This window comes from Pseudomonas sp. Pseusp3, from assembly GCF_047304225.1.
Taxonomy (GTDB): domain Bacteria; phylum Pseudomonadota; class Gammaproteobacteria; order Pseudomonadales; family Pseudomonadaceae; genus Aquipseudomonas; species Aquipseudomonas fluorescens_CD.
Window position 1 is genome coordinate 1 of record NZ_JBGLYV010000004.1, and the last position, 115343, is coordinate 115343.

A 115343-nucleotide genomic window follows, 5' to 3' on the forward strand; every position below is an offset into this window, starting at 1 on the left:
GGGGCGTGGTCCTACGTGGGTTACACCACGGGCCGGACCGGGTTGCTCGCCGTTGCCCCGCAGACCGCGCGGGGGGGGGGGGGCGGGGCCCGGGCGCGGGCTGGTCGGGCGCCGACAGCCGATTACGCGGCCATGTGGAGCAGCATCTACAGCGCGGCCGGCCCGCAACTCAGTTCCTATAACGTACGCATGCCGCCAGTGGCCGGCCAACCAGCGACCGTTTACTTCCTGTTGAAAACCTCGCCCCACGACCGTGCGCTGAACCAGATCACCCTCGATCCGGCCAGCGGCGTGGTCAAACGGGTTGACCGCTACAGCGACAAGAGTCTCAAGGCGCAACTGCTGACCAGCATTTATGCGCTGCACGTCGGCAGTTACTTCGGCATCGTCGGGCGCATCATCCTGACTCTCACCGCGCTGACCATGCCGCTGTTCTTCGTCACCGGCTGGTTGCTGTACCTGGATCGTCGCCGCAAGAAACGCCAGATCAAGGATGCTCGCCAAGGCCTTGTACAACCGGGCAACGATGCATCTGCCTGGCTGATCGGTTTCGCCAGCCAGAGCGGGTTTGCCGAGCAACTGGCCTGGCAGACCGCCGGGCAATTGCAGGCCGCAGGCTTACCCGTGAAGGTGCAGCCGCTGGCGGACGTCAGCGAGCAGGACTTGCAGGGCTCGAACAACGCTCTGTTCGTCGTCAGTACCTTCGGTGACGGTGAAGCGCCGGACAGCGCCAGGGGCTTCGAACGCAAGGTACTGGGTCGCACGCCGAGCCTGGAACGCCTGAACTACGCGGTCCTCGGCCTCGGCGACCGGCAGTATCAACACTTCTGCGGATTCGCCAAGCGCCTGCACACCTGGCTCGGCGAACACGGCGGCAAGACCTTGTTCGCCCCGGTGGAAGTCGATGGCGGCGATCCTTACGCCTTGCGCCACTGGCAACAGCAACTGGGGCTGCTGACCGGCCACGCGCCCGTCGACGCCTGGCAAGCACCCAGCTACGACAACTGGACCCTGGCCCGTCGTGAACTGCTGAACCCGGACAGCAGCGGATCCCCTGTGTACTTGCTGGGCCTCAGCGCGCCAAGCACCAGCAGTTGGCTGGCCGGTGATCTGGTGGAAGTGCTGCCGCGCAATTGCCCGTGGGTCATCGAGCATTTCCTCGATGGTCTGGGGATTCACGGTGAGACCAAGGTGCAGCTCAACGGCCTGGAGGAAACCCTCGAACAGGCCCTGGCCAGCCGCCAATTGCCGGAGAACCGCGCCCATCTGGTCGGCCTGCACGCGCAGGCGCTGGCAGAGGCCCTGGTGCCGCTGGCCATGCGCGAGTACTCCATTGCGTCGATCCCGGCCGATGGCATGCTCGAACTGATCGTGCGCCAGGAAGTGCATGCCGATGGCAACCTCGGCGTCGGCTCCGGCTGGTTGACCGAACACGCACCCGTGGGCAGTTCCATCAGCCTGCGCGTGCGACGCAACAGTGGTTTCCATCTGCCGGCCCGACCGGTGCCGATGATCCTGCTGGGTAATGGCACTGGGCTGGCCGGGTTGCGCAGCCTGCTCAAGGCGCGGATTGCCGAGGGTCAGCAACGTCACTGGCTGCTGTTTGGCGAGCGCAATCGCGAGCACGACTACCTGTGCAGAACGGAGCTGGAGGAGTGGCTGATCAATGGTGATCTGGAGCGCCTCGACCTGGCGTTTTCCCGCGACCAGGCAGAGAAGGTTTACGTGCAGGATCGGCTGCGAGAGTCCGCTGAAGAGTTGAAAAAGTGGCTGGCCGAGGGTGCGGTGATTTTTATTTGCGGCAGCTTGCAGGGCATGGCAAGCGGAGTGGATCAGGTGCTCAAGGAAGTCCTCGGAGCAGCACAGGTAGAAAAGCTGATCGAACAAAACCGATATCGGCGCGACGTCTACTGACATGCAGCCGGATCTCGTCCGGCTGGATCCACGCTTTGCTCATGAATCTTCTACAGCATATTTACCCTTGTAACGTATGAAGTCTGACCAGTCCTGCAACCTGTCCATTCGCAGTTGCAGTGGGGTCAGCAGGCTGGCCACCAGATTCAGCGTCAGTAGCAGAGTCGAATACGTTGACGAAGCCGTGATCAGGGCAAGCCTGTCAATCATCACGCTCAACAACTGCTCAATCCTGTTCAGGAAATGGCCAAAGTTGAAAAGTGCGGAACAAGCGCGAGCGTAGACCTGGGTCAACCGATACAACTCCAGTGTTAGCGGTTCAGGGTCTCCTCGGTAGGGTGTCCTGAAATCGAAGGGGGAAGTCCCGGAACCTGAAGGAGGCTTTTCTGGCGAAAATCCATAGGTTTCTATCTTCTGCTTTCTTGCCGCAAGGATCCGGAAGAACATTGGGTGGACCTCTCGCTCCATTGAGTTGACATTGAAACTGTACCGTTCAATGTTTTTCAGGGCGACGCTGCACTGCTCAACGAGAAAGGACATGACTCCGGAAACCTTGTACATGCTACAGACCACAAGGTTCGGCGCATGGAAATCGAACAGATCGCATCCCAGCGTATCAACAGCCACCCGTCGGTAGCGGGGCACGTTCGGCCTTGCCTCAAGAAATACCTGCCGAAGGTTGTGGACCTGATTGACGCAGAGGAGCACTTGCGTGCGTATACCCTTCACGTCGTCCTCGTCCACCAAGGACCAAAATCTGGTGCGATTGCTCTCAGCCTCTTCGCTCAAGCCCTGTGCATAGGCGCCCAACACCTTTGAGGTTGCCGGGGTGGAGTGCATGATGAAATCCTTGTGAAGCACCTCGCTCAAAAATAATTCGTAGGCGCGTAACGAAATAAAGTCATCTTCCTGAAAAAATATGAAATCCCTGTTCTCTTCGTTCATACCCGCCTCCTGCAGATAGTCACTCCCATGCTAAACAACCATTGAAAAGCCGTGCATCGAGAGACTCGACGCACGACCGATCAAGCACGGTATGAAAAACAATACTTATAAATACGAAAGCTGATTCAGGTAATCGACAAAACCATTGGCGCTAACGATGAAGTCTGAAACCTGCTTGTTCAAAGGGGAGGAAGAATCAGACTTCATCGAGCTCAAGAAACGGGCCACTGTCTCATCGATCTCCGCGAACGCCGCCACGTAGAGTTTGCGTTGCTCATGCATCTGAGAAAAAACCTCAATCAGCTTGATCTTGTCCGCAGTGATCCGCACGGCGAGTCCCTCAGCCATAATTTGCGCCTGCACTTCCAGGGTCTTGTCTCGAAGTACCTGGTTCTGCTTTACCATCAAGACAAAGGAAACATCCCTTACTGCGCCCTGCAGATCCTGTTTCACTTTTTCGATCGCCGCCAGCACCAGATCAATCTGAGATGGCTTGGCACCAAGTTTTTTGACCGCCTCGACATTCAGCTCGACATTCTTTGCAACACCGGAAATGCCGAGTTTATTGAGCTCCTCTACGGCCTCGTTGATGACTCCACGCTTTTTTTCAAGATCTGTCAGGCTGGAATTCAAACGCTCCAGCACCGCATCATGTGCTGACACGTCAGCCATCAGCGAGGTTTTGAATCCCTGCATGGCCGTCTCGTCATAACCGACATTGAACCGTTTCAGGCTCTCTCCCAAGGAGATGGACATCTCGCTGACGGCCGTCTGTGCCTCCCGCAAAAGCGTCGTCTGCTCGTCATGAATTTCGTCGATTTCATCGGCGCCCTCCCTCAACTCTTCATCGAGCGACAGCAACTGTTGTAGCGTGCTCTTAAGTGAAAGCTCGGTTTTCAGTGCCTTCTCTTGAGCCTCCCTGGAACCATTCGCGACGTTAACCGGTAACGCCTGAAATTTTTCACTCAAGTCCGGAAGATAATCCGTTTTCATGAACAGCAGCTTTGCTTCCACCGCACGGTTACGCAGTTCCGAACTGCTGCCCTGAAGGTTTTGGACTTTCACTGCAGGATAACTATCGCTTTGCATCAGAGACCTCATTGGTTTTCTTCCTTGAACACCGTATTCCAGCATGTATTGCTGTTCCGCCTCGTGGAACAATTCAACAAGCGCATCGGCGCTTTTTTCGATTTTTACCCAAGGCGCCGCCACCAAACGAAACTGAGTGATGAATGCCTGCAAACGGACGCCGTCTTCGATCTTCAATACCGCTTTTTCGGAGCTCTCGATGTAGGCATGGAGCACATTCCAGGTATGCACCACGTTGTTTGTCGCCACTTCAGCATCCAGAGCAACGGTCTGCATATTCTGCATGTCACCCCTGATCCGTGCGATCGATCCCAGGACCTTGGACTTGCTCTCGAGGCTCTTGATGGCCGCTTCCTGAGCACGGCTGAGATCATTGCGTCGAGATCGGACCCCTTCAGCTTCAACACCGGTATAGATGGCAACGCCCAAACCTATAATCGAGAAACTGCTGACCGAGGAAAGCGACTTTTGAACCAGCGCTTTGTACTCTTTATGCAACTCATCAATCTGATTGGCACGCTCCTTGATCTCGTCATTCAAAATCTCGATGTCTGATGCGAATGTATTATTCTCGAGTGCCAGCGACAGTAACTTGATAGTTGGAATGACATCGTTAGTCAGTTGCCGACTAAAATGGTCGAGATCGGATTTTATTTGAGCGGCAGTGCGCAGATGCTCCTTGACCTGCTCGAAGATCTGATCCAGCACATCCCCCAGATCCGGGATGGTGTCCGCTTCCAACGCAAGATCCGGGAACGGCTTGCCTTCTTTCACTTCCCACTCGCGCAATTCCGCATAGTTGGTAATCTTGTGTGTGCCCAGCGCCTTCGCCGCCTTGACGTCAGCGAAAATTTCCTCGACCGAAGTAAGGTATACACCCATGCTCGAACCGAACAGTTTCAAATGGGTCCCCGTCAGCATGATCCGCGAGCGCAGGGGCGACCATAGACTGGCGTGGGCATTAACCTTGGTAAAAGACATGAGAAAGTCTTTTTTTGTGAAACCCATGCCCCCTTCTTCGTCGCCAAAGTTCAGGTAAGTCGCAAGCGCTCGCTCATTGGTGGGAAGTGCCAGCCCGGTGGCTTCGTATTTTCGCAGGGAAATGATTTGGTCTTTGGTCAGTATCAAGCCGTTGGCGCGAGTGACTTCATTCGCAGCCCCAGTCGACAAAGACACCAGTGACTGGGGAACAGCAACTGCAAGAGTTGCAACTTCATCGTAGTTTTTGCCTTCCAGACTTTTTTCCCACAATGCAGCGGACATAGCGATTCCTTTCTAAAATTTTCAACTTGTCACCAAACCATTCAACTTAATTAGTTTGGCCATCCGCCCTGTGGCGTTGAAAAAAAGTAAGCCGCCCACCTATATTGATCAAGTGACCAAATATATGAAAATGTGATAATTACAACCCCAGGAGAAAACTTCAGCAGAATATTAAACCACGCGACTCGCGGGGGCCGCTAAAACTGCCAGTCAACACATACACCCAATACTCTGCCGTTTGCACCCACGCCCAATAAAAGAAAAGAATGCAGCAACTTCCAGCATCAGGTTTTTTCTCGAAAGTTATTTTCCAGGCAACGAGCAACTGCAGGATCACAGGGAGCCAGTTTTTGCTCGAATACCGCCACGCCATCCAGATCGCGCAACACCACACTCATCTCCCCGCTCTGCCCGTCGATATTCACCTCGCCAAAAAACTGAAACCCGGCAAACGGCGAGACGTTCTGCGTCGGCGGTGCCTTCTGAAACACCACGTGCGGGCCAAAGGTCTTGTCCAGTGGATTGGGCCCAAAACTCCCGGCATTCAACGGCCCCGCGACAAACTCCCAGAACGGTTCGAAATCCTGAAACGCCGCGCGCTCAGGGTGGTAGTGATGCGCGGCGCAGTAATGCACGTCCGCGGTAAGGAAGACGAAATTGTGAACCTGTCGCGCCCGCAGAAAGCCGAGCAATTCGGCGATTTCCAGTTCACGTCCCTGGGCCGGGCCGGGATCACCGTTGGCCACCGCTTCCCACCGCGTGACACCTGGGCTGACTTCGCCGTCGGGTACGCCGAGGCCGATAGGCATGTCGGCGGCGATCACTTTCCATTGCGCGTTCGAGGCCTGCATTTCGCGCTTGAGCCAGTCCAGTTGCTCACGACCGAGGAACGGCTTGGCCTCGCCCAGATTGTCATCATTGGCCCCGCGATAACTGCGCATGTCCAGCACGAACACATCGAGCAACGGCCCGTAACCGAGCTTGCGATAGATCCGCCCGCCGCCATCGGCGCTCTGCAAGCGCATCGGCGCGTATTCGAGCCAGGCCTGGCGTGCGCGATCCACCAGGCTGTGGATATCCTTGCTCTGGTAGCGCGCATCCAGCTGCTTGCCGGGCGACCAGTTGTTCACCACTTCGTGGTCGTCCCACTGCCAGATCTGCGGCACTTCGGCGTTGAAACGGCGGATGTTTTCGTCCATCAGGTTGTAGCGGTAATTGCCACGGTACTCATCGAGGGTCTCGGCGACTTTGCTCTTGGCCTCGGTGGTGATGTTGCGCCATACCCGGCCACCTTCCGTGGTGAGCTGCGCCGGGATCGGGCTGTCGGCGTAAATGGTGTCGCCGCTGTGGATAAAGAAATCCGGCAGACGTCGACGCATCGCCTCGTAGATGCGCATGCCGCCAATGTCCGGGTTGATGCCGAAGCCCTGGCCGACGGTGTCGCCGCTCCAGACAAAACGCAGGTCGCGCCGGGTCTGCGGCACGCTGCGCAAGTGACCGAACCAGGGTTCGCTGGCAACGCCACTCTGGGCGTCTTCAAACTGCACTCGATAGAAAATCGCCTGGCCGGCAGGCAGCCCGGTGAGTTCGACCCGGGCAGTGAAATCGCTGCGCGCATCGGCCAGGGGCGAGACGAATCGCCGCGGGTTGGGAAACAGGCTGCGGGTGTCCCACTCCACCACCATCCGTGCGGGACGATCGCAGCGGCTCCAGACGATCGCCCGGTCGCCCAGCAGGTCACCGGACTGCACTCCGTCGGTGAGCTGCGGCCGGTCCTTGACCGAAGCGATCACCGCCGGCGCCAGCCCTGGCAACAGCAATCCGGCGCCGACCGCTTGCATGACACGACGGCGCCCCAGGTTGAAATCGCTCATGGTGTTCTCCTTGAAAAAGGAAAAACTTAAGCATGGCTGGATGAAGCCGGCATGACATCCCCACCTTATAGGAGCGAGCCCGCTCGCGAAAAACCAATAGGCGCCGCTGGGCATCTGGTTTGACGCGTTATCGTTCGCGACCATCGCGAGCGAGCTCGCTCCTACAGGGGACAGGTGTCAGGCGGTGACGGGTTCTACCGCCAACTCCACCACCTCTGGTCGTTTCACCAGCGCATACGCCACCGCCGTCAACAGGCTCCCCGCCACAATCGCCAGCAGATAAAGCAGCGCATGATTGATCGCATTCGGGATCGCCAGCACAAACAACCCTCCATGGGGCGCCATCAATTTGCAGCCGAAATACATCGACAACGCACCGGTCAGCGCACCACCGGCGATGCTCGCCGGAATCACCCGCAACGGATCTTTCGCGGCAAACGGAATCGCCCCTTCGGAGATGAAGCACAGCCCCAGCACCAGCGCCGCCTTGCCGGCTTCGCGCTCAGTCTGCGCAAACTTGCGCCGCGCAATGAACGTGGCGATACCCAGGCCAATCGGCGGCACCATGCCCGCGGCCATGGTCGCCGCCATCGGCGCGTAACTCTGCGACGCCAGCAACCCGACCGAGAACGCATAGGCCGCCTTGTTGATCGGCCCGCCGAGGTCGACGCACATCATGCCGCCCAGCAACACACCCAGCAGAATCGCGTTGGTGGTGCCCATGCTGTCGAGAAAATGCGTGAGCCCGGAAAGCATCCCGGCCACCGGTTTGCCGACCACGTAGATCATCACCAGACCAGTGAACAGGCTCGCCAGCAACGGGATGATCAGGATCGGCTTCAGCGCCTCGAGGCTTTGCGGCAAACGCGCATAACGGTTGATCGCCTTGGCCGCATAGCCGGCGAGGAAACCGGCAATGATCCCGCCGATGAAACCGGCGCCCAGGGTGCTCGCCAGCAGACCGCCGATCATCCCCGGCGCGAGGCCCGGGCGGTCGGCGATGGAATAGGCGATATAGCCTGCCAGCAGCGGCACCATCAGCTTGAATGCGCTGTCGCCACCGATCTGCATCAACGCCGCCGCCAGAGTGCCCTGCTCCTTGAAGGCGGTGATGCCGAACACGAACGACAAGGCGATCATCAGGCCGCCGGCCACCACCATCGGCAACATGAACGACACGCCAGTCAGCAGGTGTTTGTAGATACCCGTCTTTTCCTGTTTGGCCGTTGTTTTGGCAGCGTTCCCAGCGCTTTCCTGCTGGCCTTCGGCCAAGGCCTTTTTCAAGGTCGCTTCCGCTTGCTTGAGGGCAATACCGGTGCCACAGCGATAGATTTTCTTGCCGGCGAAACGCTCGGTGGCGACTTCGATATCGGCCGCCAGCAGCACCACATCGGCCTCGGCAATCGCTTGCGCGCTCAATGGATTGCGCGCGCCGACCGAGCCCTGGGTTTCCACCTGCAGGTCATAGCCCAGGCGCTTGGCCGCTTGCTGCAAGGCCTCGGCGGCCATGAACGTGTGGGCTACGCCCGTCGGGCACGCGGTGACGGCCACCAGCCGCGGTGTGTCCCGGGCAACCGCCACAGGTTCGACGACGGCTTCTTCAGCTGCGTAAACCTGAGCGTCCTGCGCACCACGCCGCAGTACGGCTTCCACGTCTTGCAGGGCTTGGGCCGGAGTGCTCTGGAACAGGCGCTTGCCGACAAACCGCGACATATCCACGGGTGCACTGGTCACCAGCAGCACCCACTCGGCCGCGTCGAGGGTGGCCGCCGACAGTTGCTTTTCAGGATGCGCGGCATCGGCGATTTCGACACTGGTGCTCCAGCCCTGGCGCTGGGCCGCGGCATCGAGCAACCGGGCACACAGCACACTGGTGACCATGCCGTTCGGGCAGGCCGTAACGATGGCTAACTTCATGACAAACCCTCTTATTGTTCTGTCAGGGGACGCACGCGCACACCCTGTTCAAGCTGCGCCAGTTGCGCTGCATCGCCAATGCCGAAACCGATCTGGGTCACTGCCATCGCGGCAATCGCCGTGGCGGTGCGCAAGGTTTGCTCCGGCGTATCGGCACTGAGCAAACCGTGGAGCATCCCCGCCAGCAACGAATCACCCGCGCCCACCGTGCTGGCGACGCTGACCCTGGGTGGCGTGGCATGCAGTGCCGAGCCAACGCTGAACCAGTTCACGCCTTCGGCACCATGGGAAATCACCACATGCTCGATGCCCTGGGCGTGCAAGCGATCCGCCGCTTCGGCCTGGGCACGGACCGACACGACCTCGCAGTCCAGCACCTCGGCCAGCTCGTCGGTGTTGGGTTTGATCAGCCACGGCCCCGCTTTCAGCGCTGCACGCAACGCCTCGCCGCTGGTATCGAGGGCGACGTTCAGGCCCAGGTTCTTCAAGCGCACAATCAACGCCTGCAACCACTGTGCGCTGATGCCCAACGGCAAACTGCCAGCAACCACCACCGCATCGTGCCCCGGTGCGATCTGCTCCAGTCGATCCAGCAAGGCCTGCTGCGCCACCTCGCTGACCTGCGGTCCCGGCCCATTGATGTCAGTGATGCGGCCGTCGCTTTCCGCCAGCTTGATGTTGCTGCGGGTCTCGCCCGGCACGCGGATGAAGGCATCGACAAAACCGCGCCTGGCGAACAGCGTTTCAAACGCTTGCAGATTGTCCTCGCCGAGAAAGCCACTGACGGTCACCTGATGCCCGAGGTCCGCCAGCACTTGCGCCACGTTGACGCCTTTGCCGGCAGCGTGGGTGTGCATCACATCGCTGCGGTTGACCTGGCCGGCTTCAAGGCGCGGCAACTGGACGGTCAGGTCCAGCGCAGGGTTGAGGGTCAGGGTGAGAATCCGGGCCATTACAGGGCCTCCACTAGTGCACGCACTTCATTGGCGCTGCCCACGGCCAGGGCCTGTCGGGCAAGGGTTTGAGTCTGAGTGAAGCCCAGTTCGCGAATTCGCGCCTTGACCTCGGCAATGCTGCGCGCCCCGACGCTGAGTTCGTCCACGCCGAGGCCGACCAGTACCGGCACCGCCAGTGGGTCGGCAGCCAGCTCACCGCACACACCGACCCATTTACCGTGAGCATGGGCCGCGCGCACGGTGATGTCGATCAGTTGCAGCACCGCCGGATGCAAGCCGTCGGCCTGGGCCGAAAGCGTCGGATGGCCACGGTCGATGGCCAGGGTGTATTGGGTCAGGTCGTTGGTGCCGACGCTGAAGAAGTCGACCTCCTTGGCCAGCACCGGCGCCAGCAATGCCGCCGACGGCACTTCGATCATGATCCCCAGTTGCAGGTCGGCAACCGGAATTTCCAGACGCAGGCGTTCGGTCATGTCACGGGCCTGGCGCCACTCGTCAACGCTGCCCACCATCGGGAACATGATCCGCAGCGGCCGGTTGTCGGCCGCCCGCAGCAAGGCGCGCAATTGCGCTTCCATGATCTGCGGACGCTGCAAGGTCAGGCGGATACCGCGCACGCCGAGAAACGGGTTTTCTTCCTTCGCGATCGGCCAGTACGGCAGCGGTTTGTCGCCGCCGACATCAAGGGTGCGCACCACCAGCGGCCGCCCCGCCAGACCGTCGAGAACGCGACGGTACTCGGTTTCCTGGGTTGCCTCGTCGGGCGCTTGCGGGTGGGCCATGAAGATCAGTTCGGTGCGCAACAGACCAACGCCTTCGGCGCCCTGCTCCACCGCGCCCGCCACGCCGGCGCTTTCACCGAGGTTGGCGAACACTTCGACGGCGTGGCCATCGCTGGTCAATGCCGGCTGGTGACGCTGCTCGGCGGCTGCCTTCAAGCGCTGCTCACGGGTATCGCGTTCGGCCGTGGCGCGCTGCAAGGTCGCTGCGTCAGCGTCCACATGCAGACGACCACGCTGGCCATCGAGCAACAACGGCGTACCCGGTGCCAGCAGCAACACGCCGGGGCCGGCGCCGACCAGTGCCGGGATGCCCAGCGCCCGGGCAACAATCGCACTGTGCGCCGTAGCGCCACCCCGGGCGGTGAGAATCCCCGCCACGCGAGCCGGATCGAGACGCGCGACGTCGGAAGGTCCGACCTCGTCCATCACCAGAATGTACGGTTGATCCGGTTCGTTCGGGGTTTCGATGCCACTGAGCTGCATCAACACCCGACGCCCGATGTCGCGCAAGTCGGCCGCGCGCTCGGCGAGCAAGGCATCCTGCAAGGCTTCCTGCTGTCGGGCCGCCGCTTCAATCACAGCCATCCATGCCGCCTCGGCGCTTTCGCCCTGCTTGAGGCGCGTATCGACTTCATCAGTCAGTTCCGGGTCGTCGAGCATCTCTTGGTGGGTGATGAAGATTTCGCGAATGGCTTTGCTTTTGCTGCGCTCGATCAAACCCTGGATGTCACGGCGTACCTGCGCCAGGCTGTGCTGCAGACGTTCACGCTCGATGGCGGCGGACTCACCGCGCAACGGGTAGTCGATGGTTTGCAGCACATGAATATGGGCCGGCCCGATGGCGATCCCCGGCGCGGCGGCAATCGCCTGGACCACGCTGCCCGACATCGGGGCGAGGACTACTTCGACCATTTCGGCAACGACCTCGCGCACCTGGCTTACCGGTGGCAGCGGCTCGACTTCCTCACCGAGCCCTTCTTCGATGGCGGCCAACAAGGCCGGCAACACATCGGCGGCGATGACTGGCTCGGCGATGAACTCCAGGACCTGTCCCCGACGGGCGCCGAGGCTGAGCAACTTGCTCAAGCTCTTTACCGACACCGCGCTGTCGTGGCCATCGACGATCCGCACGCGGATGTCTCCTTCAAAACTCTTTGCCAGTTGCGCGAGGATTTTCGCCGGCCGCGCATGCAAACCGTGGGCATTGGCCAATGCAATTCGCGCGCTGGGCCAGTCGGCGGGCACTTCACCACCGAGCACTTCGAGGACTTTGCGACTGCTGGTGGCGCGCCCCAACTCATGACCACGCCCTTCGATCAGCAACGCGCAAAGGCGTTCGAGCAAGGCTTGATGGGCCTCACCGAGGCTGGCCAGGCAAAACAGGCCATTGAGCGGCTGGCCGAGATAGCGCAGCGGTTTGTCCGGGGTAACGAAGGCCAGGCCGGGGCGCTTCACCGTTTGCTCGCTGTGCAGCCACCACAGGCCATCGCCCAACGGCAGCGCTTCAACCTGTTGCAGTACGGCGGAGAAACCGTTGCTCACGCAGTCGGCCTGGCGCAACAAACGTGCGCCGCGCCAGACCAGCTCTTCGAAATCTTCGGCTGCTACACCGAGGCCGATCATCTGCGCATCCAGCGCCAGCTCCTGTGGCGCGCCTTGCAGCAACTTCAGCAATGCCTCGGCGGAACCTGCGCGACGCAAGGCCTGGCCCAGATCAGTCTCGCCGAGAGCGCGAGTCAACAATTGCAACAGGCGCAGATGCTCATCGGATTTGGCGGCGATACCGATCGCCAGGTAAACGATATGACCGTCGCCCCAGTCCACACCGTCAGGGAACTGCATCAGGCGCACACCGGTGGTGAACACCAGTTCGCGGGTTTCGGGCGTACCGTGGGGGATGGCAATACCTTGACCGAGAAAGGTCGAGCCCTGGGCCTCCCGCGCCTGCAATCCGGTGAGATACCCCTCGGCAACCAGACCGTCGGCAACCAGATGCCGGGCCAGCAATTGCAGCGCTGCGGATTTATCCACGGCCGACTGGCCCATGGAAATCTGCTCTACAGTGAGCTCGAGCATGCTTTCTCCTTTTTGGCGACTTGGGGCGCCAGGTATTGTTTTGAATAAGCCAGCCTAGGCGCCTGGTCGTCACTTTTGGCGGTTTCACGGCAGAACCGACCAAAGGCGCCTATAACGTAGAAAATACGCTTGCTGAAACGTTTAATCTAGATTGAATGGCACGTTACTCGATAATGTCCCATCCTTGAAGCTCAACTTGTCGGATGCGTTGCGACAATGGTCACCTGCCTTAATCGGTTAGGATTGACGAAAATGTCGAGGCAATCTCGAAAAAACAAGGAAACAGCGGGTTGAAACTCAGTGATATCGCCCAGTTGGCCGGTGTGTCCGTCACCACCGCCAGCTATGTCATCAATGGCAAGGCCGAACAACAGCGCATCAGCAGCGCCACTGTCGAACGCGTGCGTGCGGTCGTCGAACAACATGGCTTCACGCCCAACCCACAGGCCGCCGGTTTGCGCAGCCGACACACGCGCACATTGGGATTCATTCTGCCGGATCTGGAAAACCCCAGTTACGCGCGAATCGCCAAGTTGCTGGAGCAAGGCGCGCGAGCCCGGGGTTATCAGTTGCTGATCGCCAGTTCCGACGATGCACCGGACAGCGAACGGCAATTGCTGCAACTGTTCCGCGCCCGGCGTTGCGACGCACTGATCGTTGCCAGCTGCCTGCCGGCCGGCGACGACAGCTATCGCCAATTGCAGGCCAAGGGCATCCCGATCATCGCCATCGACCGGGTCATGGAGCCCGAGCATTTCTGTTCGGTGATCAGCGACGACCGCGAGGCCAGCCTGCAACTGACCCGCAGCCTGCTGGAGCCGCTGCCCAGGCAGATCGCGCTGATCGGCGCCCGCCCGGAGCTGAGCATCAGCCGGGAGCGTGCCGCTGGCTTCAAAGAGGCTCTCGCCGGGTTCAACGGTGAGGTGCTGATCGAAGAAGGTGAGTCCTTCAGCCGCGAGTGCGGTAAACAATTGATGGAAGAGTTGCTGCAGCGTCTGGGCCATTTACCCGATGCCCTGGTGACCACATCCTACGTGCTGCTGCAGGGCGTGTTCGATGCGCTGCACGACTTCCCGCTGAAAAACCGTCCGCTGCGCCTCGGCACGTTCGGCGACACCCAGTTGCTGGACTTCCTGCCACTACCGGTCAACGCCATGGCCCAGCAACATCAACTGATCGCCGACAAGGCCCTCGCGCTGGCCGTGGCCGCCATCGAGCAGTCGGATTACCGGCCCGGCGTACAAGCCATCGCGCGGACGTTCAAGCAGCGTATTCGCCAGGATTGAACCGTGGAGCTGATCGACACCCACACCCATCTGGATTTTCCGGACTTCGACGCCGACCGCCAGGCGCTGCTGGCCGACAGCCGCGCCCTCGGGGTACGGCGGATCGTGGTGCTGGGGGTTTATCAGGCCAATTGGCAGCGGGTCTGGGAGCTGGTGCAGAGCGACCCCGACCTGCACGCCGCGTTCGGGTTGCACCCGGTGTATCTGGACGATCATCGACCGCAACACCTGAGCGAACTCGGTGACTGGCTGACACGCCTGGCTGGCCATCGGCAACTGTGTGCGGTGGGCGAGATCGGCCTGGATTACTTCATCGAAACCCTGGATCGCGACCGTCAGCAGGCGTTGTTCGAGGCGCAATTGCAACTGGCGGCGGATTTCGATCTGCCGGCATTGATCCATGCACGGCGTAGCCATGCGGCGGTGATTGCCACGCTCAAACGGTTTCGCCTGAAACGGGCCGGCATCATCCACGCCTTCGCCGGCAGCCAGGAAGAGGCTCGCGAATACATCAAGCTCGGTTTCAAGCTTGGCCTTGGCGGCGCCCCGACCTGGCCCCAGGCCCTGCGCATGCACCGCGTGCTGGCGCAGTTACCGCTGGACTCGGTGGTGCTTGAAACCGACTCGCCGGACATGGCACCCGCCATGTTCCCCGGCCAGCGCAACAGCCCGGCACACTTGCCGGCGATCTGCGCGGCACTGGCGCAATGGATGGCAATCAGCCCGGAACAACTGGCGGCTGCCAGCACCGCCAACAGCTGCGAAGTGTTCGGCTGGTAATCAGTCGGCGTGAGCCCTGGCGGCTTCCAGGATCAGCGTCAGGTGCTGGCGCCTGCGGAAGTAACGGACCACCGCGAAATACACGAATATGGCAATCAGCGAAGCATTCAGCTGTTCGATGACGCTGAGCATCCCCAGCCACTCCATCACCAACGCCACCAGCAAGGCGGTGCAGACCATCATCCGCAGGCTGGCGCGCAACAGCGAAAAAGAGTCGAGCGATTTGAAGCGCCTGATCTGTTCCGGGCAACGTAACTGAAGGTGTTTCTGGCAGTGGGCACAGGCAAACGCTTCATTGATCGCAATGGCATTGAGTTGCCAGGGTTGAAGCCGCAATGTGCGCTGACAATGCGCACAGCGCCCCTGGACTCCTGTTGTCGCAACAGACATGACCGGTTTTCCTCCTTGCGCTAAGCGGCGTAGATCTTCCTTGATTGAAATCCAAAAACCAGCGCACGGAGAGAATCAGGATGAGTCCCACCTGGAAAGGGGAAAAGTATTACAAAACATTCTGACAGTACACCAAACCTGTGGGAGCGGGCTTGATCCTACAGGGTTTCCGGGCAGTCTTTCAGACCCGGAATGCACTGATCAACTGTTTCAACTCCACGACCTGAGCCGACAACGCCCGGCTGGCATCTTCGGTCTGGTGTGCGCCTTCAGCGGTGCGCTCGCCGGCGCGATTGATCTCGACGATGTTCTGGTCGATGTCGTGGGCCACGGCAGTTTGCTGCTCCACCGCGGCGGCAATCTGCTGGTTCTGGTCGACGATCATGCCGACCGCTCCCAGAATGTTTTCCAGCGCCTGCTGGACCTTCTCCGATTGCCCCACCGTGCCGTTGGCCATTTCATGGCTGGTGCCCATGGCCTTGACCGCCGCGCCGACACCGCCATGGAGCTTGGCGATCATCTGCTCGATTTCTTCGGTCGATTGCTGGGTCCGTTTGGCCAGGGTCCGGACTTCATCGGCCACCACGGCGAAACCACGGCCCTGCTCACCAGCCCGAGCCGCCTCGATGGCGGCATTGAGCGCCAGCAGGTTGGTCTGTTCGGCGATGCTCTTGATCACTTCGAGCACGCGGCTGATGGACTGGCTGTCGCTGGCCAGTTGATTGATCACCAGCACCGATTGATCGATCTCGCTGGCCAGCGCGGCAATGCTGCCTTGCTGCGACTCCACCAGACCGCGACCGCTGATGGTCTCATCGTTGACACTGTGGGCACTGCTCACCGCCGCCGCGGCGCTGCGCGCCACTTCCTGGGACGTGGCCGACATCTGGTTCATGGCCGTGGCCACCTGTTCGATCTGCGTGCGCTGCCCGGCAACGGCCTGGTTGCTTTGCGCGGAAACGTTTTCCACTTGCCCGGCCTGACGCTCGACTTCGCTGACGGTCTGCCCCACCCGCTCGATCAGGTCATGGATTTTTTTCACCGTACCGTTGAACACCTCGCCCAACTCCCCCAGCTCATCGCGGCTGTGGGCGCTGAAGGTCACGGTCATGTCCCCCGCCGCCACCTTGTCCATCACCGCCCCCAGGCGCTTGAGCGTGGTGCGGGTCGAGGCATAGAAAGCGCCGTAGAGATAGAAGATCAACACGAACACGACCGATAACGCCACCGCCTGCAAGACCATGTGCGTGCGGTTCTGTTCCAGGCGTTGCTGCAACTGCGGGCCCAGATACTTCAGGGTCGCTTCGTTGAGTTGGTAAGTCTGGTCCATCAGGGCGCTGACTTGATCGTAAAAACCCTGCCACGGCGCATCGAGGGTGTCGGCCATGACCACTTGTTCTTCGAACAGCTCGCTGGCTTTCTTCAAGGATGCCCGGCTGCTATCGGCCTGAGCGGCCAAGGTATCGCGTGCGGCTCTGCTGGAACCCAGGGCATCCTGCAACTTCAAGCCATACTCGGCCTGGAGCTTTTCAATCTGCGCCAGCAATTCATCGAAACGGGTGCTCGAAGCCGAGTTGATGAACCCCTGCCCCAACGAATAAGAGCCCATTGCCCGACCTTCACCCAGAATCTGGGTGACGCGTGGCGTGACGAGGGTGACGAGTTCGCTCAACTGGCGCATGTCGCTCTGGTTGTCGCGACTCAAGCCCGCCTGGCTGGTGATGAGCTGGCTGAAAACCTGCGCGCTCCCCACCAGCTTGCCAATCAAGGCGCTTTTGCTTTGAAGGGAGGTTTCCGTTTGCTGGGCCTTGAATGCGGCGACCATTTCATCGCGCTTGCCATCAAACACCGCGACCTGCTCCGGATCGCTGGTCATCGCCGTCAGCCCTTGCAAGCGAGTCAGAATACTCTGCTCAAGGGCGCTGATTTTCGATTCGACATTGCCGGCCTTGCCGGATTGGCCGAGGCTGACATTGATCTGTACCAGGTTGTTCAGGGTTTCCAGATCGCGCCGTAACGTCAGGCTGCTGCCCAACAGGTCGAGACTTTGCAGTTCGATGCGCGTGCCCTGGAATTCGCGGTAGGAGTCACGCACCAGATAGAAGTTGGTCACCAGCATCGGCACCAGGAACAGTACGCTGATCAGGCTGAACTTCATGCCGAAGCTCAGGCGATTCATCAGTGCGACAGCGGGATAGAGCAAGCTCTTCACTGGATGTCTCCCTTCAGTTTTTTATTTTTTTTATTGGCAGGCGCAGACCGGGAGCAGATAGCCACTATTCGGCGCTATCTCTGTATAACTTAAATCGGCAGGAGGTTTTGTAACTTAAGGTTAACGACAGGGCGATGCACTTCGGACAAGTGATCACCCTGTTGCGAGGGGAGACTGCTCTGACTACAGCGCTATGACAGGACCGTCCACAGCGCAAACCCGGCATACCAGAGCACCGCAGCACGCAGCAGCAGTTCCCAGATACGGTCCAGGTTGTTGATACCTTCTGCGCCAGCCACCGGTGCCGGAATTTCACCGGCCACCAGCCCGATTTTCTCGATCAATTGCGCGGCGCTGATGTTCCAGTTCAGCAGCTCATGCAACATGACCCGACTGACCGCGACAAAATTGCCGACCAACGCCAGGCTCGCCGCCAGCAGGCGCACCGGCACCCAGTCGAAGGCATGACGCAGTTGCCCGGCGCGTTCGACCACCGCAGGACTTTTCCCGTGCTCTTCGGCCAGCGCCAGCAGCCGATAGCTCAGCGCCGCGACCGGCCCCAGCAGGAAGTACCAGAAAATCACCGCGAAAAAGCTGTGGTACGCCTCCCACAGCAAATGCCCTTCGACCTGTTCCAGCAGTTGCTCGCCACTGTCCGCGCAGATATCCAGGTCGCGCTTGGCGACATGGGCCGCGGCTTGCAGGTCCTCCCGACGCCAGGCATCGCGGAACGGCCCGAGGTCGCCCAGCAGATCACCGCGCCCCAGGCTGTAGATCACCACCAGCAAATGGATCGGCAACGCCAGCAAGCCGTAGGCCACCGGCTCGATGATGACCAGCAGCAAACCCAGCAACGCCACCGGCAACAAGACCATCACCGACAACACCAGCCATGGCCGGTCCGAAAGTCGCGGGCTGGCCTCAAGCCTGTTCAGCTTGTGTGTCCATCCACTATCGCGCTGAACGCGATGGCGCAAGGCCGAAAACTTCTCGATCCACACTGCCAACAGCAACACCAGAAAACTCATCGTCCTTCCTCTTTTGCCAGTGCGGCCCGATAGCGTGCCCAGTCGAACGCCGGCCCCGGATCGGTTTTGCGCCCAGGGGCAATGTCGCTATGCCCGCAGATGCGTTGTGCGGTAATGCCCGTGAAGGCGCTTTGCAGCTGCCGGGTCAGGGCCGTCAACGTCTCATATTGGGCATCGGTGAACGGCAGATCATCCGTACCTTCCAGTTCGATGCCTACGGAAAAATCGTTACAGGTTTCCCGCCCCTCGAAACACGAGACGCCGGCGTGCCAGGCGCGCTCAAGACAAGAGACAAACTGAGTGACGGTGCCGTCACGTTCAATCAGAAAGTGCGCAGATACTCGCAGGTCGGCGATCCCTGCAAAGTAGGGATGTTCCGTGACATCCAGACGATTCTGGAAAAATTCCTGCACCTTGCCGGTCTGAAATTGCGCGGGCGGCAGACTGATGTTGTGGATCACCAGCAGGGAAATCTCGCCCTCGGGGCGCGCATTGAAGTTGGGTGAAGGGCATAAACGCACACCCTGACACCAACCGCTCGCGGGGTCCAACTGCATACCGACTCCTTCAACGTCGACTGTGTTGGCACAGTATGCCGCGATAATCCATCGCGGCGCGATCACTTGCCGCGTTTAAGGCGCTTGAGGTTGCCGATCTGAAACAGGCGCTTGTTCGGAATCGACGGCCAACGCCGACAACGCCAGGGTTTCGACCAAATGCAGGCACCAGCGCCAACGTAACGCGCTGATGCCTTGGGTTGGTCGCTGACATGGCCCTATAATCGAGCCACTTTGTTTGTGGAGTCCGTTATGCCGAATCTACGTCTCGCCGATCTGACCGCCGAAATCGAAGCCAACGTGCGCCGTGCGTTGCGTGAAGACATCGGCAGCGGCGACATCACCGCGCAGTTGATCCCGGCCGAACGCCTGGCCAAAGCCACCATCATTACCCGCGACGCAGCCGTCATCAGCGGCACCGCCTGGGTCGATGCGGTGTTTCGGCAGCTCGATCCGCGAGTGGCGGTGCACTGGCAAGTTGCCGACGGCGAACGGGTGACGCCCAATCAGGTGCTGTTCCACCTCGAAGGCCCTGCGCGCTCACTGCTGACCGGCGAACGCAGCGCCCTGAACTTCCTGCAATTGCTCTCCGGCGTAGCGACCCGCGCGCAATACCTGGCAGACTTCGTGGCCGAGACTCAGGTCAAACTGCTCGACACCCGCAAAACGCTGCCGGGGCTGCGCCTGGCGCAAAAGTACGCAGTGACCTGCGGCGGTTGCCACAACCACCGCATCGGCCTGTATGACGCCTTCCTGATCAAGGAAAACCACATCGCCGCCAGCGGCGGCATCGCGCAGGCGATTGCCGCCGCGCACAAGATCGCGCCGGGCAAACCGGTCGAGATTGAAGTGGAAAGCCTGGATGAACTGAAAGAAGCGCTGGCAGCCGGTGCCGACATCATCATGCTCGACGAACTGAGCCTGGACGACATGCGCGAAGCCGTGCGCCTGAATGCCGGCAAAGCCAAACTGGAGGCCAGCGGCGGGATCAACGAAAGTACGTTGCTGCCGATTGCACAGACCGGAGTGGATTACATTTCGATCGGTGCAATGACCAAGGATGTGAAGGCGGTCGATCTGTCGATGCGCCTGAGTCTCTGATCACACGTATGTGAGTTGCCAAACTGCAGGAGCGAGCTTGCTCGCGATGGTCGTTAACGATGACGCGTGTTTCCTGGATGCACGCGGCGTTCTTTAGTCCATCGCGAGCAAGCTCGCTCCTGCATGAGTGTCAAACCACCAGATTGTTCATCTCGCAGTACTCTTCCCACTCGACGCCCAGCACTTCGGCCGCTTCTTTATGCAGCTTCAGGCGCTCAACCTCGTACTCTTCCGGGGTGGTGGTGTACTTGAGCGTCAACTCCCACGGCTGCAAGCCCTGGGCTTCCGCCTCATCCTCGAACGCCCATTGAATCTGGTCTTTCTGATCATCGGGACTCAAGTCCTTGATCTCGTCCATCAGTTCGGGAGCATCCAGCACGTACTTCTTCAGCGCTTCTTCGTGTCGGGCTTCCTGGGTCATCTCTTTAACGGTCATGTTGTTCTCGCTGATCTGGGGAATGGAAGATGGATCTGGATCATCAAGGATCTCTCTGACGCAGAAGAACCGCTTGTAGTCCGGTCTGTCTGGCCTTCAGAACCATTCGGGATCATCTGAAAACTGCTGGGCGAAGCTCATGCAGGCTCCGAATATAGGATGTTTGTCGGACGATTTACACGACTCTTTACATCTCCCTGCAAAAAGTTGTGCACACGATGTGTTGATGGCGACTGGAACATAAATTCATATTCAGAGTCATAGCAATGTGCCATGTCGGCACTTCACAAGGAACCTCAGTGATGCACAGCTTTTCGAAGTTTTCGTCTGTTCTGTCCGCAACGGTGATGACAACCTTGCTGGGGGCCCTGGCGCTGCCGGGAACCGCACTGGCCAGTGTTGAATTGAGTAGCGGCTACACGTCCTCTGGCGACAGGTTCACGGTCGTTCACAATGAATACGGCAAAGAGGTACTCATCAGAAGCGAATACAGCGTCGACGATCTGAAAGAAATGCAGGAGACGATCAACAATCAGACCCGGCAGATCGAAGAGCTCAAGCGCAGCAGCGGTTCCAGCTCAAGCTCCAGCAGCAAGGAAATCGACGAACTCAAGCGCACGGTGGCCGAACAGGAGCGCGACATCAACAACCTCGGCAAGCAGGTTGAAGAACTCAAACGCAACAGCGGCTCCAGCTCCAGTTCAAACAGCAGTGAGATTTCCAGCCTGAAGCGGGAAGTCAGCGATCAGGACCGCGAACTCGATAACCTCAAGCGTACCGTCGAGGACTTGAGCAGAAAGGTGAAATAACCGAGGGGATCGGGCGAGACAGGGGTCGAACATACTATCTAAAGACCACTTAATTGCTGGACCTCAATATTATTAAGCTCGCCATGTATACCTAAAACGGGAAGTACCCTTATTTTTTCCGCCTCCAGTCGGTCGCCAATGCCGACGCCCTCCCCCGTTTTGCCGTCGCCGGGTGGCGATTGTGACCATCATTGCTCTCCCCGTTTAGGGATGGTGGTTAGGAATGCACGTTTTGAAGAGATGGAAAAATAGTTTGGCCGCAGCGGCCGATACTGCGAACGCTCAAACTTTTGACGCCCCACCTCCCGGCACTTCCTCATGCTCGCCCAAGACGGCTATTTTCCAAAAAACCATGAATTTATGGTTGAAACGGACAGGGGCCGGTCTTTGAGGCGAAGGCTCCAGAGTTTTAATCTACCCTTCCAGTCGATGAAGCGTCGCGGCGGCTTGTTGTGGAGTGGTCATGGGCTACTATCATAAAAAATCGCCGAAGCGGATGGTTGATGTGGTGACTAAGGACAAGAAGCGGCCAGGTCGATAATACAAAAAAATACCAAACACCGCTGTTCGTAAGACACTACGTTGAGAAGAGCAGATCAATATGGACATTAAAGCCACCTTACTCGGTACCCTCCCGCTGTTGGCCATCTTCGTGATCGCCCTTCTCATCGAGCGCATCAATCCAGCCCAGGTGCAACCATTAAGGTCGGTTGGCTTTAATCTGGTCTACACGCTGTTGTACGCCTTGGCGCAGGCCGCAATTGTTCCGTTTGTCTCCGCTGCCACCGTTGTCGCCGTCAATGCTGCAGGTGGTGGTTGGATCGATCTGCCGAGCACTGGTTGGGGGCTACTGTTCGGCTTTCTGCTTTATGCTTTCACGCTCGACTTCATGGAGTACCTATTCCATCGTGCGCAGCATCGGTTTCCGGTGATGTGGGCCATGCATTCGTTCCACCACAGCGATACGGCGCTAAACGCAACCACTACCAGCCGGCATCATTGGGCTGAATACGGGATTAAGATGCTGACGATCTACATGCTGACCGGGGTGATCTTCAAAGCAAATTCCGCCATCGTCGGCCTATACGCGGCCATCAGCTTCTACAACGTGTTCTCCCACATGAATATCCGAATTGGCTTCGGCCGCATGTCGTTCGCTCTGAACTCGCCGCAATATCATCGCATTCACCACTCGGCACTGCCTGAGCACTACGACTGCAATTTCGCAGGGCTGTTTCCGATCTTCGACGTGCTGTTCGGCACCTACCGTCAGCCGCGCGCGGGGGAGTTTCCACCCACCGGACTCGACAACAAGAAACCGCCGTCCGGCCTGATCGATGCGATCATCTGGCCCGCCCGGACGAAGTAACACGGATCAGGTACAGGCGAACACGACGGCGCACGGTTCGCGGACGTCCTTAAGGCTGATATCTGGATAGACGCCCATCAATACTTTGTAAAAGTATCCGCCATCCACTGGAGTATCCAAGGCTCGACCTGTTCGCCCCTGTAAACCCGGCTAATGAAGCGATCGAGCATCGAAAAATCAAAAAAAGCATGGTCCTCTTTCGACGAAGTCCTATCCCTTACCCGAGCGAAAAGCTCGTCCAGATCATCGTTTGCAGAAGGGTCCCATGCCAAGACAAGCTTCCGAGGATCATCCTCGTCAGGCACAGCCTTCCAGCGATCAGTCCCTGACTCAGCCATTTACACCCCCCGCGCCATCACAATGCCCTCTTCAATGTCCTGATGTGCAAAATCATAGGGCGTGATGTGCTTTTCCCGGTTGGCGTCCAAGTACTCAGCCCACCACGTCATCATCAGTCGGCGCTCTTCCAAGTGCTCAGCCTTGTGGATACAGGCCGCGCGCACGCCGTTGCACTCTTGGTGGCTCATTTGCCGTTCAATCGCGTCACGCGACCATAGGCCGGACTCGACCAGAGAAAAGATCGACCTCAATCTCTTTCAGCACCCTGACCGCGTGGTACTTCGACCATTTGCCGGCCATGCTGGCGTGCCATTCCCGGGCCACCGTCTCAAAGGTATGCCCCGCTTCACTGGCCGCCTCGATCTTTGCTTGCTTAGCGCTCTCGATGGGGTCTTGGTTATGTGCCAGCAACTCGACGTGCACGGGCGGCTTTCAGATTGAGGGCCGGGTAGTTGCCGAACGTAGCCAGACCGGGCTTACCGCTTGGCTTTTTATACTTGAAGCGCCAGACCTTGGTGCCGGTAGCCTTTACAAGCAAAAAAGCCCTTGCCCGTCGAACAGGGTGTAGTCCTTTGTGCGGGGCTTGGCGGCCTCGCACTTGGGGTCGGTAAGGGGGGGACGGTGCGCGCCATAGGTATACGCCTCGATATCGAACCGATATATACCTAAATCTTGGGGCTGTACAGGAACATACGAGGATATTCAGACACAAAAAAACCGGCTATAAGGCCGGTTTCTCTAGGTTTCAGGTGTTTACGGGAACCTCTGAAATCATACTATTGGTGCCCGAGACAGGAATCGAACCTGCGACCTTCGCGTTACGAGTGCGCTGCTCTACCGGCTGAGCTACACGGGCTGTGGGCTAAACCTAGCACTGAGTTTCGGCTCCGGCAACGTTGCCAATCATCTCTGTGATCTACAAACAAAAAAATGCCCCACCGTTTTCACGGCGGGGCATTTTTTTACAACGTTGAAGCAGTCAGGCGTGGAGCGTGATTAAACGCCCGAAGCCTTGGCCGCTGCCACGTCCTTGATGGACAGTTTGATACGGCCGCGGTTGTCCACGTCCAGTACCAGCACTTCCACTTCCTGGCCTTCTTTCAGGATGTCGGTCACTTTCTCAACGCGAGCATCGCTCAGCATGGAGATGTGAACCAGACCGTCCTTGCCCGGCAGGATGTTGACGAATGCGCCGAAGTCGACGATGCGCTCAACCTTGCCCACGTAGATCTTGCCGATTTCGGCTTCAGCGGTGATACCCAGAACGCGCTGACGTGCTGCTTCAGCCGCTTCCTTGGTTTCGCCGAAGATCTTGATCGAACCGTCGTCTTCGATGTCGATCGAAGCCTTGGTCTCTTCGCAGATCGCACGAATGGTCGCGCCGCCTTTACCGATGACATCACGGATCTTGTCGGTGTCGATCTTCATCGCGATCATGGTCGGAGCGTTGGCCGACAGTTCGGTACGCGACTGGCCAATGATCTGGTTCATCTGGCCGAGGATGTTCAGGCGCGCTTCCAGGGCTTGGCCCAGAGCGATTTCCATGATCTCTTCGGTGATGCCCTTGATCTTGATGTCCATCTGCAGCGCGGTGACGCCTTTGGCGGTACCGGCTACCTTGAAGTCCATGTCGCCCAGGTGGTCTTCGTCACCCAGGATGTCGGTCAGGACGGCGAATTTCTCACCTTCTTTAACCAGACCCATGGCGATACCGGCAACCGGCGCCTTCATCGGCACACCGGCGTCCATCAGGGCCAGGGAAGCACCGCAAACGGAAGCCATCGAGCTCGAACCGTTGGATTCGGTGATTTCCGACACGACACGGATGGTGTACGGGAACACGTCAGCGGCAGGCAGCATGGCCTGAACCGAACGACGGGCCAGACGGCCGTGACCGATTTCGCGACGACCAGCGCCACCCATGCGACCACACTCGCCCACCGAGAACGGAGGGAAGTTGTAGTGCAGCATGAACGGGTCTTTTTTCTCGCCTTCCAGGGTGTCCAGCAGCTGTGCGTCACGGGCGGTGCCCAGCGTCGCGACTACCAGAGCCTGGGTTTCGCCACGGGTGAACAGGGCCGAACCGTGGGTTTTTGGCAGAACGCCGACTTCGATGTTCAGCGGACGCACGGTGCGAGTGTCGCGACCGTCGATACGTGGCTTGCCGTTTACGATGTTTTCGCGAACGGTGCGGTATTCGATTTCGCCGAAAGCCGCTTTGACGTCGGCAGCGGAAGGCTGGCCTTCTTCACCGGACAGTTTGGCAACGACCTGATCCTTCAACTCGCCCAGGCGAGCGTAACGGTCGGCCTTGACGGTGATGGTGTAAGCCTGGGAGATCGCTTCGCCGAACTCGGCACGGATGGCGCCCAGCAGTTCGGTGGCTTCGGCTTGTGGAGCCCAGGTCCAGGTTGGCTTGGCAGCTTCGGCAGCCAGCTCCTTGACGGCCTGGATCACGGCCTGGAACTCGTCGTGGGCGAACAGTACGGCGCCCAGCATCTGGTCTTCGGTCAGCTCTTTGGCTTCCGATTCAACCATCAGAACGGCTTCCGAAGTACCGGCGACGACCATGTCCAGGCTCGAAGCAGCCAGTTGCTCGTAAGTCGGGTTCAGCAGGTAGCCGGTGCTTTCGTGGAAGGCAACGCGTGCAGCGCCGATCGGGCCATCGAACGGAATGCCGGAGATGGCCAGGGCAGCCGAGGTACCGATCATCGCAGCGATGTCCGGATCGGTCTTCTTGCTGGTGGAAACGACGGTGCAGACAACCTGCACTTCGTTCATGAAGCCTTCTGGGAACAGCGGACGGATCGGACGGTCGATCAGTCGGGAAGTCAGGGTTTCTTTCTCGGAAGGACGGCCTTCGCGCTTGAAGAAACCGCCAGGGATCTTGCCGGCAGCGTAAGTCTTTTCCTGGTAGTGAACAGACAGAGGGAAGAAGCCCTTGCCTGGATCGGCTTGCTTGGCACCGACTACGGTCACCAATACGCTGACGTCGTCGTCAACGGTGACCAATACTGCGCCGGAGGCCTGACGGGCGATACGGCCAGTCTCGAGGGTAACGGTCGACTGACCGAACTGGAATTTTTTAATTACCGGGTTCACGGTGTCCTACCTTCTTTGTGGCTCTTGGGGGAACTGGTTTCTTGCGAAATTCTTGGGCAACGCCGGGAATCGGCCCGACCGGTTGTCCGGAGTACACTCACACAGGTAAAGCAGGTATCCAGATAAAACTTGAGGCTGGAAGCCTGCCATGCGCTGGCGGGAAACCCGCTGACGCACGACAGACAACCAACCTCTAGCGCAATCGCTTATTAGCGACGCAGACCCAGGCGAGCGATCAGAGCGCTGTAACGGCTCACGTCCTTGCCTTTCAGGTAGTCCAGCAGCTTACGACGCTGGTTAACCATGCGGATCAGACCACGACGGGAGTGGTGGTCTTTACCGTTGGCCTTGAAGTGACCTTGCAGTTTGTTGATGTTGGCGGTCAGCAGTGCAACTTGCACTTCTGGCGAACCAGTGTCACCAACGGCTTGCTGGTAGTCAGCAACGATTTGAGCTTTTTCTTGAACGTCGAGAGCCATGAGGCAATCCTTTTATCAGGAAACTGTTTCAGAAAAACAGTTTCAACAGGCCAGGGACAAATCCCTGTATCTATAAATGAGTAGTGACCGCGCCTGTTAACAGCCACACTCGCCGACCTGCTGTTACACAGGCCGGTTCCGGTCATTCTGACCGAATCAGTCGACGCGGCGCGATACGCCCGTCTTCGCTCACTTCACCGATACCGATGAAGCGACCATTGTGATCCTGTACCCGCACCATGCCGAACTTCGGAGCATCCGGGGCACGTACCGGCTGGCCGTTGAGCCAGTAGAACGCGCTCGCTTCCGAGAACTGCAACAGTGGCCAATCCAGCAGGCCGCTGTCCGATGGCATCAGGAAGCGATCGACCGCTTCGTTGCCGCCTTCGGCATGTACCGCTTCCAGCTCTTCCAGAGTAACCGTCTGCGCCAGGGTGAATGGCCCGGCCTGGGTACGTCGCAGTTCTGCAACGTAAGCGCCACAACCGAGTTGCTCACCGATATCCTCCACCAGGGTACGGATATAGGTGCCTTTGCTGCAATCCACCGCCAGCCGCGCAGTATCACCTTCGAAGGCCAGCAATTCCAAGCGCGTAATAGTAACAGAACGCGGTTCGCGCTCCACTACTTCGCCTGCACGAGCCAGCTTGTACAGCGGCTGGCCATCACGCTTGAGTGCCGAGTACATCGGCGGTATCTGACTGATTTGCCCACGAAATTTCGGCAGTACAGCCTCGATGTCGGCGCGACCAACGGTCACCGGGCGCTCCTGCAGAACTTCACCTTCGGCATCCGCCGTGGTGGTCGTCTTGCCCAGCTGCGCCAGGGTTTCATAACCCTTGTCGGAATCGAGCAGGTATTGCGAGAACTTGGTCGCCTCGCCGAAGCACAACGGCAAAACGCCGGAGGCCAGGGGATCGAGACTGCCGGTATGACCTGCCTTTTCGGCGTTCAGCAACCAGCGAACCTTCTGCAAGGCCGCGTTGGAGGTAAACCCCAGCGGCTTGTCGAGCAGGATAATGCCGCTGACGTTACGACGGATACGTTTGACCTGAGCCACCGATTACTCCTTGGTGTCTTCGGCTTCTGCCGCAACCGGATGCTGATTGTCTTCAGCCACTGCGCGTTCGATCAATGCCGACAGATGCGCACCACGCACGACGCTTTCGTCGTAGTGGAAGTGCAGCTGTGGAACGCTGCGCAGCTTCATCTCGCGAGCCAGCTGCATGCGCAGGAAACCGGCGGCAGAGTTCAGCACCTTGATGCTTTGTGCGATTTCTTCGGCGCTGTCCTGACCCATCACGGTGATGAAGATCTTGGCGTGACCGACGTCACGGCTGACTTCCACTGCGGTAATGGTGACCAGGCCGACGCGCGGGTCTTTGACTTCACGACGGATCAGTTGTGCCAGCTCGCGCTGCATCTGATCGCCGATACGTTGGGTACGGCTGTATTCTTTTGCCATGTATTGTTACCTGTTACTGCCCCACGGTGAAACCCGTGAGGTCTGAAAGCGGCAAACGCCCGGCCTGACAAAAGCCAGACCGGGCGTTGCGTTTAGAGTCCTGGTGACGAGCTGCGCACTTGCATGCGGCTACCCGTCACGGCTCTTGAAGTGCGCGAATTAGAGGCTGCGAGCAACCTGCACCTTCTCGAAGACTTCGATCTTGTCACCGACCTTGACGTCGTTGTAGCTCTTCACGCCGATACCGCATTCCATGCCGGCACGTACTTCGGAAGCGTCATCCTTGAAGCGGCGCAGGGATTCCAGCTCGCCTTCGAAGATAACGATGTCTTCACGCAGTACACGGATTGGACGGTTACGGTGAACGACACCTTCGATAACCATGCAACCGGCGATCGCGCCAAACTTCGGCGAACGGAACACGTCACGCACTTCGGCGATACCCAGGATGTTCTCGCGAACATCGCTGCCGAGCATACCGGTCAGGGCTTTCTTGACGTCTTCGATGATGTCGTAGATCACGTTGTAGTAACGCATGTCCAGACCTTCCTGCTCGACGATCTTGCGCGCGCCGGCATCGGCACGCACGTTGAAGCCGAACAGTACAGCGTTGGAGGCCAGTGCCAGGTTGGCGTCGGATTCGGTGATACCACCGACACCGCCACCGACCACACGCACTTGCACTTCGTCGTTACCCAGGCCATTCAAGGCGCCGTTCAACGCTTCCAGCGAACCACGGACGTCGGATTTGAGGACGATGTTGAGCGTCTTCTTCTCTTCCTGACCCATGCTTTCGAAGATGTTTTCCAGCTTGCCGGCGTGAGCGCGAGCCAGTTTGACTTCGCGGAACTTGCCTTGACGGAACAGAGCCACTTCACGGGCTTTCTTCTCGTCGGCAACCACGCTCATCTCGTCGCCAGCGTCCGGGGTACCGTCCAGGCCGAGGATCTCGACAGGGATGGCCGGACCGGCTTCCTTGATTGGCTTGCCGTTCTCGTCGAGCATGGCGCGAACGCGGCCATAGTTCGAACCGACCAGGACCATGTCGCCCTGACGCAGGGTACCGTCCTGAACCAGAACGGTAGCCACCGGGCCGCGGCCCTTGTCGAGACGGGACTCAACCACGACACCACGGCCAGGAGCCGACGGAGTTGCAGTCAGTTCCAGGACCTCGGCTTGCAGCAGTACCGCTTCGAGCAACTCGTCGACGCCAGTACCCATTTTCGCCGAAACCGGTACGAATGGCGTGTCACCACCCCACTCTTCCGACGTCACGCCGTGTACCGACAGTTCGCTACGGATGCGATCGAGGTCAGCACCTGGCTTGTCGATCTTGTTCACAGCGACAACCAGCGGAACGCCAGCAGCCTGAGCGTGCTGAACAGCTTCGATGGTTTGCGGCATTACGCCGTCGTCCGCTGCAACCACCAGGATCACGATGTCGGTCGCCTTGGCACCACGGGCACGCATCGCGGTAAACGCGGCGTGACCTGGGGTGTCGAGGAACGTCACCATGCCACGGTCGGTTTCAACGTGGTACGCACCGATGTGCTGGGTGATACCACCGGCTTCGCCAGCAGCAACCTTGGCACGACGGATGTAGTCGAGCAGGGAAGTCTTACCGTGGTCAACGTGGCCCATTACGGTCACGACCGGCGCACGGGAAACCGCTTCACCTTCAAACTTCAGGGACTCGGCCAGGGAATCTTCCAGGGCGGTGTCGCTGACCAGGGTCACTTTGTGGCCCAGCTCTTCGGCAACCAGCTGGGCAGTTTCCTGATCCAGTACCTGGTTGATGGTCGCCGGGGTACCCAGTTTGAACATGAACTTGATGATTTCAGCAGCCTTGACCGACATCTGCTGAGCGAGATCGCCAACAGTGATGGTCTCGCCGATCTTCACTTCGCGCACGACAGGGCCGGTTGGGCTCTGGAAACCGTGGGCGTTGCGTTTCTTCAGCTTGGCCTTGCCGCGACCACCACGACGGAAGCCATCGCTTTCTTCGTCGGTAGTACGTGGGGCAACACGTGGAGCAGGCGCCTTTTCCTTGACCGAAGCACGATGCGGAGCGTTTTTGCGCTCGCCATCGCCGCCACCGCGACGATTGTTGTCGTCGGCACGTGGCTTGTCCGGACGACGCTGTTCGTCGCGCTTGCGAGTGTCCGCCGCAGGAGCCGGGGCAGCCGCAACGACCGGAGCGCTTTCGCGCACAGGCTCGGCAACCGCAACAGGCGCTGCAACAGCTTCAACAGGAGCGGTCGGCGCAGCAGCAGGCTGGCGACGCGCTTCTTCTTCGGCGCGACGCTTGGCTTCTTCTTCAGCCTTCTGACGTGCAGCATTTTCTACTGCGCGACGTTCATCCAGTTCACGCTTGCGCTCGGCTTCGATTTCTTCCGGGCTGCGCTGTACGAAGACTTTCTTCTTGCGTACTTCAACGCTGATGCTTTTGCTGCCAGCAACACGCAGGGTGCTGGTGGTTTTACGCTGCAGCGTAATCTTGCGTGGTTCTTCCACTTTCGCCTTGTGGCTGCTTTTCAAGTGAGTCAGCAAAGATTGCTTCTCACTGTCAGTCACATGTTCTTCGGCGGCGGTGTGCGGCAGACCTGCCTCACGCATCTGCTGCAACAGGCGCTCTACCGGTGTTTTGACCTCATCGGCCAGTTGTTTCACCGTGACTTGCGTCATGCACTTCTCTCCTCAGGCCGCGCCTAATTACTCGAACCAGTGGGCTCGGGCGGCCATGATCAACTTGCCGGCACGATCATCGTCAATGCCGTCGATGTCGAGCAGGTCGTCAATAGACTGCTCGGCCAGGTCTTCGCGGGTAATTACGCCGCGCACCGCCAGTTCCATCGCCAAATCCTTGTCCATACCCTCAAGCGAGAGCAGGTCTTCGGCCGGATGGGCGTCTGCCAGCTTTTCCTCAGTAGCGATGGCTTTGGTCAACAAGCGATCCTTGGCACGAGCGCGAAGCTCGTTGACGATTTCCTCGTCAAAGCCGTCGATGTTGAGCATTTCTTCCAACGGTACGTAGGCAATCTCTTCCAGGCTGGTGAAGCCTTCATCAACCAGCACCTGAGCCAGTTCTTCGTCGACTTCCAGCTCGTCGATGAAGTTGCGCAGGATGTCGCCGGTTTCTGCTTGCTGCTTAGCCTGGATGTCCGATTCGGTCATCACGTTCAGGGTCCAGCCAGTCAACTGGCTGGCCAGACGCACGTTCTGACCACCGCGACCGATGGCCTGAGCCAGATTGTCTGCGCCAACGGCGATGTCCATTGCGTGGGCATCTTCGTCAACGATAATTGCCGCAACCTCAGCCGGGGACATGGCGTTGATCACGAACTGAGCCGGGTTGTCGTCCCACAGAACGATGTCAACACGCTCACCGCCCAACTCACCCGACACTGCCTGGACGCGCGAACCGCGCATACCGATGCAAGCGCCTTGCGGGTCGATGCGTTTGTCTTTGGAGCGAACGGCGATCTTGGCGCGCGAACCCGGATCACGGGACGCAGCCATCACTTCGATCAGGCCTTCGGCAATTTCCGGCACTTCGATGCGGAACAACTCGATCAGCATTTCCGGCGCGGTACGCGACAGGATCAGCTGCGGGCCGCGGTTCTCGGTGCGGATTTCCTTGAGCAGCGCACGCAGACGCACGCCAACCCGGAAAGTTTCGCGAGAAATGATGTCTTCACGGGCCAGCAACGCTTCAGCGTTGTTGCCCAGATCAACGATCACGTTGTCGCGGGTGACTTTTTTCACGGTGCCGGAGATGATTTCACCCAGGCGCTCGCGGTAAGCGTCAACAACCTGAGCGCGCTCGGCTTCGCGAACTTTCTGCACGATGACTTGCTTGGCAGTCTGTGCAGCAATGCGGCCGAACTCGATGGACTCGATTTTCTCTTCGACGACGTCACCGACCTTGGCGCCAGGGTGCGTTTCGGCAACCTTGCTCGGCCAGGTTTCGATGGCCGGATCGTCCAGGTCTGCTTCTTCGACGACCGTCCAGCGACGGAATGTCTCGTATGCACCCGTGTGGCGATTGATTTCCACACGCAGATCAACTTCGTCTTCGAAACGCTTTTTGGTAGCAGTGGCCAGGGCCAGCTCCAGCGCTTCAAAAATAACGTTTGCCGGTACACCCTTTTCGTTGGATACCGACTCAACAACCAGCAGTACTTCTTTGCTCATCGTACGCCTCGCCTTTCGCAAGCCATTGGATCCGCGGGATCCGCAGTATCTGGCACGCCTCAGTCAAAACTGGGAATAATGTTGGCCTTGTCGATCATATCGATCGGCAACAGGAACTCATGGTCTTCTACCTGCACCACGACATCCTGCTCTTCTACGCCGCGCAGAAGGCCCTGAAAGTTGCGTCGTCCTTCAAAAGGCGAGCGCAACTTGATCTTCACTTGTTCACCGGCAAATTTTGCAAACTGCTCAAGAGTGAACAGCGGGCGTTCCATGCCAGGCGAGGAAACTTCAAGGGTGTATTCAACGGAGATTGGATCTTCAACATCCAGAACACCGCTGATCTGACGGCTGACGATGGCGCAATCGTCCACCAGCACGCCGCCTTCTTTATCGATATAAACGCGCAACATTGAGTGGCGACCCTGGGCCGAAAACTCAATACCCCAGCATTCATAGCCTAGGGCCACGACCACCGGGGCCAGCAAGGCCTGCAACTCTTCTAGCTTGCTCGACACCTGAACCCCCTAGTGCATGTATGTGCATGCTATGCAAAATAAAAAAATGGGCTAAACGCCCATCCTTGAAACGCCGTTGAACAGCGGCGTAGAAAGTGTCCAGCTAACAAAAAGCCCCTTAAAAGGGGCTCCTTAAACTGGTTGCGGGGGCCGGATTTGAACCGACGACCTTCGGGTTATGAGCCCGACGAGCTACCAGACTGCTCCACCCCGCGACAAAGCTGGGGCGGAAGTATACGACCGATCCCCTACAGGGTCAATGTAACCTTCCACCTGCAAGAAAGCCCGCAACAGCGGGCTCTCCTGACTAATTGGTACCGAGAAGGGGACTCGAACCCCTACACCCTATGGGCACAACCACCTCAAGGTTGCGTGTCTACCAATTCCACCACCTCGGCAATACTACGTTTGAAACCCTTCTTACTTCTGCTCTTGAGCTGGAGGCACGTCAGTCGCTGGAGTAGCCGACTTTTGCTCTTGAAGCACCGGGACATCATCAGAAGCCGGTTGTTGCTTTGGAACTTCCAGTACCGCTGGATTTGGCAGACCTGCTTGAGTCAGCTGGTGAGCCTTCTCTTTAGCAAAGTAACCTAACCCCAAGCTGGTCATGAAAAAACCTGCGGCAAGTATAGCAGTAAACTTACTAAGAAAGGTAGAGGAACCTTGGCTTCCGAACACAGTATTTGATGCACCTGCTCCGAAAGACGCGCCAGCGTCCGCACCTTTACCCTGCTGCAGCAAAACCAGAGCTACTACGCCCAATGCACCCAGCAGATGAAAAACGACTACGACTGTTTCCAGCATTTTTTCAGTTTCCCGCGGCGCGACAAATCGCACCGAACTCATCTGCATTCAGGGAAGCCCCACCAATGAGACCCCCATCGATATCCGGCATGCCGAACAGTTCGACCGCATTGGCCGCCTTCACGCTGCCGCCGTATAGAAGCCGCACACCTTGTGCGACCTCAGAATTCTCTGCCGCCAACTGGGCGCGAATGGCTGCATGCACATCCTGCGCCTGTTGTGGCGTTGCAGTCAGTCCGGTGCCAATGGCCCAGACCGGCTCGTAAGCGATCACTGCCTTGGCAAAGGCACCGACACCCAGCTCCTCTATGATACTGCCCAGCTGACGCGAGACAACCTCAAGAGTCTTTCCGGCTTCACGCTGCTCAAGGGTTTCCCCTATGCACAACACCGGAATCAAGCCACATGCCTGTGCCGCTGCGAACTTGCGGATCAGCATTCCGTCCTGCTCGCCCATGATCTGGCGGCGCTCGGAGTGCCCGACAAGCACCAGGGAACAACCTGCATCCACCAACTGACTCGGTGCAACTTCACCGGTCAACGCACCTTGTCCGGATTCCACCGCAGAGTTCTGCGCGCCGACCGAAATCGACTTTCCTTCCAGGCCATCAATCACTTGATTGATATGCAGGCAAGGCGGGAATACCGCGACATCAACACTGCCCGGCAAGGCCAGGTCACGAAGGCCGTTGATCAGCTCAGCGACGCTGGCGCGGGTACCGTGCATCTTCCAGTTACCAGCTACCATAGGGCGACGCATGCTGTACCTCGTCGGTCAAAGTGGGCGCAGATGTTACCCAACACAATCATGGCTGGCAAGCCGAATTCAGGCAGAAACTTCAGTAACCAGTTTTGCCAGCTCTTCGGCATAGCCACGAACCTGTGCTTCGTCTTCGCCCTCGACCATCACACGCACCAGCGGCTCGGTCCCGGACTTGCGCAACAGCACACGCCCCCGACCGGCCATCGCCTTGGTCACACGCTCGCTGGCTTCCTTGACCGACTGATGTTCGAGAGGGTTTGCGCCGCCACCGAAACGCACATTGATCAGCACCTGAGGGCACTTGCGCAGCGCCTGCCGGGTCTGCGCCAGGCCTTCCTCACGCGCGCGCAACGCGATCAACACCTGCAGCGCGGCAATGATTGCATCACCGGTGGTGGTGTGGCTGAAGCACACGATGTGCCCGGAGTTTTCACCACCCACGATCCAGTTGCGCTCCAACAGCTCGGCAATGACATAGCGGTCACCGACATTGGCACGCACGAATGGAATACCCAGATCGGCCAGGGCCAGCTCCAGCCCCAGGTTACTCATCAGGGTTCCGACCACGCCGCCCTGCAGCTTGCCGCGCTCATGCAGGTCACGGGCAATGATGAACAGCAATTCGTCGCCATCCACCACTGCACCCGTGTGATCGACCATCTGAACGCGGTCACCATCACCATCAAACGCGATACCCAGATCAGCCTGCTCAGCCACGACGGCAGCCTGCAGCTGCCCCATATGGGTCGAGCCGCAATTGTCGTTGATGTTCAATCCATTCGGCTGCGCCGACAGCACAACGACTTCGGCGCCCAACTCGCGGAACACACTCGGCGCCACTTTGTAAGTCGCACCGTGAGCGCAATCGATCACGATTTTCAGGCCGGTGAAACTGGTGCCGGTCGGCACGCTGCTCTTGCAGAATTCGATATAGCGTCCTGACGCGTCGTTGATTCGCGACACCTTGCCGATCTTGCTCGATTCCACAACGGTCATTGGCGTATCGAGCAATTCTTCAATCATCAGCTCGACTTCATCCGGAAGCTTGGTGCCTTTGCCGGAGAAGAACTTGATGCCATTGTCATCATGCGGATTGTGCGACGCACTGATCACGATGCCAGCCTCGGCATGGAAGGTGCGCGTCAGGTAGGCAATCGCCGGGGTCGGCATCGGACCAAGGAGCATTACATCGGCACCTGCGGAGGTAAGCCCCGCCTCAAGCGCAGACTCGAACATGTAGCCGGAGATCCGGGTGTCCTTGCCTACCAGGACCTTGCAGGCGCCCATCTTGCGGAACGCCATACCTGCAGCCCAGCCGAGCTTGAGCATGAAATCAGGAGTAATCGGGTATTCCCCGACACGCCCACGAATACCATCGGTGCCAAAATATTTTTTGCTCATAAGTGCTCCATCATTCTTATTCGGCTGATTCCACTGCGGCAATCATCCGCACCACATCCATTGTTTCGGCTACATCATGGACGCGCAATATACGCGCACCTTTCGCCGTAGCCAGCGCCGCGAGCGCCAAACCACCGTACAGCCGGTCTCCCACCTGACGATTCAACGCCTGACCAATCATGCTCTTTCGTGAAACCCCGACCAACAGGGGCCGCCCCAAGGCATGCAGGGCTTCCATATGTTTGAACAAACTCAGATTGTGCTGCAAGGTTTTGGCGAAGCCAAAGCCGGGGTCAAGAATGATCCGCTCGGCTGCAATACCCGCCAATGAACACTGGACCATGCGCTCGGCGAGAAACTCACCGACTTCCCTTGTAACGTCCTGATACTGTGGATTGTCCTGCATATCGCCCGGCTCTCCCAGCATATGCATCAGGCAAACCGGTAGCCCGGTGGCCGCTGCAGCATCCAGCGCACCATCGCGACGCAACGAACGCACGTCATTGATCAACCCGGCACCCAGGCGCGCAGTTTCACGCATGACGGCTGGCGTGGAGGTGTCGACCGAGATGATGACGTCAAGCTCGCGACTGATGCGCTCGACAATGGGCGCTACGCGTTCCAGCTCCTCCAGCGGCGATACCGCCCTGGCACCGGGGCGGGTGGATTCGCCGCCGACATCGATCAGCGTCGCGCCGGCCGCCACCATGGCCTCGGCATGGCGCATGGCCGCGTCGAGCTGGCTGTATTGGCCACCATCGGAGAAAGAATCAGGAGTGACATTGAGAATACCCATGACATGCGTCTGGGCCAAATCAAGAACCCGGTTGCCGCAAGGCAACCGGGTCGAGGACTGAACAGAAGTCATTTCAAACCTTATACGTCAGCAGCAGGACCGCCGATCGGTGTTTCCGGACGCTCATCCTGCACCACCGGAGGGGTGCCGGAAGTACCTGTGCCACCCGACCAGTCGCGTGGCTCGCGAGGTGTACGACCCGCCATGATGTCGTCGATCTGCTCGGCATCGATCGTTTCGTACTTCATCAAGGCATCGGCCATCGCATCGAGCTTGTCACGGTTGTCCGTGAGAATCTGCTTCGCCGTGCCATAGCACTGATCGATGATGCTGCGCACTTCGGAGTCGATCAGCTTGGCTGTCTCACCAGAGAAGCTTGCATTCTGACCGCCACCGCCGCGACCAAGGAACACTTCACCCTCTTCTTCGGCGTACATCAGCGGGCCGAGCTTTTCCGAAAGACCCCACTTGGTCACCATGTTCCGCGCAATCTGGCTGGCGCGCATGATGTCGTTGGAAGCACCGGTGGTCACGCCATCGAAGCCCAGGGTCATTTCTTCAGCGATACGACCGCCGTACAGCGAGCAGATCTGGCTGATCAATGCACGCTTGGACAGGCTGTAACGATCCTCTTCCGGCAGGAACATGGTTACACCCAGCGCACGACCGCGCGGGATGATCGACACCTTGTACACCGGATCGTGCTCAGGCACGACACGACCCACAATGGCGTGGCCCGCTTCGTGATAAGCCGTGTTCTGTTTTTCCTTCTCGGACATGACCATGGATTTGCGCTCGGCACCCATCATGATCTTGTCTTTCGCCAGTTCGAATTCCTTCATCTCGACGATGCGCTTGCCGGCACGGGCAGCGAACAACGATGCCTCGTTGACCAGGTTGGCCAGGTCGGCACCGGAGAAGCCTGGAGTACCACGAGCGATCACGGCCGGAGCAACGTCGTCGCCCATCGGCACCTTGCGCATGTGAACCTTGAGAATCTGTTCGCGACCGCGGATGTCCGGCAGACCGACCACAACCTGACGGTCGAAACGGCCTGGGCGCAGCAACGCAGGGTCCAGCACATCAGGACGGTTGGTCGCAGCAATCACGATGATGCCGTCATTCATTTCGAAGCCGTCCATCTCGACCAGCAATTGGTTGAGAGTCTGCTCGCGCTCGTCGTGACCACCACCCATGCCAGCGCCACGATGGCGACCGACCGCATCGATTTCGTCGATGAAGATGATGCATGGAGCATGTTTCTTGGCCTGTTCGAACATGTCGCGAACACGACTGGCACCCACACCGACGAACATTTCGACGAAGTCGGAGCCGGAAATGGTGAAGAACGGTACCTTGGCTTCGCCGGCGATGGCCTTGGCCAGCAAGGTTTTACCGGTACCCGGAGGACCAACCATCAGCACGCCGCGAGGAATACGGCCACCCAGGCGCTGGAATTTGCCCGGATCGCGCAGGAACTCGACCAACTCACCGACTTCTTCCTTGGCTTCGTCGCAACCGGCAACGTCAGCCAGGGTCGTTTTCACCTGATCTTCGGAGAGCAGGCGCGCCTTGCTTTTACCGAAGCTCATCGGCCCGCCCTTGCCACCCGCACCGCCCTGCATCTGCCGCATGAAGAACATGAACACGGCGATGATCACGAGGATCGGGAAGCTGGCGACCAGAAGCTGGGTCCAGATGCTTTGCTGTTCAGGCTGCTTGCCTTCGACCACGACGTGGTTATCCACCAGGTCGCCGATCAGGCCGTTGTCCTGGATCGCCGGACGAATGGTCTTGAAGCTGTCGCCATCGTTGCGTTTGCCGGTAATCACGTAGCCATCAACCGCCACGCGCTCGACCTTGCCATCCTTGACCTGCTGGATGAAGTCGGAATAGTTGAGGGTCTGCGGCTCGTTAGGGCTGGAGAAGTTGTTCATCACCGTCACCAGGACAGCCGCGATGATCAACCACAGGATCAGATTCTTTGCCATATCGTTCAATTAACTACCCTCTGAAGCAAGCTCCGCTACTGACGCGCGCTTCGCATGATATTCACCGGCCTAACTTACTACATTACCTACGACTTGGCAGGCGCCGTCTGTAACCCTTTGTGAAACACTTCCTACACAATATTCGCTAATTCTGACAAGGCGTAATACAAAAATCCTATCACCCTGATCGAAAACTCACTCAACCCTCACTGCGTCCGCGGAAACCGCGCCCCAGCAGGTACTGCTCGCGAGAACGGTCGCGCGACGAGGTCGGCTTGCGCATCTGCACCTTCTCGAACTGCTGGCGAACGCTCTTGTGGAACTCGTCGAAGCCTTCGCCCTGGAAGATCTTGATCAAAAAATCACCACCGGGCTTGAGCACCCGGGTCGACAGATCCAGTGCCAACTCGCACAGGAACATCGCTCGCGGCATGTCTACGGCCGGTAATCCACTCATATTGGGGGCCATATCGGAAATCACAAGGTCTACTTCCTTATTTCCGACGGCATCGAGGATCCGGGCCAGCACGGCATCCTCGGTAAAGTCCCCTTGAATGAAGGTCACGTCCGGGATGCTGTCCATTTCCAGAATGTCAGAAGCGATCAGTGTGCCCTGCCCGCCAATCAGACGACTGGTCACCTGGGACCACCCACCGGGAGCCGCACCAAGGTCGATTACGCTCATGCCCGGACGGATCAGACGGTCCTTTTCCTGGATCTCCAGCAGTTTGTAGCTGGCGCGGGAACGGTACCCGTCTTTTTGTGCCATTTTGACGAATGGGTCGTTGAAATGTTCTTGCAGCCACTTAAGGCTTGTCTTGGAACGGGCCACGGGATACCTCGGAAATAAAACGGGTCGTGATTAACTGGGCGGTCCCGGACTCGCTCGGGTAAACTGGCCGCCGCTTTTTACAAGATCAGACGCAGGGGTCAGATTATGCCGCTCACTCAAGAGCAGAAGAAACAGTACAAATCCATTGGCCACCATCTGAAACCAGTTTTGATTGTGGCAGACAATGGTTTGACTGAAGGTGTGTTAGCCGAACTCGAACGCGCTTTGGCGGATCACGAGCTGATCAAGATCAAGCTCAACATCCTCGATCGCGAATCGCGCCTGGCGTCCATTGCAGAGCTCTGCAAGGTCGGCAAAGCGGATCTGGTTCAGGTCATCGGCAAGATGGCACTGATCTACCGCAAGAACTTCAGCGTCAACAAGCAGCTGTCGAACGTCCATCGCTTCAAGTGATGGCAAGGGTCAAGGGTGTGCTTCGCGCACCCTGCCACTCCATCCCGGCACCGGTTGCAGCACCAGCACAACTCCGGTAAAGCCCAGAACAAGATAGCTGAACGCCTGCCAACGCACGGCATCCGGCCAGCCAAAACGCACCGCGAAGTACATCGCGCACGCGCACAGCGCCATCAACAGCAGTTGCCCGCGAATATCCCGCCATAGACTGACAAGGCCCTCGGCCTTTATCAGCACCAAAGCCTGAAAAATCAAACACGCCGTAGCGACCCCCACTACCAACGCATTGAGCGTGCCGGCGATTTCGTCGATCAGTAGCGGCGCCAGGCCAATTCGCCCCAGCACCGGCAACAGACCGATTTGCAACAGCCACAAGCCGCCGACCCACAGCATCTGGGTCAGCTGCCAAAGCATGGCGCCCGCACGAAGCGGGCGCCGGCCTTCAGATGTGGCGAACTTCGACAATCTCGTACTCGATAACGCCGCCAGGCGTCTTGACTGCAACCACATCACCCTCTTCCTTGGCAATCAAGGCGCGGGCAATCGGTGAGCCGACAGAGATCTTGCCGAGCTTGATGTCAGCCTCGTCCTCACCAACGATCTGGTAAGTCACGCTTTCATCGGTTTCGACGTTGGCGATTTCGACGGTCGTGCCGAAAATCACCTTGCCGGTGTGAGGAATGCTCGTCACATCGATGACCACCGCATTCTGCATGCGGCCTTCGATATCACGGATCCGTGCCTCGACCATACCCTGCTGCTCACGGGCAGCGTGGTATTCGGCATTTTCCTTCAAGTCACCCAACTCGCGGGCCGTACCGATGTCCTGGCTGAGCTTCGGACGAACGACCTTGGTCAGGTGAATGTGCTCTTCTTCCAGGGCGCGAGCGCCCTGAACGGTCATTGGGTACTTCGTTATGCTCATGCCTTCAATCCTGCGTGTAGATCCTGCAAGCGGCGTACGGTCTTCTCGGGACCGAACTTCAGCGCTTCACAGATGGCTTCGCCAGCAGCAATGGTGGTGGTGCAGTAAATCTTGTGCTGCAGGGCATTACGACGAATGGAGTACGAATCAGCGATCGACTGACGACCTTCGGTGGTGTTGATGATCAGCGTGACTTCGTCATTCTTGATCATGTCGACCACGTGCGGACGACCTTCGGTCACCTTGTTCACACGGCGCACTTTCAGGCCTGCAGCCTCGATCAGCTTGGCAGTACCGGCAGTGGCAACCACTTCGAAGCCCAAGTTGATCAGATCACGGGCCACGCCCGCAACCAGCGGCTTGTCGTCGTCACGCACACTGATGAACGCAGTACCGCCGGTCGGCAATACTTCGCTGGCACCCATCTGGGCCTTGGCGAACGCCTCACCGAAGGTGTCACCCACACCCATCACTTCACCGGTGGACTTCATCTCAGGGCCGAGGATCGGGTCAACGCCAGGGAATTTGGCGAACGGGAACACCGCCTCTTTCACGCTGTAGAAGTTCGGGATGATTTCCTTGGTGAAACCCAGCTCTTTCAGGGTCTTACCGGCCATCACGCGTGCCGCGATCATCGCCAGGGAAACGCCGATGCACTTGGACACGAACGGTACGGTACGGGAAGCACGCGGGTTGACTTCGATGACGTAGATGTCTTCGCCTTGCAGCGCCAACTGAACGTTCATCAGGCCAACCACGCCCAGTTCCAGGGCCATTTTCTTGACCTGTTCGCGCATCTCGTCCTGGATGTGCGCCGGCAGCGAGTATGGCGGCAGCGAGCACGCGGAGTCACCGGAGTGAACACCGGCCTGCTCGATGTGCTGCATGATCGCGCCGATCACCACGTCCTTGCCGTCGCAGACCGCATCCACGTCCATTTCGATGGCGCAGTTGAGGAAGTGGTCCAGCAGCACCGGGCTGTCGTTGGACACTTGAACCGCTTCACGCAGGTAGCGCTTGAGCTCTTCTTCTTCGTAAACGATTTCCATCGCACGACCGCCCAGTACGTAGGACGGACGCACCACCAACGGGTAACCGATCTTGCTGGCGGCACGAATGGCTTCGTCTTCGCTGCGCACGGTGGCGTTCGGCGGCTGACGCAGGTTCAGGCGCTGGACCATCTGCTGGAAGCGCTCACGGTCTTCGGCGCGGTCGATTGCATCAGGGCTGGTGCCGATGATCGGCACGCCAGCGGCTTCCAGGGCACGAGCCAGTTTCAGCGGGGTCTGGCCGCCGTACTGGACGATCACGCCTTTCGGCTTCTCGACGCGGACGATTTCCAGCACGTCTTCCAGGGTCACTGGTTCGAAGTACAGGCGATCGGAGGTGTCGTAGTCGGTGGATACGGTTTCCGGGTTGCAGTTGACCATGATGGTCTCGTACCCGTCATCGCGCAGGGCCAGTGCCGCGTGTACGCAGCAGTAGTCGAACTCGATGCCCTGGCCGATACGGTTTGGGCCGCCGCCAAGGATCATGATCTTGTCGCGACCCGATGGCGCGGCTTCGCACTCTTCTTCGTACGTCGAGTACAGATAGGCGGTGTCGGTGGCGAACTCGGCGGCGCAAGTGTCGACGCGCTTGTAGACCGGGAAGATTTCCAGCTTGTGGCGGTGAGCGCGCAGGCTCTTCTCGGTCACACCCAGCAGCTTGGCCAGGCGCATATCGGAGAAGCCCTTGCGCTTGAGGCGGAACATCAGGTCGCGGTCGATGCTGGTCAGACCCAGGGTCTTGACCTTCGCTTCTTCCTTGATCAGGTCTTCCATCTGCACCAGGAACCAAGGATCGATCATGGTCATGCCGAAGATGTCTTCGACGCTCATGCCGGCGCGCATTGCGTCCGCCACGTACCAGATACGCTCGGCGCCCGGCACGGTCAGCTCGCGCTTGAGTACGCTCATGCTTTCCGGGTTGGCCAGATCAACTTTCTCGTCCAGGCCACAAACACCGACTTCCAGGCCGCGCAGGGCTTTCTGCAGGGATTCCTGGAAAGTACGGCCGATGGCCATGACTTCACCGACCGACTTCATCTGAGTGGTCAGGCGCGCGTCAGCCTTGGAGAACTTCTCGAAGGCAAAGCGTGGCAGCTTGGTGACGACGTAGTCGATGGACGGCTCGAAGGACGCCGGGGTCTTGCCGCCGGTGATGTCGTTCGACAGTTCGTCGAGGGTGTAGCCCACAGCCAGCTTGGCCGCGACCTTGGCGATCGGGAAGCCGGTGGCTTTCGAGGCCAGTGCCGAGGAACGGGATACACGCGGGTTCATCTCGATCACGACCATGCGGCCGGTGTTCGGGCAGATACCGAACTGAACGTTGGAACCACCGGTTTCCACGCCGATCTCGCGCAGTACCGCCAGGGAGGCGTTACGCAGGATCTGGTATTCCTTGTCGGTCAGGGTCTGTGCAGGAGCCACGGTGATCGAGTCACCGGTGTGCACGCCCATCGGGTCGAAGTTTTCGATGGAGCAGACGATGATGCAGTTGTCCTTCTTATCGCGGACAACCTCCATCTCGTACTCTTTCCAACCAATGAGCGATTCGTCGATCAGCAGTTCCTTGGTCGGCGACAGGTCCAGGCCACGGGCGCAGATTTCTTCGAACTCTTCACGGTTGTAGGCGATACCACCACCGGTGCCGCCCATGGTGAAGGACGGACGAATGATGCACGGGAAGCCGAGCTTCTCGAGGACCGCATTGGCCTCTTCCATGCTGTGGGCGATACCGGAACGCGGGCACGCCAGGCCGATGGATTTCATGGCCTTGTCGAAACGCGAGCGGTCTTCAGCCTTGTCGATGGTGTCGGCATTGGCACCGATCATCTCTACGCCGAACTTCTCCAGAACGCCTTCGCGCTCCAGGTCCAGGGCGCAGTTCAGAGCGGTCTGGCCACCCATGGTTGGCAGCAGCGCGTCCGGACGCTCCTTTTCGATGATCTTGGCAACGGTCTGCCACTTGATCGGCTCGATGTAGGTGGCGTCGGCCATGGCCGGGTCGGTCATGATGGTGGCCGGGTTGGAGTTCACCAGGATGACGCGGTAACCCTCTTCGCGCAGGGCCTTGCAGGCCTGGGCGCCGGAGTAGTCGAATTCGCAGGCCTGGCCGATCACGATCGGGCCAGCGCCGAGAATCAGGATGCTTTTAATGTCTGTACGTTTTGGCATGGGTTTGTCACTCAAATCCGCAGGTCAGTCGGCAAGCCGTCTTGTTCAATCTCTGACTTGAGGGGGCCACCGGTATCGGGGCCGCCCTCAAGCTGTGCTACATCAAGGACGAGCGATCAGCGTCGCTTGGCCATCTCGTTGATGAAGCGATCGAACAATGGCGCTACGTCGTTCGGGCCAGGGCTGGCTTCAGGGTGACCCTGGAAGCTGAAGGCGCTCTTGTCGGTACGCTCGATACCCTGCAGGGTGCCGTCGAACAGCGATTTGTGGATCGCGCGAACGTTGGCTGGCAGGGTCGCCTCGTCTACGGCAAAACCGTGGTTCTGGCTGGTGATCATCACCACGCCGCTGTCCAGATCCTGGACGGGGTGGTTGGCACCGTGGTGGCCGTGACCCATTTTCAGGGTCTTGGCGCCGGAGGCCAGGGCCAGCAGCTGGTGACCGAGGCAGATACCGAAGACCGGAATTTCGGTTTCCAGCACATCCTTGATCGCCTGGATCGCATAGTCGCAAGGCTCCGGATCACCAGGGCCGTTGGACAGGAACACGCCGTCCGGCTTCAGCGCCAGTGCATCGGCAGCAGGCGTTTGCGCAGGCACGACGGTCACGCGGCAACCGCGCTCGACCAGCATGCGCAGGATGTTCACCTTGACGCCGTAGTCGTAGGCCACGACGTGGTACGGCAGCTCGGAGGCTTCGAGGGTCGCGTGGCTGTCGGTTTTCAGATCCCAGACAGTCGAGCGCCACTCGTAGCTTTCCTTGGTGCTGACGACTTTCGCCAGGTCCATGCCCTTGAGGCCAGGGAAACCCTGGGCGGCGGCGATGGCAGCTTCTTCGGAAATGTTGTCGCCGGCCATGATGCAGCCGTTCTGCGCGCCTTTTTCACGCAGGATGCGCGTCAGGCGGCGAGTGTCGATACCGGCGATGGCCACAACATTGTTGGCCTTCAGGTAGTCGGACAGGGACATCGTGTTACGCCAGTTGCTCGCCACCAGTGGCAGGTCACGGATGACCAGGCCGGCAGACCAGACGCGGTTGGACTCGGCGTCTTCCGGCGTGGTGCCGGTATTGCCGATGTGCGGATAAGTCAGGGTAACGATTTGTTGGGCGTAGGAAGGATCGGTAAGGATTTCCTGATAGCCGGTCATTGCGGTGTTGAACACCACCTCACCAACGGTCTGACCGTCGGCTCCAATGGCTTCGCCGCGAAAAATGCTGCCATCAGCAAGGGCGAGTATGGCTGGCTTAGTCAAGAAGACCTCCCGTAAATAAAGCCTGAAAGGGCGATCGCAGGTTGTAAAAAAGCGGAGTGACGTATGGACACGTCACCCCGCTTGTTCACTGAATTATTCTGCGCGCTTTTAGTGGACACACTAAAGCTGTAGCTTACAGAAAAAGGCATTTTTGGTCTACCGCCAATGAGCCTTAAAGGCTGGAGAATGCGACAGGACGTCGCTTGGCGGAATAAAACCGGGCTCGAACGCTGTGCGCGAGCCCGATTTCGGGCGCATCTTAACGCAGGTCGAGCACGTCTTGCATGTCATAAAGGCCAGGCTCGCGCCCGTCCAGCCACAACGCAGCACGCACCGCCCCCTTGGCGAAGGTCATGCGGCTGGAGGCTTTATGGGTGATCTCCAGACGCTCACCTTCGCAGGCAAACAGCACCGTGTGATCACCAACCACATCACCACCGCGCACGGTGGCAAAGCCGATGGTTTCACGCTCACGCACACCGGTATGGCCTTCACGACCATAAACCGCGACCTTCTGCAGATCACGATCCAGCGCGCCAGCGATCACCTCACCCATGCGCAGGGCCGTACCGGACGGCGCATCGATCTTGTGACGGTGATGCGCTTCGATGATTTCGATATCCGCCTCATCACCCAGCACGCGTGCAGCCATATCGAGCAGCTTCAGCGACAGGTTCACACCAACGCTGAAGTTGGCAGCGAAGACGATGGGAATATCTTTGCCCGCCTCGGCCAGCAACTGCTTCTGCGCAGCGTCCAGCCCGGTGGTGCCGATCACCATGGCCTTGCCTGCCTTGCGGCAGAAGGCCAGGTTTTTCAGCATGACTTCCGGCAGCGTAAAGTCGATCAACACGTCGAACTCTTCCGCCACGGACTCCAGGCTGCCGGTCAGCGGCACACCAATGCGCCCCAGCGAAGCCAACTCACCCGCATCCACGCCAATCAGCGTGCTGCCAGGGCGCACAACGGCCGCCGTCAGACCGGTCAGGGGCGCGCGCTGCTGCACGGCCTCGATGAGGATTTTACCCATGCGCCCGGCAGCGCCCATCACAGCTATACGTCGCATGCCGACTCCTTACAAATCGCCGAAGAAGCGCTTGACGCCTTCGAACCAGCCAGTGGTTTTCGGCGAATGACTGTTGTCGTCCGCCAGCGAGCTGCGGAACTCCTCGAGCATTTCGCGCTGGCGACGGCTCAGGTTGACCGGAGTCTCGACCGCCACACGGCACATCAGGTCACCGGCACCGCCACCGCGCACGGGCGCAACACCCTTGCCACGAACACGGAACTGCTTGCCGGTCTGGGTCCCTTCAGGGATCTTCAGCTTGACGCGACCATCAAGGGTCGGAATCTCCAGCTCGCCACCCAGCGCCGCATCGACGAAGCTGATCGGCACTTCGCAGAACAGATGCTTGCCGTCACGCTGGAAGATCGCGTGCTCACGCACATTGATCACCACGTACAGGTCGCCAGTCGGGCCACCCTGAGCACCCGCCTCGCCTTCGCCGGACAGACGAATGCGGTCACCGGTATCGACACCGGCCGGCACTTTCACCGACAGGGTCTTGTACTCTTCGACACGACCTTCGCCGTGGCAGGAATCGCACGGATCGGAAATGATCTTGCCCTGGCCATGGCAACGCGGGCAGGTCTGCTGCACCGAGAAGAAGCCTTGCTGCATGCGCACCTGGCCGATACCACCGCAAGTCGGGCAGGTCACCGGCGCAGAGCCTCTCTTGGCACCGGAGCCGTCGCAAGGCTTGCAATTGACCAGCGTCGGAACGCGGATGTTCACGGTCGTACCGCGCACCGCTTCCTCGAGGTCCAGTTCCAGGGTGTAGCGCAAGTCACTGCCGCGCTGAGCGCCACCACGGGAACCGCCGCGACCACCACCGAAGAAATCACTGAAGACATCGCCAAAGATATCGGAGAAGTTCTGACCACCGAACCCGGCACCGCCGCCACCCATGCTTGGGTCGACACCGGCATGACCGTACTGGTCGTATGCCGCGCGCTTGCTGGAATCCGACAGCACTTCGTAGGCCTCGTTGGCCTCCTTGAATTTCTCTTCCGACGCCTTGTCATCCGGATTACGGTCCGGGTGGTGCTTCATCGCCAGGCGACGGTAGGCCTTTTTCAGGTCCGCTTCGCTTGAGCCACGCTCAACACCCAACACTTCGTAATAGTCACGCTTTGCCATAAGTCTTTGCACTCTTGAGGACGTCCGACAAAACCCTCCTGAGTCTGCCGAACTCGTTGAGCCCCAATACAGGCCCGGACCCAACTCACGTCAATTCAACGATCCTGGTCTTTGATTCAATGCGGTACTTGCGGCTCGAAAAGCAGGAGCATTCCCGGCCATACCACCAGTACGCGAACACTGTCGCATACTGTAAAAATTCGCGTATTCCAGACACGCCAACGCGGGAGCAAGCTCCCGCGCGGCGACATCCTACCAGTCACTGCCCAAAGGCAGTCAACCGGCCGACCAACAACTTACTTGTGGTCTTTGACTTCTTCGAACTCGGCATCAACAACGTCGTCAGCCTTTTGCGCCTTGTCGTCGTGCGGTGCTGCACCTTCAGCAGGCTGAGCCTGTTCGGCGTACATCTTCTGCGCCACTGGAGCGGAGACTTTCGACAGCTCTTCAACCTTGGCTTCGATAGCAGCCTTGTCGTCGCCTTTAACGGCGGCTTCCAGGGCAACCACTGCCGCTTCGATTGCAGTCTTCTCTTCAGCGGTCACTTTATCGCCGGCATCGGTAACCATTTTGCGCGTCGAGTGAACCAGTGCGTCGCCCTGGTTGCGAGCGGTGGCCAGCTCTTCGAACTTGCGGTCTTCCTCGGCGTTCGCCTCGGCATCACGCACCATGCGCTCGATTTCTTCGTCGGACAGACCGGAGTTGGCCTTGATCACGATCGACTGAGTCTTGCCGGTAGCCTTGTCTTTCGCACCTACGTGCAGGATGCCGTTGGCGTCGATGTCGAAGGTCACTTCGATCTGCGGCACACCACGTGGAGCTGGTGGAATGTCGGCCAGGTCGAACTTGCCCAGGGACTTGTTCTGCGCGGCTTGCTTACGCTCGCCCTGCAGCACGTGAATGGTCACGGCGCCCTGGTTGTCGTCGGCAGTCGAGAACACTTGCGATTTCTTGGTAGGAATCGTGGTGTTTTTCTCGATCAGCGCGGTCATCACGCCACCCATGGTTTCGATACCCAGGGTCAGCGGGCTGACGTCGAGCAGCAGAACGTCTTTCACGTCACCGGCCAGTACCGCGCCCTGGATAGCAGCACCCATAGCAACCGCTTCGTCCGGGTTCACGTCTTTACGAGCTTCTTTACCGAAGAACTCGGTTACCAGCTTCTGAACCAGTGGCATACGGGTCTGACCGCCCACCAGGATCACGTCGTTGATCGCGCCAACGTCGATACCGGCATCTTTCATCGCGATGCGGCAAGGTTCGATGGTGCGCTGAACCAGGTCTTCCACCAATGCTTCGAGCTTGGCGCGGGAGATCTTCACGTTCAGGTGCTTGGGACCGGTAGCGTCTGCAGTGATGTACGGCAGGTTCACGTCGGTCGACTGGCTCGAGGACAGTTCGATCTTGGCTTTTTCAGCAGCTTCTTTCAGGCGCTGCATGGCCAGCGGGTCACCCTTGAGGTTCATGCCGCTTTCTTTTTTGAATTCGTCGACGAGGTAGTCGATCAGACGAATGTCAAAGTCTTCACCGCCCAGGAACGTATCACCGTTGGTGGCCAGTACTTCGAACTGGTGCTCACCATCGACTTCAGCGATCTCGATCACGGAAACGTCGAAAGTACCGCCGCCCAGGTCGTAAACGATCACGGTGTGATCGCCCTTCGCCTTGTCCATACCGTAAGCCAGAGCAGCTGCGGTTGGTTCGTTGATGATACGTTTTACGTCCAGACCGGCGATGCGGCCGGCGTCTTTGGTCGCTTGACGCTGGCTGTCGTTGAAGTAGGCCGGAACGGTGATCACCGCTTCAGTCACGGTCTCGCCGAGGTAGTCTTCGGCGGTCTTTTTCATCTTCTTCAGGATTTCAGCCGAGATTTGTGGCGGTGCCATTTTCTGGCCGTTCACTTCAACCCAGGCGTCGCTGTTGTCAGCCTTGACGATCTTGTAAGGGACCATCTGGATGTCTTTCTGCACGACTTCTTCGTCGAAACGACGACCGATCAGACGCTTCACCGCATACAGGGTGTTGTGCGGATTGGTCACAGCCTGACGCTTGGCCGACTGGCCAACCAGAATTTCGCCATCGTTGGCGTAAGCGATGATCGACGGCGTGGTACGCGCGCCTTCAGCGTTTTCAATAACTTTTGCCTTGCCGTTTTCCAGCACGGAGACGCAGGAGTTGGTAGTCCCCAGGTCGATACCGATGATTTTGCCCATGTTCACTCTCCCGAAACTTTGGATTTGGTTGCCGCAGCAGTGGTGGCTAACTGCGGTAGCACTTAAACGCTTGACTTATAAATGGGGGCCTTGCGGCGGATTTCAAGCCTGCTCGTCAATCGAGGGCGAAACCGGCGCAGGCGCCTTGCTGACCACGACCATGGCCGGGCGCAGCAGGCGACCATTGAGCTGATAGCCCTTCTGGAACACCTTCAGAACGCTGTTCGGCTCGACATCGGCGCTTTCCTGCATGGCCATTGCCTGATGCTGAACGGCATTGAACGGTTCGCCATGCGGATCGATCGCTTCGAGCTGATAACGCTTGAGGGTGTCGTGGAACATTTTCAGGGTCAGCTCGATGCCTTCGCGCATCGGACGGATGCTTTCGTCGTCCGGGCTGGACAGTTCCAGGCCGCGCTCCAGGCTGTCGACGATCGGCAGCAGGTCGCCGGCGAATTTTTCCAGCGCGAACTTGTGAGCCTTCTCCACATCCTGCTCGGCGCGACGGCGGACGTTCTGCAGATCGGCGGCTACACGCAAAGCCTGATCCTGAGCGCCTGCCAGTTGCTCTTCGAGCACTTGTACACGAGCCGCCAGGTCTTCACCCGAAGCCTCGGGCGCCTGGTTGGCGTCTGGGTTTTGCGTATCCACTGTCTGTTCGTCAGCCATAGATTTCTCCTTTCAATATCGTCCGCGAGCTCGACTCGCGCTTCTGCCCAGCTATATGGGGCCGCAAAATCCGGCTTCAAGGGGGGCCCGATCATTAACCCTACAAAAAACAACTGCATTGTCATTCCCGCCCGCGATAAGGGTTTCGTCGGACCAAGCCAATCGAGCTAACGAGGGGCATTGTCAGCCAGAAACAAAACACTGTATAAATAACCAGACCTAACACCTGGGAGCGGCCCATATGCTGGTGCACCTGTCCGTACACAACTACGCCATCGTTGAACATCTCGATCTCGAACTCGATCGCGGGATGAGCGTGATCACCGGGGAAACCGGCGCGGGCAAGTCGATCATGCTCGACGCGCTGGGCCTTACCCTGGGTGATCGCGCCGACAGCGGCGTGGTCCGCCCCGGCGCCGACAAGGCCGATATCCTGGCCACCTTTGATCTGGCCGACATTCCGGAAGCCAGCGCCTGGCTGGCCGAGCGCGACCTCGAAAACGACGGTCCGTGCATCCTGCGCCGGGTGATCACATCCGAAGGGCGCTCGCGTGGCTATATCAACGGCACGCCCTGCCCGCTTGGCGACCTCAAGGCGCTGGGCGAATTGCTGATCGACATTCACAGCCAGCACGAGCACCAATCCCTGCTCAAGACCGATACCCACCGTCGCCTGCTCGATGAATATGCCGGCGCGACGGATCTTGCCCGTCAGGTTCAACTCGCCGCCCAACGCTGGCGCCAGACCCGCCAGGAACTGGAGCGACTCTCCAACTCCGGTGACGAACAACGCGCCCGTCATCAGTTGCTCAGCTATCAACTCGAAGAGCTGGAAAACCTCGGCCTTGGTGACAACGAGCTGGAGCAGCTGGAACAGGAACACAAGAACCTGACCAACGCCGAAACCCTGCTGGGAATCTGCCGGCAAGTCGTCGAGCAATGCAGTGAAAGTGATTCGGGGAATGTCCTCAATGCACTCACCGCCAGCCTCAACCGCCTGTCGAGCGTGAACAGCTCGATCGGGGCTCTGGGTGAAGCCAGCAGCCTGTTGACCAGTGCTCAGATCCAGGTTGAAGAGGCCGTAGGTGAACTGAACCGCTTCCTCGACAATTTCGACGCCGACCCGTCGCGCCTTCAATACCTTGAAGAGCGCCTCGACGCGATCTACACCCTGGCACGCAAACACCGCATCCAGCCAACCGAAGTTGCCGAGATGCAACAGAAACTGCTGGATGAAATCGAGACCCTGAACGCCAACGACGAATCCATCGAGCGACTGAGCGATGAGCTGTCGTCCTATGCTCGGCACTATCAGGAAAGGGCCCGGGAACTGAGCGACCTGAGGCACCAGGCGTCGAACAGCCTGGCCAGCGCCGTGGAGCAGGAAATCCAGCGCCTGGGCATGCCTGGCGGGCGCTTTACCATTGAACTGCGACCCAACAGCAGCGATGAGCTACTGCCCAATGGCCTGGAACAGGTAGAACTGCTGGTCAGCGCCAACCCTGGCCAGCCGTTGAAGGCCCTGGCGAAAGTGGCGTCCGGCGGCGAACTGTCACGGATCAGCCTGGCGATCCAGGTAATCACTGCACAGACTTCCCGTGTTCCGACCCTGGTATTCGACGAAGTCGACGTCGGCATTGGTGGCCCGACCGCAGAAATCGTCGGCCAGTTGCTGCGCAGGCTCGGCGAGCGCGGACAGGTATTGACCGTGACCCACTTGCCGCAAGTGGCAGCGCAAGGACATCAACATCTATTCGTGCACAAGGTGCGCGGTGAGGATGCCACCCGCACAGCCGTTTCCAGATTGAGCAAAAACGACCGCGTCGAAGAAGTCGCACGAATGCTGGGTGGCATTGACCTCACCAAAGAGTCCCTGGCTCATGCCAGGAAAATGGTGGTTGCCGCAAAAGCTTAAATTTAAATAGAGGCAGAAAGCACGAAGGCGACCCTGGGGTCGCCTTCGCTCGTTTCGCGAACTGGTGTTCGCGCGACATGCTTACTTTTTCTTGCGCACGTACAGCACCAGATTGTGATCAACCATCTCGAAGCCATACTTGTCGACGATTGCTTTCTGAAGCCGCTCGATTTCCTCGTCGAAGAATTCGATCACTTCACTGGTTTCGACGTTGACCATATGGTCGTGATGCTTTCCGTCGTCCAGTTCGAAGACCGCATGGCCTCCGTCGAAGTTGTGCCGCACCACAAGGCCAGCTGCCTCGAACTGGGTCAGAACACGGTAAACCGTGGCCAGACCGACGTCCTCACCAGCCTCCATAAGGGCCTTGTAGACATCCTCGGCACTCATGTGGCGCTGCTCGGCGGAATCGAGCATTTGCAGAATTTTGACCCGTGGCAGGGTCACTTTGAGGCCGGCTTTGCGTAGTTCGCTATTTTCAACCATGGTCAGCTTTCTCGCGATGCTGCTTCGCAGCTTCTCTTAATGCGGGTATGATCGGCGTTTACGTTGTCCCAGCCAAGATAGTGGAAGTCGCCCACCGATGCAAAACACCAAGCTCTTGCTAACCAGTTTCACCTTTGTGGGACTGCTCGCACTCGCCGGTTGTTCATTCCCCGGGGTTTACAAAATCGACATCCAGCAGGGCAATGTCGTCACGCAGGACATGATAGACCAGTTACGCCCGGGAATGACCCGCAAGCAAGTACGGTTTATCATGGGCAACCCTCTGCTGACTGACACGTTCCATGCCGATCGCTGGGATTATCTGTACAGCCTGCAACCAGGTGGCGGTGAACGCCAGCAAGAACGCATCAGCGTTATCTTCAACCCAAATGATCAGCTTGTCAGCCTCTCCGGTGATTTCATGCCAGGTGTGAGCCGCGACGAAGCCATCCTCGGCAAGGACAGCGGCACGACAGTCACTGCCCCGGCAGAAAACGTCGAAAAGCCAAAACCGGAAAAACCGGTCAAGCCAGGTTCGTTGCTGGACCAGATCCAGAAGGACGTCGACGGCGTAGAAACCGTTCCGGTCCCGACGCCGCAACCACTGGAAACCTCGCCGCAATAATTTGCGACGCAATAAAAAGCCCGGCATGTCCGGGCTTTTTATTGCGTCGCGTTCGGTGACTTACTGATTCCGGGCCTTCGCCTCGGCAGCCTTGGCCGCACGCAGCCGGCGAACCTCTTTGGGATCAGCCAGCAATGGCCGATAAATCTCTATGCGATCCCCAGATTGAACCAAACGACTGTCGGGATCGACAACCACCTTACCGAAGATCCCCACAGGACACCCGGCCAGATCCAGCTCAGGGAATGCCCGACCTATACCGGATTTCAGCAAAGCGGCGCGAACAGTCGTTCCTGCTGGCACTTTCACCGGCAGAAGCACCTGGCGATCAACGGCGGCATACACCACCTCAACCCCGATATCCGCCTCAACCATGTATTTGCTTGGCCCGTTGGCAGAATGCATCCACCAGCGTATTGGCCGCCTGATTGAACAATGGCCCCAAGGTCGCACGAACAATCGGCCCTGCGTAATCGAATGAAAGGTCCAGGCTGATCTTGCAAGCCTTATCGGTCAACGCCTTGAACACCCAAATGCCATGCAACTGAGTGAACGGGCCCTCCTCAAGGTTCATTTCGATCGACTGGCCAGGAACCAGGGTATTGCGCGTCACGAAATGCTGGCTGAGGCCACCCTTCGCCACGCCAACGCTCGCCCGCATGTGCTCAGGCGAGCTCTCCAGGACTTCGGCCGCCGAGCACCACGGCAGAAACTCCGGATAGCGAGCCACGTCGTTGACCAGGTCATACAGCGCTTGTGCCGGATACGGCAGCAAGGCCGAACGTGAAATGTGTGTTGTCATGTCAGCGTTACTTCCACAGCTGGGCGGCAAACACTACGAGGATGCCGATAGGCGCCACATAGCGCATCAAGAACAAGGACAGACCAAACAGCGCAGGATTGCGCATCGACAATTCGTCGCGCACCGCTTCACGCCCCATGATCCAGCCCGCAAACACCACGAAACACAAACCGCCAAGCGGCAACATGAGTCGCGAGGTAAAGAAATCGATCACACCAAAGAAGTCGAGACCACCGGCTGCACCCCATTGGTAGAGGTGGAACATCCCGCCATCATTCACGAAAAACTTGGCCTCCTTCCAGATATTGAAGGAGAACACTGTGCCCAGGCCAACAAACCAGCAGCTGAAAGCCAACCAGAAGGTGACCCATGCACGACTGACTTTAGTGCGCTCGACCAGGTAGGCCACCATCGGCTCAAGCAGGGAAATCGCCGAACTCCAGGCAGCGACCGCCACCAGCACGAAGAACACCACACCCATCATTTGCCCGAACGCCACGTTACCGAAGGCAAACGGCAGGCTGACGAACATCAGCCCCGGCCCTTCGCTCGGATTCAGGCCCGCCGCGAAAACTATCGGAAACAATGCCAGGCCGGCCACCAGGGACACAAAGGTGTCGAGCAGCGCCACACCAACGACAGTCCCCGGTATCGACGAGTCCTTTGGCATGTAGGCGCCGTAGATCATGATCGAGCCGACGCCCACGCTCAGGGAAAAAAACGCATGCCCCATCGCGGGCAACAAGCCGTCCAGGACCTTTTCCGGGTGGAAGTCGAACATGAAATGCACGCCCTCCATGAAATGACCGGTGGTCATGCTGTAACCCAGCAGCACGAGGACCATCACGAACAACAAAGGCATCATGATGCGCAAACTGCGCTCAAGCCCGGCAACCACGCCCTTGGCGATCACCACCGCGGACAACAGCATGAAAATCGTGTGCCAGAGTGTCAGGCGCCAGGGATCGGCGATCACATTGCCGAAGTAAGCCCCCACCTGATCCGGCGTCGTGCCCTGGAAGTCGCCACGCCCCATGTCGATGATGTAATCCAGCGACCAGCCGCCAACCACACTGTAGAAAGACAGGATCAGCAACGCCGTGATCATTCCGGCGAATGCGCCCCAGGACCATTTGCCCGAGTGCCCCGCCTCAATCGCCAGCGCCTTCAAGGCATTCGCCGGGCTGTGCCGGGCACGTCGGCCGATCAGGGTTTCCGCCAGCATGACCGGCACGCCAATCAGCGCGATGCAAACCAGGAACATCAGCACGAAGGCGCCGCCACCATAGACGCCGACCATGTACGGGAATTTCCAGATACTACCCAGCCCCACGGCCGAACCGGTCGCGGCGAGTATGAAGACCCAGCGGCTAGCCCAACTGCCATGGACTGAAACCTTGTCTGTCGACATCGCTATCACGTCCGGCGTTCAAAAAAGAGGCCGCATTGTCCGGGATTCAATCAACCTGCTCAAGCACGTAGCAACACCGTAGCCGACTCGCGTGCAACTCCCTATAATGCCGCCCCTATGGCTAAACAGAAGAAACACCCAACAGGGACCATCGCGCAAAATAAAAAGGCGCGACACGATTACTTCATCGAACATCGGTTCGAGGCTGGTCTGGTCCTGGCCGGCTGGGAAGTAAAAAGTCTGCGGGCAAGCAAGTTGCAGCTGGTCGACAGCTACGTACTGCTCAAGGATGGCGAAGCCTGGCTGCTCGGCAGTCACATCACGCCCCTGACGACCGCCAGCACCCACGTCATCGCTGACCCGGTGCGCACCCGTAAATTGCTGCTCAATCGGCGCGAGCTGGAAAAGCTCTCCGCCGCCGTGCAGCAAAAGGGTTACGCCTGCGTGTGCCTGTCCTGGTACTGGAGCAAGCACATGGTCAAGTGCGAGATCGCTCTGGGCAAGGGCAAGAAGGAATACGACAAGCGTGATACCGAGCGCGAACGCGACGCCGGTCGCGAATTGCAGCGCGCGGTGCGCAACAAGGGCAAGGAAGAGTAATTCCCTTCGCGGGCAAGCCCGCTCCTACAGGGTTTCGGTGTACCTGTGGGAGCGGGCTTGCCCGCGAAAGCAATCTCACAAACGATATGGAACCGACTGGCTACATCCCCTTGCGCCGCTCCGCCCGGGCCATGCGCTGCACTTCCTGACGCACCTCTTCCAGCACCTCTTGCACATACAAAATGTGTCGACTGGAAACTTCCCGCGCCTGCTCCGCCCGCCCTTCAATAATCGCCTGATACAACTCCCGATGCTGCGTGATCAACATGTCGCGGGTTTCAGTGCGCTGCTTGTACATGCCACCGATGTTGGTCACCACGTTGCGCTTGAGCAGATCGAACAGCCCACGAATGGTGTGCAGCAACACGGCATTGTGGCTGGCCTCGGCGATCGCCAGGTGAAAGCTTGCGTCCGCCGCCCCCTCTTCGGCACGGCTCACCTCTTCGTGACGTGAATAGCAGTCCTGCAATTCGTTGAATGCCGCGGTCAGCCGCTCGCGATCCACATCAGTGGCACGCAGCGCCGCGTAGTAGGCACAGGACGCTTCCAGGGTATGGCGAAACTCCAGCAGATCGCGTTGCGCCTCGGGGTTGCTTTCCAGCAGATGCAACAAGGGATCACTGAAGGTGCTCCCCAGTGATTCCACCACATAGTTGCCGCCGCCCTGGCGACTGACCAGCAATCCCTTGGCGGTCAGTTTCTGAATGGCTTCGCGCAACGAAGGCCGTGACACGCCAAATTGTTCGGCCAACGCACGCTCGGCCGGCAAGCGCTCACCCGCCTTCAACGTGCCCTCGAGGATCATGCCCTCAAGCTGCTCGACAATATCGTCAGACAAACGGCGCTGACGAATCTGATCAAACCCCATAACTCGATTTCTCCACGATCCGACGGCTCGCCGGGGCTCTATTCTGGCCTATCGGCGCCGCGCCAGCACCTGCAACAACGCATTTGGTCATACCAGGCAGACGACCTGAGCACTTTGCCTACGACAAAAGTTTTAGGGCGGCAAATTGACACACCGCCTACAAGGCTTTTACCCTAGCCAACAGCGATTGTAAATTGGTCTTACCAATTATCCAAGAACGCTGATCAGTGCCTGACCAACAACAATTAGGGGCCACCCCATATGCAAACCTGGCAACAGCTCTATACCCCGCTCGGCAGCCTCGGCCTGTCCGCACTCGCAGCCGTCATCCCCATCGTATTTTTCTTCCTGGCCTTGGCCGTGTTCCGCCTCAAAGGGCATGTCGCCGGCAGCATCACCCTGGCCTTATCGATACTGGTGGCGATCTTCGCCTTCCAGATGCCGGTCGACATGGCGTTCGCCGCCGCCGGATATGGCTTCGCCTATGGCCTGTGGCCGATTGCCTGGATCATTGTGGCAGCGGTGTTCCTCTACAAACTGACGGTCAAGAGTGGCCAGTTCGAAGTCATCCGCAGTTCGGTACTGTCGATCACCGATGACCAGCGCCTGCAGGTATTGCTGATCGGCTTCTGCTTCGGCGCCTTCCTCGAAGGCGCGGCCGGTTTTGGTGCACCGGTGGCGATTACCGCGGCCCTGCTGGTAGGGCTGGGTTTCAACCCGTTGTACGCCGCCGGCTTGTGCCTGATCGCCAACACCGCACCGGTTGCCTTCGGCGCCCTGGGCATTCCGATCATTGTCGCCGGGCAAGTGACCGGCATCGACGCCTTCAAGATCGGCGCCATGACCGGTCGCCAACTGCCGCTGCTGTCGATGTTCGTGCCGTTCTGGTTGGTGTTCATGATGGATGGCCTGCGCGGCGTGCGGGAAACCTGGCCGGCAGCCCTGGTGGCCGGCTTGAGCTTTGCCGTGACCCAGTACTTCACCTCGAACTTCATCGGCCCGGAACTGCCGGACATCACCTCGGCCCTGGCCAGCCTGATTTCCCTGACCCTGTTCCTGAAAGTCTGGCAACCGAAACGCGCCGCCGGCCAACACATCGTGGGGGCTGTATCGGCCTCAGTAGTAAGCGCCAGCGTCGGTGGTTTCGGCCAGAAGCGCACCACCGTGGCATCGCCCTACAGCCTCGGGGAAATTTTCAAGGCCTGGTCGCCGTTCCTGATTCTCACCGTACTGGTCACCATCTGGACCCTGAAGCCGTTCAAGGCCATGTTTGCCGCCGGCGGTTCGATGTACAGCTTCGTGTTCAACGTTGCCATTCCACATCTGGATCAACTGGTCATCAAGACCGCGCCGATCGTAGCGACGCCAACAGCCATTCCGGCGGTGTTCAAACTGGACCCGATTTCCGCTACCGGCACGGCGATTTTCTTCTCGGCGCTGATCTCGATGCTGGTACTGAAGGTCAACTTCAAAACTGGTCTGACCACTTTGAAAGAGACCTTCTACGAACTGCGCTGGCCGATCCTGTCCATCGGCATGGTGCTGGCGTTTGCCTTCGTGACCAACTTCTCGGGCATGTCCTCGACCATGGCCCTGGTACTGGCGGCGACGGGCGCGGCGTTCCCGTTCTTCTCGCCGTTCCTCGGCTGGCTGGGCGTGTTCCTCACCGGTTCCGATACGTCGTCCAACGCCCTGTTCAGTTCGCTGCAAGCGACCACCGCGCACCAGATCGGCGTCAACGACACCTTGTTGGTGGCGGCGAACACCAGCGGCGGCGTAACCGGCAAGATGATCTCGCCACAGTCGATCGCCGTGGCCTGCGCCGCGACCGGTCTGGTGGGCAAAGAATCGGATCTGTTCCGCTTCACCCTCAAGCACAGCCTATTCTTTGCAACGATTGTCGGTTTAATCACCCTGGCCCAGGCCTACTGGTTCACCGGCATGCTGGTGCACTAAGACGACAAGCGACATGGAAATAACCGACGCCGGTCCGTGATTCCGGCGTCAGCAATTCACAACCCGGTCTGTAAGGCTGCTGAAAGCAACTCTCTCTATATTCAGCAGCCTCAGCGGACGGATAACCGGGCCCACCCGGAGACACGCCTGATGAGCGAGCTTTTTTACAACGCTGTGCCGAATGCGACCCGTGTCGCCCCGCCACTGCCCGAGCCTCGGCAATACCCCAGCGAGAAACCGTCACGGGTTTACCTGTTCGGGACCTGCGTGGTCGATCTGTTCTACCCCGAAGCCGGGATGGATGCGATCCACCTGCTGGAACGCGAAGGCATTCGTGTCGAGTACCCGCAAGGGCAAAGCTGCTGCGGCCAACCGGCCTACACCTCGGGTTACACCGAACAGGCACGGACCGTGGCGCGCTCGCAATTGGCGCTGTTCGCTGGCGACTATCCGGTGGTGGTGCCGTCGGGCTCCTGCGCGGGCATGCTCCGCGAGCATTACGCCGACTTGTTCAAGGACGAGCCGCAGACGTTGAAACAGGTCCAGGCGCTGGCTGCCAGAACCTACGAACTCGCCGAGTTCCTGTTGTTTGTCTGCAAGGTGCAGCTCAGAGACAAAGGCGAACCGGTAAAAGTGGCGCTGCACACCTCGTGCTCGGCACGCCGTGAAATGAACACCCACCTGCATGGCCGCGAATTGTTGTCGCAGTTGAGCAATGTGGAGCGGGTCAATCACGATCACGAAAGTGAGTGCTGTGGCTTTGGCGGGACATTCAGCGTCCGTATGCCAGACATTTCCGGCGCGATGGTGACTGACAAGACCCGGGCGTTGAAGGAGTCCGGCGCGCACAAGGTGTTGAGTGCTGACTGCGGTTGTTTGATGAACATCAACGGCTCGCTGGAAAAGCAGCAGGAAACGTTGCGCGGCCAGCACCTGGCCAGTTTCCTCTGGCAGCGTACCGGAGGTGCCCGATGAGCACTTCCACGATTATTCCTACGGTCGCCGTAGAAGAAGATTTCCGCACCCGCGCCCACCAGGCGTTGGGTGACACGCAATTGCGAAACAACTTTCGCAAGGCGATGGATTCACTGATGAGCAAACGGGCAGCGGCTTTCAGCGATGCCCATGAAAGAGAACATTTACGCGCGCTGGGCAATGCAGTCCGTGCCCGCGCGTTATCCAAGTTGCCCGAGTTGCTCGAGCAACTTGAACAGAACCTGACCCGCAACGGTGTGACAGTGCACTGGGCGGAAACGGTGGACGAAGCCAATGGCATCGTCCTCTCGATCATCCGCGCTCACGAGGGGCGGCAAGTGATCAAGGGCAAATCGATGGTCAGCGAAGAGATGGAGATGAACCATTTCCTCGAGGCTCAAGGCATTGAATGCCTGGAGTCCGACATGGGGGAATACATCGTCCAGCTCGACCACGAGAAGCCTTCACACATAATCATGCCGGCAATCCACAAGAATGCCGGTCAGGTCGCGTCCTTGTTCCACGACAAACTTGGGGTGGAATACACCAAGGACGTTGACCAACTCATTCAGATCGGTCGCAAGGTCTTGCGGCAGAAATTCTTCGAAGCGGACATCGGCGTCTCCGGTGTCAACTTCGCCGTGGCCGAAACCGGCACCCTGCTGCTGGTGGAAAACGAAGGCAACGGCCGCATGACCACCACCGTGCCGCCGGTGCACATCGCCGTCACCGGTATCGAAAAAGTCGTGGAAAACCTGCGCGATGTGGTGCCGCTGCTGTCGCTGCTGACCCGTTCGGCCCTGGGCATCCCGATCACCACTTACGTCAACATGATCTCCGGCCCACGCAAGGCGCATGAGCTCGACGGCCCGCAGGAAGTGCACCTCGTGCTGCTCGACAATGGTCGCAGCCAGGCCTTTGCCGACAGCGAATTACGCCAGACCCTGAACTGCATCCGCTGTGGCGCCTGTATGAATCATTGCCCGGTGTATACCCGAATCGGCGGCCATGCCTATGGGGAGGTTTACCCCGGCCCTATCGGAAAAATCATCACCCCGCACATGGTCGGCCTGGCGAAAGTCCCGGATCACCCGAGCGCTTCTTCGCTGTGCGGTGCCTGCGGAGAAGTCTGCCCGGTAAAAATCCCGATCCCTTCGCTGCTGCGGCGCCTGCGGGAAGAAAACGTCAAGGCCCCGGACAGCCCCAATCAAGTGATGCGCGGTCAGGGCAGCAAGTATTCGCGCAAGGAGCGGTTCATCTGGAACGCCTGGGCGAAGCTCAACAGCTCGCCAACGCTGTATCGCCTGTTCGGTTTTTTCGCCACCCGTTTGCGCGCCCTCACGCCGAGCAATGTCGGCCCGTGGACGCAAAACCACAGCGCACCAAAACCCGCCGCCCGCTCACTGCATGACATGGCCCGCGAGCACTTGGCCAAACAGGGAGACCGCTGATGAGCGCCAAGCAAAATATCCTCGCCAAACTGCGTAAAAGTCTGACGGGCACCACGCCGGTGGCCGACAACTTTGATGTCGATCTGGTGACCCAGCCTTACACCTACGCGCCTGAGCAACGCATTGCGCAACTGCACAAACTGATGGAAGCGGTGCACACGGAAATCCATCTGACGTCCGGCGAAAAGTGGCCGACGCTACTCGCGCAATTGCTGCGGGACCGTCGGTTGCCGAGTCTGCTGATCGCACCGACCACACCCCACGGTCAACGGATCACACAGCACTGGGTGAAAAATCCCGGCCTGCCAATGCTCAAGGCCTACGACCGCCCGATTGAGGAATGGAAGGCAGAGCTGTTCAACGACACTCCGGCAAGTCTGACCGGCACCCTCGGCGCCATCGCGGCAACCGGCAGCCTGATTCTCTGGCCGACCCGGGAAGAACCGCGTTTGATGAGCCTCGTGCCACCGGTGCATTTCGCTCTGCTCAAGGCCAGCGAAATCCGCGACAACTTCTATCAGGTGCAGCAGGAGTTCGAATGGGCACAAGGCATGCCGACCAATGCGTTGCTGGTGTCCGGCCCGTCGAAAACCGCCGACATCGAGCAAGTGCTGGCGTACGGCGCCCACGGGCCGAAAGACCTGGTGGTGTTGATCCTGGAGGACCAATGAGTCTACCGGCCGCGTTCCTGCGTGATGTACAGCAACTGATTCCTCAAGAGCGACGTTTCGACGACCCACTGTCGACCCTGGCCTTCGGCACCGATGCCAGTTTCTATCGTTTGATTCCGCAGTTGGTGATCCGCGTCGAGTCCGAAGACGAAGTGGTGGCGCTGCTGCAACTGGCACAACGCGACCGGGTGCCGGTGACCTTCCGCGCCGCCGGTACCAGTTTGTCCGGTCAGGCGATCAGCGATTCGGTGCTGATCGTGCTGGGGGATAACTGGAACAGTCGCGAGATCCGCGGCCAAGGCGCGCAAATCCGCCTGCAACCCGGTGTGATCGGTGCCCAGGCGAACGCTTGGCTGGCGCCGTTCGGACGCAAGATCGGCCCTGACCCGGCCTCGATCAATGCCTGCAAAATCGGTGGCATCGTCGCCAACAATGCCAGCGGCATGTGTTGCGGCACGGCGCAAAACACCTATCACACCCTGGCCGGTATTCGTCTGGTGCTGGCCGATGGCAGTCGTCTCGACACTGAAGATGTCGCCAGCGTCGCGGCGTTTCGCCAAAGCCACGCCGCCCCGCTGGAGCGCTTGGCGACGCTGGGACGCGAGACCCGCGCCAACGCCGAGCTGGCTGCGAGAATCCGCCACAAATACCGTCTGAAAAATACCACCGGCCTGTCGCTCAATGCCCTGGTGGATTTCGACGAGCCTGTAGATATCTTGAGCCACTTGCTGGTGGGCTCCGAGGGTACGCTCGGATTCATCAGTGCGGTGACCTACGACACAGTGATCGACCACCCGAACAAGGCCTCGGCCCTGATTGTGTTCCCCGATGTCGAGACCTGCTGCAACGCCGTCACCGTATTGAAAAGCCAACCGGTATCGGCCGTGGAATTGCTGGACCGCCGCAGCCTGCGTTCAGTGCAGGACAAGCCCGGCATGCCGCCTTTCGTACAGCATCTGTCGAACAATGCCTGCGCCTTGCTGATCGAATCCCGCGCCGCGTCGACCACCTTGCTGCACGAACAACTGGCGCAGATCATGGCGTCGCTGCAGGCGTTCCCGGTGGAAAAGCAGGTCGATTTCACTGAAGACCCGCAGGAAAACGCCCGCCTCTGGGCCATCCGCAAAGACACCTTCCCTGCCGTCGGCGCCGTGCGCAAGACCGGCACCACGGTGATCATCGAAGACGTCACCTTCCCGGTCGAGCAATTGGCCATCGGCGTCAACCGCCTGATCGAGCTGTTCGACAAACATCACTACGACGAAGCGATCCTTTTCGGACACGCACTGGAAGGCAATCTGCACTTCGTCTTTACCCAAGGCTTCAACAACGCGCAAGAAGTCGCACGCTATCAGGCGTTCATGGACGACGTGGCGCAACTGGTGGCAGTGGAGTTCGGTGGCTCACTGAAAGCCGAACACGGCACCGGACGCAACATGGCGCCATTCGTCGAGCTGGAATGGGGCAGCGATGCCTACCAGTTGATGTGGCAACTCAAGCGTCTGCTCGACCCCAACGGCATTCTCAACCCGGACGTGGTGCTCAGCGAAGACCCGCAGATCCACCTCAAGCACCTCAAGCCATTGCCGGCCGCCGACGAGATTGTGGACAAGTGCATCGAATGCGGCTTCTGCGAACCGGTCTGTCCGTCGAAAGGCCTGACCTTGAGCCCGCGCCAACGCATTGTGATCTGGCGCGACATTCAGGCGAAAAAACGCGCCGGCATCGATACTGCCGAACTCGAAGCCGCGTACGAATACCAGAGCATCGACACCTGTGCCGCCACCGGCCTGTGCGCGCAACGCTGTCCGGTCGGCATCAATACCGGCGAACTGGTGAAAAAGCTGCGCAGCCGTAAGGCAACGCATACGAAAACCGCCAACTGGCTTGAAGGACATTTCGCCACGGCACTGCAAGGGGCGCGTTTCACCCTGCACGTCGCCAATGGTGCGCGCCTGTTGCTGGGAGCACCGCGACTGGCAAAGCTTTCCGCAACCGTGAGCAAACTGTCCAAAGGGCAAATCCCGCAGTGGACCAATGCGATGCCCCAGCCTGAACGGCCGATTCGCTTCAGCCCGGCGATCACCGACGAGCGTCCGCGGGTGGTGTACCTGGCCGCGTGCGTATCTCGGGCCATGGGGCCGGCAGCTGGCGACAAGGAACAAATGTCGCTGCACGACAAGACCCGCGGCCTACTGGAAAAGGCCGGTTATCAGGTGGTTTTCCCGGACAACCTGGACAGCCTGTGCTGCGGTCAGCCGTTCGCGTCCAAAGGCTACGCCGAGCAAGCCGAACACAAACGCCAGGAACTGATTGGCGCCTTGCTGCACGCCAGCCGCGGCGGGCTCGACCCGATCTACTGCGACACCAGCCCGTGCACCTTGCGCCTGGTTCAGGACCTGGGCGAAGCCCGCCTGGACCTGTACGACCCGGTGCGCTTCATCCGCACTCACCTGCTGGATCGCCTGGAGTTCACGCCACAGGAGGCACCGATCGCCATACACGTGACCTGCAGCACCCAACACCTGGGGGAAAGCCAGGCGCTGATCGACCTGGCGCGCAAGTGCAGCAAAAACGTGGTCATTCCCGAAGGTATTCACTGCTGCGGCTTCGCTGGCGACAAGGGCTTCACCACGCCGCAGCTGAACGCCCATTCGCTGCGCACGCTCAAGGACGCGGTGCAGCAGTGCAGCGAGGGGATTTCCACCAGCCGTACCTGCGAGATCGGCCTGACACAACACGGCGGAATCGATTACCACGGGCTGGTCTATCTCGTGGATCGGGTCACCCGGGCGAGGGCCAACTGAAGAAAAATAGAACCCTGATGCGCTGCTGTAGTCCACCGATCAAGTCCTGCACATGTGGGACCTCCCCCAAACTCGGCAGCCCGTTCTGATGACCAGCGATGCCTGGACCTCAGTTCAAGGAGATACACATGAAACGTTCTGTACTACTGTCAGGTCTGTTCGTTACTGCCTCACTGATAGCGTCTACCTCGTTTGCCGCCGGTGGCACAGAAGATCTCTGCGAAACCAATCTGCAAACCATCAACAATGCCAAGGCCCAGGTCCAGGCGCAGGAAATCCAGGCCCGGGTAGAAGCCAGCGTTCAGCAAGCCAAGGCTTATCAGGCACAAAAAACCAAGGAAGGGACGGAGAAATGCATCGCTGAAACCACCCAGACGATTCAGGAAATCCAGAAAGCCAGTAAAGACGGTAAAAGCTCGTAAGGCTTCAAGGCCAACCTTCGGGTTGGCCTTCCGGGTCGCATTGACGTACACTGTGCATGCCTGTTGCTCACTTGATTCAAAGAGCACCAGGCTCGGGGCCGTTTAGGATTCGACGCCGGTTGCGAAACTTTAGGTGCATGCCGAGTTGGTAACAGAACTCGTAAATCCACTGTTGCAACTTCCTATAGTTGCCAATGACGAAACCTACGGGGAATACGCTCTCGCTGCGTAAGCAGCCTTAGCCCTTCCCTCCTGGTACCTTCGGGTCCAGCAATCATCAGGGGATGTCTGTAAACCCAAAGTGATTGTCATATAGAACAGAATCGCCGTGCAGTACGTTGTGGACGAAGCGGCTAAAACTTACACAACTCGCCCAAAGCACCCTGCCCGTCGGGTCGCTGAGGGTTAACTTAATAGACACGGCTACGCATGTAGTACCGACAGCGGAGTACTGGCGGACGGGGGTTCAAATCCCCCCGGCTCCACCACTTCATCATCTAAAGACGTCCACGGACGTCTTTTTTTGTGCCTGGAATCCAGTGAAATCAAGGGTTTCCAGCGCTTCTGTGGCTCACAATGGTTTTTTGAGTTCCAGACGCTTTGGTATCCCAGGTGGTATCCCGGGCTGCCAAGTGCTACTTTCAGGATACCAAAACGGTGCTGGAGGTAGCCCCCATGCCTACTAAAGCAACCCGCCTCTCCGATCGCCAGCTCAAGGCAGTCAAGGCAACTGGTAAAGACTTCGTCCTCAGCGACGGCGACGGCCTGCAGCTTCGAGTACGCGCCAGCGGCTCGATGATGTGGAATTTCAATTATCGCGAGCCGTTGACCAGAAGCCGTCTTAATATGGCGCTCGGTCCATACCCCGACCTCTCATTAGCGAATGCTCGGAAGAAAGCAGTCGAGGCGCGAGAGCTACTTGCTCAAGGCATTGACCCCAAAGCCCAGCGCGATGAGCAAAGGCAAGCCAGATTGGCTGAGACCGAACACACCTTCGAGAAGATAGCCACCGCCTGGTTCGAATTGAAGAAAGACTCAGTGACGCCAGCGTATGCCGAGGACATTTGGCGTTCACTCACGCTGCATGTTTTTCCGAGCATGAAATCGACGCCGCTTTCTGAAGTCAGTGCTCCTATGGTGATCAAGCTCCTTCGCCCGATTGAGGCCAAAGGCAGCCTCGAAACAGTGAAGCGGCTGAGCCAACGACTCAACGAGATCATGACTTACGGGGTGAACTCCGGACTGATTTTCGCTAACCCTCTCAGCGGCATTCGGGCGGTCTTCAAGAAGCCCAAGAAAGAGAACATGGCCGCGCTACGACCCGAAGAGCTATCCGAGCTCATGATCGAAATCGCGAACACCAGCATCAAGCGAATCACCCGCTGCCTGATCGAATGGCAACTGCACACCATGACCCGTCCTGCCGAAGCGGCTACCACCCGATGGGTAGACATCGACTTTGACAAACGCATTTGGACCATCCCGCCGGAGCGCATGAAAAAGCGTCGTCCGCACACCATCCCGCTGACCGAACAGGCACTCGCGTTACTGGAGACGCTCAAGCCCCACAGCGGCCACAGGGAATACGTGTTCCCGGCAGATAGGAATCCGCGCACCCACGCCAATAGCCAGACCGCCAACATGGCGTTGAAACGCATGGGCTTTCAGGACCGCTTGGTCAGCCACGGCATGCGCTCCATGGCCAGCACCATCCTGAACGAGCATGGGTGGGATCCGGAGTTGATCGAAGTCGCGCTGGCGCATGTCGACAAGGACGAAGTCCGAAGCGCTTACAACCGAGCTGACTACATCGAACGCCGGCGTCCGATGATGGCTTGGTGGAGCGAGCACATCCAGAAAGCGGCCACTGGCAACCTGTCGGCATCTGCGATCAATCAAACCAGGGACCACAACGTCGTGCCGATACGGTGAGCGCTCACCGGACGCCGCCAGTAACCGAGAATGACTCCCCAGATGGAGTGATGGTTGATTTGGCGACAGCGGCGACACCGGCGACAACCCGCGTAATACCTGGTTTGCAGCATGGCGACAGAAGTGGCGACTGTCGCCGTTGCAAGCCTCCCTCTTGGGGCTTTCTCGGCCAAGCCCACGCGAGCGGGAAGGCTCCGCATTCCCACTCGCATGGGCTCTGCGTAATTACATCTCATTTGACCACCTAAAGGCATTGCCACTGACCAGTCATTCGCACTCGCGCTGACCAACCGTTTGCAGTTGATGGATGTCAGCGGATGCCACTCAGCCGCGAGTGCGTCAGCCAAGCACTGAAGGACTGCAACCGCCCCATAGCTGTCGGTGGCGACAGGCAAAAATCGGCCAAAAGCAGACGATTATCCGAATAGTCCTGCGCCCCCTTGGCTGGCAGGTCGCTTAGTCGCAGCCATGTCGATGGGGCCGAGGGGCTGAACGGGCTGAACGGGCTCTTTTCTTTATCGGGGTTATGGCTTACGTCGGGCGGCTCGACAGACATAGCCTGGCAGGCTCTTGCCAACGGTTATCCGTACATAAGCCGTACGCGCTTGACACGAGCGGAGTACCCGTCTATTGTACGTACTGAGCTTAGCTCAATGAAAGCCAGACTGATGATGAAATAGATAGATAGATAGATAGATAGATAGATAGATAGATAGATAGATAGATACTGAAAATTAAACTGAAGATAAATAGATAGAGAAATGGAAGGAAATATGATGAGAAACCTAATGGCCTCAAAAGTGCGAAAGCGCTATTGGAACTTATAACCAGCGTAAGGAAGAAATACTACCTAGATACAATTAGCAGGTGACCAAAATGTCTACATTAGTTGAAAACTTGAATGCAGCAAAAACTGCGCGTCTTGATTTAAAGACGACTGAATTCGCCAAAGATTTCATACGCAAAGCAGCAACCATTTCAGGTCTCGACATGACTTCTTTCATTATGGCTTCTGCCTTTAAAGAGGCCGAAGCAGTAATGGAAAACTACAACCGATTGGAGCTTTCAGAGAAAGCTTTCTCTCGATTACACGAAATTCTTCGCGATAGCGATGAAGAAGCAACACCACCCCCAGCTCTAGTAAAACTAATGAGGAATAAAAATGAACGTGCAAGAGATCGCCAATTACGAAGTAGATAACAACCTGCGTGGAAACTATTCTTCCTACATTTTCCCCAAAACCTTCAGCTGTGGGGAAGCGATGCTGGACGACTACTTCAAGACCAAGCTCAAGCGGGCGTTGAAAAGTGAAAACGTCACCGGCATTGGAGCCATCAACGACAAAGGAGAACTGTTTGCTTTCTGCACGCTGACTTTTCTTATTTTGGACAAAGCTCGGGTTCAGACTTATCTGGAGCAAGGGAATCTCCCCCCCCAAGTTCCAGCGGTTAAGCTGAGCATGCTTGCTGTTGACGCTCCTTATCAACGGCAAGGCATTGGCGGGGAACTGCTGATGATTGCATTCGATCAGGCTATTACTGTACACAAGACGATTCCTATTAAAGGGATGTATCTTGATGCAGCGCCCAAAGCAGTCGAATTCTACAAATCCCTCGGGTTTGAGATTTTGGACGACGCAGGTGCTGACGGGACAACGCCAATGTTCATCCCGATCAAGAGGATGATTGCGGCCGCTTCCGCTGCTGCAACCAGTAGCTGACCGACTTTTTTTTCTGGTATGAATAGCGCTATCAATCAGCAGCATTGATAGCGACTATTTACTCTCCACCCGCGTGGCGGCGAATATCCCTCTGTTGAAGATTTTTCTTCAGCAAACAGATCTTCCTACACTTTTACCCGTTCTAGGTTTTAAATCAGCTAGGCACGCCGGATTGTCGGGGAGCGGTGAAAATTTCACGATGTGAACAAGATCAATAGTACCTGCAGCCCTACGCAAGAGGTAGAAGTCGGCCAAAAGCGGACGCTTTCGCAGTGGCCTAGCAGACCGTTCCTAAGGCTTGAGGGTATTTACGAAACTATGGGCGATTCACGACGCTGTTCCGTCCCTCCAACAAAGTCATCAACGAAGGGTCGATCGCTCCCGAACTCGGTAAGTTGCTTATGCAGTCTTAAAAGATAAGTCGGATAAGGCCGTAGTCTGACTTCATGATCAGTGCCACACCCACTTGGGTGTGGCTGCACCAGTACCTCATGAGCAGGAGCACAACTCCTCCTTCAAGACTGTGCGAATTGCTGGGCAAGGAAACGAAGCACAGTGTGGAGATTCTCAAGCCCTTGCGGCGAGAAGATATCTTCGCCTGTCTCTGCTTTATGGTAGTGCTCCGCCAGGAACAGCCCATATTGATCCTTGCTGGGTAATGTAGTCAGACCCAGCGTCCTCTGTGCGACCTCAAAGCTATCCCGGCCCAGCAAGGCTTCCAGCGCCCAAGACTCATAGGTCGCATCGATATCTGCAAAGGTGATTACGGACGAGTCGGGTAGGAGCCACTTCTTGCGGTATCGATCACGTGCGTCTCGACCCGCTCTATCGTCATCCAAGAGGACTATAAATTTTTCGCCCCGCCCCATGAGCAAACTGAGCAGGTTCCCGGACGAGCTCGAACCGACACCCGGGACGATGGTGAAGTTAATCGTGACGTCACACGTGGTCGAGGCCGCCTTGAACGCGTAGTAGTCCGAGATCCCCTCCACGATGACGAAGGGCGACGTGCCAACAATCTCAGGAACCACATACTGCAGCCTCTCTATTACCGGCTGGAAGTGATGGCTTCTGGTCGGATACTTATCTAGAAACTGTTTGTACTTTATTGCGGCGATTTCAGCCGGTAAAAACTCAAGATCATACCCGTCAACGTCATCATGCTTGGCAGCGCGGTTCTCGACGATGTAGGCGCCTGAGAGCCACCTGGGGTCGACCATGTGATGACTGTGTGTGGAGTAAATGATCTTGTCCCCATTGCCGATCATTTTCTCAAAATACGTCAACAGCTCAACCTGGGCGCGAGAGTGCAGGTTGGCGGCAGGTTCGTCGAACACATAAATGGTTTTGCGCTTACTGTCTTCCAGCTTGAAGCCGGTGAGGAGCAAAAAGGTGAAGAACCACCTGAAGCCGATGGAGCGTTCACTGATCTTGTAGTCAGAGTCACCGTTACTGACAGCAAAAGACACCATGGCAGTGGGTGTATCAGCCCCGGTGACAGACCACTGCAGCTCGACCCGCCTGGCTGTCGTCTCGCGCGAGAATACCCGCCACCAGCCGCCAATCACCTCGCTCGTCAGGGCCTGGGAGACCTTCTTGAACACCGCATCAATCTGACTCTTTTCATGGCTTCGATAAAAGGTATCGAGCCACTGAGCGCCATGTTTCTCACTGTACTGCGCAATGCGTCTATTGATGTGCTCTTCTACATCATGATCTGCATACGCAATGATTTTTTCCACGATTTCCCGGTAGTGACGCTGCTCGTAACTCTCCCCCTGAAATGGGGCCAGCTCGATTTCCTCGGGTACGTTAATCAGAAATGTCGGGAAGTAGGCGACCGTTGGTACGCCTTCCACCACCAACTCTGCGATCCGCGCCCACACATCCACCTCAGGATTATCTGGGTATGCGAAGGGCTCAAATTCCTCCTCCCAAGGCAGCTTGACGTTTAACTCCAAGCCGAGACTTCCGCTACTTTCACCGTTCGGATCATTTGCAAAATTGATTTCTTTTGCAATCCGGAACTTCTTGCCCAAGGCCTCGACATCCACCTCAAACCCGAGCGTCTCCGCCAGCTTCTCGATCGCCATTATTTCTGCTTCGTCCAGCTGCACCGTGGCGGCGACGGACACTACACCCTTGAATGAACCCTTCTGGCTGGCAGGAATGAACGTAAACTCTTTGTTATTTTCTGGACTGAAGGTGTACAGACTTGAGACCGACTTATCGCTACTTACAAATTGCGATATCGCTTCGAGAATAGTGGTTTTACCACTTTCGTTAAGACCAATGAGCATTACGATCGGCGTATCGATCTTGCCTGAAAGCTCAATGCGCGTACTGACAATGCCTTTGTAGTTCTTAATCTCAAAATCGAGGATTTTCGACATCAGCAAACACTACCCTGTGTTAGCACGAACTGAGCCACGCTAGCGTTAACCGCTAAACTTGGCATGCTTGAGCCCTGAACGTGACGCCAACAGCCCTCAGCTACCTATTGGCAAATTGGATCCGGCAGGGTTAGAGTGCTGGCACTCTAGCATTAGTCAAGCCGCTGTCAACAGGCATCGATTTGACGCCAAGATAGCGCTGCGTTGTTTCACATAGGGATATTGGGGAACGTAATGTCAGGTTCAGATGGCAAGCTTTTCCGGGACTACACAGCGGGAGCTCCTACAGAGATCACCTGTGACAGGCTCTACCTGCAGACTCATCTCGCCTCTCCGAAGGCCGATGTGGTTGAGCAGTTCGATGTCGGTGACACCCTGCAAATGACCGTGGGATACGCCGGTACTGAGCTTTCCGCACTCGCTGTTTGGAACGGCCAGACTGCAGGAGGCATCGCATCACCTAAAGCGATCCGGTTAATCACCTGTATCGAGAACGGTACGGCCTACGTAGCGCTTGTGACGGCCAAGATTGGCGGCCAGGTGGCGCTCAAGATCTCTCCGGTCAAACAGGAGTGATTTGATGATCAGCGTATCTGGCGGCGTCTACTACGAACAATGCATGTGCCCCACGTGGCAGGAGCTGTTCGGCTCGGGCGGTCGAGCCGCTACAGCGATCGCGCGCCTGGGCGGGACTGTAAACCTTACGACCTACACGGACAGCACGGCAGAATCGATCCTTCGCATGAGAGCGGCGCTGGAGGGCTTCACCCTGGAGCCGCAGGCCATCGATCACAGCCTGCAGTTCCGCTACAGCCACGGACTGTCCAAACCGTCCATTCACCCAGCGCCCAAGCGCCAAACAAGTCTGCAGGTGACGGCCAGGAACGTCGTGCGCTTCGGCTTTCTGGAGGGTGATTGCATGGTCGACGCCCACAAGGCGGTTTACGACCCGCAGAGTTCCTGCTACCCAGCGCCCTTTCATGAGAACGGCTCCAGGGCTGAGCGGTTGGCACTCATCCTGAACAGGAGCGAGGCTGAAGCCCTGCATGGCAGCAGCGTGACGAACGCAGCTGACCTGGCACGCGCGCTATCCACATCCCAGCATGCCGAAATCGTCATCATCAAGATGGGCCCAGCCGGCGCGCTCCTCTTCCACGAAGATCGCACACACCACATCCCCTCTTTCGTGACCCCCCAGGTCTGGAAGGTGGGCTCAGGGGACGTGTTCGTCGCCACCTTTGCCTACTTCTGGCTTGAGGATGACCTGACGCCACTGGACGCGGCCCTGCATGCCTCACGGGCGACCGCCTATTACTGCGAATCTCAGGGCTTTGCCTCCAGGGCAGAGCTCAGCACTTACAACCCTGATGCGGCCAGCGTGCCGAAAAAGTCGAAGAGCGGCAAAGCGCCCCTGGTGTACCTGGCGGGCCCTTTCTTCTCGTTGTCACAGCTCTGGTTGATTGAAGAGGCGCGCGGCCAGCTACTGGAGATGGGCATGAACGTATTCTCTCCAGTGCACGATGTCGGCCATGGCTCGGCAGAGGATGTCGTGCACAAGGATCTCGACGCCATCCATGAGTGCGACCTGATGCTGGCCATCGGTGACGGTCTGGACGCAGGGACGATCTACGAGATCGGCTACGCACGAGCACTCAAGAAACCAGTCATCATGTACGTGGAAAATGAGTCCGAAGAAGATCAGAAAATGATGGTCGGTTCAGGCTGCATCATCACCGATGACTTCGTCACGGCCATTTACCAGACCGCCTGGAAGGCAGCAGAACTATGAAACGCGCTCTTCTCCTCTCAGGGGGTATGGACTCCCTCGCCGTCGCCTGGTGGCTACGTCCCGAAATCGGTATCACGCTCGATTACGGACAGCTGGCTGCAGAGGCGGAGATCTCCGCCTCCACCACCCTCTGCAAACAGCTCGGTATTGAGCACCACGTCATCTCGATCGATTGCCGTGCAGTCGGCTCCGGTGATATGGCCGGTGGCAAGGCGGACGCAAACGCACCGGCCAGTGATTGGTGGCCCTACCGCAACCAGATGCTCGTCACCCTGGCGGCCATGAAGGCAATCAGCCTGGGCGTGAACACGCTCTACCTGGGTACCGTGAAGTCCGATGGCTCGCACCGCGACGGCACGCCGGAGTTCATCGCCGCCATCAATCAGCTGATGGTCATCCAGGAAGGTGAGATGACCGTTGAGGCGCCTGCGATCGAGCTGAGCACCGCTGAGCTAGTAAGGACTGCCGGGGTGCCCTCCTCCATGCTGGCCTGGGCTCACAGCTGCCACAAATCCAACGTCCCATGTGGTAACTGCCGAGGCTGCTTCAAGTACTTTGAGGTTTGGCACGAGATCGAACATGGACTGGATCAATCTCAGTAGTCCCAAGGTTAGAGCGCAGCCAGGGCACTATCAGCCGTTCACCTGGCCGGATGGCACCTTCCACGCGCTGCCAGAGATAGAGGATGCCGACGACAAAGGCATCCTCAACCTCCTCGATCACAGGCGCACCCGGCGCACGTTCAATGCCTTGAGTGTTGATCAGCTGGGCCAGCTGCTGTGGCGCAGCACGCGTACGCAGGCCATTGCCGAATCGGACTACGGTTTTGACCTGGAGCTGCGGCCCACACCCTCAGCCGGTGCCATTCACCCCATCCATATCCTGGCCCACCTCCCCGGCACGCCAAACTGGCGCCGCTACGACAGTCGCCGGCACGGCCTTGTTGAGCTACCGGGATCAGTGGAAGCCTTCGCGGGATTGGCGGAGCAGTGCCAGCAAACCCTGCCCAGCGAGCAGGCGACGCGGTTGCTGTTGGTGGCCGAACCCGGGAAGACAGCTGCCAAGTATCAGCACGGCGAAAGCCTGATCTGGCGAGACGCCGGAGTACTCCTCGCGATCATGGCGGTGACCGCTGAAGCCCTGGACTACGCGTTCTGCCCGTTGGGAATTACAGGTGAGCCCTGGGCTGGCCAACTCGCCCCTTCAGGGGTACTCACGGGGGTAGGTGTTGCCCTGGTCGGTGGGCCGGCACCGAAGAGCTAGGCAGCCTTTAAACCAGCCTGGTTCAGCAGGCTGTGAACGACGGTGGGCGCGGACATCATCTGGTACCACATCAACGCATCGAGCTTGGATGGCCGAACCTCGATCGCTTTGCTCAGCGCAAGAAACTCCTCTTCCAGCTGCAGGTAGTGCCGTTCGACTGTAAGGCCCGGCGAGAAAAAGCCAGCCAATGCTCCGGCGCGCAAGATGTGGATATCCAGGATCGCGACATCATCGGCATCAAGCCAGTTGCGGGCAATCCAGGACGCGGTCTTGTAGCCGATGCCTGGCAGCTCCAGCAGCCAGTCTCGAAGGGCCCGTCCAGCATGAAGTGGAACATCCCCTAAGGCCAGGGCTGCGAGCGCCGAATGAAGGTAACGTGCCTTCTGTTTGGCAAAGCGGTAGCGTACTGAGCGGCTACCAATTTTCAATGGGGTGGTCAGCCATTCCTGAAGCAGCGCCACACTGGGCACTTCACCTTCGAAGGCACCGAGGTCTCTCAGGTGCGCGAACGCCGCCAGGCCGACGTTCGCAGGGATACCGTGACCACCCAGCAGGCACGCCCCGATCTCTTCCGCCAACGTGGCACCGAGCTTGTAGTTGAGCGGTTCGGGCTCCTGGTCGTTTGCCCAGACCTGATAGGCCCAGTACGCCGGAGTCGGGAACGCTTCGATCAAACCCCAGGAAACGCCAGGCAGCACTTCGCTCATGGCATCAGGGAAATCGCGGCTGTAGAGCTTGGAGTCTACGAACACAACACCGTTTTGCATCACCGGGCCTCCTGAACGGAGCCATAGGTCTGCGTGATCCAGCGCAGGAAATCGCTGCGCTCTACCGGATCCATTGCAGAAACACGGTCGCGGAGCCTGGATTGGCGCCGAGCAATGGTCTGCCGCTCGCGGAACGTGTCACCTAAGTAACGACTGTCGTGAAGCTCTTCTGGGGCAGCGTAGTTCATCCAGACGCATTCCTCCCTGACACCCGTGTGCGTCTTGGCCATAAACGTCACCTTCCTCCATCCTTGGAGCGCTTCTTTGTACAGGGCACTGTCGTAGCCGGAGATCATGACCTTGCACGGTACACTGCACAGCGTAGAAAGCAGCTGTTCATGCTGGGCCTGATCATATTCGAAACGGTAGATCTTGGCGCGACGACGCGTCTGCGTGACATACGGAGGATCAGAATAGATCAGCTCGCTACCGTCGTACGTGAAACTGCTCAGGTAGCTCGAAGCATCACCCTGGATGAGTTCAAGCCCCTCAACCTGGTGATCAGTCCAGGCGCCATGAACAGCAGGATCGACGTCCACGCCAATATTGCGAGCAGCAGGTTTCTTGTGACGCAGGACAGCGCCCGCGCCCAAGTGCGTCTCAATATAGGTCTGATGCGGAGGCATCAGGTTGATCAAGCGCTGGTAGCACTTGCCTTTCCCGCCTGGATATCTCATGCACACATCATCGTCGAAAGTGACGATGATGTCAATGAAGGCTACCGACGAGAGCACTCAGTGAGCGGCAACACCAGGGGTGTCATACGTTCATTTTTCTGCTGGATTGGCGCGTTCTAGTTCCAAACGGACGTAACTCGGCTCGCGTCGAGTCCATCCGCTGCATAGGTCTTCACCAATTGAAGGCTCTCAGCATCGTAAGTGATGCCGTCGACAAGGCAGGCTTCAGCTACGCGGGGGGATTAATATGCAGCCAGACGTAATGCATCCTCGTCCAACTGAATTGCCCCTAGTTTCATAGATGCCTTCAAGCCTCAAGGATGGTCTGCTCAGCCCCCGTGAGACCGTCCGCTTTTGGCCGTTCTCCGCCGGTCGTCACTATGGCGTTTGCTGGTCAAGTCGAATGCAAACGGTTGATCAGCACGAATGCAATTGACTGGTCAGTGACGATGCAAATGGGTGGTCAAGTCCATGCAATTACGCAGGCTCACATTAAAAACCGACAAACGACCACCCGGCTATGGAAAACCACCGGACTCCAAGGTCTTCTAGCACTACCGATTGGCGCAAGAGTCGCCTCCAAAATATGGTTGACCGCGAGTAGAACGAGCGCTAAACCAGAACCGTACCAGCGCTGTCCTCGACAGCACCCAGGTAGCCAGAACCTTTGAGGCTACGCCACATCGTGGTGGTTCACCCCAAGTGCGATTAGCGTCCGGCGGCTCGCACAGTCACAGCGATGTGATGGATGCCACTTCTTCCAGAATGCCCACTGCGGCAACTCATGCCCCCTCCTGGCTGCTCTGCAGCAACTTATCCGCTTGGCTATTTCTTGCGCCAACCTTTTGCCCGTCTCTTTGCCCCCTAAAGAGACGGGCGCATATCACACTGCTGCAGCCCTGCTCGCACGGGCCTTTGCGGCTTTCCCCCTCGTGACAATCGGCGTGACAAACACCGAATGCTCACTCGCCACAGCGATGCCGATGATGGTGCCGCAGCCCATGAAATGGACTGCACCTGACTGACAGTCAGGCATGCCCCAGTCATCGCATCACTGCCTTCACCCGACTCAGGATCTCGCGACACCGGTCTCGTCAGCCAGTGCAGCCTCCACCCGCCCACCGCTATCGGTGTTCAGGAGGCCAGATCATGAGATGCCCAAGCTCCCGGCCGTAAGGAGCCGTCAGTCCCGCGTTAGTGGACAAACCTCACAGGTCGCAGGGGCCTTGATCCCTGATAACACTCAACAACCGTGGCGGGATGAGTGAGGACGAAGTCGATAATCTCAGGAGAATTGCGATGCAACTGTGCGAAGCGTTCGAGCCACCACAACCGTTGCTGGAATATCAACAGGCGCCACTGTCCTACCCGGTCGAAGCACTGGGGGAATTGTTGGGCCCTGCGGTCGAACGACTGGCCGAGGTGATCGGCGTGCCCTGCGCCATGGCCGCGCAATCGGTGCTGGCCAGCGCTGCTCTGGTGAGCCAGGGTCATGCCAATGTCCAACTCGACGGCCGAACCTATCCGCTGTCCCTCTACCTACTGACGGTGGCGTCCTCGGGTGATCGCAAAAGCGCGGTGGACCATCTGGCACTGAAGGCCGCGCGTGACTGGGAACGACAGCAGTGGACCCTGTATGCGGAAAAGCTCAAAGCCTATCGCGCCGCTACCAGCATCATGGCCAAACCCAAAACCTCAAAGAAACACGCGGAGGCGGAGGCGGAGGCGGAGGCGGAGGACGGTGAGCTATCCGAGCCGGTACCGCCAAGACTGATCATTGCCGAACCCACCATTGAGGCTCTGGTCAAAAGCCTGTGCCATGGTTTGCCCAGCATGGGCTTGTTCAATGATGAAGGTGGCCAGTTCTTGGGCAGCAGCACCATGAGCAAAGAGAACCTGCTTAAGGCGATCACCACCTTGTCGACACTGTGGGATGGCAGCCCGATTGATCGGGCGCGCTCCATGGCCGGAGAAAGCCTGCGAGCCTATGACCGCCGCCTCAGCCTGCACCTGATGCTGCAACCCTACCTGGCCAACCAGCTGTTCAAAGACCCGGTGATCAATGGCCAAGGCATCCTCGGCCGTTGCCTGATCAGTTGGCCCGAGCGCCTGGTCGGCCGGCGGCTCTACAAAGCGATCGACCTGAGTCGGGATGCCAGAGTCCAGCGCTACCAACTACGGATCACCGTCCTGCTACAACAGCCCTGGTCGCTTCACCGGGATGGCTCACTCAATCCCGCCACCCTGGAGCTGACTGCCCATGCCCGCCGGGCCTGGATTGATATTCACGACACCATCGAGTGTCAGTCTGGTGAGTTTGGCGAGCTGGCCGGCGTCCAGCCTGTCGCGGGCAAGGCCGCGGCAAATGTGCTGCGTATCGCGGGTGTGCTGGCCATGGTTGAAGAGGCCAGTCAGCTGGACGAAGCACACATCCAGCGCGCCTCCACGTTGATGGATTACTACCTGGCCGAGATCCAGCGCCTGACCGAACAGGAACCGGTCAATAGCCGATGCGAAGAGGCGGATCGGCTGCTGCGCTGGCTGGTGCAGAAAGGCTGGACCCACTTCACCATTCGCGACGTCAATCGCAACGGCCCTCGTTTTGCCCGCAAAAGTGCTGACCATACCGCCTCTTTATTGGTCGTGCTGATCACTCATCGCTGGCTGAGCAGCCGCGATGGAACGACCTTCGAGGTACGCCATGTTCCGCCTCAATGACGCGGTGCGCCGCTACCAAGCGCAACATCGACCACAGCCAGAATCGCGGAGTGTCGCCGCCTCTGTCGCCATCCTGTCGCCACGCGCCAGGCCAGAAACGACGCGGGTTGTCGCCACTGTCGCCGCTGTCGCCACACCACCATTTGAGCCTGCCAACCTCGCCCTGCTGATCGAGCAACTGCGCGAAGAAGGGGCACTGCTGCAACACCAGGAGAACGCCCTCCTGATCCGCCCGACACACTGGCAGCAAGTGGACAGGATCAGCCCCCACTGGAAAGCCCTGCTTCGCTTTCTGCAAACAAACGAAAACGGTGATGACGATGGCACTGGTCGGTCGGCGTGAGGGTCGCAACTTTGGCTATGGCCGTCAGCTGAGCTACGCCGGTCCACAAGCGCTCAAGGATCTGTTTGCCGGCGGCCACTTCGCCACGGTCAAAGCGCATAGCGATCGCTGGCAAGCGTTCGTGCGTTGGTGTCGGTCAGAGGACGGCCCTGGTTACAACGATGCGCGCCAGATCGATCGACGGACGCTGCAAGACTACGCCGCGTATCTGCGCCAGCAGATCCAGCAAGGTGAACTCGGCATCGCTACCGCGCAGAACCGCCTGAGCAGCATTAACCGCACCCTCGCCGCGCTGCGCGGTGATCAGGACGTAAGGATCGCCAGTCCGAGCCGGGCGTTAGGACTGCGGCGCTCGAGCGTACGCACCCGCGCGCCGGATGGCCAAGACCGCCAACAGGTGCGGCGAGTGTTTGAGGTGCTTGGCGAAGGGCAACACGAGCGGGTGGCGGCGATTGTCCTGTTGGCCCGAGCAACCGGCATGCGCCTACGCGAAGCAATCCTGGCTGACCTGCCACGACTGCAACGCGAAGCCGAACACTTAGGTCGCATCAACATCCAGGACGGCACCAAAGGCGGTCGCTCAGGGGCTTCCGCGCCGCGATGGATCGTGGCCAATGAAGAGGTGAAAGCGGCGCTGCAGTTGGCTCGTCATGCGTCGCCGCCCCGTAGCCGCAACTTACTGGCCCGAGACGAAAGCTACACCGCGTTCCTGCAACAGACCGTGCTTCCCGCCCGCGAAATGCTGCATGAACAAGGACTGAAGGGCTTTCATGAGCTGCGAGCAGCCTACGCCTGCGAGCGTTACGAGCAGCTCACGGGCCACGCCGCACCGGTCAATGGTGGCCACTGCTATCGCATTGACCCCGACCTTGATCAACAGGCGCGCCAACAGATCAGCGTTGAACTCGGGCATAACCGGATCGATGTGATGTCGGCCTACATTGGAGGTAGAGCGTGACCAGGCCCTTCGATATGGCGTTGTTCCTGAGCGGCGTCCTGACTGGCTCGACGGCCACGCAGCAACGCCACCTACGCCAAGCCCGAATTATGCAAGCGGCCATTCAGCAGCGATGGCAGCGAGACAATCCCTGGACCTGGCAGCTCAAGCATGTGCGCTGGTTTCTCACTCAGCACCTGAAAGACCATTCTGACGCCACCCGGTATTACTATCGGCTCACCGCCCTATTGGTCTGGAAGCGATTGGGAATGACCGAGAAATGCTGATCTAACGCTCGAGTCATGGGTAGGAAGGGGTAGATATCGTCTCTGTATACAAGATCAACATCGACATCGACTAACCTAGAGAGCTGATGCCAGTTATAGTCTCATCTATACAATTTATTTTGAACGGGCCTATCAAATGCTTTCTGATGAGATCAAAAACGCTCAACGGCACGTCCGGACGGACGCGTATCAGATGTCGGTTGGTGAGATCGTCAGCATGTACGACGAACGCGAGATCATCATCGATCCTGAATTTCAGCGCCTATTCCGATGGGGTATCGGCCAAAAGTCAAAGCTGATTGAGTCGCTACTGCTTGGAATCCCTTTGCCCTCCATTTTCGTATTTGAGACGGAAGATGGGAGCTGGGAACTGATTGATGGCTTGCAGCGCGTTTCGACCATCCTCGAATTTATGGGGCGCCTGCGTGATCCAGACGGGGACATTAACCCACCATCAGTCCTTGAGGCGACCAAGTATTTACCCTCGCTTCACAACGCAGTATGGGAGACGTCAGAACTCACTGATGTTCCGGTACAAGAGCAGAAGCCTATCGATAGGACGCAACAGCTCGCCATCCGTAGGGGGCGGCTCGGAGTTGAAATCCTGAAGCGCCCTAGCGACGACCAGACCAAGTACGATCTGTTCCAGCGGCTCAATGCTGGGGGTACCCAGGCGAATGCTCAGGAGCTTCGGAACTGCATCATGCTGATGATCAGCAAAGACTACTTCCGCGCTGTGAAAAACTCCGCCGAGCAGGATACCTTCAAGCGCGTGGTATCGATCAGCGAAGAGCAGTCCGAGAGACAGCGGCATATGGAGATGGCTGTACGTTTTCTAGTCCATGCGCAGGTGCCGTATGATGGCCGGCTTGACGTCGAGGAATACATTGACGAAGGCATCGTAACTCTGGCTCAAGCCGGAAACCACGCGACTGCAGCCGACTTAATAAACCGGACTTTCCAGCTCCTTGATGAAGTCGCAGGAAACAACGCCCTTCGGCGCTTTCAAAATGGTGTTTATGCTGGAAAGGTGGGGCTAGTCGGCTTAGAGGCGATTGCCGTTGGCGTGGCCAAAAACCTTCACGCGATCCTCGCATTAGGCCCTGATCCAGCAAGAGCCTTCGTTAAGGAGAGAATGGAGAGTTTCTGGGCGCAACCGCAGGTTGCAGCCTTCTCTTCTTCTGGGCTGCGCGGCACAATCCGCATCCAACGCACTGTACCATTCGGCGAGGAATGGTTCCGTCCATGAGCAAGCCCTATACGGAAGCCGACTTCTCCGCGCAAATTATTGAAGACCGCAACTGGCGCATCAAAGAAATATCGGACCTCAAAGCGGCGATCAGGCGTGGCGACGAGGGCTTGCGGAGGGTTCTGCTCAGAGCATTAGTTGCCATCTGCTACGCTCATTGGGAAGGCTACATCAGGTTCTCGGCAAAGAAGTACCTAGAGCATATCGCGCTGAGGCGATTTCAGTATGGGGATCTCAACAGGCAATTTTTTCGGAACTACTTTCTGCCGCGATTGGCAGCCCTCTCTACGACGAAAGCCAATATCGCAGACCGCTGTGACCTTGTTGATGAAATTCTGAACTCTGCGGACGTACGTTTCAGCCGCGTGAACGACGACCTAATCAACACGAAAGCCAACCTGAACTTTGAAGTCTTAACCGATATTTGCCTCGTGTGCGGCGTGCCCGCAGAGATTTTTGCTGAAAAATCCACGTTCATAGACGTTGTGCTCCTAAAGCGCCGCAATGCCATTGCTCATGGTGAAAATACTTTGGTGGAACTCAATGATTTGGACGAGATAACTAATGACACCATCGGGTTGATGCGCGCTTTCGGCGATGCATTGGAAAACCACGTTGTTCTGCAAACCTACAAAGCGGTTTAAGTATTTTCGTCTGATCGTTAGATTGCGTTTGCCGAGAATCTCCAAGAAACCCTAGATGGGATAGACGCTCGAACAGCACTCGGTTCGGGGGTATTGCGGTCATGGTGCGTACAGAAAATCCATTTACGGCGATTGGCGAGCAGGGGTGATTCGCCCATTTCCATAGATGAGAGGTTGGCTCTTATTGGAGCAAGTGGTTAAGTCATGACCGTTTTTGGCCGGTTTCTGCCTGTCGCCACCGGCAGCTATATGCAGCTCACTGCCAACATGGTTACGAAGCGTGCTAGTCAGATCGGATGCAAACGGGTGGTCAAGTGGAGTGCAGTATTCCAATTGGTATTCCAACCAAAAATAAAAACAGATATTAATGTTATAAATCAATATCTTACTGAATGGATTCAAATTACCCCGGCCCACCAATTGAGACACCAACGAAGCCCGCCCTGTGCGGGCTTTGTTGTTTCTGGCTGTATCGCAAACCCTGCAACCGTATGAAGCAGGCCTCACGCTAACGATCAGTACTTGATGTCCCGGGCTGTGCGACGGGTATCCTGCTTGGTACTGCGCTTGTCCTGGCGACATTCTACGTTGCTCTTGTCATTGCCCCTTCTACAGTCATCCTTGGTTTGCCGGGCAGCGGAGCGCCCTTCCTGCCTGGTATCGCGGGCCTCACGCCGTTGTTGACCCTGCTCGGTCGCGGACGCAGGTAGCGTCACCCACTGCACGCCAGCGGCGATGAGCAGCATTGCCAAGGCTTTCAAGTAGCGCTTGCGAATCATGATTTGTCTCCAATTCCATACCGCTCAATCGCTTCGTTCACTCACCGAAGAGCCCAGCGAAAACGTGCATTACATCGTACGCTCACAACTCACCAAACCACGTTGTGGTACGTAAAATCCGACGATAGGGTCGCATCAGCAGTCGCGCAATGGTTGTTATGTGCATGATTGCAATATGGGCAACGCTAACGACCAGGCTTTGCATCTAGCCTGTCCGCGAAGAAGCCTGCGAAACCCTCCAGAATATGCTGCATCCAAAGTCGCCAATCTCACGGCCATCGCCCCGGGAAGCCCATGCACCAAGCCCTCCTGATCATCGACGTTCAACCCGGCTTCGCCCCGCCGCAGTGGCTGGTCGACGGTATCCAGGCACTCATCGGAACCTTGCCCAGTGCCGCCACGGTCGAGCGTCATGATGAGTCCATCACCCCCTTTGAAAAACAGCTCGGCTGGCACCCCGCGCCGGACGATGACAGCCTGATCCCCGCCGACCGCATTTTCATCAAGCACGGCTACGCGCCCACAGCGCAAACCATCGACTACCTGAAAAGCCTGAACGTCGAGCGCGTGCTGGTCTGCGGCCTGCAGACCGAAACCTGCTGCCTGGCGGCGGGGTTTGCGTTGTTTGATGCGGGTTTACAGCCGACGTTGATTACGGATTTGACGGTAGGGTCATCGCTGGACCGGAGCGGCGGGTTAGGGGTCAGGCTTTGGGAACATCATTTCAAGCACACGGTGAGATCGAGTGACCTGTGATCGGTGCAACAACTTCACCGCGTCCTAGGACATTTCCCGCAAAACGCATCGCCTTTCATGAACTGGCGGGCGCTTCTTCTCGACGATAACCTTTACCGATCGCTGCAAATCAGCGATCAGTTTTGACAGACTGAAAACCGGGGCAGCTCCTATGAATTGACCAGGATCTCCATAATGAAAAAACACAGCCCCATCCCACAAGACTCTACATCTGATCCAACTACCAAAACACCCGACTTATCCAACCTCTCCAACACCACCGAACCCGCCATCAGCGCCCGCCTCCGCAACCCCAATCACCTCGACCCCATCAGCCACGTCTTCACCCTCCGCCCCAACATCGACACGCCGTCCCTGCTCACCCACGCCAGCGAAACCCTCGCCTCGCTCAACGTCATGAGCACCGACCTTGCCTGTGATCTTGAAAGTTCGCGTCGCAACATCGCCCTGGCAATCCAGCAGTTGGCCGTGCTGGCGCAATTGCTGGTGAATCGGGCGCTGGACAACGTCGCGCCACTTGATGAAGTGGAGGTTTGAGATGAATCGATACATGCCGATGAGCGGCATCGACTGCACCATCGCGTCGCTGCTGATCGACACCGAAGCGCCGCTGGATGTGCTGCATGAAACAGCCGCCTATCGCATTCGAACCGCGACGCAATTGCTGGAGAGTCTCGCGACTGACGAGGGTGTTTACAGCGAACTGGCGCGGGTGCTGGTCACGTCCCTGCGCGATGGATGCGATTTGCTGGATGTGGTTGGGCGGCGATTGCAGATGCAGGTTTGATCCTTGAAAAATGGACGGTCTCATAGAGGTCGTCCAACTCCAGAGCCGCGATTTCAAGCACGCAGCCGCTTAACCCCAACCCCCACCAATATCCCCAACACAATCGAAACCAACGGCACCGTCCCCACCCAGGTCAGCGTCGGAAACACCAATAGAATCTGCGAGTCATTGCCACCCAACATCATCGATGCGCCGGTCCCCATCAACACGCCCGCGAGCAGGTGCCTGCCCGCGGTCATCCCTGCGAACCGCTGATAGTTGAACGTGCGGCGATGCAACGTGTAACAGAGCATGCCAAGCATCAGCATGGCGAACACCGCCACACGCTGGGTAGTCAATGAGGTGTCGCCCGGGCCCCGGAATATTTGCGAGAGATCGTAGAAGAACACACTGGGCGTCCACAGCGGTTCGAAGGTGTAGAGGGCACTGGTCAGTGCGCCCAGCAGCAGGCTCGACAGCACCAGGTGTTTGTCGCCGTGAATCCGGATCAGGAACAGCAGAATCAGCAGCACGATGCCGATGGCCAGCCAGTAATGACGGCCAGTGATCATCGGCATTTGCAGCGCCCGCTGTTCGGTCAGCATGTTCAGGTGATGCCACAGCACGATCCCCAGTACCCAGCCGAGAATGGTGAAGGCCTTGTTTAGATTGCCGCTGGCGAGTTTGGTGAGAGTACCGACGCTGCATCCGTCGTTGAGCACCGAGGCAAGACCGAACAGCACTCCGCCACCGACCAGTGCCAGATAGCCAACCTCAGGGATGAACAGCGGCTGACTGACGCCAGACAAGGCATAGACCGGCGCGAGCAACAGACCGAACAATCCGCAACTGATCAGCGACACGAACAGGGTCGGTCGGCGTTTGAGCAGCAGCCCCATGGCATTGACAAGGCACATGCCCATGCGCTGAGACACCCAGCCGATAAGGAACGCCAGCAGCAGTGAAACTGGCAATGAAAACACGGGCCTCCTTGTTTCCGGGTGGTGGCATCGAGTCGATGCCTGACAGACAGATTAGTCGCTGGGCAAACACTTCGGATGAACCCGCAAAGCCCTTCTACACTCAATTCGCAAACGCCCTACACCCCTGTCGAATAGGCCCTCATGACCACCCTCACCGACCGCTTGAAGCAAGGCAAGGATGCGCGCAAGAAGTGCTCGCGCGGTTCGCAAGCATCCCTGGGCAATGTCGCCCGCGACCCGATACCGCTGATCAAGGCATCGAGTGAAGGACGCGTCAGATCGCTGGTGGAGTTGCGCTACGGGCGCATGCTGGTGTCACCGTTCACCTTCTATCGCGGCAATGCGTTGCTGCAGGCCCACGATCTGGCGGGCACTTCGAACATGGGGCTGGTTTCGCCGATCTGCGGCGATAGCCACCTGATGAATTTCGGCGGGTTCGCAACGCCTGAACGCAACCTGCTGTTCAGCGTCAACGACTTCGACGAAGCCCATCCCGGGCCGTGGGAGTGGGACTTGAAACGTCTGGTGGCGAGTTTCCTGGTGGCGGCTCGCGATCTGCGGCATGGCGAGTCGGTTGAAGACACGGTTTGCCATGAGGTCGTAGGCGCCTATCAGAAAACCATGCTCGAATGCGCCGAACAAAGTTCGCTGGAAACCTGGTACGAATCCATCAGCTATGACGACCTGCTGGCGCAGGCCAACAAGAGCACCCTGGAACATGTGCAGCGCGCCATCGAAAAAGCCGAACGTCGTACCCATGCCGAATTGCTGCCAAAAATCAGCGAACGCGACGCCCATGGTCGTCTGATCATTCGCGATGACCTGCCGGAAATTTTCCACCTGCACAAGAACACCACGCTGCTGGATGCCGATGATGACTGGTTGCGCCTATCGGACTGGCGTCCGCTCTACGACACCTTCATGCGCGACTATCGCGGCACCCTGCAAGCGGACCGCCGTGATCTGGTGTCGCGTTTTCACGCTCAGGACATGGCGTTCAAAGTGGTAGGCGTCGGCAGTGTCGGCACCCGGTGCCTGGTGGCACTGCTGACCGACGATCAGGAGTTTCCGTTGTTCCTGCAATTCAAGGAGGCGCGGCGCTCGGTGCTTGCCGGCTACGTGAAGGCCAAGTCGCGGGTGCGGCATGAAGGGCAGCGGGTGGTCGACGGTCAGCGGCTGATGCAATCGGCCAGCGACTTGTTCCTCGGCTGGACCACCGGCCCCAGCGGGCGGCATTTTTATGTGCGGCAATTGCGCGACATGAAAATCTCCGCCGAACTCGAGACCTTCGATGGCGAAGCTTTCGCGGCCTATGGCCGACTCTGCGGCCGGGCCCTGGCTCGCGCCCATGCCAAGTCTTCCGGGCACGCGGCAGTGATCAGCGGCTACATCGGCAAGAGCGACGCACTGGCCGACGCGCTCTACAAATATGCCCGGGGATATACCGAGCAGAACGAGCGCGATTTCGAGCAGTTCCAGCAAGCCTGCCGCAAGGGTCGTTTGCGTGCACGGTCGGAAGCCGACTTTGCCGCGGATCATTTGCCGTAGCTGTGTCGCAGGCTCTGGTATGGGGCTTTGACCGAAATGAATTTTTCTTCACCCCACGCTTGCGTTCCTGCCTGTACATTGCCCTCGCTCATTCAAGAAACTACGGTTTGCCCGCCCTCCCGCGGGCTTTTTTTTGCCTGGGATTTTGTCTGACGGCCACCAGTGGTTTTATCCAGCCGACACCGCCCATCACTGTGCCGCTTGCGCGCCATTCCCTTGCGATTGCTCGGGCAGCAAACAGCCTTTGGCCATCCACTGGCAGTCTCTGGTCCAGCGATAACCGGATTCCAGATCGCCTCGGTCGTTGTAATACCCCAGCCTGAGTTGAGTGGCACTCAGGTCGAGTTTGGCAAAACCAGCCCGCGAGTCAGTAAAGGTGCTATTCGGCGTTGGCGTTGGCAGGACATCCAGCTTCTGGCCACCCGCCCCGGAAATCACCCACGCGGGTTCACCAGCACGCAACAGCAATTGCTGGTTGTGATCATGACCCGACAAAAGCAGATCGACGTGGTTGCGTTGCAACACTGGCAACAGCCGTGTGACCAGGTCCGACTCCTCGCCATGCTCACCTTGATTGCGCACCGGGTGATGGGACGCGGCTATTCGCCATACCGGAGCCGGTCCGGGCGCCTGGAACGCCTGATCGATCAAGTCGATTTGCTGCTGCAGAGTTTCACGTGGCGCCGAAGTGTCGAGGAACACCATCCGCACCAATGGCTGCCCGTCGACGTCACCGAAATCCTTGATGTAGAAATTCGCCGGCATCTGCCAGCGACCCGACCCCCGGTGCTGTTGGCCGTACTCGATCTCGTATTTTTGCGACACCGGGTAATCGTGGTTACCCAGCACTGCGTAAAACGGCACATGGCTGAGCCAGTGCCCCCAATAGACACGCTCGAATCGGGTTCCCCAACGATAATCGTGAGTACCGGTCAAGGGCTTGCCGTAGAAGTTGTCGCCGAGGAAAACCACCATGTCCAGGCGCCCCTCCCGGGCCGCGACGCGCTCCATGGCTTGCCCCACTCGCCATTGTTGCAAGTCACCGCTGCCTTGATCGCCCACGGCGATCAACGACACTGCCGCGGGGTCCAGGCCGCTCAGCGGAACATAGGGTGACGGCGGCACGAACAGCCAGTAACCACCTGCGATCAGCAGGAGAGCGAAGACAATGCCTGAGCCAGACAGGACCTTTCGGAGCACCGGACGTTTGGCAAAAATCGAGGGGGAATTTGTGCGATTCAATCAGGGACTCACCGGGCATCGAATGCCAGACTGGCTGGCGAAATGAAGGTCGACCTTCACCCCTAATAGATCACAGCAGTTGTTCATGCTTTGTTAAGAAAGCGTTCCGTATACTTTTTCCAGCCCTTTTTTTCGGCCTTCCTTTTCCGGTAGCCAGAAGTCATGTCGCGCCCTGTCCCACTGCTGTTTGCACTGTGTTGCCTGCTGTTTTTCTTCGCCCTTGGCAACCACCAATTACAAGGCTCCACCGAAGCGCGGGTCGCCGGAATCGCCATGGAAATGCACCTGGATAATGACTGGGTGACGCCGCGACTTTTCAGCGAACCCTTTCTGGAAAAACCACCCCTGAGCCTGTGGCTCGGCGCCGGGGCAATTCGTGCATTTGGCGGTACACCGTGGGCCGTTCGCCTGACGTCTGCATTCGCCGGGCTGTTCAGTGTGATGCTGCTGTACGCCATGCTGCGCCGGCTCGGCCGGCCCGTCAGTGTCGCGTGGACGGCGGCGATTCTGCTGGCGACCATGGCCAGTTACTGGAGCAACGTGCGCGGTGTCGGTGAAGATGCGTTGCTCGCCCTCGGGGTGAGCGCAGCGTTGCTGGCGTTCTTTGCGGGGCAACGACAAACAGGCATCGGCAACGGATTGCTATTTGTGGCGGGGATCGCCATCGCGACCCTGAGCAAGGGCGTGCTGGGCCTGGCCATGCCGGGTGTGGTGATCTTCACGTATCTGCTGGTCACCAGCCTGATGGACAAGCGCCTGAACGTCGCTGGTTGGCTGCGACCAGGCCTGCTGACGCTGCTGGGGCTGGTACCGCTGGTGATCTGGCTCGCGATGCTGTACCAGCGCGACGGTGCCCATGCCGTGACCGAGGTGCTGTTGACCAACAGTGTCGGTCGCTTCAGTGGTTCCTTCGTCGAAGCGGGGCATCACGAGCCGTACTATTACTACCTGGTCAAACTGCCCCAGGCCTTCCTGCCCTGGAATATCCTGGTGTATCTGGGCCTGTGGCATTTTCGTAAAAGCCTGGTGGCTAACCGGTACTTGCTGTTCTTCGCCCTGTGGTTGCTGGCGCAATTTGTGATGCTGACGCTGGCGTCGAGCAAACGTACGGTGTACCTGATGTCGCTGACGCCCGCAGCAGCGGTGATCGCTGCCGAATATGCACGCGTGCTGCTCGAACGCCTGAAGTCCCGTGAAGGTTCCCCGACCTGGACCGGTCGCGTGGCCGGGTATCGTAACGGTCTGGCGGTTGGCACCCTGGCCGTGGTCATTTGCGGTTACTTCGCCGCAGCACAATGGGCGATGCCTCATGCCGACCGGACATTGTCCTTCCTGCCGCTGACCGAGCAGATCCAGTCGATGCAGGCCAATGGGCAACAGGTTGCCCTGTACCAGGCCACTGAACGATTGGGCGGCGCCAGCGTGTTCTATACCCGCAGCGTGCTCAAAGGTCTCGATACCGAGTCGCAGTTGCATGATTTTCTCGGTGCGTCGCCTGAAAATGTCGCGGTGCTCTCCGGCGACACTGAGCCTGCCGCACCGTTGAAGGTGCTCAAGACAATGATGGTGGGGCGTCAGGCCTACTACTTCGTTGCGCAGTGAGGCACCCGTTCCTGCTGGATCTTTGCTGCGCCCAACCCATGACCCGCTGACATTTCCTCAGCCAATAAAAAACCCGCAGCCCTTTCGGTTTGCGGGTTTCGCTGTTCAAAGCGGACTCAATTCACTGGCTGAGTCTGGGCAGCCGGTACTGCTTGCTGCGCTTTGGAAAGCACCGGCTGTTCCAGCCTCGCTCGCCCGTAAAATGCCAGCGCCGTCAGCAAACACGCCAGCCACACAAAGATCCCGGCCCATAGGGTGTGGGACATGTAGTGCCAGCCTTGCAGCACCCGCGTCGTGCCGTAGATGAAACCGAGGGTCAGCGAGCCGTACATGATCGCCTTGGAATAGCGCCAGCGATAACGGCGAGCCACGAAGTACAACGCCAGCATGGTGAAACCACCCGATGCATGTCCGCCCGGCCAGCAGCGACCGTCACCGGCGACTTTCAGCAGGTCGAAATTTTCATACCACTCAACGTGCTCCATTTTGCCGCCGTACAGGGTGGTCTCGATCGGGCAGTACACGCTGGTGTGGCCCTTGAGGTAGTGAATGACCCCGGTGCTGATGGAAAACGCGAACACCACATAGAGAAAGTCCCGACGGTGCCGGGTGGCAAAGCGCAGCACCGGTGCGACTTTGATTTTTTCCAGGAAAGCGATGATTTTCGAGTGCTTTTCCGCCTTCAGGCGTGGCCAGAGAAACGACAGCAAGGCACCGATAATCGCAATTTCACCGGTCCAGTTCGGAATGATCCGCGCCCATTTATGGGTAATTTTTTCGAACAGATGGGATTGGTCCAACGGGTACGTCTGCGTCACCGGATCAAAAAAGTAATTGTTGAAGGCAATGTCGATTTTGGTCATGTCGAACATCAGGAACACCGCGACCGCGCAGGCCAGCGGAATACCGAAATTCACCCAGTAAAAGCGGTAGCGAGAAGCGGTCTGCATTGTGAATCCTGATTCAAAAAGAGGAGGGGAAAACTCAATGAGTGTTCACCGAGCTCCAGTCAGAGGCATCGATGAAACCAAGCATGCGCGGAGTTTGCGGGGTTTCGGCGGAAATAAACAGCGAAGCGCCATAACCCAGCGTCGTAGGCGGTAACTTCAGGTCTTTTTCCAGTTGTTCCATGCACTCGCTGTGAGTCACCAGAACCAGGTTACGCCCGGCCACTTTGTGCGCAAGCGCGTCGCGCAGCATGGTGCCCTTGCAACTGATCAGCCAGTCTTCCCCCGTGCCAACCTTGTTGAACATGAAGTTGGCGGTCTGTGCCGTGCGCAGGATCGGGCTGTTGTAGATATCGGCCTTGTCCAGGCCAAGGTGTCTGAACTGTGCCCCGAGGCTCTCGGCAACGCTGCGAGCGCGCGCGGTAATGCCATCGTTGCCAACCAGGCAAGGCGCCGAGGAGTGATCGCAGCGCTCGACATGGCGCACCAGTACGATCACATCGCCCTTGGCCCATCCCGTCATCAAAGCCTGTGCACCGGCCACATTGCCGTGGGCCAGGTCGGGCGCGGTGGCGGGACGCAGCAAAAACACGATCAACGGGACCACCAGCAGCGCCGAGGCCAACACCACCGCAGCGTTGCGATAACGGGCGAAGCGGTTCAGATCGATCGAGCGTTTTATCCCGAAAAGACTCAGTCTTAATTCCACATCAAGCCGCCTCGCCGGCACGGACCACCTCATTAGATCCGCAAAGGTTAAGGAAACGTGCGTTGTCGGCGGGTGAAAGACATGTGAAAAAAAGCTTAAAACGCTGCAAAAACCTTGTTACAGAATCCGCCACACAAAAACCTTTCAGCTCCCGGGATTGCTGCCGATACATCTTGCTTACACAGCTTGGCGGCCCCCAAAAAAAACAATCTTCCAGCCAACCGACGAAATAGAAGCACTACGTTCCTGGAGGAATTTGATGAATAGCTGGTTCGGCAACATCAGCGTGAACCTGAAACTGGGCCTGGGATTTGGCCTGGTCCTGGCACTGACCTGCGTCCTCGCCCTGACCGGCTGGACCAGCCTGGGCGGGCTGATCGACCGCAGCAACTGGATGAGCGACATCACCCAGCTCAACGCCGGCCTGACCAAGCTGCGCGTGGTTCGCCTGCAATACATGCTGACCAACGGCGACGAAACCGCCGCACAGAGCGTGCAGACCACCCTCGACGCCTTCTCGGCCCAGCAACAGGCCCTGCTGGCGAAGTTCAAGAGCCCGGAAAACCTCAAGCTGCTCCGAGAGCAGGGTGCCGTCATCGACGCCTACAAGGTGTCCCTCGGCAAAATGCGCAACGCTTATCGCGCCGGCAACAGCGCCCGCGACGCCATGGGTGCCAACGCCGAAACCGCCAACACGCTGATCAATGGCATCACTACCCGCGTTCAGCAAATGCCGCTGAGCGACCAGCGCTTTGAACAGTTCCAGGCCATTACTGCTGCCAGGGAAGCGTTTCTGCTGGCCCGCTACGAAGTGCGCGGCTATACCGCCAGTACCAATGCCGAGACCGAGCAAAAGGCAGTCGGCCAACTGGATGCCGCCATCGCCAGCCTGAAACCGCTGAACGCGCATTTCGCCGACTCCCAGCAAGACGCCCTGCGTCAGCTGGAGGCTGCGCTGGGTAACTACCGCAGCGCCTTGCAGGCCTACAAGGCCGCCAGCAATGACGCGGTGCAAGCACGCCAGGAAATGACCGACCAGGGCGCCGCCATCGTCTCCCTGAGCGATCAGCTGTATCAGATCCAGCTCGACCGTCGTGACGCCGAAAGCGCCCGGGCGCGCACCTTGCAGCTGGTCAGCACGTTGCTGGCGTTGCTGGTGGGCGTCATTGCCGCCGTGGTCATCACTCGCCAGATCACCCGTCCATTGCGCGACACCCTGGCGGTGGTCGACCGCATCGCCAGCGGTGACCTGACCCAGAACGTGCTGGTCACCCGTCGCGACGAACTCGGCGTGTTGCAGCAAGGCATCGCACGCATGGGCGTGACCCTGCGCGACTTGATCAGCGGCATCCGCGACGGCGTCACCCAGATCGCCAGCGCCGCCGAAGAGCTGTCGGCCGTGACCGAGCAGACCAGCGCCGGGGTCAACAGTCAGAAAGTCGAGACCGATCAGGTCGCGACCGCCATGCACGAGATGACCGCCACCGTGCAGGAAGTCGCGCGCAACGCCGAAGAAGCCTCGCAAGCCGCTGCGGCGGCGGACGGTGAAGCCCGTGAAGGCGACAAGGTGGTCAACGAAGCCATCGCCCAGATCGAGCGCCTGGCCAGCGAAGTGGTGCGTTCCACCGAAGCCATGAGTGTGCTGCAGCAGGAAAGCGACAAGATCGGCAGCGTCATGGACGTGATCAAGGCCGTGGCCGAGCAGACCAACCTGCTGGCGCTCAACGCAGCCATCGAAGCGGCCCGCGCCGGGGAAGCCGGTCGTGGTTTTGCGGTGGTGGCCGACGAGGTCCGCGGCCTGGCCCAGCGCACGCAGAAGTCCACCGAGGAAATCGAAGGCCTGGTGGCCGGCCTGCAAAACGGCACGCAACAAGTATCGGCCGTGATGAACAACAGCCGCACCCTCACCGACAGCAGCGTGGCCCTGACCCGCAAGGCCGGCGAGTCACTGGAGAACATCACCCGCACGGTGTCCAATATCCAGTCGATGAACCAGCAGATCGCCGCCGCTGCCGAACAGCAAAGCGCCGTGGCCGAAGAGATCAGCCGCAGCATCATCAATGTGCGCGATGTGTCCGAGCAGACTGCTGCGGCGAGCGATGAAACCGCCAAGTCCAGCGTTGAGCTGGCGCGGCTGGGTGGTCAATTGCAGCAGATGGTGAGCCACTTCCGCGTCTGACCTTCAGCGCTCGCTGAATCGACCATCCAATCGCGAACAGGCTCGTCCTGTAGGAGCGAGCTTGCTCGCGATGGTGGTCAACGATAACGCGTGCATTCTGAATGATCGCGGCGCTGGCAGGTACTTCGCGAGCGAGCTCGCTCCTACAGGACCGGTTTTCCGCGATCGTGGTCTGACTGACTACAACTTTCCAAGGCTTACGCCCTCACCGCGTACCACGCTGTCGCAATGCCGACGGCATGAAGTACGCGTCTTCCGGCACCGGCTGGGCGAAGTCCACTGTGGCCGGCTCTTCGTTGTCCAGGTTCTGCACGTAGTAACGACGCGCCTGCAAGTCATGGAAGACATCCAGCGCACTCCAGGTGGTGGGCAGGTCGTAGAAGTTTTTCAGGTAGGCCATCGACACCCGCCACAACTCCCCTCGCCCGTCATATTGATCCACCAGTGCGGCGCCCCAACTGTCCTCGTCCAGAAACAGCACACGCTTGGAATAGATATGCCGTGCGCCCGGCTTGAGCGTGCCTTCGACCACCCAGACCCGATGTAGCTCATAACGGGTGAACTGCGGGTTGAGGTGGCCCGGTGTGAGCAACTGCGCGTACTTCACCTCAGGGCTACCGACTTTGTAATTGTTATAGGGAATGTAGACCTCTTGCTTGCCCTTGAGCTTCCAGTCGTAGCGGTCTGGCGAGCCATTGAACAGGTCGGTATCGTCCGCCGTGCGCAGGCCGTCGGATGAGGCGATCGGGGTGTCATACGCGAGGTTCGGCGCCCGGCGCACGCGGCGTTGGCCCGCGTCGTAGACCCAGGCCTGGCGCGGGTCCTTGAGCTGGTCCAGGGTCTCGTGAACCAACGCCGCACCGCCAGCCAGCCGGGCCGGGCTCTTCACGAACGCCAGGTAGTAAAACAGGATGTTTTTCAGGTCGGCAAACTGCCCGCCCTGGCGGTAATAGTTGAAGAGCCCCTCCTGCTGCGAGGTCACCAGCGCAAAGCTGCCGTTGCGTTGTACCGGCGCTTCGGAGGCACGTCGGACCACATAGATGCCGCGATAACGGGTGATGTGGTTCCACAGCACCTCGATCCCGTCCTTGGGCACCGGGAACGGCACACCGCCATAGGCATCGGCAAAACCGGTCCCGCCATCGAGCAGCTTGGCCGAGGTCGCGTTTTTCAGGGTGTTGTCATACAGCCACTGCGGCGCCGAACCCGAGCGGCGAGAGGGATAGACCGGCATCTGGAAGGTGTCGGGGTAGCTGTTGAACAGTGCGATCTGACCCGGGCTGAGGTGGGCCTTGTACTGTTCAAGGTTGGCCTTGGTGATGGTGAACAGTGGCTTGTCCGCCGCATAGGGGTCCAGGTGATGCTGGCCCGGCTTGTAGCCCGCCGGCGCCTGGGTGATGCCGCCGGTCCAGGCCGGAATGGTCCCGGCCGCGTTACCGGCACGTTCGGCCCCCAGCGGCGTCAGCGTGGTTTTCAATTGCTCGGCTTGCTGGGGCGTGACTGCGGCCAGCGCACTGCCGGCGGCCAGGCTCAGGAGCAGCGCCAGCGTGGTCTTGGTCAATCGTGAAGTGTGAAACATGATCGTTCTCCGAAATAAAGGCCGCAGGTCTGCAAACACACAGCAGATCCCCTGTGGGAGCGGGCTTGCTCGCGAAGAGGGCGGCACATCCAGCACAGATGTCGCCTGATACACCGCTTTCGCGAGCAAGCCCGCTCCCACACAGGGTTTGCGTGTAGCAATCAAAGGAAGTACTTGAGGTTGAAGCCAACGTTGTCGCGGTCACGCAGGCCGTTGTCCTGCCCACCGCCATAGAACTCGGTGTATTGCAGCTCGGCCTCCAGCTTGTTCTGGTAGTTGGCCTTGATCCCCAGGGTGTAGGCCTTGCGGCCCTCGATGATGTTGCCCGCCTGATAGCTGTTGCCCTCGAAGTCATCCTTGTAGACGACATAAGGCGAGACGTTGACCCCGGCATACACGTCGTTCCAGGTGCCATTGAGCATCGCGGTGTAGCTGTAGGAATTGCGGTTGACCTGGTCGTCGCGCTCGCCGCCGGACACATAGGAAAAGTTACCGGTGCCAGCGAAGTAGCGGGTGCTGCCATCAAAAGCGGTGTATTGCAGGCTGCTGCCGCGCAAGTGCTCGGACGCCAGCTCGAATACGCCGAACATCGAGTCGAACGACAGGCTCGGACCGAAGTTGTAAATGGTGCCGACGGAGGTGTTGAACGCCTCCACCCGCTGGGCGTTATTGATCTGACTGGCGAGCGTGACCTGCTGCCCGCCAATGTTGATGGTCTGGCCGGCCGCCGCTGCGGCAGCGCCGTGGGCCAGGTCGCCGATCAGGTCGTTGGTGGCGGCGACCCCGATGGGCAGGTTCGGTCGATAAGCCACTTCACCGAACACCGACGCCTGGCCCAGGGTGGTGTTGAAACTGAAGCCGTACATGCGGATGTCTTCGGCGTAGCGCCGATGCGCCTGAATGTTGCCCAGCACATCCACGGTCGCCAGGCCGTTGGCCAGTTGCCCCGCCTGACTGCCGGCGACACCGGCCAACAGGTTGGTCAGGGCATTCATGTCGATGCCCTTGTACCCTCCCAGATCGGCTGAAATGGTCGGTTCCTTGGCGTGGTAGTTGACCATGTACAAGCCGAATTCGGTGCTGTTGAGCGCTTCTGCGATGTAGCGAAAAGCGAAACCGAACTGGCCGTCGTTGCGCGCGTTGAAATCCTTGCCGACCGAGGCCACCTTGACGGTGTTGCCAAAGGCAGGGGTAACCCCGCTGGCGTACAGGCCGGTAGTCCTCAGGGCCTGGTTGAGTACCGGGTTGTTGCCCAGTGCACCGTACAGATCGATCACGTTGCCGAACCCCGGCACCGGGGTGTCCAGCGCGGTACCGGTAAAGTTGTTGTAGGCGGTGTTGCCACCGTCGGCGAACAGGTCCGTCTGCGAGTAGAACGTGCCGACCGGGTCGATGCGGGTTTCCTTCCAGTTGGTCTGGTAGAAGCTTTCCATGGTCAGGGAATCGGTCAGGCCGATGTTGAAGCTCAGTGCTTCCACCGGTACCAGCACTTCCTTGACTTCGGCCCCGGGTAGACGGTACTTGGCCGCATCCACTGGGTTGGTGGTGTTGATCCCGCCACGGTAGAAAATCCCCTCGCCCCAGTTGAACACCTGGCGCCCTATACGTGCCGTGAGCGGCATCTGCGCTACATCCCAGTTGCCGTAGAGGTAGGCGTCGAGCATCTCCACCCGGCTGCCGGCGATATCGCGGGTCTGGTCAGTGAAGTGGTCGTCCTGCGGGAAACTCTGACTGGGTTGCGACGGTTTGTTGTTGCGCAAGTAATCGTTGCGCTTGTCCATCAGTTGGGTGTCATAGAACGCGGTGCCGCGCACGAACATCCCGTAGTTCTGATAGTTGGCCTCGAGTTCCGAGGTGATCTTGTACACCTCGGAAACCAGCCCGGTGTCGAAGTTGCGATTGCCGTCGTTGGTGTTGACGTCATCGTTGGTCTTGTCCCGGCCCTGGACCCGCCACAAGCGGCCGTAGGACAAGGTACTGTCGAATGAACCGGTGATCTGGTTGTCCAGCACGCTGAACTCCTTGGCCTGCACGCCGTCGACCGCGCACAGTTGCAGCAGCCCTGCCAGGCCGACACCAGGAAGCGCCGCGCCAGACAGGCGAAATCGAATCTTCATGATCTGTTCCCCTTCCCCTGGTTTTATTGTTTTTGTGTTCTGGCAATGTGGCTGCGATGGCTAGGGTGCCAACCCCGCAGTGACATAAACCCGGCTGTGCGCACCGAAATGCCCCAGCAGTTTGAACAACTGCCGGTTGAGTGCCGGATGGTCGAAATCTTCGCGCTGCAGCTGATTACCGTTGCTGAAATCGCTGGTGATCGGTGCCGAGTCCAGCCACTGACCGATGGCTTCATCGAACGCCGCGGACTCGTCAACGGACTCGGCACTCACCACTTCGCGCAGGTAGTCCACCGAGTACGGCGGGTAATGGCCGTCCCGGGCAGAATCGGCATAAGCGTCGAGCATCGGATGGGGCTGGCCGGCACGCAGCAAACGACGCAGCCAGGTCGACTGATACTTCTCCACTTCCATGTGCCGGGTCGCAACGCGTTCGATGGACGCCTGCTTGTCGGCAGCGAAACCGGCCAGTGCCTTGCCTTCCAACAGAAGAAGACTGGCAAGGTCGACGCCGGGCAATGGCTTGGCGTGATAAGGCTGGGTCAGGTCCTGAATGTGGTGCAGGCCCCAGCCGAGAAAGCGATAACCCCAATAAGGATGACCGGTGGCAAAGGCCAGTCGCGCCAAGCCCATGTACTGGTAGGCGCGCCAGTCAGGCCAGCTGCGTTCGAGAAACCCGGCAGCGGCGTACACCACCGGGCTTTCATGGAAGAAGCCCATATGGAACGGCGCCTGGGAGCTGTACTGAAACCGTGCGTCACCAAAGGGCTGCGGGCCGAAGCCGTACAGCGCGCCAACTTCACCGGGGTTGTCGCTGAACAGGTTGATGTCGTGGCCGTAATCAGGCTCATCGGCGGCGCTGGCCAACACGGCCAGGGGTGCGACTTTTTCGTTGTCAGTCACGCGAATGAAGCGCTGGCGATTCCATGGCGAGAGGGTCTGCTCGACCATGACCTGCTCGGCGATTAGGTGTTCACGCTCAGGCAGATCCTGGCCGGGCAGCGGTTGAATGACCATCGCCAGATGAATCTGCGGATTGATCCGCAGCGCGGTGAGGAAGTCGTGGCGCAGATTGTCCCCAGGTACGTCTGGCAATCGCAGATTGTCGGGGCGTGACGGGTACTGGGCGAAGTGTTCGCGGGCGAAGCGTTCCTGCTCGTCGAGTAACGCGCTCACGGCTTGATATTGCTGCGCGAGAAACCGCTCCAGTGGCTCGACTTCGACAGTTGGCGCATCACGCAACGCCGGCAGGTCCTGCAACGCCAGGTAGCTGCCCACCGTATGGTTGGACCAGCCCCAGGCCGTCGGGGCCGTTGCACAAAGCAGCAACAGGAGGAATGTCAGCTTCATTGCTTTTGGTTCTTATTGGATGTGCCGTGGGGGTTGAGCCTAACAACCGACCCGGGCCCTGACACTGTCCAAACTCACCAGAAAAGTTCTCCGATAGCGCCACGCCTCGATGCAAAAAAACACCACGGACCAATGTGGGAGCGGGCTTGCTCGCGAAGGCGGTGTGTCAGTGAAATCAATGTTGACTGACACTCCGCCTTCGCGAGCAAGCCCGCTCCCACAGGGGGGATCTGCGGTGTTCTTTCAGGCGGGGTAACCGGTGATTTTGCGGATGCTTTGGTACAGCGGCTTGAGCTGTCGATACATACGCAGGTAGACCTCCTTGTACAGTCGCTCATAGATCTGCTGCGCATCGGGTTGCGGCATGAATACCGCTCCGACCCGGGTCATGGCGGCCATCGCCGTGGGGAAGTCCGCGTGCAGCCCCAGCCCTACCGCGCAGCAAATGGCCGCGCCCAGCCCGGACGCTTCGTAGACATGCGGACGCTCGGCCGGCAGGCCGAAAATGTTCGCCGTGAGTTGCATCGCGGCATCACTCTGGGAGCCACCACCGGCGACGCGCAAGCGCGTGATGGAGACCCGCGAACGTTTCTCGATCTTCTCCATGCCCTGACGCAAGGCATACGCCAGGCCTTCGAGGATCGCCCGGTAAATGTGCGCGCGGGTATGCACGTCACCAAAGCCGATCATCGCGCCCTTGGCTTCCACACCCGGCTCGCGGATGCCGGGCGACCAGTAGGGTTGCAGCATCAAGCCCATGGAGCCCGGCGGCACGGCGTCGACCAGCGCATCGAAGAGTTGCTCAGGCTCCACGCCCTGGGCTTTGGCCTGCTGCATTTCCCGCAGGCCGAACTCGTTCTTGAACCAGCTGACCATCCAGTAGCCGCGATAAATCATCACCTCGCAGTTGTATTGATCCGGCACCGCCGACGGGTAAGGCGGAATCAACGGGACGATTTCCAGGTAGCGCGACCGGGTACTGGTGATCGTCGCCGTAGTGCCGTAGGAAAGGCACACGGTGCCGGCGTCGACGACGCCGGAACCCACGACTTCGCAGGCCTTGTCGGCGCCCGCGGCGATCAGCGGCAACCCCTCGGGAATACCGGTGTGGCGGCTGGCCTCGGCGCTGATGTAGCCGAGGGTTTCACCGGGCTTGTGCAGGCTCGGCAGTTGCTCGGGACGCACCGCCAGCGCCTGCCATTTCCAGTCGGCGGGTGCGGCCCATTTCAGGCGTTTGAAGTCGAAGGGCAAGTAGCCGACGCAACACCCCACGGAATCGACAAAGCGCCCGCACAGGCGATGGGTGAGAAACCCCGAGAGCAGCAAAAACTTGTCGGTTGCCGCCCAGACCTCAGGCTGGTGGCGGGCGATCCAGTTGGCCTCGGCCTGGGCGCGAAAGTAGTCCACCGTGGCTTGCGCGCCGACCAGTTTGAACAGCCAGCCCCACGGTCCCTTGATACCGCCTTCGACTTCGGCCTGGCGTTGATCGAGCCACAAAATCGCCGGTCGCAGTGGCTTGCCCTGGGCATCGACGTTGATCACCGTGCCGCGCTGGGTGGTCAGGGATACACCGGCAATCTGCGAGCGATCGATGCCGGTTTGCTGCCACAACTGCTGGCAGGCCTCACCCAGTTTTGCCCAGTAATACTCCGGGTCCTGCTCGGCCCAGCCGGGTTGAGCCGAGTAGTAGGCCTGCAACTCGACCTTGCCTTTGCCCAGCAGATTGCCCTGCAGGTCGAAGAGCAGCGCGCGCACGCTCTGGGTGCCATTGTCGATGGCCAACAGGTAACGCTTGTTCGGGTGGTTATCCATGGAACTCTCTTCAATGGGCATCAATGCGCGGCATCCGGCAAACCATGATGGCGTTGCCACAACGCCAGGTAGCGCTGCTGTTCCTGCTGCCAACGCTCATCGTCCCAGCCCAGCCGCGGCTGGCAGAGTCGGCGAATCGCCGGCCAGTAATCTTCGGCGCCTCGAGGCAGCAACAGGCCAATGCGGGTGCGGCGCAGCAGCAGGTCATCCAGGTGCAGGACCATTTCCGTATCGCAGGCAACGGCCAGCTCTGCCCACAAGGTGTCAGTGCCGCCGACGGTGTCATGGCCCAGTTCGACAAGCAGCTTCGCCAGCCTCGGCAGGTCACGGCCATGCCGCCCGGCCAGGCGCCGCCACTGGTTGGCGCTGAGCCCCGGGATCGCCAGCGGCGGCACGACGGCGAACACCGGCGCGGCGTCGTCATTGAAGGGCCGGTCGAGCATGTTCGCGCAGGCCTTGAGCACTTCGATCGCCTGCGGGCGAAAGGTGGTCAGCTTGCCGCCGGCCAGGGTCACACAACCCGGTTCCTGCCACAGCACATGTTCACGGGTTTCATTCGAGGGCTTGAGTTCACCCGCAGCACTGCCCACCACCGGGCGCACGCCCGACCAGGTCGACAGCACGTCGGCGGCGACCACCTCGGCCTGGGGGAACTGTTGGCTGCAGGCAGCCAGCAGATAGTCGAGTTCCTCGGAGCTGATGCTCGCGCTTTGGTCGAGATCGCCGTGATGATCGAGGTCCGTGGTACCGACCACCGTGGCACCCTCCCAAGGGAAAACGAACACCGGTCGACGGTCGCGCTCGTGCAGAAAGGTGAAGGCTTGTGCCACTGGCAGGCGCCAGCCCGGCAACAGCAAATGACTGCCACGCAACGGGCGCAACTGGCGAGGGGCATCGGACGGGCGCAAGCGCTCGGCCCACGCGCCGGTGGCCACGGCCAGCACACCGCAACGCAATGTCAGTAGTCCGCCACCCTCGCAGTCCTCGACCTGAACGCCGCAAACGCGCCCCTCTTCACGCAGCAATCGCTGCACCCGCATACCGTTGAGCACCACGGCGCCGTCGGCCCGGGCCTCGCCCAATACACGCATCACCAGCCGGGCATCATCGGTCAGCGCATCGACAAAACAGGTGCCGCCCAGCAGGTCATCTTCCTTCACCCCAGGCGCCAGATAACGCAGTTGTTGCGCGTCGTGGAAGCAATGGCTGCGCCGCCCGGCCAATGCGTCATAGATGGACAGCAAACCACCCAGCACCCGTGGTCCGGGAAAACCGCCACGGTAATGCGGCATCATGAAACTCATCGGTTCCACCAGCCCCGGCGCTTCGTCGAGCAGGCGCTGGCGTTCGCGGACCGAATCGCGGGTCAGGCGCCACTGGCCCTTGGCGATGTAACGCAAGCCGCCATGGACCATTTTCGAAGAGCGGCTGGAAGTGCCCCAGGCAAAATCGCGCTGCTCCAGCAGCAGGCAACGCCACCCACGGCGCGCGGCTTCGCGCAGGATGCCGGCGCCGCTGATGCCGCCGCCGATGACGATCAGGTCCCAGGTTTCATCCGCCAGCGTCGGCAGCACCTGCTGTCGCCACGCCGCGTTCCAGTCCAGGCTCATGGCCGTCACTCCTGCAACAGCGTGCCAGGGTTCAGTCGCCCGGCCGGATCAAAATGCCGACTCAGTGCCTGCAGGGTTTCCATTGCCAGTGCGCCCTTTTCCCGGCGCAGGTACGGCGCGTGGTCCTTGCCCACGCCATGCTGGTGGCTGATGGTGCCTTGGTTGTCGACGATGGTCTGGCTGGCCGCCTGCTTGAGTGCCTGCCAGCGCGCCAGGGTGGCGGGGTAGTCCGCTGCCGGGCGAAACACATAGGTGGTGTAGATGCTCGATCCTTCGCCGTAGACATGGGAAAGGTGGGTGAAGACATGCACCCGCTCGCCTTCGGCAGCCAAGGCGTCGCGCAGGCTGTTTTCGATGAGCGTGAGGAGGTTATCGACGTTGCTCCAGTCAGTGGCCGTTTCCAGGGTGTCCACCACGTAACCTGCATTCCACAGGTTTTCGCGCAGGTAGGGAAAACGAAAACGGTTCTGCGCCCACTTCTTGCCGAGCAAGGTGCCGGTAAACACCCCGCCGAACGCCTTGAGGTGCTGCCGGGCCTGACGCAGGGACAGCGCATTTTGCCGACGGTTGCCGGTCACGCCGAACGTCAGCAGGCATTTGCCCTCACCGGCGCCGCGCAGGGCCAGGTACTTTTCCAGCCAGGCGATCTGTTGCGGGTGACCGGCCAGCGCCAGCTGGGTTTCGGTTTCCACCGCGTTGGACAAGCGCAGCATCGACAGCGGCACGCGCGCCTGGGCCAACTGGCGGATGGCTTGCAGCGCCTTGGGCCAATCGGGCAGAAACACCCCATAGAAACGCTCATCGGCGGGCAGTGCGCTGACCCGTACCTTCACCTCGGAAATGATCCCGAATCGACCCTCGCAGCCCAACACCACCTCGCGCAGATCAGGGCCGGCCGCCGAGGCCGGGAAGGAGGGAATCTCCAATGGGCCGGCGAAGGTTTCCAGGGTCCCGCCGGCGAACAATTGCTCGATTCGCCCATAACGCAATGACTGCTGGCCACTGGAACGGCTGGCGACCCAACCGCCCAGGGTCGACAGCTCCCACGACTGCGGGAAATGCCCCAGGGTGTAACCCCGGGCGCGCAGCTGACTTTCCACCTGCGGTCCAGTGGTGCCGGGGCCAAAGGTGGCCAGTAGACTCTCTTCGTCGAGATCCAGCAGGCGATTCATGCGAGCCAGGGAAACCGTCACCACCGGCCGCGCGGAACTCGGCGGGTTGATGTGACCGGCCACCGAGGTGCCGCCGCCATAAGGAATCAGGCACAGGTCCTGTTCATGGGCGAGCAGCAGTAACCGGCGAATCTGTTCAGCGCTCGTGGGATAGGCCACGGCGTCGGGATAATTCCCCAGCGCGCCCTCACGCAACGCCAGCCAGTCCGGCAGGCTCTGGCCCCGCGCATGCAACAAACGATCATGGGCATCCACGCTGTACAGGAAGTGTTGCTGCAACCGCGACGGGGGTACGCGGGCCAATGCCGTCTCAAGCGTCGCATCGGGCAGCGCTCGACCGTCACCCACCCGCCGGGCGAGAAAACTCGCGCCCTGGGCCGGCAGTTCGACCACCGTGGTTGCATCTCCCCAGCCGTTCCAGCGTCGCATGCGTGTGTCCTTTTGCGGTTCTGATCAGTGATATTTCAGGCCCCCATACTAGTGCGCCGCCCGAAAGTGTCACGGTCGCATCCGGCCAGTTCGAGTAGCCAATTGAGTCAAACGTCGCGCAAGCGTCAGCCATTTACTTTAGCCGTGGTTTCAAATTACCTTTCAGGGCATTCATCCGCGCACGCGGGCCTTGATCAAAGGAAACGATCATGCAATCCCTGGGCTTCACTTCAGTTCCGCCGCTGCTCAAATACCTGCGTCATGCCGAACAACTGGGCATGGCCATCGAGCCTGCGTTGGCGGCTGCCGGGTTGCAGGCACAGCAGTTGAGTGACAACAGCCTGCGGTTGCCGGGTGAAGCCCATGAACGGCTGCTCGATTATTTCTGCGAACACTCGGGCGATGCGTTGTTCGGTCTCAACGCCGCGCGTTTCGTGTTGCCCAACTCCTGGAGCGTGCTGGGTTACATCACCATGAACTGCGCGACACTGGGCGACGCCATGAGCCGCATCACGCCGTTCGAAAAGCTGGTGGGAGACATGGGCGTGAGCCGCGCCGAGGTGCAGGACAGCGGCGTGCACCTGATCTGGACATGCCGCCACCAACGCCCGCGAATTCGCCGGCACCTGGTGGAAAACGTGCTCGGCTCCTGGCTGCAATACGCGCGCTGGATCGCCGACACGCATATGTCGCCGGCCGCCGTCTGGCTGGAACATGCCCGTCCGGCCGACACGACGCTGGCACAGTACGAGCAGTTCTTCGACTGTCCGGTACTGTTCGACCAGCCTTACTCGGCGCTGATTGTCCCATTGCCGTATTTGCAGTTGCCATTGCGCCAGGCCGATGCGCAATTGCTGCGCACGCTGGAAGAACATGCCCTGGGATTGATGGCCACACTGGAGGACGCGTCGCTGGAACAACGGGTCAAAAACATCCTGCGCCAATTGCTAAAGGAAGGTCTGCCACGCAAGGAGCAGGTGGCCGAGCATCTCACCGTGTCAGTGCGCACGCTGCAACGCCAGTTGCATCAGGCCGGTACGTCGTACCAGCAGATCCTTGATGATCTGCGCCAGGAACTGGCCGAGCATTACCTGCTCAACAGCACCCTGCCGATTCAGGACATCGCCCAATACCTGGGTTTCACCGAACCCCGCTCGTTTCACCGCACGTTCAAAAGCCGGCGCGGGATGCCGCCCGGCGAGTTTCGGCAAACCCACCGGGTGTCGAACGAAAGCTAAAGGCTCAGAGGCTGATCGCATTGGTGAACACCAACCGATTGCCGAACGGGTCGGCGATGGTCATGTCCTGGCTGCCCCACGGCATGGCCTGAATCTGTGGATGGGAAAAGCTGTATTGCTTGGCCAACAGTTGCTGTTGAAACGCCTCCAGCTCATCCGCCTCGATCCGCAGTGCAGAACCCGGCGTGCTGTCGCCATGGTGTTCGGACAAGTGCAGCACGCATTCGCCACGGGAGATTTGCAGGTACAGCGGGAAGTTCGCTTCGAATCGATGCTGCCAGTCGATCTTGAAACCGAGGAAGTCGACGTAAAACTCCACTGCCTTGGCTTCGTCGAAAATACGCAGGACCGGAGTGGTTTTGCCGAAGCTCATCGGATTGCCCCCAGACGGTGAAAGACCTGTGGGAGCGAGCTTGCTCGCGATGGTCGTTAATGATGACGCGTGTCTACCGGGTAAACGCTGCGCTCTTTTGTCCATCGCGAGCAAGCTCGCTCCTACAGAATACGTAACCGAACAATGAATGGTTGTCAGGTTTGATATCAGTCCTTCGGCGCGGAAATGCCAATCTTTAATTTCAAAGTGCCATCACTGTGACACAGTCCTCGAAACTCACTCGAACCCCGTACGCAAATCCCCTTCCCTAGCCAGGAATCGCCCTTCTCTGCGCCCGTTGGCCTGGCCATCACGGTAACTCAACACACCGTTGACCCATACGCCCTCGATGCCTTGCGCCGCCCGCTGTGGATCGTTGAAATCGGCGACATCGCGGATGGTTGCCGGATCGAACAACACCAGGTCCGCCCAATGACCTTCGCGAATTTCACCACGCGCCTTCAAACCGAAGCGGGCCGCCGACAGCCCGGTCATCTTGTGCACGGCGGTGTGCAGCGGAAATAGCCCTACGTCACGGCTGAAATGTCCGAGCACCCGGGGGAATGCGCCCCACAAGCGTGGGTGTGGGAACGGGTCTTCCGGCAAGCCGTCGGAGCCGACCATCGACAGCGGATGCGCGAGGATTCTGCGGACATCGGCTTCGTCCATCCCGTAATAAACCGCGCCGGCCGGCTGCAGTTGGCGGGCCGCGTCGAGCAGCGACAGGTTCCATTCGGCGGCGATGTCCATCAGGTCGCGGCCGCCCATTTCCGGATGCGGGGTCGACCAGGTGATGGTGATGCGGTGGGCATCGGTCACCTGCTTGAGGTCCAGGGTCGATGAGCTCGCGGCGTAGGGATAACAGTCGCAACCGACCGGGTGGGTCTTCGCCGCCTGTTCAAGAGACGCCAGCAACTGCGGACTACGCCCCCAGTTACCGGCGCCGGCGCATTTGAGGTGGGAAATGATCACCGGGCTTTGTGCATGGCGACCAATCCGGAACGCCTCGTCCATGGCCTCCAGCACCGGTTCGAATTCGCTGCGCAGATGGGTGGTGTAGACCGCTCCGAATGCCGTCAACTCTTCGGTCAGCTGCATCACTTCATCGGTCGATGCCGAGAAGGCGCTGGCATAGGCAAGGCCGGTGGACAAGCCCAAGGCGCCGGCTTCGAGGCTTTCACGCAGTTGCTCGCGCATCGCGCTGATTTCATCGGCCGTGGCGGTGCGAAACAGGTCGTCCAGATGATTGCTGCGCAACGCCGTATGGCCGACCAGTGCGGCTACGTTCAACGTGGTATTCGCCGCTTCGACCGCCGTGCGGTAGTCGCGGAAGGTCGGATAAACGAACGCCGCGGCCGTGCCGAGCAGGTTCATCGGATCCGGCGGATCGCCGCGCAAACTCACCGGCGACGCACTGATCCCGCAGTTTCCGACGATCACCGTGGTCACGCCCTGGCTGAGCTTGGGCAGCATCTGCGGCTGACGAATCACCACGGTATCGTCATGGGTGTGCACGTCGATGAAACCCGGCGCCAGCACCTGGCCCGCTGCGTCGATTTCTTCGTTTGCGTGGGCATCGCGCAAGTCGCCGATACGCTCGATGCGCCCATTGAGAATGGCCACGTCGGCGGGGTAACCGGGGCTGTTGCTGCCGTCGATGATCAGGGCGTTGCGAATCAGCGTGTCGTACTGCATGTCAGTCTCCCAGCGGCAAGTGATCGTCGCCGCCGCGGTATTCGTCCAGGGCGAGTTTGATCCGCCGCAGACGTTCTTGATTGTCTTCAGGATTGGCCAGGGCCAGCTCGGTGGCGAGCACGTCGATGGCCAGCAGCATGCCGTAGCGCGCTGCCGTGGGTTTGTAGATGAACGAAGTTTCGGCACTTTGCAGGGGCAGGACGATGTCGGCCAGTTGCGCCAGCGGTGAACCCGCGAGCGTAATGGCCAGAATGCGGGCGCCATAGTTGCGCGCCAGCTCCACCGTTTCGATCAACTCCGGGGTGATCCCGGTCAGCGAGCAGACAATCACCACCTGTTCAGCGCTGAGGCTGGCGGCGGTGACGCGCATCATCACCGCATCGTGGCACGCCGTAATCGGATAGCCGAGGCGCACCAGGCGCACTTGCAGTTCGTCGCTGCACAGGGTCGAGCAGCCGCCCATGCCAAAAGCGTGAATCATCCGCGCCTTGCCCAGCAGTTTCACCGCATCGGCGAAACGCGACTCATCGAACGCCGCCAGGTGCTGGCGCAAGGTCGATTCGATGTCACTCACGATCTGTCCGTAGAACGCCGACTGCTCGGGCGTGCCCGCCGGGTCGAGAAACCGGCTGCCGACGCCGCTGGCCTGGGCCAGTTGCAAACGCAAATCGCGCAAATCCCGGCAGCCGACCGTGCGGGCGAAACGCGACAGCGTGGCGGTGCTGACCTCTGCCCGCAGCGCCAGTTCATCGAGGCTGGCGGAGGCGGCAAATCCTACGTCGTCGAGCATCAGGCGGGCGATGCGGCCTTCACCGGCGCTGAAGGAATCCTGACGGGCGCGGATCTGGTAGAGGATGTCCATGCGGGTGGCTCCGGCTAAATCAGGTAAGAAAGGCCAACGGTCAGTCCGAAGGCAACGACCGAGATCAACGTCTCGAGCACGGTCCAGGTCTTGAAGGTTTGGGCAACGGTCATGTTGAAGTATTCCTTGATCAACCAGAAACCGCCGTCGTTAACGTGGGAAAAGATAACCGACCCGGCGCCGGTCGCCAGCACCAGCAGCTCCGGATGGGGATAACCCAGACCAATGGCTACGGGTGCGACCACACCTGAAGCGGTCGTCATGGCCACAGTGGCAGATCCGGTGGCGATGCGCATCAGCGCGGCAAACAGCCAGCCCATCAACAGCGGCGACAGATGAAATTCGTGGGCCAGACCAACGATCTGGTCGGTGACGCCAGCATCCACCAGAATCCGGTTCAAGCCACCACCGGCACCCACCAACAGCGTAATGCTCGCGGTCGGCGCCAGGCATTCGTTGGTGAACTTGAGGATCGATTCACGGTTGAAGCCCTGCGCCAGGCCGAGGGTCCAGAAGCTCAGCAATGTGGCGAGCAACAGCGCGATCACCGAGTTACCGATGAACAGCAGGAACTGGTTGAAGCCGCTGCCCGGCGTGGAAATCAGATTGGCCCAGCCGCCGATCAGCATCAGCACCACCGGCAACAGGATGGTTGCCATGGTGATGCCGAAACCCGGCAGGCTGTCGCGGGGTTCACGCTCCAGGAACTGGCGCTCCAGCGGGTTTTCCGCCGGCAATTGAATACGCGGCACGATGAATTTGGCGTACAGGGGACCTGCAATGATCGCGGTCGGAATGCCGATCAGGATCGCATACATCAAGGTCTGCCCCACCGACGCCTGATACACCTGTACCGCCAGCATCGCCGCCGGGTGCGGCGGCACGAGCGCATGCACCACCGAGAGCCCGGCGACCATCGGCAAGCCGACCATCAGGATTGATACACCCACGCGCCGCGCCACGGTAAAGGCAATCGGCACCAGCAAGACGAAACCGACTTCGAAGAACAGCGGCAGCCCCACCAGAAACGCGATGCACACCATCGCCCAATGCGCGTTCTTCTCGCCAAAACGGTCGATCAGCGTGCGCGCCATCTGCTCGGCGCCACCGGACTCGGCCATCATCTTGCCGAGCATGGTCCCCAACGCCACCACCAGCGCGATGTGCCCCAGGGTTTTGCCGACACCCGCCTCGTACGCCCCCACCACACCGGAGGGTGGCATCCCGGCGACCAGCGCCAGGCCGAGGGAAATCAGGGTGATGACAATGAACGGATTGAGCCGGTAACGAGCGATCAGAACGATCAGCGCGATGATGGCAACGGCGGCATACACCAGCAGCCAATAGCCGAAGGACGGGGTCATGCGGTACTCCTCGAGAGGGTCACGTCGAAATATTTGTGAAACTCTTAAAACATTTCGGTCGGTGATTTTCAAACGAGGTGAAAGTAATTTTCGTGCACGGATAAGAGGTGTCGTACAGAGACATGGCGTGTCGCGAATTATGAAAGTCGGCCGTACGAATTTTCATCGCCGAAAGACAGATCGTTCCCACGCTCAGGGTGGGAACAATCGAATGGCTGAGCTCAGTCGTGCTGCATCCGGGCGCGCTTGAGCAACTTCTTGCAACGCTCGGACAAATGCAGCACACGCAAGTGCTTGCCAGCCTTGGCGTAGCGCTCGCGCAAGGTGCCCAGCGCAGCGATGGCCGAGTAATCGACAAAACTCAGATGACGACAATCCAGAGTCACTTGCAGCGGGTCATTGGCCGGATCGAACTGATTGAGAAAGGGTGTGGTCGAGGCGAAGAACAGCGTGCCATGCAGCCGATACAGCTTGCTGCCGTCGTTCTCCAGATGACTGTCGGCATACAGCTGGCGGGCCTGCTGCCAGGCAAAGTTCAGCGCCGCAATGATGATGCCGCAGAGCACCGCAACGGCCAGATCGGTGAACACGGTAATCACCGTCACCGCGATGATCACCAGCACGTCGTTCAGCGGCACTTTGTTCAGCACCCGCAACGACGCCCAGGCGAAGGTCTGTTGCGACACCACGAACATCACCCCGACCAGCGCGGCCAATGGAATGCGCTCGATCAGCGGCGACAGAAACAGGATGAACAGCAGGATCGACACCCCGGCCACCACTCCGGACACGCGCCCGCGACCGCCGGAACTGAGGTTGATCATGGTCTGGCCGATCATGGCGCAACCGCCCATGCCACCGAACGCACCGGACACCAGATTCGCCGCCCCCAGCGCCACGCACTCGCGATCCGGGTAACCACGGCTCTCGGTGATTTCGTCGGTGAGGTTGAGGGTCAACAGGGTTTCCAGCAACCCGACCAGCGCCATCAGGATCGCGTAGGGCGCGATGATCCGCAGGGTGTCCAGATTCCATGCGATGTCCGGCAGCGCCAGCGTCGGCAAGCCACCGGCAATGTGCGCCATGTCGCCCAGGGTGCGGGTCGGCAGGCCGAGCAGGTACACCGCCAGGCCCACACCGAGAATCGCCACCAGCGCCGGTGGCACCGTACGGGTCAGGCGCGGCATCACATAGACAACGGCCATGGTCACCGCGACCAGCCCGAGCATCATGTACAGCGGCGTACCGCTCAACCAGGCCTCACCACTCTTGAAGTGCTCCAGTTGCGCCAGGGCAATGACAATCGCCAGGCCGTTGACGAAACCGAGCATCACCGGATACGGCACCATGCGCACCAGCTTGCCGAGCTTGAGCAGCCCGAACGCGATCATGATCAGTCCGCCCAGCAACACCGTGGCCAGCAAATACTGCACGCCGTGTTGCACCACCAGTGCGACGATCACCACGGCCATCGAGCCGGCCGCACCGGACACCATGCCTGGTCGCCCGCCAAACAGCGCGGTCAGGGTGCAGATGATGAATGCGCCATAGAGCCCCATCAGCGGATTGAGATGCGCCACCAGCGCGAAAGCGATGCACTCGGGCAACAGGGCGAAGGAAGTGGTAAGTCCGGCCAGGACATCGTCGCGTAGACGTTTTGCTTTCATGGGGAACCGCACACTGGGAGAGACGAGAAATGAGTGTGCGGATGTTACGGAATCGAGGGCGGACCGGCCATCATCTGTGTCATCGAAAATGCCTTCGCGAGCAAGCCCGCTCCCACAATTGATCGCGCTTCGTCAGAAGGAATGCGGCCGAATGTGGGAGCGGGCTTGCTCGCGAAGAACGATGACGCGGTCTAAAGCGAACTCACACCATCTCGTCGCGAATCCACTCCACCACCGACGTGCGCTTCGGCACCCAGCCCAGCAGCTCCCGCGCCTGCTTGCCGCGCACCCGGCTGTTGGAGCCCAGGCCATAGTTGGCCATTTCATAGCCCCACTCGGCTTCGGCGTCCTTGAGCGGCCAGTCTTGCGGCTCGCCCAGGTTCAGCGCCCGGGCCATGGCGGTGGTCATGTCGATGAACGACGCTTCACCGCTTTCGACGAAGTAGAAGGTGCCAGGCACGTTTTCAGTCAGCGCCAGCAGGTACAGCGCCACCACGTCCTCGATGTGCACATTGGACCAGATGTTCCGGCCCGTGCCGACATGGCGTACAACGCCGCTTTTACGCGCCTGTTTGAGCAAGCGCGGCAATTGCACGCTGTCGCGATGGACGCCCAGGCTGTGACCGTAGATCAGCGTGTTGCAGATCACTGCCGAGTTCACCCCGTCCATGGCCGCCGCCAGGATCAGGTTGTCGATGGCCACTCGCGCCGCCTTGTCGACAGTCGGCTCCGGCAGGTTGTCTTCGAAGTAGATGACATCACTGGATTTGCCACCCGAGGCATCACCGACAATGCTCGAACCGCTGGTATGCAGGAACACTTTGCCGGAACCGCGCAAGGCATCGAGCAATGCTTGCACCGCACCACGATGATCGCTGCTGGCGGCGTTGATCACCGCGTCGGCAGCCAGCGCCTGATCGGCCAACAGGGCGGAGTCGTCGAGGGTGCCGATCACCGGTGTGATGCCCAGTGCACGAAGTTCATCCGCTTGTTCGGCGCTGCGTACCAGACCAGTGACGTTGTAGCCGGCCTGGACCAGCCCCGTGGCGATGGAACCGCCGATAAAACCGGCAGCACCGGTAACGAATACGTTCATGGAGAAACTCCCTGCGTTGATAAGTGATGCAAGGAGTATCCAGCAGCGATCCCTGGCGAAAAATCCCTGTCGGCCCAATTCACTCTTGCGCAGGAATCACGAATCAACCCTTGAAGTCTGCGCTCGCATAATCCGCCAACTTGCCCTGGATAAAGTCCAGGAAGCATTGAATCCGCAGGGCCAGTTGCGAGTTGCGGTAGTACACCGCGTTGATCGGCTGGCGATAGCCGCTGTTGAACTCGGCCAACAACACTTTCAAGCGCCCGGCACGAATGTCTTCGATGGTCATGAAATGCGACAGGCTGGCGATACCCTGGCCGTCCAGTGCCAGATGGCGGATGGTCTCACCGCTGGAGGCGCTGATCGACGCCTGGATCGGCCAGCGATCACCATGCACGTAACGCAGCGGCCATTGGTTGAGGCCTTCGTTCTGGGTGAACCCCAGCAGCGTATGGTTGGCCAGGTCAGCCACGGCTGTCGGTGTGCCGTGCTTTTCCAGGTAGGCGGGGCTGGCGACGATGTGCAGCGGGCTGCAACCCAGGGAGCGGGCATGCAGTGTCGAGTCGGTCAGGGTGCCGATGCGGATGGCGATGTCGGTGCTCTGTTCCAGCAGATCGATGATCAAATCATTGCTGTTGAGTTCGAGCTGGATGTCGGGGTAGAGCCGGCGGAATTCATCGATGTAGGGCACGATGGCGTGCAGCATGAACGGTGACGCCGCGTTGATGCGCAAACGCCCGGACGGCGTTTGCTGGCGTGAGGACAGGCGCTCTTCGAGTTCGTCCATCTGATCGAGAATCTGCTTGGCGTGCTCGAAGAAGTACTTGCCCTCTTCGGTCAGGTCCATGCGCCGCGTGGTGCGGTTGATCAGCGTGGTGTCGAGCTTGGCCTCCAGCCGCGACAGCGTACGACTGACCGCCGAAGGCGTTTGCCCGACCTGCTCGGCCGCCGCAGAAATCGACCCGCATTCAATCACGCAGACGAAAATCTGCAACTCATCGGATCTGGCTTTCACGTGTGTCCTCTTTTGCGAGTCGGCGCGGCGATCTTCCTGGCCGTTGCATCGGATAGTAGCCGAGCACTATGCCTTGAGGCCAAACACCTCAGTCAAATGCTGCGCATAGCGTGCCACGTCACCTTCGATGTTCGGGCGTTTCATCACGTCCACGCACAGGAAGGTCGGCAAACCGGCCATGCCAAGGAACTCGTTGGCCTTGTGGAACGGGAAGTAAACCGCATCCACACCCTTGGCTTCGAAGAAATCGCTCGGGTCGTCGAAGGCTTGCTGCGGGGCGTTCCAGGTCAGCGACAACATGTACTGCTTGCCGTGAATCAGGCCACCGCTGCCGTACTTCTGCGAGGCATCGGAACGGGTGCGACCGTCGCTGGCATAGAGGCTGCCATGGCCTTCGGTGAAGACTTCGTCGATGTACTTCTTCACGGTCCACGGCGCACCCATCCACCAGCCGGGCATCTGGTAAATGATCACGTCGGCCCAGAGAAACTTGGCCACTTCTTCGGCGATGTCGTAACCCTCGTCGATGAAGGTGGTTTTGACATCCAGGCCGCCGCGATCCAGCACGCTCAACGCTGCTTCATGCAAGGTGGTGTTGTAGCGACCATCGGAGTGCGCAAATTGTTTGCCGCCATTGAGCAACAGGACTTTTTTCATGAGTGATCTCGGGAAGGGTCAGGAATTCGATGGCGGCAGAGTACCGACCGGCTTCGCGCGGAATAAGCATCGATTTGGCAAAATTCATTTGACCCACAAGCACGAATCGACAGGCGATTGTTGCCTTAGACTGGCGCCAGTTCTGACTTGAGGAGAGATGTACATGAGTGAAATCCAGGGCTTCATCCTGCACGCCAAGACCCGCCCGGAAAAATCCGACGCCTTCGAAGCGTTTTTCAGCAGCTACGTGGAAGCAAGCCGCGCCGAACCCGGTTGCATCGAATACCACATGTTGCGCGACAAACAGGACCCGACCCTGTTCATCTTTTACGAGATCTGGCAATCCCAGGCCCACCTCGACGTGCACTCGAACCTTCCGCACATGAAGCAGTTCCTCGAGCAGCGCGATGAATACCTGGAACGAGACTTCGAGATCCGCGCCATCGAGATGATCAGCCCGTCGTCCGCTAGCCGCTGATCAGCAAATGGCCGCCGAGCACACCCAGGCCACTGAAGAACACGCGCTTGAACCACAGGGCGCTGATCCGCTGGCGCAGCGATTGCCCCAGCCACATGCCGAGCATTGCCGGGATCAGCGCCAGCAGCGACGCGCTCAACTCGCCCCCGCCGAGGGCGCCGCGCCATAGCAATCCACCGGCCAGGGCCAGGGTCGAGACGGTGAACGACAGGCCCAGCGCCTGCACCAGCTCGTCCTTGCTCAAACCCAGCGCTTGCAGATAAGGCACCGCCGGAATCACGAACACGCCGGTGGCCGAAGTAATGAATCCGGTCAGCACGCCACACAATGGCCCGAGCCAGCGTTCGCTGCGCCGCCCCACGCGCAAAATCGGCAGGAACAGACCGCTCAGCGCATACAGCAACAATGCCGCCCCCAGCCCCCGCACCACCCAATGGCCACCGCTCATGCCGATCCACAGCGTGCCCGCCCCTGTGCCGAAAAAAATCGCCAGCAGCATTGGCCACAGCCGTTTGACCAGCCCCGACAGATGCCCGCCGAATGCCAGTTGCCAGACATTGGTGAGGGTCGCCGGAATGATCAACAGCGCCGCAGCCTGCGTCGGTGCCATAGCCAGGCCGAGCAGGCCCATGGCAACGGTCGGCAGGCCGAGGCCGATGACGCCCTTGATCATGCCGGCCAGCACAAAGGTGCCGATAACCAGTAAGGAAAGGGCCAATCCGAGATTCTGGTAAAACGTCGAGAGTGTGTTCATGGGGCTATGGTGAGCCCGCGAGGGCAGGTTGAAAATCTGCCATATACTGAGGATGCCTCTTGCTTTTACAGAGGCTGAATCTTTCATTGCTGCGACTGGCCTCTTCGCGAGCAAGCCCGCTCCCACAGTGGATCGCATTTCTTCCATGAGAATTCGGTCACCTGTGGGAGCGGGCTTGCTCGCGAAGGCGCCCGCCCAGACAACATCACATTCAAGGTTGTACCGATGCACTTCGACCTCACCGACCTGCGCCTGTACCTGAACATCCTCGACACCGGCAACATCACCGCCGGCGCTGCCCGCAGTCATCTGTCCCTCGCAGCGGCCAGTGCGCGCATTCGTGCCATGGAAGCCTCACTGGGGATCGAGTTTCTCGAAAGAGGCCGACGCGGCGTAACGCCAACGCCTGCCGGCAAGGCCCTGGCTCAGCATGCCCGTACCCTGATGCAACAAGCCGAGCGCATGCAGCAGGACCTGGCCGAATACGCCAAGGGCG

Annotated in this window: 101 protein-coding genes, 3 tRNA genes, 1 other RNA gene and 3 pseudogenes (1 of these 108 running past the window's edge); 41 read left to right on the top strand and 67 right to left on the bottom strand. The window is 59.2% G+C overall.

The genetic code is table 11. From position 1 onward, the window contains the following. Positions 1-1914: flavodoxin domain-containing protein (locus ACCD00_RS02290; protein ID WP_413421565.1), on the top strand; the 1914-nt coding region annotated here is incomplete at its 5' end. 39 nt (positions 1915-1953) lie between these two features. Here the strand turns inward: ACCD00_RS02290 and ACCD00_RS02295 are convergent. From ACCD00_RS02295 to ptsP, 6 genes are all read right to left on the bottom strand, one after another. Continuing rightward, on the bottom strand, positions 1954-2859 hold the full coding sequence (locus ACCD00_RS02295) for a hypothetical protein (protein ID WP_413421567.1): 906 nt from the start codon (positions 2857-2859) through the stop codon (positions 1954-1956). Between the two features lie 105 nt (positions 2860-2964). Beyond that, positions 2965-5211, bottom strand: a complete 2247-nt coding sequence (locus ACCD00_RS02300) for an alpha-xenorhabdolysin family binary toxin subunit A (RefSeq protein WP_413421569.1) — start codon at positions 5209-5211, stop codon at positions 2965-2967. 284 nt (positions 5212-5495) lie between these two features. Then, a complete protein-coding gene (locus ACCD00_RS02305) occupies positions 5496-7085 on the bottom strand; it encodes an alkaline phosphatase D family protein (protein WP_413421571.1) in 1590 nt (529 codons plus the stop codon). A gap of 177 nt (positions 7086-7262) precedes the next feature. Further along, complete coding sequence (locus ACCD00_RS02310; protein ID WP_413421573.1) at positions 7263-9002, bottom strand: PTS fructose-like transporter subunit IIB; 1740 nt, start codon at positions 9000-9002, stop codon at positions 7263-7265. A gap of 11 nt (positions 9003-9013) precedes the next feature. Next, positions 9014-9955 carry a 1-phosphofructokinase gene (gene pfkB / locus ACCD00_RS02315; protein ID WP_413421575.1) on the bottom strand — a complete coding sequence of 314 codons (942 nt, stop codon included), beginning with the start codon at positions 9953-9955 and terminating at the stop codon, positions 9014-9016. Beyond that, positions 9955-12816 carry a phosphoenolpyruvate--protein phosphotransferase gene (gene ptsP, locus ACCD00_RS02320; protein ID WP_413421577.1) on the bottom strand — a complete coding sequence of 954 codons (2862 nt, stop codon included), beginning with the start codon at positions 12814-12816 and terminating at the stop codon, positions 9955-9957. The genes pfkB and ptsP overlap by 1 nt, the downstream gene beginning before the upstream one ends. Positions 12817-13106: 290 nt before the next feature. On the opposite strand from ptsP, the gene cra reads away from it, so the two are divergent. Beyond that, positions 13107-14102 carry a catabolite repressor/activator gene (gene cra / locus ACCD00_RS02325; protein WP_413421579.1) on the top strand — a complete coding sequence of 332 codons (996 nt, stop codon included), beginning with the start codon at positions 13107-13109 and terminating at the stop codon, positions 14100-14102. 3 nt (positions 14103-14105) lie between these two features. Beyond that, a complete protein-coding gene (locus tag ACCD00_RS02330) occupies positions 14106-14882 on the top strand; it encodes a TatD family hydrolase (RefSeq protein ID WP_413421581.1) in 777 nt (258 codons plus the stop codon). On the opposite strand, the gene ACCD00_RS02335 is transcribed toward ACCD00_RS02330, so the two are convergent. The 5 genes and pseudogenes from ACCD00_RS02335 to ampD all read right to left on the bottom strand — a co-directional run bounded on the left by ACCD00_RS02335 (position 14883) and on the right by ampD (position 19069). Next, positions 14883-15272, bottom strand: coding sequence for a hypothetical protein (locus ACCD00_RS02335; RefSeq protein WP_413421583.1), 390 nt, complete (start codon positions 15270-15272; stop codon positions 14883-14885). It abuts the gene before it with no gap. Between the two features lie 181 nt (positions 15273-15453). Further along, positions 15454-16383, bottom strand: a complete 930-nt coding sequence (locus ACCD00_RS02340) for a methyl-accepting chemotaxis protein (RefSeq protein WP_413421735.1) — start codon at positions 16381-16383, stop codon at positions 15454-15456. After that, a pseudogene (locus ACCD00_RS02345) lies at positions 16360-17451 on the bottom strand (methyl-accepting chemotaxis protein); the annotation flags it as partial. The gene ACCD00_RS02340 and the pseudogene ACCD00_RS02345, both read right to left, overlap by 24 nt. 224 nt (positions 17452-17675) lie before the next feature. After that, the gene (gene ampE / locus ACCD00_RS02350; RefSeq protein WP_413421585.1) at positions 17676-18512 is read right to left on the bottom strand and encodes a regulatory signaling modulator protein AmpE; all 837 of its coding nucleotides are present in this window, start codon (positions 18510-18512) and stop codon (positions 17676-17678) included. Continuing rightward, complete coding sequence (gene ampD, locus ACCD00_RS02355) at positions 18509-19069, bottom strand: 1,6-anhydro-N-acetylmuramyl-L-alanine amidase AmpD (RefSeq protein ID WP_413421587.1); 561 nt, start codon at positions 19067-19069, stop codon at positions 18509-18511. The genes ampE and ampD overlap by 4 nt, the downstream gene beginning before the upstream one ends. A 252-nt stretch (positions 19070-19321) precedes the next feature. Here ampD and nadC point away from each other — a divergent pair, with 252 nt between their 5' ends. After that, positions 19322-20170, top strand: coding sequence for a carboxylating nicotinate-nucleotide diphosphorylase (nadC, locus tag ACCD00_RS02360; RefSeq protein ID WP_413421589.1), 849 nt, complete (start codon positions 19322-19324; stop codon positions 20168-20170). 130 nt (positions 20171-20300) lie between these two features. Here the strand turns inward: nadC and ACCD00_RS02365 are convergent, their stop codons facing one another. Next, positions 20301-20606 carry a DUF6388 family protein gene (locus ACCD00_RS02365; protein WP_413421591.1) on the bottom strand — a complete coding sequence of 102 codons (306 nt, stop codon included), beginning with the start codon at positions 20604-20606 and terminating at the stop codon, positions 20301-20303. Between the two features lie 302 nt (positions 20607-20908). On the opposite strand from ACCD00_RS02365, the gene ACCD00_RS02370 reads away from it, so the two are divergent. Next, positions 20909-21415 carry a hypothetical protein gene (locus ACCD00_RS02370; protein ID WP_413421593.1) on the top strand — a complete coding sequence of 169 codons (507 nt, stop codon included), beginning with the start codon at positions 20909-20911 and terminating at the stop codon, positions 21413-21415. Positions 21416-22016: 601 nt separating this feature from the next. Further along, on the top strand, positions 22017-22784 hold the full coding sequence (locus ACCD00_RS02375; protein ID WP_413421595.1) for a sterol desaturase family protein: 768 nt from the start codon (positions 22017-22019) through the stop codon (positions 22782-22784). 338 nt (positions 22785-23122) lie between these two features. Here ACCD00_RS02375 and ACCD00_RS02380 read toward each other — a convergent pair. The 19 genes and pseudogenes from ACCD00_RS02380 to rlmE all read right to left on the bottom strand — a co-directional run. Beyond that, positions 23123-23359 (bottom strand): annotated as a pseudogene (locus tag ACCD00_RS02380) (integrase); the annotation flags it as partial. After that, positions 23328-23546: a hypothetical protein gene (locus ACCD00_RS02385; RefSeq protein WP_413421743.1), complete on the bottom strand. Its 219-nt coding sequence runs from the start codon at positions 23544-23546 to the stop codon at positions 23328-23330. The gene ACCD00_RS02385 and the pseudogene ACCD00_RS02380, both read right to left, overlap by 32 nt. After that, positions 23521-23721 (bottom strand): Arm DNA-binding domain-containing protein, encoded by a 201-nt coding sequence (locus ACCD00_RS02390; RefSeq protein ID WP_413421597.1) that lies wholly within the window; start codon positions 23719-23721, stop codon positions 23521-23523. The genes ACCD00_RS02385 and ACCD00_RS02390 overlap by 26 nt, the downstream gene beginning before the upstream one ends. Before the next feature lie 182 nt (positions 23722-23903). After that, positions 23904-23979: transfer RNA gene (locus ACCD00_RS02395), tRNA-Thr, on the bottom strand. A 140-nt stretch (positions 23980-24119) separates the two neighbouring features. Next, positions 24120-26225, bottom strand: a complete 2106-nt coding sequence (pnp, locus tag ACCD00_RS02400; protein WP_008018779.1) for a polyribonucleotide nucleotidyltransferase — start codon at positions 26223-26225, stop codon at positions 24120-24122. Between the two features lie 209 nt (positions 26226-26434). Continuing rightward, positions 26435-26704 (bottom strand): 30S ribosomal protein S15, encoded by a 270-nt coding sequence (gene rpsO / locus ACCD00_RS02405; RefSeq protein WP_011332409.1) that lies wholly within the window; start codon positions 26702-26704, stop codon positions 26435-26437. A gap of 142 nt (positions 26705-26846) precedes the next feature. Then, positions 26847-27764 carry a tRNA pseudouridine(55) synthase TruB gene (truB, locus tag ACCD00_RS02410; RefSeq protein WP_008018780.1) on the bottom strand — a complete coding sequence of 306 codons (918 nt, stop codon included), beginning with the start codon at positions 27762-27764 and terminating at the stop codon, positions 26847-26849. 3 nt (positions 27765-27767) lie between these two features. Beyond that, positions 27768-28169: a 30S ribosome-binding factor RbfA gene (gene rbfA, locus ACCD00_RS02415; RefSeq protein WP_007973108.1), complete on the bottom strand. Its 402-nt coding sequence runs from the start codon at positions 28167-28169 to the stop codon at positions 27768-27770. Between the two features lie 159 nt (positions 28170-28328). Continuing rightward, positions 28329-30854: a translation initiation factor IF-2 gene (gene infB, locus ACCD00_RS02420; RefSeq protein WP_413421600.1), complete on the bottom strand. Its 2526-nt coding sequence runs from the start codon at positions 30852-30854 to the stop codon at positions 28329-28331. 27 nt (positions 30855-30881) lie between these two features. Next, positions 30882-32363, bottom strand: coding sequence for a transcription termination factor NusA (gene nusA / locus ACCD00_RS02425; RefSeq protein ID WP_007988680.1), 1482 nt, complete (start codon positions 32361-32363; stop codon positions 30882-30884). A 59-nt stretch (positions 32364-32422) separates the two neighbouring features. Beyond that, positions 32423-32881 carry a ribosome maturation factor RimP gene (gene rimP, locus ACCD00_RS02430; RefSeq protein ID WP_007973115.1) on the bottom strand — a complete coding sequence of 153 codons (459 nt, stop codon included), beginning with the start codon at positions 32879-32881 and terminating at the stop codon, positions 32423-32425. Positions 32882-33019: 138 nt separating this feature from the next. Next, a tRNA-Met gene (locus ACCD00_RS02435) sits at positions 33020-33096 on the bottom strand. Between the two features lie 97 nt (positions 33097-33193). Beyond that, positions 33194-33279: transfer RNA gene (locus tag ACCD00_RS02440), tRNA-Leu, on the bottom strand. A gap of 22 nt (positions 33280-33301) precedes the next feature. Further along, positions 33302-33685: a preprotein translocase subunit SecG gene (gene secG / locus ACCD00_RS02445; protein WP_057398830.1), complete on the bottom strand. Its 384-nt coding sequence runs from the start codon at positions 33683-33685 to the stop codon at positions 33302-33304. A gap of 4 nt (positions 33686-33689) precedes the next feature. Beyond that, positions 33690-34445 carry a triose-phosphate isomerase gene (tpiA, locus tag ACCD00_RS02450; RefSeq protein WP_008018782.1) on the bottom strand — a complete coding sequence of 252 codons (756 nt, stop codon included), beginning with the start codon at positions 34443-34445 and terminating at the stop codon, positions 33690-33692. A 66-nt stretch (positions 34446-34511) separates the two neighbouring features. Next, positions 34512-35849, bottom strand: coding sequence for a phosphoglucosamine mutase (glmM, locus tag ACCD00_RS02455; RefSeq protein ID WP_413421603.1), 1338 nt, complete (start codon positions 35847-35849; stop codon positions 34512-34514). Positions 35850-35865: 16 nt separating this feature from the next. Beyond that, positions 35866-36717: a dihydropteroate synthase gene (folP, locus tag ACCD00_RS02460; RefSeq protein WP_413421605.1), complete on the bottom strand. Its 852-nt coding sequence runs from the start codon at positions 36715-36717 to the stop codon at positions 35866-35868. Between the two features lie 8 nt (positions 36718-36725). Then, positions 36726-38636: an ATP-dependent zinc metalloprotease FtsH gene (gene ftsH / locus ACCD00_RS02465; protein ID WP_033047686.1), complete on the bottom strand. Its 1911-nt coding sequence runs from the start codon at positions 38634-38636 to the stop codon at positions 36726-36728. A 199-nt stretch (positions 38637-38835) separates the two neighbouring features. Then, on the bottom strand, positions 38836-39468 hold the full coding sequence (gene rlmE / locus ACCD00_RS02470) for a 23S rRNA (uridine(2552)-2'-O)-methyltransferase RlmE (protein ID WP_413421608.1): 633 nt from the start codon (positions 39466-39468) through the stop codon (positions 38836-38838). A 105-nt stretch (positions 39469-39573) separates the two neighbouring features. On the opposite strand from rlmE, the gene ACCD00_RS02475 reads away from it, so the two are divergent. Continuing rightward, the gene (locus ACCD00_RS02475; RefSeq protein WP_007942889.1) at positions 39574-39882 is read left to right on the top strand and encodes a YhbY family RNA-binding protein; all 309 of its coding nucleotides are present in this window, start codon (positions 39574-39576) and stop codon (positions 39880-39882) included. Between the two features lie 9 nt (positions 39883-39891). On the opposite strand, the gene ACCD00_RS02480 is transcribed toward ACCD00_RS02475, so the two are convergent. From ACCD00_RS02480 to grpE, 8 genes are all read right to left on the bottom strand, one after another. Further along, positions 39892-40296 (bottom strand): MFS transporter, encoded by a 405-nt coding sequence (locus ACCD00_RS02480; protein WP_413421610.1) that lies wholly within the window; start codon positions 40294-40296, stop codon positions 39892-39894. A gap of 28 nt (positions 40297-40324) precedes the next feature. Beyond that, positions 40325-40801: a transcription elongation factor GreA gene (gene greA / locus ACCD00_RS02485; protein WP_413421737.1), complete on the bottom strand. Its 477-nt coding sequence runs from the start codon at positions 40799-40801 to the stop codon at positions 40325-40327. Between the two features lie 2 nt (positions 40802-40803). Further along, entirely contained in the window at positions 40804-44025 is a 3222-nt protein-coding gene (carB, locus tag ACCD00_RS02490; protein ID WP_413421612.1) for a carbamoyl-phosphate synthase large subunit, read from the bottom strand. Between the two features lie 116 nt (positions 44026-44141). Beyond that, a complete protein-coding gene (gene carA, locus ACCD00_RS02495; protein WP_085718633.1) occupies positions 44142-45278 on the bottom strand; it encodes a glutamine-hydrolyzing carbamoyl-phosphate synthase small subunit in 1137 nt (378 codons plus the stop codon). A 259-nt stretch (positions 45279-45537) separates the two neighbouring features. After that, positions 45538-46344, bottom strand: a complete 807-nt coding sequence (dapB, locus tag ACCD00_RS02500; protein WP_413421614.1) for a 4-hydroxy-tetrahydrodipicolinate reductase — start codon at positions 46342-46344, stop codon at positions 45538-45540. A gap of 9 nt (positions 46345-46353) precedes the next feature. After that, on the bottom strand, positions 46354-47478 hold the full coding sequence (dnaJ, locus tag ACCD00_RS02505) for a molecular chaperone DnaJ (RefSeq protein WP_008018791.1): 1125 nt from the start codon (positions 47476-47478) through the stop codon (positions 46354-46356). Between the two features lie 296 nt (positions 47479-47774). Beyond that, a complete protein-coding gene (gene dnaK, locus ACCD00_RS02510) occupies positions 47775-49691 on the bottom strand; it encodes a molecular chaperone DnaK (RefSeq protein ID WP_413421616.1) in 1917 nt (638 codons plus the stop codon). 102 nt (positions 49692-49793) lie between these two features. Beyond that, positions 49794-50360, bottom strand: a complete 567-nt coding sequence (gene grpE / locus ACCD00_RS02515) for a nucleotide exchange factor GrpE (RefSeq protein WP_007988694.1) — start codon at positions 50358-50360, stop codon at positions 49794-49796. 241 nt (positions 50361-50601) lie between these two features. Between grpE and recN the strand changes: the two genes are divergently transcribed. Then, positions 50602-52275, top strand: a complete 1674-nt coding sequence (gene recN / locus ACCD00_RS02520; RefSeq protein WP_111280790.1) for a DNA repair protein RecN — start codon at positions 50602-50604, stop codon at positions 52273-52275. A gap of 81 nt (positions 52276-52356) precedes the next feature. Here recN and fur read toward each other — a convergent pair whose 3' ends face one another. Next, complete coding sequence (gene fur / locus ACCD00_RS02525; RefSeq protein ID WP_003197684.1) at positions 52357-52761, bottom strand: ferric iron uptake transcriptional regulator; 405 nt, start codon at positions 52759-52761, stop codon at positions 52357-52359. Positions 52762-52858: 97 nt separating this feature from the next. Here fur and ACCD00_RS02530 point away from each other — a divergent pair, with 97 nt between their 5' ends. Continuing rightward, entirely contained in the window at positions 52859-53386 is a 528-nt protein-coding gene (locus tag ACCD00_RS02530) for an outer membrane protein assembly factor BamE (RefSeq protein WP_413421619.1), read from the top strand. A 60-nt stretch (positions 53387-53446) separates the two neighbouring features. On the opposite strand, the gene ACCD00_RS02535 is transcribed toward ACCD00_RS02530, so the two are convergent. The 3 genes from ACCD00_RS02535 to ACCD00_RS02545 are packed head-to-tail and all read right to left on the bottom strand — an operon-like array spanning position 53447 to position 55599. Further along, positions 53447-53761: an RnfH family protein gene (locus ACCD00_RS02535; protein WP_413421621.1), complete on the bottom strand. Its 315-nt coding sequence runs from the start codon at positions 53759-53761 to the stop codon at positions 53447-53449. Continuing rightward, the gene (locus ACCD00_RS02540; protein ID WP_413421623.1) at positions 53754-54188 is read right to left on the bottom strand and encodes a type II toxin-antitoxin system RatA family toxin; all 435 of its coding nucleotides are present in this window, start codon (positions 54186-54188) and stop codon (positions 53754-53756) included. The genes ACCD00_RS02535 and ACCD00_RS02540 overlap by 8 nt, the downstream gene beginning before the upstream one ends. 7 nt (positions 54189-54195) lie before the next feature. Then, positions 54196-55599: a sodium-dependent transporter gene (locus ACCD00_RS02545; RefSeq protein WP_413421625.1), complete on the bottom strand. Its 1404-nt coding sequence runs from the start codon at positions 55597-55599 to the stop codon at positions 54196-54198. Positions 55600-55716: 117 nt separating this feature from the next. Here ACCD00_RS02545 and smpB point away from each other — a divergent pair, with 117 nt between their 5' ends. Continuing rightward, complete coding sequence (gene smpB, locus ACCD00_RS02550) at positions 55717-56199, top strand: SsrA-binding protein SmpB (RefSeq protein WP_007988707.1); 483 nt, start codon at positions 55717-55719, stop codon at positions 56197-56199. 100 nt (positions 56200-56299) lie between these two features. Here the strand turns inward: smpB and ACCD00_RS02555 are convergent, their stop codons facing one another. Next, positions 56300-57067, bottom strand: a complete 768-nt coding sequence (locus ACCD00_RS02555; RefSeq protein WP_057396627.1) for a GntR family transcriptional regulator — start codon at positions 57065-57067, stop codon at positions 56300-56302. A 261-nt stretch (positions 57068-57328) separates the two neighbouring features. Here ACCD00_RS02555 and ACCD00_RS02560 point away from each other — a divergent pair, with 261 nt between their 5' ends. From ACCD00_RS02560 to ACCD00_RS02605, 10 genes are all read left to right on the top strand, one after another. Then, complete coding sequence (locus ACCD00_RS02560) at positions 57329-59023, top strand: lactate permease LctP family transporter (protein ID WP_413421628.1); 1695 nt, start codon at positions 57329-57331, stop codon at positions 59021-59023. Between the two features lie 150 nt (positions 59024-59173). Further along, complete coding sequence (locus ACCD00_RS02565; protein WP_413421630.1) at positions 59174-59998, top strand: (Fe-S)-binding protein; 825 nt, start codon at positions 59174-59176, stop codon at positions 59996-59998. Continuing rightward, on the top strand, positions 59995-61449 hold the full coding sequence (locus ACCD00_RS02570; protein WP_413421632.1) for a LutB/LldF family L-lactate oxidation iron-sulfur protein: 1455 nt from the start codon (positions 59995-59997) through the stop codon (positions 61447-61449). The genes ACCD00_RS02565 and ACCD00_RS02570 overlap by 4 nt, the downstream gene beginning before the upstream one ends. After that, positions 61449-62120, top strand: coding sequence for a LutC/YkgG family protein (locus ACCD00_RS02575; protein WP_413421634.1), 672 nt, complete (start codon positions 61449-61451; stop codon positions 62118-62120). Before ACCD00_RS02570 ends, ACCD00_RS02575 begins: the two co-directional genes overlap by 1 nt. Then, the gene (locus ACCD00_RS02580) at positions 62117-64927 is read left to right on the top strand and encodes an FAD-binding and (Fe-S)-binding domain-containing protein (protein WP_413421636.1); all 2811 of its coding nucleotides are present in this window, start codon (positions 62117-62119) and stop codon (positions 64925-64927) included. Before ACCD00_RS02575 ends, ACCD00_RS02580 begins: the two co-directional genes overlap by 4 nt. Positions 64928-65055: 128 nt before the next feature. Beyond that, on the top strand, positions 65056-65349 hold the full coding sequence (locus ACCD00_RS02585; protein ID WP_413421638.1) for a hypothetical protein: 294 nt from the start codon (positions 65056-65058) through the stop codon (positions 65347-65349). Between the two features lie 94 nt (positions 65350-65443). Next, positions 65444-65837, top strand: a transfer-messenger RNA (tmRNA) gene (gene ssrA, locus ACCD00_RS02590). Between the two features lie 187 nt (positions 65838-66024). Next, positions 66025-67281, top strand: a complete 1257-nt coding sequence (locus tag ACCD00_RS02595; protein WP_413421640.1) for an integrase domain-containing protein — start codon at positions 66025-66027, stop codon at positions 67279-67281. Between the two features lie 876 nt (positions 67282-68157). Further along, positions 68158-68481 carry a DUF1778 domain-containing protein gene (locus ACCD00_RS02600; protein WP_124304554.1) on the top strand — a complete coding sequence of 108 codons (324 nt, stop codon included), beginning with the start codon at positions 68158-68160 and terminating at the stop codon, positions 68479-68481. Then, positions 68444-69001 carry a GNAT family N-acetyltransferase gene (locus ACCD00_RS02605; RefSeq protein ID WP_124304553.1) on the top strand — a complete coding sequence of 186 codons (558 nt, stop codon included), beginning with the start codon at positions 68444-68446 and terminating at the stop codon, positions 68999-69001. The genes ACCD00_RS02600 and ACCD00_RS02605 overlap by 38 nt, the downstream gene beginning before the upstream one ends. 515 nt (positions 69002-69516) lie before the next feature. On the opposite strand, the gene ACCD00_RS02610 is transcribed toward ACCD00_RS02605, so the two are convergent. Then, positions 69517-71394, bottom strand: a complete 1878-nt coding sequence (locus tag ACCD00_RS02610) for an AAA family ATPase (RefSeq protein ID WP_413421642.1) — start codon at positions 71392-71394, stop codon at positions 69517-69519. 234 nt (positions 71395-71628) lie between these two features. Here ACCD00_RS02610 and ACCD00_RS02615 point away from each other — a divergent pair, with 234 nt between their 5' ends. The 4 genes from ACCD00_RS02615 to ACCD00_RS02630 are packed head-to-tail and all read left to right on the top strand — an operon-like array spanning position 71629 to position 74446. After that, positions 71629-71970, top strand: a complete 342-nt coding sequence (locus tag ACCD00_RS02615; RefSeq protein ID WP_241189846.1) for a hypothetical protein — start codon at positions 71629-71631, stop codon at positions 71968-71970. Between the two features lie 4 nt (positions 71971-71974). Next, positions 71975-73183 carry a PfkB family carbohydrate kinase gene (locus tag ACCD00_RS02620; RefSeq protein WP_413421644.1) on the top strand — a complete coding sequence of 403 codons (1209 nt, stop codon included), beginning with the start codon at positions 71975-71977 and terminating at the stop codon, positions 73181-73183. After that, positions 73180-73785 carry a 7-cyano-7-deazaguanine synthase gene (locus ACCD00_RS02625; RefSeq protein ID WP_124304550.1) on the top strand — a complete coding sequence of 202 codons (606 nt, stop codon included), beginning with the start codon at positions 73180-73182 and terminating at the stop codon, positions 73783-73785. The genes ACCD00_RS02620 and ACCD00_RS02625 overlap by 4 nt, the downstream gene beginning before the upstream one ends. Beyond that, positions 73763-74446, top strand: coding sequence for a hypothetical protein (locus tag ACCD00_RS02630; protein WP_413421646.1), 684 nt, complete (start codon positions 73763-73765; stop codon positions 74444-74446). The genes ACCD00_RS02625 and ACCD00_RS02630 overlap by 23 nt, the downstream gene beginning before the upstream one ends. Here the strand turns inward: ACCD00_RS02630 and ACCD00_RS02635 are convergent. Together ACCD00_RS02635 and ACCD00_RS02640 are read right to left on the bottom strand one after the other, a co-directional pair. Further along, positions 74443-75213, bottom strand: coding sequence for an 8-oxoguanine DNA glycosylase (locus ACCD00_RS02635; protein WP_124304548.1), 771 nt, complete (start codon positions 75211-75213; stop codon positions 74443-74445). The genes ACCD00_RS02630 and ACCD00_RS02635 overlap by 4 nt on opposite strands. Beyond that, on the bottom strand, positions 75213-75851 hold the full coding sequence (locus ACCD00_RS02640) for a DNA adenine methylase (RefSeq protein ID WP_413421648.1): 639 nt from the start codon (positions 75849-75851) through the stop codon (positions 75213-75215). Before ACCD00_RS02640 ends, ACCD00_RS02635 begins: the two co-directional genes overlap by 1 nt. Positions 75852-77189: 1338 nt before the next feature. Here ACCD00_RS02640 and ACCD00_RS02645 point away from each other — a divergent pair. The 7 genes from ACCD00_RS02645 to ACCD00_RS02675 all read left to right on the top strand — a co-directional run bounded on the left by ACCD00_RS02645 (position 77190) and on the right by ACCD00_RS02675 (position 82563). After that, positions 77190-78608, top strand: coding sequence for a YfjI family protein (locus ACCD00_RS02645; RefSeq protein WP_413421650.1), 1419 nt, complete (start codon positions 77190-77192; stop codon positions 78606-78608). After that, positions 78592-78951, top strand: a complete 360-nt coding sequence (locus tag ACCD00_RS02650) for a hypothetical protein (RefSeq protein WP_413421652.1) — start codon at positions 78592-78594, stop codon at positions 78949-78951. Before ACCD00_RS02645 ends, ACCD00_RS02650 begins: the two co-directional genes overlap by 17 nt. Further along, the gene (locus tag ACCD00_RS02655; protein ID WP_413421739.1) at positions 78929-79909 is read left to right on the top strand and encodes an integrase domain-containing protein; all 981 of its coding nucleotides are present in this window, start codon (positions 78929-78931) and stop codon (positions 79907-79909) included. Before ACCD00_RS02650 ends, ACCD00_RS02655 begins: the two co-directional genes overlap by 23 nt. After that, positions 79906-80175 carry a hypothetical protein gene (locus ACCD00_RS02660; protein ID WP_413421654.1) on the top strand — a complete coding sequence of 90 codons (270 nt, stop codon included), beginning with the start codon at positions 79906-79908 and terminating at the stop codon, positions 80173-80175. Before ACCD00_RS02655 ends, ACCD00_RS02660 begins: the two co-directional genes overlap by 4 nt. 136 nt (positions 80176-80311) lie before the next feature. Beyond that, entirely contained in the window at positions 80312-81424 is a 1113-nt protein-coding gene (locus tag ACCD00_RS02665; RefSeq protein ID WP_413421656.1) for a DUF262 domain-containing protein, read from the top strand. Continuing rightward, on the top strand, positions 81421-82068 hold the full coding sequence (locus ACCD00_RS02670) for an MAE_28990/MAE_18760 family HEPN-like nuclease (RefSeq protein ID WP_413421658.1): 648 nt from the start codon (positions 81421-81423) through the stop codon (positions 82066-82068). The genes ACCD00_RS02665 and ACCD00_RS02670 overlap by 4 nt, the downstream gene beginning before the upstream one ends. 204 nt (positions 82069-82272) lie before the next feature. Then, entirely contained in the window at positions 82273-82563 is a 291-nt protein-coding gene (locus ACCD00_RS02675; protein WP_413421660.1) for a hypothetical protein, read from the top strand. Between the two features lie 20 nt (positions 82564-82583). Here ACCD00_RS02675 and ACCD00_RS02680 read toward each other — a convergent pair whose 3' ends face one another. Then, a complete protein-coding gene (locus ACCD00_RS02680; RefSeq protein ID WP_413421662.1) occupies positions 82584-82847 on the bottom strand; it encodes a hypothetical protein in 264 nt (87 codons plus the stop codon). Positions 82848-83141: 294 nt separating this feature from the next. Here ACCD00_RS02680 and ACCD00_RS02685 point away from each other — a divergent pair, with 294 nt between their 5' ends. The 3 genes from ACCD00_RS02685 (at position 83142) to ACCD00_RS02695 (ending at position 84390) form a co-directional block, all read left to right on the top strand. After that, positions 83142-83603 carry a cysteine hydrolase family protein gene (locus tag ACCD00_RS02685; protein WP_413421664.1) on the top strand — a complete coding sequence of 154 codons (462 nt, stop codon included), beginning with the start codon at positions 83142-83144 and terminating at the stop codon, positions 83601-83603. 174 nt (positions 83604-83777) lie between these two features. Continuing rightward, positions 83778-84140: a DUF6124 family protein gene (locus ACCD00_RS02690; protein ID WP_413421666.1), complete on the top strand. Its 363-nt coding sequence runs from the start codon at positions 83778-83780 to the stop codon at positions 84138-84140. A gap of 1 nt (position 84141) precedes the next feature. After that, entirely contained in the window at positions 84142-84390 is a 249-nt protein-coding gene (locus ACCD00_RS02695) for a hypothetical protein (protein ID WP_413421668.1), read from the top strand. A 53-nt stretch (positions 84391-84443) separates the two neighbouring features. Here ACCD00_RS02695 and ACCD00_RS02700 read toward each other — a convergent pair whose 3' ends face one another. Beyond that, a complete protein-coding gene (locus tag ACCD00_RS02700; RefSeq protein WP_413421670.1) occupies positions 84444-85352 on the bottom strand; it encodes a YeeE/YedE thiosulfate transporter family protein in 909 nt (302 codons plus the stop codon). 141 nt (positions 85353-85493) lie between these two features. Here ACCD00_RS02700 and ACCD00_RS02705 point away from each other — a divergent pair, with 141 nt between their 5' ends. Continuing rightward, positions 85494-86900: a DUF2252 domain-containing protein gene (locus tag ACCD00_RS02705; RefSeq protein WP_413421672.1), complete on the top strand. Its 1407-nt coding sequence runs from the start codon at positions 85494-85496 to the stop codon at positions 86898-86900. 189 nt (positions 86901-87089) lie between these two features. Here ACCD00_RS02705 and ACCD00_RS02710 read toward each other — a convergent pair whose 3' ends face one another. Next, positions 87090-88142 carry a metallophosphoesterase gene (locus tag ACCD00_RS02710; protein WP_413421674.1) on the bottom strand — a complete coding sequence of 351 codons (1053 nt, stop codon included), beginning with the start codon at positions 88140-88142 and terminating at the stop codon, positions 87090-87092. Between the two features lie 162 nt (positions 88143-88304). Here ACCD00_RS02710 and ACCD00_RS02715 point away from each other — a divergent pair, with 162 nt between their 5' ends. Beyond that, positions 88305-89744 (top strand): ArnT family glycosyltransferase, encoded by a 1440-nt coding sequence (locus ACCD00_RS02715; RefSeq protein ID WP_413421676.1) that lies wholly within the window; start codon positions 88305-88307, stop codon positions 89742-89744. Positions 89745-89860: 116 nt separating this feature from the next. Here ACCD00_RS02715 and ACCD00_RS02720 read toward each other — a convergent pair whose 3' ends face one another. Together ACCD00_RS02720 and ACCD00_RS02725 are read right to left on the bottom strand one after the other, a co-directional pair. After that, on the bottom strand, positions 89861-90694 hold the full coding sequence (locus ACCD00_RS02720; RefSeq protein ID WP_413421678.1) for a phosphatase PAP2 family protein: 834 nt from the start codon (positions 90692-90694) through the stop codon (positions 89861-89863). Positions 90695-90728: 34 nt separating this feature from the next. Next, positions 90729-91400, bottom strand: coding sequence for a histidine phosphatase family protein (locus ACCD00_RS02725; protein WP_413421680.1), 672 nt, complete (start codon positions 91398-91400; stop codon positions 90729-90731). A gap of 394 nt (positions 91401-91794) precedes the next feature. Between ACCD00_RS02725 and ACCD00_RS02730 the strand changes: the two are divergent. Together ACCD00_RS02730 and ACCD00_RS02735 are read left to right on the top strand one after the other, a co-directional pair. Further along, positions 91795-92673, top strand: a pseudogene (locus tag ACCD00_RS02730) (methyl-accepting chemotaxis protein); the annotation flags it as partial. 201 nt (positions 92674-92874) lie between these two features. Further along, complete coding sequence (locus ACCD00_RS02735; protein ID WP_413421741.1) at positions 92875-93579, top strand: methyl-accepting chemotaxis protein; 705 nt, start codon at positions 92875-92877, stop codon at positions 93577-93579. A gap of 205 nt (positions 93580-93784) precedes the next feature. On the opposite strand, the gene ACCD00_RS02740 is transcribed toward ACCD00_RS02735, so the two are convergent. From ACCD00_RS02740 to ACCD00_RS02765, 6 genes are all read right to left on the bottom strand, one after another. Further along, positions 93785-95158, bottom strand: a complete 1374-nt coding sequence (locus ACCD00_RS02740) for a DUF1329 domain-containing protein (RefSeq protein WP_413421682.1) — start codon at positions 95156-95158, stop codon at positions 93785-93787. A 161-nt stretch (positions 95159-95319) separates the two neighbouring features. After that, entirely contained in the window at positions 95320-97275 is a 1956-nt protein-coding gene (locus tag ACCD00_RS02745; RefSeq protein WP_413421684.1) for a DUF1302 domain-containing protein, read from the bottom strand. A 60-nt stretch (positions 97276-97335) separates the two neighbouring features. Further along, a complete protein-coding gene (locus ACCD00_RS02750) occupies positions 97336-98625 on the bottom strand; it encodes a phospholipase (RefSeq protein ID WP_413421686.1) in 1290 nt (429 codons plus the stop codon). Positions 98626-98868: 243 nt separating this feature from the next. Beyond that, positions 98869-100437 carry an FGGY-family carbohydrate kinase gene (locus tag ACCD00_RS02755; protein WP_413421688.1) on the bottom strand — a complete coding sequence of 523 codons (1569 nt, stop codon included), beginning with the start codon at positions 100435-100437 and terminating at the stop codon, positions 98869-98871. A 20-nt stretch (positions 100438-100457) separates the two neighbouring features. Beyond that, positions 100458-102047 (bottom strand): glycerol-3-phosphate dehydrogenase/oxidase, encoded by a 1590-nt coding sequence (locus ACCD00_RS02760; RefSeq protein WP_413421690.1) that lies wholly within the window; start codon positions 102045-102047, stop codon positions 100458-100460. Positions 102048-102052: 5 nt separating this feature from the next. After that, the gene (locus ACCD00_RS02765) at positions 102053-103648 is read right to left on the bottom strand and encodes an FAD-binding oxidoreductase (protein WP_413421692.1); all 1596 of its coding nucleotides are present in this window, start codon (positions 103646-103648) and stop codon (positions 102053-102055) included. Between the two features lie 209 nt (positions 103649-103857). On the opposite strand from ACCD00_RS02765, the gene ACCD00_RS02770 reads away from it, so the two are divergent. Continuing rightward, positions 103858-104886: an AraC family transcriptional regulator gene (locus ACCD00_RS02770; RefSeq protein WP_413421694.1), complete on the top strand. Its 1029-nt coding sequence runs from the start codon at positions 103858-103860 to the stop codon at positions 104884-104886. Between the two features lie 4 nt (positions 104887-104890). On the opposite strand, the gene ACCD00_RS02775 is transcribed toward ACCD00_RS02770, so the two are convergent. From ACCD00_RS02775 to ACCD00_RS02810, 8 genes are all read right to left on the bottom strand, one after another. Next, the gene (locus ACCD00_RS02775; RefSeq protein ID WP_413421696.1) at positions 104891-105259 is read right to left on the bottom strand and encodes a glyoxalase superfamily protein; all 369 of its coding nucleotides are present in this window, start codon (positions 105257-105259) and stop codon (positions 104891-104893) included. A gap of 237 nt (positions 105260-105496) precedes the next feature. Further along, positions 105497-106954 carry an N-acyl-D-amino-acid deacylase family protein gene (locus tag ACCD00_RS02780; protein ID WP_413421698.1) on the bottom strand — a complete coding sequence of 486 codons (1458 nt, stop codon included), beginning with the start codon at positions 106952-106954 and terminating at the stop codon, positions 105497-105499. Between the two features lies 1 nt (position 106955). Then, positions 106956-107816 carry a MurR/RpiR family transcriptional regulator gene (locus ACCD00_RS02785; RefSeq protein WP_085719039.1) on the bottom strand — a complete coding sequence of 287 codons (861 nt, stop codon included), beginning with the start codon at positions 107814-107816 and terminating at the stop codon, positions 106956-106958. Positions 107817-107830: 14 nt separating this feature from the next. Beyond that, positions 107831-109180: a GntP family permease gene (locus ACCD00_RS02790; RefSeq protein WP_413421701.1), complete on the bottom strand. Its 1350-nt coding sequence runs from the start codon at positions 109178-109180 to the stop codon at positions 107831-107833. Positions 109181-109401: 221 nt separating this feature from the next. Continuing rightward, a complete protein-coding gene (locus ACCD00_RS02795; protein ID WP_413421703.1) occupies positions 109402-110847 on the bottom strand; it encodes a SulP family inorganic anion transporter in 1446 nt (481 codons plus the stop codon). A gap of 202 nt (positions 110848-111049) precedes the next feature. Next, positions 111050-111943: an NAD-dependent epimerase/dehydratase family protein gene (locus ACCD00_RS02800; RefSeq protein WP_413421705.1), complete on the bottom strand. Its 894-nt coding sequence runs from the start codon at positions 111941-111943 to the stop codon at positions 111050-111052. A gap of 103 nt (positions 111944-112046) precedes the next feature. Further along, positions 112047-112958 (bottom strand): LysR family transcriptional regulator, encoded by a 912-nt coding sequence (locus tag ACCD00_RS02805; protein ID WP_413421707.1) that lies wholly within the window; start codon positions 112956-112958, stop codon positions 112047-112049. A gap of 66 nt (positions 112959-113024) precedes the next feature. Then, positions 113025-113615 carry an NAD(P)H-dependent oxidoreductase gene (locus ACCD00_RS02810; RefSeq protein ID WP_413421709.1) on the bottom strand — a complete coding sequence of 197 codons (591 nt, stop codon included), beginning with the start codon at positions 113613-113615 and terminating at the stop codon, positions 113025-113027. Between the two features lie 163 nt (positions 113616-113778). On the opposite strand from ACCD00_RS02810, the gene ACCD00_RS02815 reads away from it, so the two are divergent. Next, positions 113779-114093: a putative quinol monooxygenase gene (locus tag ACCD00_RS02815; RefSeq protein WP_413421711.1), complete on the top strand. Its 315-nt coding sequence runs from the start codon at positions 113779-113781 to the stop codon at positions 114091-114093. Here the strand turns inward: ACCD00_RS02815 and ACCD00_RS02820 are convergent. Then, positions 114083-114847: a sulfite exporter TauE/SafE family protein gene (locus tag ACCD00_RS02820; RefSeq protein ID WP_413421713.1), complete on the bottom strand. Its 765-nt coding sequence runs from the start codon at positions 114845-114847 to the stop codon at positions 114083-114085. The two genes, ACCD00_RS02815 and ACCD00_RS02820, sit on opposite strands and share 11 nt — an antisense overlap. A 225-nt stretch (positions 114848-115072) precedes the next feature. Here ACCD00_RS02820 and ACCD00_RS02825 point away from each other — a divergent pair, with 225 nt between their 5' ends. Beyond that, positions 115073-115343: the 5' end (the start) of a LysR substrate-binding domain-containing protein gene (locus ACCD00_RS02825; protein WP_413421715.1), read on the top strand. The gene runs 632 nt beyond the window's last position; only the first 271 of its 903 coding nucleotides appear in the window; the start codon lies at positions 115073-115075; the stop codon falls past the right edge of the window.

Excerpts from the sequence above, each read along its gene's own strand:
- rbfA (WP_007973108.1), bottom strand. The coding sequence starts at position 28,169 with ATGGCAAAAGAATACAGCCGTACCCAACGTATCGGCGATCAGATGCAG.
- ACCD00_RS02365 (WP_413421591.1), bottom strand. The coding sequence starts at position 20,606 with ATGACCGTTAAAGAGATGACCCAGGAAGCCCGACACGAAGAAGCGCTG.
- rpsO (WP_011332409.1), bottom strand. The coding sequence starts at position 26,704 with ATGGCTCTCGACGTTCAAGAAAAAGCTCAAATCGTTGCTGACTACCAG.
- ACCD00_RS02605 (WP_124304553.1), top strand. The coding sequence starts at position 68,444 with ATGAACGTGCAAGAGATCGCCAATTACGAAGTAGATAACAACCTGCGT.
- ACCD00_RS02540 (WP_413421623.1), bottom strand. The coding sequence starts at position 54,188 with ATGACAACACACATTTCACGTTCGGCCTTGCTGCCGTATCCGGCACAA.
- ACCD00_RS02545 (WP_413421625.1), bottom strand. The coding sequence starts at position 55,599 with ATGTCGACAGACAAGGTTTCAGTCCATGGCAGTTGGGCTAGCCGCTGG.
- ACCD00_RS02780 (WP_413421698.1), bottom strand. The coding sequence starts at position 106,954 with ATGCAGTACGACACGCTGATTCGCAACGCCCTGATCATCGACGGCAGC.
- ACCD00_RS02655 (WP_413421739.1), top strand. The coding sequence starts at position 78,929 with ATGGCACTGGTCGGTCGGCGTGAGGGTCGCAACTTTGGCTATGGCCGT.
- ACCD00_RS02745 (WP_413421684.1), bottom strand. The coding sequence starts at position 97,275 with ATGAAGATTCGATTTCGCCTGTCTGGCGCGGCGCTTCCTGGTGTCGGC.
- smpB (WP_007988707.1), top strand. The coding sequence starts at position 55,717 with ATGGCTAAACAGAAGAAACACCCAACAGGGACCATCGCGCAAAATAAA.
- ACCD00_RS02300 (WP_413421569.1), bottom strand. The coding sequence starts at position 5,211 with ATGTCCGCTGCATTGTGGGAAAAAAGTCTGGAAGGCAAAAACTACGAT.
- ACCD00_RS02610 (WP_413421642.1), bottom strand. The coding sequence starts at position 71,394 with ATGTCGAAAATCCTCGATTTTGAGATTAAGAACTACAAAGGCATTGTC.
- ACCD00_RS02670 (WP_413421658.1), top strand. The coding sequence starts at position 81,421 with ATGAGCAAGCCCTATACGGAAGCCGACTTCTCCGCGCAAATTATTGAA.
- ACCD00_RS02715 (WP_413421676.1), top strand. The coding sequence starts at position 88,305 with ATGTCGCGCCCTGTCCCACTGCTGTTTGCACTGTGTTGCCTGCTGTTT.
- ACCD00_RS02790 (WP_413421701.1), bottom strand. The coding sequence starts at position 109,180 with ATGACCCCGTCCTTCGGCTATTGGCTGCTGGTGTATGCCGCCGTTGCC.
- ACCD00_RS02310 (WP_413421573.1), bottom strand. The coding sequence starts at position 9,002 with ATGAAGTTAGCCATCGTTACGGCCTGCCCGAACGGCATGGTCACCAGT.
- dapB (WP_413421614.1), bottom strand. The coding sequence starts at position 46,344 with ATGCGACGTATAGCTGTGATGGGCGCTGCCGGGCGCATGGGTAAAATC.
- recN (WP_111280790.1), top strand. The coding sequence starts at position 50,602 with ATGCTGGTGCACCTGTCCGTACACAACTACGCCATCGTTGAACATCTC.
- ACCD00_RS02595 (WP_413421640.1), top strand. The coding sequence starts at position 66,025 with ATGCCTACTAAAGCAACCCGCCTCTCCGATCGCCAGCTCAAGGCAGTC.
- ACCD00_RS02560 (WP_413421628.1), top strand. The coding sequence starts at position 57,329 with ATGCAAACCTGGCAACAGCTCTATACCCCGCTCGGCAGCCTCGGCCTG.
- ACCD00_RS02800 (WP_413421705.1), bottom strand. The coding sequence starts at position 111,943 with ATGAACGTATTCGTTACCGGTGCTGCCGGTTTTATCGGCGGTTCCATC.
- ACCD00_RS02765 (WP_413421692.1), bottom strand. The coding sequence starts at position 103,648 with ATGCGACGCTGGAACGGCTGGGGAGATGCAACCACGGTGGTCGAACTG.
- ACCD00_RS02565 (WP_413421630.1), top strand. The coding sequence starts at position 59,174 with ATGAGCGAGCTTTTTTACAACGCTGTGCCGAATGCGACCCGTGTCGCC.
- ACCD00_RS02690 (WP_413421666.1), top strand. The coding sequence starts at position 83,778 with ATGAAAAAACACAGCCCCATCCCACAAGACTCTACATCTGATCCAACT.
- ACCD00_RS02630 (WP_413421646.1), top strand. The coding sequence starts at position 73,763 with ATGGACTGGATCAATCTCAGTAGTCCCAAGGTTAGAGCGCAGCCAGGG.
- ampE (WP_413421585.1), bottom strand. The coding sequence starts at position 18,512 with ATGAGTTTTCTGGTGTTGCTGTTGGCAGTGTGGATCGAGAAGTTTTCG.
- ACCD00_RS02740 (WP_413421682.1), bottom strand. The coding sequence starts at position 95,158 with ATGTTTCACACTTCACGATTGACCAAGACCACGCTGGCGCTGCTCCTG.
- fur (WP_003197684.1), bottom strand. The coding sequence starts at position 52,761 with ATGGTTGAAAATAGCGAACTACGCAAAGCCGGCCTCAAAGTGACCCTG.
- tpiA (WP_008018782.1), bottom strand. The coding sequence starts at position 34,445 with ATGCGTCGCCCTATGGTAGCTGGTAACTGGAAGATGCACGGTACCCGC.
- ACCD00_RS02375 (WP_413421595.1), top strand. The coding sequence starts at position 22,017 with ATGGACATTAAAGCCACCTTACTCGGTACCCTCCCGCTGTTGGCCATC.
- ACCD00_RS02795 (WP_413421703.1), bottom strand. The coding sequence starts at position 110,847 with ATGAAAGCAAAACGTCTACGCGACGATGTCCTGGCCGGACTTACCACT.
- ACCD00_RS02810 (WP_413421709.1), bottom strand. The coding sequence starts at position 113,615 with ATGAAAAAAGTCCTGTTGCTCAATGGCGGCAAACAATTTGCGCACTCC.
- ACCD00_RS02635 (WP_124304548.1), bottom strand. The coding sequence starts at position 75,213 with ATGCAAAACGGTGTTGTGTTCGTAGACTCCAAGCTCTACAGCCGCGAT.
- ACCD00_RS02305 (WP_413421571.1), bottom strand. The coding sequence starts at position 7,085 with ATGAGCGATTTCAACCTGGGGCGCCGTCGTGTCATGCAAGCGGTCGGC.
- ACCD00_RS02535 (WP_413421621.1), bottom strand. The coding sequence starts at position 53,761 with ATGGTTGAGGCGGATATCGGGGTTGAGGTGGTGTATGCCGCCGTTGAT.
- ACCD00_RS02750 (WP_413421686.1), bottom strand. The coding sequence starts at position 98,625 with ATGAAGCTGACATTCCTCCTGTTGCTGCTTTGTGCAACGGCCCCGACG.
- grpE (WP_007988694.1), bottom strand. The coding sequence starts at position 50,360 with ATGGCTGACGAACAGACAGTGGATACGCAAAACCCAGACGCCAACCAG.
- ACCD00_RS02480 (WP_413421610.1), bottom strand. The coding sequence starts at position 40,296 with ATGCTTTGGCAGCTGACCCAGATGCTGTGGGTCGGCGGCTTGTGGCTG.
- ACCD00_RS02335 (WP_413421583.1), bottom strand. The coding sequence starts at position 15,272 with ATGTCTGTTGCGACAACAGGAGTCCAGGGGCGCTGTGCGCATTGTCAG.
- ACCD00_RS02735 (WP_413421741.1), top strand. The coding sequence starts at position 92,875 with ATGACCGCCACCGTGCAGGAAGTCGCGCGCAACGCCGAAGAAGCCTCG.
- ACCD00_RS02340 (WP_413421735.1), bottom strand. The coding sequence starts at position 16,383 with ATGACCGTGACCTTCAGCGCCCACAGCCGCGATGAGCTGGGGGAGTTG.
- ACCD00_RS02680 (WP_413421662.1), bottom strand. The coding sequence starts at position 82,847 with ATGATTCGCAAGCGCTACTTGAAAGCCTTGGCAATGCTGCTCATCGCC.
- ACCD00_RS02775 (WP_413421696.1), bottom strand. The coding sequence starts at position 105,259 with ATGAGCTTCGGCAAAACCACTCCGGTCCTGCGTATTTTCGACGAAGCC.
- ACCD00_RS02555 (WP_057396627.1), bottom strand. The coding sequence starts at position 57,067 with ATGGGGTTTGATCAGATTCGTCAGCGCCGTTTGTCTGACGATATTGTC.
- dnaK (WP_413421616.1), bottom strand. The coding sequence starts at position 49,691 with ATGGGCAAAATCATCGGTATCGACCTGGGGACTACCAACTCCTGCGTC.
- carB (WP_413421612.1), bottom strand. The coding sequence starts at position 44,025 with ATGCCAAAACGTACAGACATTAAAAGCATCCTGATTCTCGGCGCTGGC.
- nadC (WP_413421589.1), top strand. The coding sequence starts at position 19,322 with ATGCCGAATCTACGTCTCGCCGATCTGACCGCCGAAATCGAAGCCAAC.
- ampD (WP_413421587.1), bottom strand. The coding sequence starts at position 19,069 with ATGCAGTTGGACCCCGCGAGCGGTTGGTGTCAGGGTGTGCGTTTATGC.
- pfkB (WP_413421575.1), bottom strand. The coding sequence starts at position 9,955 with ATGGCCCGGATTCTCACCCTGACCCTCAACCCTGCGCTGGACCTGACC.
- ACCD00_RS02770 (WP_413421694.1), top strand. The coding sequence starts at position 103,858 with ATGCAATCCCTGGGCTTCACTTCAGTTCCGCCGCTGCTCAAATACCTG.
- ftsH (WP_033047686.1), bottom strand. The coding sequence starts at position 38,636 with ATGGCAAAGAATCTGATCCTGTGGTTGATCATCGCGGCTGTCCTGGTG.
- dnaJ (WP_008018791.1), bottom strand. The coding sequence starts at position 47,478 with ATGGCAAAGCGTGACTATTACGAAGTGTTGGGTGTTGAGCGTGGCTCA.
- ACCD00_RS02665 (WP_413421656.1), top strand. The coding sequence starts at position 80,312 with ATGCTTTCTGATGAGATCAAAAACGCTCAACGGCACGTCCGGACGGAC.
- ACCD00_RS02475 (WP_007942889.1), top strand. The coding sequence starts at position 39,574 with ATGCCGCTCACTCAAGAGCAGAAGAAACAGTACAAATCCATTGGCCAC.
- ACCD00_RS02820 (WP_413421713.1), bottom strand. The coding sequence starts at position 114,847 with ATGAACACACTCTCGACGTTTTACCAGAATCTCGGATTGGCCCTTTCC.
- ACCD00_RS02650 (WP_413421652.1), top strand. The coding sequence starts at position 78,592 with ATGTTCCGCCTCAATGACGCGGTGCGCCGCTACCAAGCGCAACATCGA.
- ACCD00_RS02585 (WP_413421638.1), top strand. The coding sequence starts at position 65,056 with ATGAAACGTTCTGTACTACTGTCAGGTCTGTTCGTTACTGCCTCACTG.
- glmM (WP_413421603.1), bottom strand. The coding sequence starts at position 35,849 with ATGAGCAAAAAATATTTTGGCACCGATGGTATTCGTGGGCGTGTCGGG.
- ACCD00_RS02785 (WP_085719039.1), bottom strand. The coding sequence starts at position 107,816 with ATGGACATCCTCTACCAGATCCGCGCCCGTCAGGATTCCTTCAGCGCC.
- ACCD00_RS02580 (WP_413421636.1), top strand. The coding sequence starts at position 62,117 with ATGAGTCTACCGGCCGCGTTCCTGCGTGATGTACAGCAACTGATTCCT.
- ACCD00_RS02685 (WP_413421664.1), top strand. The coding sequence starts at position 83,142 with ATGCACCAAGCCCTCCTGATCATCGACGTTCAACCCGGCTTCGCCCCG.
- ACCD00_RS02575 (WP_413421634.1), top strand. The coding sequence starts at position 61,449 with ATGAGCGCCAAGCAAAATATCCTCGCCAAACTGCGTAAAAGTCTGACG.
- ACCD00_RS02760 (WP_413421690.1), bottom strand. The coding sequence starts at position 102,047 with ATGAGCCTGGACTGGAACGCGGCGTGGCGACAGCAGGTGCTGCCGACG.
- folP (WP_413421605.1), bottom strand. The coding sequence starts at position 36,717 with ATGACTTCTGTTCAGTCCTCGACCCGGTTGCCTTGCGGCAACCGGGTT.
- ACCD00_RS02620 (WP_413421644.1), top strand. The coding sequence starts at position 71,975 with ATGATCAGCGTATCTGGCGGCGTCTACTACGAACAATGCATGTGCCCC.
- ACCD00_RS02600 (WP_124304554.1), top strand. The coding sequence starts at position 68,158 with ATGTCTACATTAGTTGAAAACTTGAATGCAGCAAAAACTGCGCGTCTT.
- ACCD00_RS02530 (WP_413421619.1), top strand. The coding sequence starts at position 52,859 with ATGCAAAACACCAAGCTCTTGCTAACCAGTTTCACCTTTGTGGGACTG.
- nusA (WP_007988680.1), bottom strand. The coding sequence starts at position 32,363 with ATGAGCAAAGAAGTACTGCTGGTTGTTGAGTCGGTATCCAACGAAAAG.
- ACCD00_RS02815 (WP_413421711.1), top strand. The coding sequence starts at position 113,779 with ATGAGTGAAATCCAGGGCTTCATCCTGCACGCCAAGACCCGCCCGGAA.
- ACCD00_RS02695 (WP_413421668.1), top strand. The coding sequence starts at position 84,142 with ATGAATCGATACATGCCGATGAGCGGCATCGACTGCACCATCGCGTCG.
- ACCD00_RS02645 (WP_413421650.1), top strand. The coding sequence starts at position 77,190 with ATGCAACTGTGCGAAGCGTTCGAGCCACCACAACCGTTGCTGGAATAT.
- ACCD00_RS02755 (WP_413421688.1), bottom strand. The coding sequence starts at position 100,437 with ATGGATAACCACCCGAACAAGCGTTACCTGTTGGCCATCGACAATGGC.
- ACCD00_RS02705 (WP_413421672.1), top strand. The coding sequence starts at position 85,494 with ATGACCACCCTCACCGACCGCTTGAAGCAAGGCAAGGATGCGCGCAAG.
- ACCD00_RS02625 (WP_124304550.1), top strand. The coding sequence starts at position 73,180 with ATGAAACGCGCTCTTCTCCTCTCAGGGGGTATGGACTCCCTCGCCGTC.
- infB (WP_413421600.1), bottom strand. The coding sequence starts at position 30,854 with ATGACGCAAGTCACGGTGAAACAACTGGCCGATGAGGTCAAAACACCG.
- ACCD00_RS02370 (WP_413421593.1), top strand. The coding sequence starts at position 20,909 with ATGCACAGCTTTTCGAAGTTTTCGTCTGTTCTGTCCGCAACGGTGATG.
- ptsP (WP_413421577.1), bottom strand. The coding sequence starts at position 12,816 with ATGCTCGAGCTCACTGTAGAGCAGATTTCCATGGGCCAGTCGGCCGTG.
- ACCD00_RS02720 (WP_413421678.1), bottom strand. The coding sequence starts at position 90,694 with ATGCAGACCGCTTCTCGCTACCGCTTTTACTGGGTGAATTTCGGTATT.
- ACCD00_RS02675 (WP_413421660.1), top strand. The coding sequence starts at position 82,273 with ATGACCGTTTTTGGCCGGTTTCTGCCTGTCGCCACCGGCAGCTATATG.
- ACCD00_RS02615 (WP_241189846.1), top strand. The coding sequence starts at position 71,629 with ATGTCAGGTTCAGATGGCAAGCTTTTCCGGGACTACACAGCGGGAGCT.
- ACCD00_RS02570 (WP_413421632.1), top strand. The coding sequence starts at position 59,995 with ATGAGCACTTCCACGATTATTCCTACGGTCGCCGTAGAAGAAGATTTC.
- ACCD00_RS02295 (WP_413421567.1), bottom strand. The coding sequence starts at position 2,859 with ATGAACGAAGAGAACAGGGATTTCATATTTTTTCAGGAAGATGACTTT.
- secG (WP_057398830.1), bottom strand. The coding sequence starts at position 33,685 with ATGCTGGAAACAGTCGTAGTCGTTTTTCATCTGCTGGGTGCATTGGGC.